Origin of the sequence: Rhodanobacter sp. ANJX3 (assembly GCF_014200755.1) — a bacterium.
In the GTDB taxonomy this organism is placed as follows: Bacteria; Pseudomonadota; Gammaproteobacteria; order Xanthomonadales; family Rhodanobacteraceae; genus Rhodanobacter.
Window position 1 is genome coordinate 56,557 of sequence record NZ_JACHCM010000008.1, and the last position, 85,313, is coordinate 141,869.

The following is an 85,313-nucleotide window of genomic DNA, read 5'->3' on the forward strand; positions in this document are numbered from 1 at the left end:
GCAAATCGCGCCCAGTGGCGAAATGGGAAAGTCTGGTGACATTTGGCCTTCCATTTATGGCCGAACATCTGCAAGACATGACCCGTACGTTATGGCTCGGCGTTCGATTGAACGACGAGCACTGTCATGCGTTCTTCACTGGCGCGAGATCAACTTACGCATCCATCCGCAGGAGAATGCCCCATGACCGGTTCCACGCCCCAGACGCACACCCGCACCGTCGATGGCACTACGTACACCGTGGAAACATCGCAGCATGAGCGCGGCATCTCGATCGTCGTTACCGTGCCCGGCGTCGGGCCGGAAGAAGAGAACGACCGCACCTATGCCTCGATCGATGAAGCGCTGGCCGCGGGCGACGAGATCGCGCGTTCGCTGATTCGGCGCAAGAGTCACACCCGTTAGATCATGCAAAACCGCGCAAGAGGTCTCCGATGAGTAATGCATCCGGTTACAAGATCTACCCTTCGTGTCAGCTCCAGTCGTCCAGCGATGGAAGTTTCGTTTACGAAGCGACGTACACCATCGAGGACAAGAATGGGCTGCGCGGTGAACCGATCAAGGTCGTCGGCACTTTCCAGTCGGCCGACGAAGCGATCGCCGCCGCGCAGGCCGCCGGCGAAAAGCTGCTCTCGCAGATGCACTAGGCGGCGCGTTCGCCGCGCCACGCCGTTGTGGGATTGGGCGCCTTATTTCAGCCGCTTCGGTGGTGCAGGCCAAGCCAGCTCCGCGACTACCGGAAAATGATCGGACGGGTAATGACCGCCCTGCTGCGAGGTGATGGTTTGCACCGTCAGCGCGCGAAAGCCGCGGTAGAGAATCCAGTCGATACGCTGATCGGGTATGCCGGTGAAGTCGTGGAAGGTCTTTTCCGGCCCGCTGCGCCTGTCCGCCTTTAGCCATGCATCGTCCAGCAGGGATGTGAGGATCGCATGGTCGGGCTGGTCGGGGGAGCTGTTGAAATCGCCAGTCAGTACGATAGGCAGTTGGGGCGGGAGCGCATCGAGACGCGCCAGGAGTTCCTTTGCCGAGCGCGTGCGCGCCGGCTCATCCTGATCGCGATGTGGGAAATGCGTGTTGCAGTAGTAGAAGCGCCGACCGTCAGCTTTGGTTTCGAAGATCGCCCACGTCACCATGCGCGGAAGGTCGTTGCCCCACGTCATGCTGCCGGGTTTGTCTGGCGTATCGGATAGCCAGTAATTGCCCGACTCGATCACGCGCAGACGATCGGTGCGATAAAACACGCCCATGTGCTCGTCGCCATCATCACCTTGGCGGCCGATACCGAACCAGACGTATTGCGGCAGCTTGCTGACGATGTAATCGCCCTGGAATTTGTTGAGCTCCTGCGTACCCAACACGTCGGGACGCTGCTCGCCGATAGTGTGCACCATGAGGTCGCGGCGGTGGTTCCAGTCGTTCGGGCCATCGTTGGCGACGCCGGTGCGCACGTTAAAGGTCATCACGCGCAGGGTCTGTGCAGCGAGCGCTGCGGTGTTCAGCGCGGTACATGCAACCATCGCGGTGACGAGAAGTAGGCGGGCTACACGCATTTTCGAAAGATTCATCCAACAAGAGGCGATGAAGTATTGCAGCGAAGGTGACAGACAATCCAGAAGCTGGCCATCCCTCTGCGGGTCGAACAACGCGTCGCCTGCCTGGGATCAGCGTGAGGCGGTGTCCCTCGCTGCGTCGGATGCTTTCGATGCGCTGAGAATATCGCCGCCGTGCTTGATCTGTACCAGTGCTGCGGTCGAAAGTCCGCTGATCGTGGGCGCTGGCATGGCAAAAGTTTTGGCGTGCCCATCCCACGTACCAAGATTGACCAACTCGCGCACCACGTTGCGATGGGGCAGCGTGCGGCCGCCGTTTTCGCCGGCACGAATGGCCACGTCGATCGTGCGCGGATCGTAGCGGACCAGCCACACGTCGGTCGGCGCGGCAGGCTTGCCCGCGCCAACCTGCAGCTGGCCATTTGCCCAGGACAGCGACGGACCTTGTGTATGCGCATGGGCAATGACCTGATCGAGCTGCGCGCGATCGCTGCCTACGATGGCCGTTTGCCCGCTCACGATCACCTGCGGCGTGTAGACGCCATCCTGCTTCTGGTAATGCGAATAGTCGTACTGCCGGTTGGTGAACGCCTCGCTGGCAAAGGTGTCCTTCCAGCCGAGGTTGTCCCAATACGTCACCGCAAACGAGAGTGCGAGAATATTCGGCTGCCCGGCGATCGCATTGAGGTTGGCCTCGGCGGGCGGGCACGACGAGCAGCCCTGGCTCTGGAACAGCTCCACCACGACCGGCGACGCGATCGCTGGGGGCTCCTGGCCATAGCTGATCTCGCTGAAAGACATCAGCGCAAGCGCGCCAAGCAGGACCTTGGCGGGCAGTCGAATGAACGTGTTCATGGCAGGCTCCGACCGACACGGCGGGTGGGATGAGTGCAGCAATGCGTGTCGTTACCGAGGTTCTTCGCCGAGACGGCGGGGAAAGTTACCTCGGCATATCCGGCGATACGCCATAAGCTCTGCGCTCAACCGATGTCTGGCCAGTGAACCGCCGGCAGCTCCTCGAATCCGGGGTGGGCGAACAGGAAGCCTTGAAACAGATAGATGCCCATCGACTGCAGCACCTGCAGCTCGCCGATCTGCTCGATGCCTTCGGCAATCACCTCGACGCCCAGCGTACGGCAAATATCGAGCAGGCCCCGAACAATGGTCTGGCGGACGTGGTCCTTGTCGATATTGCGAAGGAGTGCCATGTCCAGCTTGATGATGTCAGGCTGGAATTCGGACAGCAGATTGAGTCCGGCATAGCCCGCCCCGAAATCGTCGAAGGCGGTCTTGAAGCCTTGCCGCTGGTATTCCAGCACGATGTTCTTCAAATGCGCCTGATCGGGTCGCTCGTTTTCGGTGATCTCGAAAATCAGCCGGTCCGTGGGGAAATGGCAGCGCTCTGCTGCCGCCAGCGTAGCGCGAATGCAGGTGCTCGCCTGATACACCGCATTCGGTAGAAAGTTGATGCTCAGGAAACAGCTCATACCGAGCTTCGAAGCCATCTCCACGGCGGTCACCCGACAGGCCTGGTCGAAGGTATAGCGGTTGCGATCGGTTACCTGAGCGAGAATGCTGGCAGCGCTGCTGCCGTCGATACCGCGGATCAGGCTTTCATAGGCATAGACGCTGCGATCCCGAAAGTCGACGATCGGCTGAAACGCCATGGTGAATTCGAAGCCGAGCGGTTCCTGTTCGCGACACAGAGAGCAGGGCCTTACTTCGTTTGGAGCTGACATGCGTCTGCCTCCCAATGCCACTGCGCTGATATCTTTCCGCGCCAGCCAAGGCAACAGTAAACGAAGTCCATGGCGACGACGTGTGAAAATCGTTTCGAATCCCCAACTGTGGCGACCGTCAGCATAGTCTGTTGTATGAACCGATGCACCCTCGCCGGCAGCGTTGTTATATGACTATCGAACGCCCGCCAGCTGCGATCGAAGCCCGCGCCACGTCGGCATCGGCGCTTCCTTCAGGCGCCGGCCTATGGCTCTCGGGAATAGGGCGGGTGTAAAGCTGCAATCGCGTGCTGGCGGCGCATCACGACTTGGGCTTTTTGTTCGGGACGTTTTGCGGCTCGTGCGGCGTCCTCGCGTCGGGCTTGTCGCTTTTTTTAGCTGTCTTGGGTTGCTCCTCCGCATACCCGGAGTTCTTTGGCGGCTGCTTGGACGGTTTATCGCTCATGTGGCATCTCCCTCGGAGGCAGGTCTCGATTCTTCGACGATGCGAGTGATGATGAGGTCATGGCCGGCCCGCCGCGTTTGGACGTCCGCGGCGTGGCATACTCGGGCCACACAGGTTGACCGGCGAATTGCACCCGATGATCCCTCTCGACGCTGGCGCCGACCTTGCTGGCGAGGCGCCAGCGCAGCCTCGACGCCATCTGGGCATTCGCCATGGCATCGCCATGTGTGCCGGTATGGTGATCGGCTCGGGCATCTTCAAATCCACGCCGATGGTGGCTGCCAGCATCAGTTCGCCAATCGGGCTTTTTCTGGTTTGGCTGATCGGCGGCGTGCTGTCGTTCTGCGGTACGCTGTGTTTTGCCGAAATGGCGGCGGCGTTTCCGGATGCGGGCGGCGACTACCATTTTCTGTACAAGGCCTACGGACGCAAGCTGGCGTTTCTGTTTGCATGGTCGCGCTTTGCCGTGATCCACACCGGCTTTATCGCTATCCTCGCCTACGTGTTCGCCGACTACGTCAACGAGGCACTGCCGCTGGGCGAGCACGGCACCGGCTTTCTGGCGGTCGGCACGATCGTATTGCTGTGCGTGATCAATCTGCGCGGCGTGCGCACCGGCATGGGTGCGCAGACCGGTTTTGTGGCCATCGTGGTGTGCGGCATGCTGGCGCTGGGTGCGGCCGGCGTATGGATGGCTATTCACGGCATGCCGCCGCTCAACGATGCGCCGGTGCCGCCATCGACTGCCTACGGTACAGCGATGATTTTCGTGATGCTGGCCTACGGCGGCTGGAGCGACGCGGCGACGTTGTCCGCCGAGCTGCGTGCCGGGCCGCGCGGCATCGTGATGACCCTGATCGGCGGTATGTCGCTGGTTACCGTGCTGTACACGCTGGTCAACTGGGCCTATGTGCGTTGCCTGGGTCACGCGGGCCTGGCTGCCAGCAATGCGCCGGCGGCGACGGCGATGTATCTGGCTTTCGGTCGCACAGGCGAGTGGCTGGTGGTGGGCGCGGTGGCGGTCACCTCGATCGCGGTGATCAATGCGCTGCTGATTGCGGGCGCACGCACCACCTATGCGGTCGCGCGAGACAGCGGCCTGCTCGGTTCGGTGGGGCAATGGGATGGCGCACGCGGCATACCCGCTGCGGCTCTGCTGACCATCGGCGGCGTGGCGCTGGTGGAGGCGGCAGTGGCGGGACTGACTCATGGCGCCTTCGCTACTCTGGTCGACTTTGTCTCGCCGGTGTACTGGTTTTTTCTGGTACTCAGCGGCGCAGCCGTGATCGTGCTGCGTGTGCGTTTTCCCGACGCGCCGCGGCCGTTCCGGGTGCCGCTGTACCCGTTCCTGCCGATTCTTTTTTGTGCGACCAGCGCGTACGTGCTTTACGCCACGCTGGCGTACGTCAAAGCCGGTGCGCTGGTCGGCATCGTGGTGCTGGTACTCGGCACGCTGCTGCTGCCGTGGTTTGGCAAAGCGCGCCAACGCGCAAGCGTGCGTCCCGAAATCAGTGGTTGATCAGCCGCGACGCATGCGGGACATCAGCGCTGCGATCTGGCGCACGGCCGCCTCGGACGCGGCCCGGTTCGGCGTCACGTCGCTATTGTTGAAATTGCCGTTGTCGCCAAACGCCTGAATCAGTAGCCCGTCACTGCGCGGAACCATGCTGACGTGCTCTGTGTTTACGGCGTAGGTGACTTCCGGCTGCGGAATCAGTCGCGCGGTCTGTCCGCGCACGGGGATGATCGAATCATCGTCGAACAATGCCCGCGCGCCGTAGCCCGTCGCATTGATCAGGGTGCGTTCGGGCAGCTTCAGCAGCTCGCGCGGATGATCGAATTCGCGTACCTCGATCTTGCCGCCGGCGGTCAAGAAGTCCGACATCAGCATGCGCGCGTAGGTACTGATGTTGAACATCATCGTGGTGTAGCGATGCACGTACGGCTGCGGAAACGGGGTACTGCCGGGTGGCATATCGACCGTGCGCGGGGTCAATTCACGGATGCGGCCGCGCAGGTCGCCGTAGTCCGGCTCGTCGGTGACCTCGGACGGATGCGGCTGGTCGAACGGGGTGTCGGAAAGCGAGTAGCCGTCGATCCATTCGATCGGCCGGCCGGGCAGGCCGAGCAGGCTTTGATACATGGCGTACGACGTGCGCGCCATGTCTTCCCAGCGCGCGCCGAAATCCGGCGCGTGCTGCGCATCGCAGATGCGCGAGTCGGGCGTCCACAGGCCGGACGCACGCATCGAATAGACGTCCGGCGGCAGCGCCTTGGCATAGATGCGCACCGACAGCCCGGCGCGCTGCGCCAGCAGTGCCGAGGTCAGACCCAGCGCACCGCAGCCGATCACGCCGAGCTTGCGCACGCCGGTGTCCTGCGCCAGACGCAGGGCCAGCGCGCTCGATCCCCACGACAACGACCAGCCGCTGCCGCCGTGGCCATAGTTGTGCACGAGCGTTTTTTCACCCAGCCGCTGCGTTTCGATCCGCGGCCCGGCGGCACGAAACGGACGCGTGCAGACGTACACGCCGGTGATGCGATCGGGCTCTGCGCGGATCGGTGCCAGGTGCAGCATGTCCGCCGATGGGGCGGCGCTCGGTGGCGATACCAGCGCACCCGCTTTGGGCGCTGCGAGCAAAGGCTGGCGTGCGCAGGCGGCGAGCCCTGCCGTGGACGCCACCGCCAGCGTGGCGCCGGCGCCGCGCAGAAATTGCCGTCGTTGCATGGATCGATCCCCGAGATGATTGACGAAAAACCAGCGCTGTATCGCAGAATGGGTCGAGCCGACTTTGCTTGTCCGATCGTTATTATCCGACGCTCCTGGCGAAATCAAAGCCATCCTGTGGCATGGTTCTGACGTCGATCCGAAGCCCGCCGTCGCGACAAGGCGTCTACATGGGCCTGTTCCTCGCCCAGCACCGAGTCCTTTTCCATGAAAACGCCGTTTCGATATGTCATCGTTTTTGCATCGCTGCTGCTCGCGCTCAATGCGTCGGCCGCGCAGCCCGATCCGCAGAAAACGCGGCTCTTCATCGACCACGCCTGGGATACGCTGACGCGCTCGATGGACGACTGCTCGGCGTTGCGCGACGGCGATACAGGCACGCGCGCGGCGCTCTATCTACCGGCCGATCTGTTGCCATCGCCCGACCTTGCCGATGTCGTAAGCCATTGTCATGTCCAGGTACGCGTACTGCCTCGGGCGATCGGCAAGCTCGGCGATTTTTCACCGACGGCGCTGCCCGAGCAGGGTCTGCTTTACCTGCCGCATCCATACGTCGTACCAGGCGGCTTCTTCAACGAGATGTATGGCTGGGACAGCTACTTCATCGTGCTTGGTCTGCTTGCCGATCGTCGCGAGGCGATGGCGAAAGGCATGGTCGATAACGCGCTGTTCGAGGTGCAGCACTATGGCGCCGTACTCAACGCCAACCGCACCTATTACCTCACGCGCTCGCAGCCACCGTTTCTCGGCGCCATGATCCGTGCCGTCTTGGACGATCCGGCCAGTTTCAAGACCACCGCGGACGCGAAGTCGTGGCTGGCGCAGGCGTACCCGCTGGCGGTGCGCGACTATTCGACCTGGACGCGCAAAGAGCATCTCGCCGGCACTACCGGCTTGGCCCGCTACTTCGATTACGGTGGCGCTACGCCGGTGCCGGAGCTCGATAGCGAGTACTTGCCCGGGGTGATCCGCTGGCTGCTCGCGCATTCGGCCGATGATCCGGGCTACCTGATCAGGGCCACCAAACATCCGGCTGCGGCGCAGGCTGCACGGCTGAAAAAAACCAGCTGCGACATCCAGGCCTCGACGCTATGCGCCGGGGCCTGGGCCAACGGCTATCGACTCACGGCCGATTTTTATCTCGGCGATCGCGCGATGCGTGAATCGGGTTTCGATACGACCTTTCGCGCCGGGCCTTTCGGCGGCTCCACCCACCGGTACGCGACCGTCGATCTCAACAGTCTGCTCTACCGCTACGAGCGCGATCTGCATGATTTCGCCATCGAACTGGGCAACGACGCCGATGCACGACGCTGGAGCGCTGCTGCCGCTGCGCGCAAAACGGCGATCGATCGCTACCTGTGGCGCGCCGACAAGGGCCTGTACATGGACTACGACTTCGTCGCCGGCCAATCGTCGAACTACCGCTTCGTCACGACCTTCTATCCGCTATGGGCCGGCGTGGCATCGCCGGCGCAGGCCGACGCGCTGCGCAAGAACCTCGGCCTTTTCGAGCGCAGGGGCGGGTTGCAGATGAGCGACCACGACAGCGGTGCGCAGTGGGATGCGCCGTTCGGTTGGGCGCCGACCCATTGGCTCGCGGCGTCGGGCCTCGATGCCTACGGTTTCCACGGTGATGCGCGACGGATTGCCGGCGAATTCACCGGCACCATCGACCGCAGTTTCGCTGACGACGGCACCATCCGCGAGAAATACAACATGGTCAGCGGCAATGCCGACGTAAAAATCAGCGCAGGCTACAAGGACAACGTGATCGGGTTCGGCTGGAGCAACGGGGTATACCTGAAGCTGCAGCAGCTGTTGAGCACGACTCCAGCGGCCGAGGCTTCATCCGCGCGCTGAATCAGCGCCGTCGCGACGTCCGGCGCGGCTTCAATTCATCCAGCGCCGAAGCGTTGCTGCGCGCCCATTCGTAGACCAGCTCGATCGGCTCGATCATGCGCTGGCCCAGCGGTGTGAGCGAGTAATCGACCTCGGGCGGTACGGTGTCGTGCACGTGCCGATGCACCAGGGCGCTGGCCTCGAGTTCGCGCAGGGTCTGGGTCAGCATTTTCTGCGAAATGCCGGGCAGGCTGCGCAGCAGCACGCCCGAGCGCGCATGGCCCTCATGCCGCACATGCAGGGCGTGCAGGATCATGCTGGTCCACTTGGTGGCGAACAGCTCCAGTACGCGGCGCGGCGCGCAGTCTTCCAGCCATTGCTCGTCGGGCGATCCGGGTTTCATGACGGTGGTTACCTTTTGGTGCCGACTTGGTTTGTCGTCGCGGCGGATTTATTTTGAACGATCATTCTTGCAGAGATACTCATGAACAAAGCGCTCGTGGTGGGAACCAGCGGTATCGTCGGCAGCGCGACCGCGCGACTTCTGGTGGAAAAGGGCTGGCCGGTGGCCGGTGGCCGGTGCCGCGCGTCGACCGCCGGCACAGGATGGCGTGACGCCGGTGGCGCTGGATCTCACCGACGCCGAAGGCACGCGCGCCGCGCTGGCCGACGTCGCGCCGTCGCATGTGTTCATCGCCACGTGGTCGCGGCAGGCGACCGAGGTGGAGAACATTCGCGTCAATGGCTCGATGGTGCGGCATCTGCTCGATGCGTTGCGTCCGGCCGGTAGCGTGCGCCATGTCGCGCTGGTCACCGGTCTCAAGCACTATCTCGGACCGTTCGAGGCCTACGGCAAGGGCGTGCTGCCGCAGACGCCGTTCCGCGAGGAGCAGGGCCGTCTCGATGTAGAGAATTTCTATTACGCGCAGGAGGACGAAGTGTTCGCCGCGGCCGCGCGCGACGGCTACAGCTGGAGCGTGCATCGCCCGCACACGATTACCGGCGTGGCCGTCGGCAATGCGATGAACATGGCCACCACGCTGGCGGTTTATGCGTCCATCTGCCAATTCACCGGCCGTCCGTTTCGTTTTCCCGGCTCCGCCGCGCAATGGAACAGCCTCACCGACATGACCGACGCGCGTCAGCTGGCCAAGCACCTGCTGTGGGCGTCGACGAACGCCATCGCCGCCAACGAGGCATTCAATATCGTCAACGGCGACGTGTTCCGCTGGAGTTGGATGTGGTCGCGCCTCGCCGACTGGTTCGGCCTCGACGCGGCGCCGTTCGACGGCACGATCGAGCCGCTGGCATCGCAGATGGACGGCGACGCCGATATCTGGCGCGAGATCGCCGCGCAGCGTGGGCTGGTCGAGCCGGATATCGACCGGCTCATCTCGCCCTGGCATACCGATGCCGATCTGGGCCGGCCGATCGAAGTGGTCACCGACATGTCGAAAAGTCGGCGCATGGGTTTTCTCGACTATCAGCCCAGCGACGATGCGTTCTTCGACGTGTTTGCCACGCTGCGCGAGCGCCGGCTGATTCCCTGAGAAAAAGTTGCTCTGTGAGGTGTGAGCGCAGCGAGCTCCAACGCGGTGGCCTCCGATGCTGGGGTTTGCTGCGCTCACACCAATCTACGGCAGAACTTGCCGCATTCACTCGCGGGACATCTGCCACTGACGACACTGCGCAGTCGGACTTTCGGGAGTGGCAGTGCCAAACGCTATCGGTATGAAAAACGTTTCCCGCTGCGCGGTCGTGAATCCGCGCCTTGCCCTGCGCCTCCTGCTGCTTGCCGTCGGTCTCGTGTCGATCTCGATCGTCCAGGCGCGGGGTGGCTCCCGAAGCTCGTCGCACGCGGCGGCCGACCAGCTCGCCGTTCAGGTCACCGATGACCGGCTGACCCTTGCTGTCACCGATGTACCGCAGGTCTATCTGTACGGTACGATCGACGAGGATGCGCCGCAGCGCGTCGGCGCTTTGATCCGATCCGGCAAGATTCCCAGCGGCTCGGACATTTATCTCAATTCCTCCAGCGGTAGCGTCAGCGCCGGCATGGCCCTGGGTCGACTGTTCCGCACGGGCTCGATGGTCACCCACCTGGGCAAGCCACGGCGCAAGGGCGAGTCGAATACGGCCATCTGCGTGGGTGCCTGTGCGTATGCTTACTTCGGCGGCCTTTACCGCTGGGCGCCGACCGGCAGCGATCGCATTGGCGTTTCTGCCTATCCGGCCACGTCGGCGTCGACCGCCGGCTCCAGCCAGTCGACGCAGCCATCCGGCGACGTCGCCGGCTATCTGAAGGACATGGGCATCGACCCCGCGGCGCTCGCGCCCACGCCGGGCACGGCATCCAGCGGTACCGTATGGCTCTCCGCCGACCAGATGATGGCCTCGGGGCTGGCCAATAATGGACGGCTGCCGCTGGTAGCGAAGTATCAGACATTGTCCACCGGCCCTTACCTCACCCTCGATCAGGTCGATCGTCACGGCGAACATCGCATGACGATCGAGTGCAAACCCGGGCACGTGATTCTCACGGCGATCAACAAGGTCGGCAACGAGCGCGCCAAAGATATCGTCATGCGCGGAACGCGCTCGTATTTCGAGCTCAACCGGCAGGAGATCCTGACTCAGCAAAGCGGTGGCGCCGAGGTGGCCAGCGAGTCGATCAGCATGACGCGCACCTATCCGCCGGCGCGCCTGCAGTACATCATCTACGCGCCGTCCGTCGGCGCCTGGGTTGCCGGCCGAACCAACGCGTTCCGCAACGGCTTCACCTTCGAACTCGAACCGGTCCGCAGCACCCTCAAGCAATACTACGAAGCCTGCTGGCAAGCGGCGCCGTGGCCGACGACCAAGCAAAATTCCTGAGCCTGCGTTGCCGGCGGCGCGCATGGCAGATGGAAAACGACGCTTGATCGAATCGCGACCGAACGACATCCGCTGATGGACGAGCCCCGGTGATGCCGGGGCTTTTTTGTGCGGTCGTCTTCCGGCTGGCTTGGCCGTCACATCCCGACGCCCAGTAATCGATCGCGGAATGCAAGCTTTCCGCCGCTCGGTCACGCCTGCCTGCTTAACTATGTGTGTCCCTGTCCGAATTCGCGGATGGGGCTATCAAAGGAGCAGGGGCATGATCACGTTGGGTATGGAAGAAGAGATTCAAATCATCGACGACCGGGGAGAACTGGTCGCGCATGATTTTTCGGCGGACTTCGTCGAGGCGACGATTCCGGAGGGACTGATGGATAAGGAGATCCACCGCTGCGTCATCGAAACCAAGACGCGCGTGTGCCAAACCGTGCCGGAGCTGCTGTCGTGCGTGCGGTTGATGCGTGGGCAGGCGCGTCGTCAGGCCGCGTCGCAGGGGCAGCGCATTCTCATCGCCGGCGTCCATCCGACCTCGACGTGGCAGCAACAGCCGCTGCATGAGGGGGCCGACTTTCCGCACTATGCGAGTCTGATCGACGAGTACCGCGACGTGTCGCGCAGCGCGCTGAGTTTCGGCATGCATCTGCATCTGGGTTTCGAGCTGGGCGCGCCGCGCATGGCGATCATGAACCGGCTGCGGCACGTGTTGCCGGAGGTGCTGGCGCTGTCCGCCAGCTCGCCGTTTTTCGAAGGTCGCGACACCGGGTTGCAATCGTGGCGACACAGCCTGCTGGATCGCTACCCGCGCATGGGCACGCCGGACGCGTGGGAAAGCGAGCAGCACTATCAGGCGCACGTGGACCGGCTGCGCGCCGTGGGCTGCCTCGGCGAAGACCAGGGCTTGTGGCAGGACATTCGCCTGCATCATCGCTACGGCACGCTGGAAATTCGCATCATGGACACGCATCCCGATCCGGTACGCATCGGCCTGATCACCACGTTGCTGAAATGGGAGGCCGAAACGCTGCAGCTGGAAATTCGAGCCGGCAGGCAGGGCCCGGTGTGGTCGCGTGCATGCATCGATGAAAATAAATGGCGTGCGCGCCGGCACGGCTTGCGCGCCCAGTGGATCGACTGGAACCGCGATACGGTGTCGGACACGCCCAAACATTTCGAACGCTGGTGGTCGCGCGTGGCGCCGCGGGCCAAGGACCCCGCCGAGCGCAGCTACTGGGAGCGGCATCTGGCCGATGCGCTGATCCAGCGTACTTTCGCCGATGTGCTGCGCCAGCAGGCACTGCGGCACGGCGACTGGAAAACCACATTGCAGTGGATGGCTTCGCTGGCCTGTGACGATGCCTACGTGCCGCAAGCGGCGGAGGCTTTGGCATGAGCGCCTTACCTCACGTGCATCTCGAATTCGTCGGTGAAGCGAAGTTCGCGCGCGCCCTGTCCGATACCCGCGCGCCGCACCTGCCGCAAAGCCTGTTGTCCGACCATTACGCGGTCGGCAATCGTGCGCTGCGCGCCGCGCTCGACCGCAAGATCGGCCATCTGGTGACGGCGCTACAGCCGCATCTGCACCCCGAACGCGTGGCGTGGCCCGGCGCGCGGGCGGACGTGCTGGCGCTGGACATGGCGTTCACCGAGCACCCGACGCAGCCGTTCGATCTGGCCTGGGTGGAAATTCAGGCCTTCACCTCGATGCTGCCCACCTTCCACACCATGCATCTGGCGCAGCGTCGGGCGAACGATATGGACGTCCATTTACTGCCGCACGATCCGCTGCCGCGAGGGACATCGTGGGTGGATCATTCACGCCGGTGGCTCGCCCCGCATGCCGACACGGTGCTGATCGAGGATCGTCCGCGCGACGGTTTGAGCTGGCCGGATTTCGACGGTGCGCGTCACTGGTGGAACGTCGACGTGCACGACTGGCGCGATGTCATCGTCGAAGACGGCCATCTCTACAGCCCGGATCGCTCCAGGCGCTACGCCCACGTGTGGAACCGGCTGATCTTTTCCGACCTCTCGATCGAAGATCGCGCCATGGCCGAAGCGAAGATGCGCGCCGCGCATCAGGTCAACTGGCACAGCCATCCGGCCTGGTACGACGGCATACACAAAGGCAGCCTTGCCGATCTGCCGCTGGCCGCGCACGAAGCCTGTCACTGGGTCGAAGACGCCGCCGTGCACGCCACGCAATGGAGCAGCCCCGAGCGCTGGGTGGCCAAATCCGTCAGCGGACATTCCGGCATCGGCCTGTTGCTCAATCCCACGAGCGCGGAATTGCAGGCGTTGCCCACACCGCGGCAGTGGATCGTGCAGAACAAGTTCAAGCAGGTGCCGATCGGCAAGCATCCGATCACCGATGCGCCGCTGTTCGGCGAGGTGCGCTGCCTGCTCGCCCTGCAGGACGGCAGGGCGCCCTGGGTGATGGCCTGGATCTTCCGCTGCTCCACCAATGGCATTGCGACCATGAGCGGCCGCCAAACCCGCCCCGGTGAAGGCATGACCCTGTTGTACTTCGACACGCGCGAGCAGGATCATGAGGGGTAGTCGCAGGGCGCGATTAGATTGTTTGGCGGTGATTGCAGCGGCTGTGGCGGCACGGCGCAGCAACGAGCATTTACGCAGTGGATGGTCGGAAAGGCGGGCCGAATCACCGACCCGTAGATCCAGCGCCGAGGCGTTTCATGTTGGGGTTCGCTTTGCTCACCGCCAACCTACGGGCGGAGGCACCTCACGTCTTCGACTGCGATCACAGCGGTGGCTCAACCCGCTGCGGAATAATCCATCTTCCTCAGATCATCCAGCAGACTCGGGCCGCTGGGCTCCCAGCCCAGAACCTTGCGCGTCCACTCGCTCGACGACAGCATATCCAGGCCAACGAATCCGCCCAGCCAGCCGAAGTGATCAGCCGCTTCATTCGGCAAGATGGACTTCACCGGCACGCCCAGTCCGTCGCCGATCGCTTGCGCGATATCGCGCGCAGACACGCCTTCCTCGTCGACCGCGTGATAGCGCGCACCGGGCTCGCACTTCTCGATGGCCAGCCGGTAGAGCCGGGCCACGTCGAGTACGTGCACTGCAGGAAATCTGCTGAGTCCTTCGCCGACATAGGCCGACACGCCCTTGGCGCGAGCCACCTCGATCAGCGGCGTGACCAGACCCTGCTTGACCGTGTCGTGCACCTGCGGAAGCCGCATGACCGACACCGCAACGCCAGCGGCCAGCATCTCCTCGCCGGCGATTTCCGAAGCGGATCGCGGGTTGGGATGTGCTTTATTGAACACGTCCTCGGTGGCGGGTTTGCCCGGCATGGTGCTGCCCATGCCCGTACCCGAGGTGATTAGCAGTGGGCGGCTCGAACCGATCAGCACTGAACCCAGTGCTTTGATCACCTGACTATCCTTCGCGCAGTTCGCGACGAAGTTCGAAAAATCATGATCGAACGCGGTGTGGATCACCGCATCGGCCTTGGCAGCGCCGCTGCGCAGGCTGTCCAAATCCTCCAACTGGCCGTGGTGCACCTCGGCGCCAGCGGCAGCGAGCGTGCGCGCGCCTTGTTCCGAACGTGTCATACCGAGAACCTGATGGCCGGCCGCCAGCAGCTCGGGCACGATGCGAGAGCCGATAAAGCCGGTCGCGCCGGTGAGAAATATGCGCATAAGCAGTCTCCAGTGGTGAATATTCGCCTAGACTAGTCCTGCGCTCATACGGGTAAAGTAGTGGCGTTATCATGGTATAGAAACCAACAGGATGCTCATGTCCGTCCCACCCGGCAACGCACTCGGTATCTATTTGAGAGATCGACGCACCCGGCTCGATCCAGCCTATTTTGGCTTCGCCGGCGGTCGCCGGCGAACGCCTGGCCTGCGTCGGGAAGAAGTTGCCCAGCGCGCCAACATCAGCCCCACCTGGTACGCGTGGCTGGAGCAGGGCCGCGGCGGGGCACCTTCAGCTGACGTGCTCAACCGCATCGCCAAGGGGCTAATGCTGACCGAGCCCGAGCGCGAGCACTTGTTCATGCTCGGCCTCGGCCATCCGCCCGAGGTGCGTTACAAGGCCGCTGAGGGCGTCACGCCCCGCCTGCAGCGCGTGCTCGATGCGATGGACGTCAGCCCGGCCATCGTCAAGACGCCGCTGTGGGACGTGGTCGCGTGGAACCGGCCCGCTGCCGTGCTGTTCACGGACTACGGTGCGCTGGCTCCGAACGAGCGAAATATTCTTCGAATGATCTTTGCTGATGCACGCGTGCGCGCCGCGCAGGAAGACTGGCAAAGCGTGGCCCGTTTCGTCGTGGGCGCGTTTCGCGCGGACGCGGCACGTGCCGGTGCAACAGCGGAGATCGGCCAGTTTGTGGAAGAGCTGTCCCGGCTCAGCCCCGAGTTCGAAGCGTTATGGCTGGCCAACGACGTCAACGCGTACGGTGAAGGTCTCAAGCGTTTGCACCACGCCGAACTCGGTTTGCTGGAACTCGAGTTTTCCGCCTTCGCCGTCGACGGTCGACCCGACCTCGGCATGATCGTGTACAACCCCGTGACCCGCGCCGAGGCGGATCGCATTCGTGCGTATATCGAGTCGCAAGCGGTGTCGGCCTAGCTGCGCATTCGTTATGTTGCAACTCGCGATGGCGGATTGGATCGGGCGCCGTTTTCAACAATGAGGAGTTATCGAGTGAAATCGTCGGATGCAGCAGCCGTCGTTCAGCGTCAACTGGATGCGTATAACGCGAAGGACATGGAGGCATGGCTTGCCACGTATTCCGTCCAGGCCGAGCAGTTCGTGCTCCACGGCGAAAGGATCGCGCATGGTCACGAAGAAATGCGAGAGCGCATGCGGCTGCGCTTCGCCGAACCCGATCTCCACGCTCAGTTGGTCAGCCGACTGATCATGGGGCATATCGTCGTCGACCTCGAGCAAATCACTCGTAACTTCCCTCAAGGCAACGGAATAATCGAGATGGTCTGCGTGTACGAAGTTGTCGACGGTCTCATCGTCAAGGCGTCGTTTGCGATGGGGACGCCGGTGTTCAAGGGGTAATCGCTATGTCCACGACGCAGACCCGGTCTCGTCTGCAAGTGTTCATCGATGTCTTGCTTGGCGGCGTGTTCTCTGCCAGCAAAGTCACGAATATGTTCACCGTTTCGCATCGGCGAGTAGGTCGCCATCTGGCGCGATAATCAATACTCGGTGCGCTGGAGCTATTGGGCTCAGCTTGGCGCGTCTTTCATCATGCGGCCGATAACATTCGGTCCGCTCAGCACTCGATCCAATCCTCGGAGAATTCACGTGACCTATCAAGCGGCGACGAATCGCTACAATGATCTGATGCCTTATCGCCGCTGTGGCCGCAGCGGTATCGACCTGCCGGCCATTTCGCTGGGGCTGTGGCAGAACTTCGGCGGCGCGGATGTGTTCGAGACGGGACGCGCCATGTTGCGACGCGCGTTCGATCGCGGCGTGACGCACTTCGATCTGGCCAACAATTACGGTCCGCCGTACGGTTCGGCCGAGGAGAATTTCGGCCGCGTGATGGCGACCGATCTTGCGCCGTACCGCGATGAACTGATCATCTCGAGCAAGGCCGGCTGGGATATGTGGCCGGGCCCTTACGGCGGCATTGGCGGCAGCCGCAAGTATCTGATCGCCAGCCTGGATCAGTCGCTCAAGCGCATGGGCCTGGATTACGTCGACATCTTCTATTCGCACCGCGTCGATGCCACCACGCCGCTGGAAGAAACCATGGGTGCGTTGGCGCACATGCATCGCCAGGGCAAGGCGCTGTATATCGGTATTTCCAGCTATTCGCCCGAACTCACGCGCAAGGCGGCCGCCATTCTTGCCGAGGAGCGTGTGCCGCTTTTCATCCACCAGCCGAACTACTCCATGTTCAACCGCTGGATCGAAGACGGCCTGCTCGACACGCTGGAAGACCTCGGCACCGGCTGCATCGCGTTTTCGCCGCTGGCCCAGGGGCTGCTCACGTCGAAGTACCTCGACGGCGTGCCTGCCGATGCCCGGGCCACGCGCGACGGCTCGCTGAGCAAGGAGCAGCTCAGCGAGAAAAACATTGCACGCATTCGCGCGCTCAACGCGATCGCCGAACGTCGCGGACAAACGCTGGCGCAGATGGCGATCGCCTGGGTGCTGCGCGACCCGCGCGTAACCTCGGCCCTGATCGGTGCGCGCACCGTCGAGCAGTTGGACAACTCGCTGGATGCAGTACATTCGCTCGACTTCTCCGCCGCGGAGCTGGCCGAGATCGACAAGTACGCGACCGACGGCGGCACGGATCTGTGGAAAGACTCGGCGAAGCTTTGAGTTGCGTGCAGGCCGGGCGACGGGTATCGCTCCGTTGACCTGGGCTGACGCGGAAAGCGGCGGGTAGCGCCATCGAACTGTCATACCTCGCGTGCGTGACCGGTTAGCCATCGTCGCAGACGTCAACCTGCACGCCCCGGCGACGTTCATCTCATAAGGCCAGTGGAACACGGCTAAAGCGTTTCTGACGGGCTGGCCATCGTAGGTTGGTGTGCGCTGCGCTTAACCCCAACCTACAAAGCGCTCTGCGGAAGCTTGCAGACTTTTCGAGAACGCTTCTCGCTGCTGGTGCGTCATGACGCCGCCCCGGTTTCTGCTCTGCTTGCGTCGTATGTGAAGCGATTCGGCGCGGGTCTGGCTAAGCTAGCGTCAAGGCGACGATCTATAGTGTTGTCCGGTGAGCCGCCAACGAGTCCCCCCTTTGCCCCACCAAAGCAGATCGTCGTGAAAACCTCCCCTCCCATGAAAGGTGCCGCCCTTCGAGCGGTGCCGAATACCAAGCTTGGATCGACCATGTCGACAGCCACCATCGCCGAGGACGCGCTGAAATACACGCACGTGGCGATGCTGCTGCACTGGACGATCGCGCTGCTGATTCTCGCCAATATCGCGCTGGGTCTCGCGGCGTCGCTGTTGCCGACTTCGGTGTTGCCAGATACGTCCGTGCGCTTTGTCATCGACACGCACAAGTCGATCGGCATTACGGTGCTGGGGCTGGCCATCGTGCGCGTCCTGTGGCGGCTCACACACAGGCCGCCATCGCTGCCGGGCGTCTTTGCCGGCTGGGAGAAAACCGCGGCGCACGTGGCACACATCGCGCTGTACGTGCTGATCTTCGCGCTACCGCTGTCGGGATGGGCGCACGATTCGGCGTGGAACGCCGCGGCGACGCATCCGATGCATCTGTTCGGCCTGGTGCCGTGGCCGCGCATGGGTTTTCTGATGCATCTCGACCCTGCGCTGAAAGAGCAGCTGCATACCCAGCTGGGTACCTTGCACACTTGGTTCGGCTACGCGCTTTACGTGGTGCTGGCACTGCACATTCTGGGCGCCCTGAAGCACCAGTGGATCGATCGCCATTCGGTCCTTGGGCGCATGCTGCCGTAATGCGCCAGCGTGATCGATCGTTGTCCATGAACACTCGCATCCGCGACTTCCGGTACTCCCGGCTCGCGCAGGTTGCCGCCATCGAAACGGAAGAAGGTTGATGGATACGCCCCTCGGTTCTCTCGATCGCGCGCTGGCGCTTGCCTCGCCGCGCATCTCGCCGGTGCGTACGCCAGCGATCAGCGTGATGATCCATGGCGGCGTGATGGTGCTGTGGCTGGTGCTGTTCGCGCGCGCCTTCTTTCTGCACGGTGTCGGCGCGTGGTCCACCGGTATTGCCTACGTGCTTTACGACACGTTGCTGCTGCTGTTCGTGGCGTGGAAATCGCTGTCGCTGATGAAGCCGCTGCCGGCCGCGTCGGCGAGCCGGCCGACTCCAACGCTGGGCGTCATCGTCGCCGCGCACAATGAAGCCGCGGTGCTGCCGATCACGCTCAATGCGCTGCTCGCGCAGACCAGCGTGCCGACACAGATCGTGATCGCCGACGATGGTTCGACCGATGGCACCGCACAGCTGCTCGCGAGCCGCTTCGGCCTGGTCGATCCCGGTGAAGGCAGGCTCAGCGAACCGAGTTCGCTCTATCCCGCGATACGCTGGCTGCGCCTGCCGCACGGCGGCAAGGCGCGCGCGCTGAATGCGGCGATGCTGGTGATGACCACCGACACGGTGATGACGGTGGATGCGGACACGCTGCTTGAACCGCAAGCCTGCGCGGCGATGGCCGACGCCTTCGCTGCCTTGCCGAAACTGGTGGTCGCTGCCGGCCTGCTGTCGCCGGTGTGCAGCCGCACGATGAGCGGCCGATTCTTCCAGTGGTTTCAAACCTACGAATACATCCGCAACTTCGTCTCGCGCTATGCGTGGATGCGCGCGCACAGCCTGCTGCTGATCTCCGGCGCCTTTGCATGCTTTCGGCGCGACGCGGTGTTGACCGTCGGTGGCTTCGATCCGGATTGCCTGGTCGAAGACTACGAGCTGATCCACCGGCTGCGTCGTTATTCCTTCGACCGCGGCCTGGACTGGGACGTGCGCGTGATCGGCACGGCGAAAGCGCGCACCGATGCGCCGAGCACGTTGCCGAGTTTTTTGCGCCAGCGGCGGCGCTGGTTCGCGGGCTTTCTGCAGACCCAATACTGGTATCGCAGCATGATCGGCAACCGCCGCTACGGCACGCTCGGTACGCTGATGCTGCCCGTGAAGGCCTTCGATACCGTGCAGCCGCTCTACGGCCTCGCCGCCTTCGGCTTGCTGCTCGCCTTCCTGTTCGGCGGTCGCTTCACCATCGTGCTGCCGGTTCTGGCGATCATTCTGCTCAAGATCGCCATCGATCTGGCATTTCAGGCGTGGTCGGTGCATCTGTATCGTCGCTGGAGTGGCGACAGCAGCACGTCGAGTTTCGCCATGGCGCTGCTCGCCTCGGTCATCGAGCCGTTCTCGTTCCAGCTGATGCGTCATGCCGGCGCCACGCTGGGCTGGGTGTATTTTTTGCTGAAGCGCAACGAATGGGGCACACAGCACCGGGTGGGGCTGAATGCAGGGAACGAACCCTAGTTTTCTGCGCGAAGACTTCTGGCTGTTGCCAGTAAATCAGCCAAACTCCGGTCCGTGCTTCCAAAGCTCGCTCCATGGCTTGCGCGTGGGGCCGCATACGAAAATATCCGGGTGATCGATGGTTTCCTCATTGGCTATGCCCAGGGCATTAGCCGTGTGGCCAGCCAGGCGACACTGGGTGAAGAGCTCATCGGCGCGCTCGTGCGAACTTCCCAACACGATAAATGTGCCGAGCGGCGTTTGCGGATAGCCTCGCAACCATCCCGTATTGACCGCGCTGATCGGCACGGGCAAATGGTAGCGCTGACCCAGTAGCGCTATGGCGCCGTACTCGCCATAGTTGCCCACCACAATGCCCAAGCTGGCTTGCTGTTCGGCAGGCAACGCATCACGTATGGTCGCCACTCGCGCGACGATTTCGTCCCAGCCGATTTCCTCGCGTAGGTCGGTATTGTTTTTGAGCGCAAAGTCGCGCAACGGACCGCTCGATGCGATGGGCACGATGCGCAAGGTCGCGTAGATGCCGACGGCGAAGACGCCCGCAAAGGCCAGCGAGGCGATTCCGTATTTCCAGGTCGGGCGCAGCGTGCGCAACCATCGTTCGCTCACAACCGCGCCCATGGCCAGCACCATGGGGTAAGCGCCGCCGGTGTAATAGAAGCGTCCCCGGGCAAGCAGGAACAGCACGACCGGCACCACGTACATCCAGGCCAGCATGCGATAGTGGCGATGCTTGAAGTAAACGAACAGGCCCGCCAGCCAGACAGGTGCAGCGAACAGGTTGGCACCCAGCAGAAATTGATCGCGCAGGAAACCGTCGGCACGGCCCTGATGCACGTCGCGCGCGTGGATGCCTTGAAGAAAATGGTACGAGATGAAGTCGTGCCGGATCAGCCACGCCAGGTTGGGCGCAAATATCAGTAACGCGATGGCACCGCCAACCCAGAACCAGCGATTGACGACATATCGCCGCGCGTCGGTGAGCAATACGCCCACCAGCACGCCGGCGAGCTCGAACGTCATCGAATACTTGGTCTGCATGCCAAGCCCGGCGAATAGGCCAATGGCCATCCACCAGCGTGGCTCGTCGTCCCGCAGCAGGCGAATCGTGCACCACGCGATAAGCACCCACCAAAGCAGGTCGAACGAGGAATACTGGAATTCCGTCGCCCAGAACAAGGGCAATGGCGACAGCGCGACAGCGACCGCCGTAAAGGTTTGTGCGAGCCGTCCACCACCCAGGTCGCGCGCCATAAGCCCGCTGGCAATAATCACCAGCATCTGCGCGAGCACCGAAAACAACCGCAGGCCAATCAGCGACAGGCCAAACATCTTCAGGCCCAGGTGCTCCAGCGCGGCGGTGAGCGGCGGGTAGGGCACAAAGCCCCAATCCAGACGCTGGGCATCGCTGAGAAATTGCCACTCATCCCGATGAAAACCGTACTGTCCGTTGGTCAACATGTGCGCCATGCCGAAGAGTGCGGCGATGATGAGCACCGGTGTCGCGCTCGCGCGCTCCCCCGGTGTGGCGCGTTGAACCGGAACACTGCTCGCAACCATACGTGCGTCCTTGAAAGTAGTCGACTGTTTACTCGCGCGCCTGCCCGGCTCCCCCGGCGGCAATTGCTTTACTTGCCTAAAATAGCCAATGTGGGATAGTCAATGTTGGCCTTGGACCATCACCCGTCGCGGATATTTTTGGCAACTTGCCAAGCGAGTCGCTTTTGCGAAGGGAAACCATGTTCGGTCAACGCTTTCTGGTCATTTATTCCGGTGTGCTCACGGCGGCGTTTGCGGTATCGATGCTGGCTGGGTTAACAAAGAGTCCTGTCGCGACGTTTGATGAAATCAATGTCCACCGTATCAAAGTGCGCGAGCCCGATGGCACGCTGAGGATGCTGATTTCCGACAGTGCGAAATTGCCTGGCGTGATCGTCAAGGGAAAAGAGCAGCCCAAGGTCGACCGATCATAGGCGGGAATGATTTTCTTCAACGACGAAGGCTCGGAGAACGGCGGCCTGATCTTCGGTGGAAAGCGCGATGCACACGGGGACGTGGTGGACTCTGGAGGCAGCCTGTCCTTCGATCGCTACAACGCAAACCAGGTCGTGCAGCTTCTGGGCGTCGATGACAGAGACAACCGCATGGCGGGTATGGCCGTCTCGGACAGCCAGGAAAACGGTAGCGGGCATCGCCGTCTCTGGGTGGGAAGATCCGCCGACGGATCGGCGCTGCTGTCGTTGATGGATGGCGGCGGCAACAAACGCATCCAGATGAAGGTGGCCTCCGACGGCGCGGCCGAAATCGATTTCCTCGATGCGAATGGGAAAGTCATCAAGGCGATCAGGGGAGATAGTGCCTCGCCGTAAAATTTATCGATGGGAATGTCCATTTCCACCCGTTGCTGCCGGTGACGGCCGTCCGCTTTTTACGCGGCCAATTTTCAAGCAGGGGGGCCTTAGCTGGATCGCTGAGGAGAGGCTTCCTTTGCATTCAGCGAAACGTGAAACAATCTTGGCCTAAAAGAGCTTCTGACGATGCCTCCGACCACGCCAAGTGCGATCGCTTCAAACAGCATTAGGGGAACAAAGGACATGCCGATGCCGATGAGAACGGCGTCCACGCCAGCAGTAGAAAAGAAAGCTCGGAACCTTTCGGTCGGCGCAGAACAATCGATGGACGATCCAGACTGATGTCGCTCACTGGTCAATCGCCATGACGGCCACGTAGCTTTCCAGTTGCAGTGCCCGATCACGGATGAAGTTGGTGGCATCATCTGCCTGCATCGGCACATACATCGTGCCTTGCCGCGTTTCGTAAAGCGCGCCGCGGGCTTTCGCTTCTTGATCCCGAAAGGTCAGCCAAGTTCTCTGCGAGGCGCGAAGATCGGCAGCGACATTTGGCGGCAGCTTGCGCATCAAGGTGGCGTACGCAGCGTTCATCCGGTGATCGTAGGCCTGCGTTGCCGTCGCCTCACAATCGGTCTGGCCAGCCGTCGATGCGTTGGCGGCATCATTGAGGCAATGATTGAGTACCACTGCTGTCGGGTCCTTTGATCCTGCGGCGAAGGCGGCCACCGGCAAACTGACCACCAACATCGCGACAAATTTTTTGCTGATATGCAAGGACCGTTTCCTCGACCTGTAATAGTGATGTTGGCCTCAACGACATTACGCCTCACCAGCCGTAGCCTAACAATTCTTTTGCCTGATCCATCTTTCTTCTTTGTGTGCGCAGGCTGCAGACAAAGAGGCCGCCAGGCTATCGGACGGCTCGCACGCAGTGACGGTAAGGAAGCCTTGAATTCAGCCCTTAAAAGACATGTGCCGTCAGCCAAATCTGCCAACTGAGTTCGACGAGATGCTCTCTGCCGGGATCAGTGCTACGCACCTTCAAAGGAACTTCAGATGCCTGGCTATATCTTGGTATGGCATTGAATAGCTTGGCGCGCAACTTTCCGACCGCGGCGGCCTACTTTCGGGAAACCGGCAATGCGCAGCAAACTCTCGCAGCGTTGCCTCGCGATCAGCGTATCGATTGGCAGCATCGGTAGTGTGCTCGCTACAGCTGTGCCAGTCGCTACAACGGTGACTAGCCGATGAGATCTCACTCCTGCACAGCGCCACCTACTTCAGCCGCGGGGACCAGCGCTACGCTCCGTTTACGTCGATCTCGAAGACGAAGGAACGAGCGTTCGACGAGATAGTGGAGCAGGGCGGCGATGCCGACGGCGACCAGTACGCAGCAAAGAAATGTCACGATGCCGCGGTGGTTGAGGGAGGCGGGCAGGTAGCGGACTGCGATTTTCAGCGAGGCTTTGTGCGTCAGATATATGCTGTAGGACGCGCCGGCGATCCAGGCGACGCCCGGCACTCGCGTTTTGCCGAGCAGGCCGGTGGGGCTGGCGGCGGAGGCGACAAGCAGGGCGAGGCCGATGGACAACATGGGGAAACCAAATACGAAGGCGGCGAAGGTGAGGGTGTCGCGGAATATCCAGGCCGCAAAGCCGACGACGATGATGCCCAGAATCGCGAGCGCATTGGCATTGCGCTGAAGACGCTGCCATAGCGGCTGCCGGTAGACGCTCAGCATGGCCAGAGCAACGCCGCACATCAGGCCATCGAGGCGAGCATAGGTGGGGTAGTAGACCAGCTGCATGTAACGCCAGATGTCCATTTCCCACACGCCACCGTCGGCGGGCGCGGCGGACTGCGACCATGCAAATCCACGCCAGGCCATGCCCAGCAGCATCAGGCTGGCCATGACAACGACGACGCGCCTCGCACGGATTCTCGGCGCCAGCACGAGTATGGCCAGTGGAAAGAGCAGGTAGAAATATTCCTCGACGCACAGCGACCATGCCGAAGAGAACGCATGCGGGACACGTTGGTCCACGAACAGGTTCATGGTGAACGTGAGGAACTGCCACAGCGGCTGGATCACCGGCTGCTCTCTGAGTCCGGGCGCGGCGAAATAAATCGCCACCACGACCAGATACGCAGGCAGGATGCGGTAGGCGCGCTGACGGTAGAACGCTTTCAGGTCCAGCCGGCCACTGCGTTCGTAGCGCACAAAAAGCTGATGGCCAATCAGGTACCCGCTCAGAACGAAGAACAGATCGACACCCATCCAGCCATAGCTTTCGATCCAGCCGAAGCCGTTCCCCATGCCGCCGACCAGCCACGAGTGAGTACAGATAACCGCGACAATGGCCAGGGCGCGCAACAAGTCGAGGCCGGGCAAGCGTTGCATGCATTCTTTCCTTGAAACGATAGCGAAGGATAACGACTTTCAGCTGGCCGCCGGCTTGTTCCGGCGCACCTCAGCAGTGGCTTCGCTGCCTGATTAGCTTCGCACCATGCCAATCGTTCGCAGCCACACCTCGACCAGCGCGGGCCAGCCGCTGATCGGAAACTTGCTGGGCCGCAGGCCGAACGCGTGGCCGCCGTTGGCGTAGAGGTGCATTTCCACCGGCACGCCGGCTTTCTTCAACGCGGCGTAATAGACCAGCGACTGCTGCACGCCATCCACGTCGTCGTCCTCTGCCTGGGCAAGAAACGTCGGTGGCGTGTCGTGAGAAACCGGGACATTCTTATTCAACTTGCCACCGTCTGTGGTGAGGTGGCCGGGGTAAATCGCGATGGCGAAATCCGGTCGGCTGCTTTCCCTGTCGGTCGCATCCATCGGCTTGTACAGGTCGTGCTTGAAGCGCGTGCTGGCTTCGGCCACCAGATAGCCGCCGGCCGAAAATCCGAGCACGCCCACCTTGTGCGGATCGATATGCCATTCGGCGGCGTGCGTGCGCACCAGGCGCAGCGTGCGCTGGGTATCTTGCAGTGACGGTACGGACGTCGTCAGATTGTGCGGGCGACAATCGCATTGCCAGACATACGGCACGCTCGGCACGCGATACTTCAGCAGCACGCAGGTGATGCCGCGGGATGTCAGCCAGTCGCATACCTCGGTGCCTTCGAGATCGATGGCGAGTATCTGAAAGCCGCCGCCCGGAATGACCACGACTGCAGCCCCGGTGTTCCGGCCCTGCGGGGCATACACCGTCATCGTAGGGCGCGTGACGTTGGTGATGGCAGCGTAGGTTTCGGCGGGAGTCACGCTAACGGTTTCGGGACCGGGCGCCGGCTGCCCGTCGGGCGTGGCTTTCGGCCAGATCGGTATTTGCGTGTGGCCGGCCGATGGTTGCCAGACGGTCGTGTTGGCGTGGACGCTTGGGCCAAGGGCCAGCAGACATGCGGCGATCATCCAGCGCTTCATGAGGCTCCCTGCTTCCGGCACGTGGCCAGCGTTGCACGATTCGAATAAGGATTCATCGGTGAACCGAAGATGCCAATCATGCCCAACGCATCGGCCGTGATGCAGCGCCTGCGATGGCTTTTTGCGGGCAGGCAGCAGGGGCCACCGTCTGTCATTCGATCATGCGGTGGCCGGCGGCACGTTGCCGTCTCTTGGTCCGGTTTCCACCGGTAAGGCGACAGATCAGGCGATCAAGGCGACGCGCGATAAACCTTGTCTTGCGGTGGAACTCGGGCTCGGTCCATGAATGGTCCACCCGCCACTCGACGAGCCGGAAGCGGTTAGCTCCACATGCCCGCTGTCACCTTCGCGGCCAGCACACGGGCTGTTGGCGGAGCGCTGGCTCATGAGCACTCCGCCGAGATCACTTATTACCAGCCGCGGTAGTAGTAATGCGGGTGTCCATAGTAACCGCCGCGGGGCGGCACCACGATGCAGCCGGACAGCGCGGCCAGCATCGAGAGAGTCACAAGAGTCAGCAGAAGTTTTTTCATGGCATCACCTTTTCCGGTTTTGATCCATCGGTTGGTGGGCACAAGAACGATCTGCCGTCGGCGCTGTTGACGCGATTTTTTGAAACGCCTGAAACGGGTGGCGGTGTGTTCATCAACCCGACGACAACCTGACTGGACGAGAGGGAGTTAACCGCCCATACAGCGGCGTGACGCTCCACGCGATGGGATCGAGGTGCCGCCACCGCATCCCATGGGATAGCGACCTCGCTGTGAACCATCGACCGATCAGGTGCTGCGCCAAGCGTGAGCGATAGATACAAATGCTGATCGATCCGGTTCAGATGAAGATCGTCGTGCAGGTATTTTCACGACTTCATGCAAAGCGTGTCCCTAACCTCGGCACCAGCGTTCAACCACGAGCGCTGCGCGCCGTGATGACGCAGTTTCCGCGGCGCCAACCCATTCCCCCAGGAGTTTGCGATGAGCACGAACGACCATGATGTAAAAATTCTCAACGGCCTGATCGAGACCACCATCGACAGCGCCGAAGGCTACGAAGAAGCGGCCAAGGATGCCGACAATTCGCGCTTTACCGCGATGTTCCAGAGCCGTGGTTCGGAGCGTCACCAGGTCGCCTCGAAGCTGCAGCATCAGGTAGTGGCGCTGGGCGGCAAGCCGGAAGACAGTGGCACCGTGCTGGCGTCGGCGCACCGCGTGTTCGTCAACCTTCGTCACACGATCAGCAAGGGCGACACCGCGGTAGTCGATGAAGTCGAGCGCGGCGAAGACCACATTAAAGCCAAGTTCGAGGATGCATTGAAGGACAACGACGTGTCCATCGCGACCAAGCAGGTGATCACGGACGCGTATGCGTCAGTGCGCCAGGGCCACGACCAGATGCGCGACCTGAAGCACGCGCTGCACAATCAGCAGAGCTGAGTTGCATCACGCGTGATCGCATCGAAGAAAAGCCGCCTCAGGGCGGCTTTTCTTATCAAGAAGCTTTGTTGAGAGCGGCGTCGGTCCAGCGGACGCCGCCGTGGCGTCCGTTGCCCTGGGTCAGAAGGGCGGTAGCGAGGTCGGCTCGGCGATCGACGCCTTGTTTTGCCGTGCGCGAATCTTCGACATGGTGTCGTAGACGACCCTGCGCACACGCATGATCGAACCGATCGGGCGATGCGCCGCCAGACCGTGCCACGGGCTGAACGCCATGCCATCGTCGATGGCCGCCGAGCGGGCTTCGGACCAGGCCACCTGCCGCGGTACATGGATGTGCGCCACGGTGATGAACGGACTCTTGTTTTCCGGCCACGGCACCGAGGCATCTTCGATCGGCATGGCGTCGAGGTCGGTGCACAGCTGGACGCGCAGCTCCCACTGCGCCTCGTTGTGCGCAAAATAGTCGTTGACCGCGTCGCGGATGCCGTTGGGCCTGTCGTGCAGGTCCACCGGCGCGTCGGTGAGCGCCTTCAGAGCCGGCGATGTGGGAGCGATGGAGAACTTGGCGATATAAGGGCCATAGAGCGACGGCACCTGGCTGTAAAACGTTTCGCCCAGAATGTTGGTTTCCGGGTGGCCGCCCATGGCGATAACGGTGCCGCTCTTGCCGCCGAAGGCCTCGATCACTTTCTCGGTGCCGCGCGCGAGCGCCGAAAACGCCTTTTTCAGCGACTCGCCTTTGTCGGTGGTGGAGGCCAGCAGTTTCAGATTTTTCAGAAAGTGTTTGGCATCGGGTGCGCCGAACGCGGGGCCGTTGACCATCACGAAATCCTGCGTGGTGTCGCCTTCGCTGCCGGGCAGACGCTCGCCTTCGACACCGAGCAGCTTGATGGCGAGCGCGCGCGGCGTGGAAACCTTGTCGTCCAGCACGTCGCCCGGCACCGTGGAGAGGCGCAGCACCGCCGGATAGGTGCAGGCCTTGGAGAACAAACCTTGCGCCAATACCGGTGGCAGATGGTCGAGCACGCGTACTTCGCCTGTGAGCAGGCCGTGGCTCTTGGCGTGCACACCGCGCAGGCCGTGCTTGGTGTCTTCAAACGTCGTGTGGCTGATTTTTTCCAGTGTTTCGATCAGTCCGTGAATCGTTTCGGCTTCGCCGTCTTCCGGTTTTTCGAAGGCAGCTTGGTAGGGCAGCGGCGCAGCGGGGACAGTGGCGGTCATCAGGGCACTCCGATGGGGGGAAGGCTCATAAGCACATGGCCGCAGTCAACGTGAGGTGTGCACAGCGCGGCATACGCCGCGTCATCGATAAAAAGCCGCGCCAGGAGATCCGGGCGCGGCAAAAGGTATAAACCGACCACTGCCAGTGCATCGGTGCCATCATCGGAGGGGGCCGAACGGGCAGATGCGACGTTAATCAGCGGTCGTCTCAAATCCTGCGAATCAGCCGAGGTCGACTTTCTTGTTTTCCCCCAGCTGAGGCGGCTTGCCGGTGATGCGCGCTTTCAGATAGTCGAACGCCACGACCATGCGCGAGCCGGGCGCGTCCCAGTATTCGGCCTGGTGGACATCGACTTTCAGTAACGCGAGGTTGGGATCGGACTTGCCATCGGGGAACCAGGCTTTGAGCATATCGTTCCAGTGCGCGTCGATGTCGCCACGGTCGAATACCAGGCTCGCTTCGCCGGACAGGGAGACGAAGCTGTTATCCGCTGCGCTGGCGTACGCCGCATTGACCTGATGCTCGCGCTTCACCTGATCGGCCTTGGGCGAATCGGCGCGGGTAAAAAACCACAGGCAGCCGTCGTCGAAATGCTTCTGACTGGCCACCATCGGGCGGCTGCGCAGGCGGCCGTCGTCTTCGCTGGTGAGCATGGCAACGCGGGCGTCCTTGATGAGTGCCCAGATTTTTTCGCGTTCGTCGTGGGTGCTGGTCATGAGCGGTGACTCCAGTAGGGGAGTCGTTACGCTGGCAGCCGGCCGGTGAATGCGAAGGCAAACCCATGCATGCGCGGCGACGACATCCGGCATGTGCTGCAGCCGCACATCCGTGCGAGTACGCGCCCTCACACGACCTATACGCGGCCGCAGTGCAGGATGCGCCACCCGGTGCCGCACGCGCCTCAACCTTTTGCAACACTGACGGAGTCTCCGCCCATGCTCGTTACCATCCTGCTGGTTATTCTCATTCTGGCGCTTATCGGTGGCCTGCCGCACTGGGGCTATTCGCGTTCGTGGGGCTATGGCCCCAGCGGCGGCCTGGGCCTGATCGTGATCATTCTGGTCGTGCTGCTGCTGATGGGTCGCATCTAAGACATCGGCCACATCCATAAAAAAGCCCGACGAGGATGTCGGGCTTTTTTATGGATGTTCATTCGTGAAGCGCTGCAAGTAACGGTCGGTCAGTTCGGATCAGCCCAGACCACGCGGCGTGCGGCGCGGTCGCTTCGGGCCAGGCGCCGAATGCTGGCCCTGGGCGGCATCGATCGCATCGATCCATCCGGCGCGCGATGAGGGGAACGCATCGGCGTAGGGCACATAGGGTTTGATATCGAGAATCGGTGTGCCGTCCAGCAGATCCATTCCGCGCACACGCAGAATGCGTTCTTCCACGGCGACCAGTTCGACCGCCGACAGCCCGATCGCATTCGGCCGATGCGGCGAGCGGGTTGCCAAGACGCTGCGCTTGCCGCCGCCGCGCGGTGGCCGCACTTCGGCTTTCCAGCCCTCGCTGCGGTGAAACGCGAACACCAGCCAGATGCGCTCGAACCCTGCCAGATCGCGAAACGCCGCTGCGGGAATACCCTCGACGAACTCGATGCTGGCCTCGGCTGTCTCGCCGCTTTCGGTGCCCTCCACCACGGTGGGTTGATGCGGCGCATCGATCCGTCGCGCATACGGCGAGCGCGCGAAGGCGATGGGTGAATAGGCGGGGAGCTCGCTGAGTACGTCTGGCATAGGGCAAGTATCCCATCCTCAACGCTGGCTCGCTGCCTGACGGATTTGTTGGTTCTGCAAGCACAGCGGCGATAGGTGTACTAGTGCTGTGCTCACTGGCCTTCGCCACACTTCCCAAATTCTCGCCGCGCGCGCACCATGCATCGCCTCCATAAAGTGTTCAAAGTGATTGCCCATGAGCCATGACGACGATGATTTCGAAACCGAGTTCGACTTTGACGAAGCCGATGACGATTCGGTCGAGTCGCAGGTCTGGCAGCTGCTGCGGCTGATCAATCCGGGCGACGACGACATGGCCATGCAGCAGTTCGTCGACTACCGCGAGGCGGTGGCCGAGGTCGAGCCCGAAGACGTGGTACCGGTAGAGGTGATCGGTCGCGTGATCGACTGGCGCTCGGGTTTTATCGTGGACGAGCACGATCTGCGCTCGCTGGTGCAGGCGATCGACGAGCTGGCCTCGCGCTGGAACCTCACGATCGACTGGAACGGCGATCCGGACGACGATGAATTCTTCGACGACATCGATGCGGCCGGCCTGTTCGGCATCGCCTACGATCGCCTCGCCGAATTCGGCTACACGCTGTGGGCGTGGGAAACCGAAACCGAAAGCCACGCCGGCTGGATGACGCTGACGCGGGACAACGAGCCGATGCGCGAACTGGCCACGGTGCTTGGCATCAATCTGCGCCTTGGCAGTGAGGTTGGCTGAGACGTTCCATGCGGAAATATCCTTTCATCAAGGTGGAGCCTGAAGTGCCTGCCGGGCGGCACGAGCGCAGGCGATGAGTTTTCCAAGGCGCGCCGTGCCAGCCATGCGAGTGCTGTTGCAGTGGGCGATGCTGCTGATTCCCATGGCACTGCTGGCGGCCTGCGCTGCGGCACCCGTACATAACCCACTCGCTACCTGGATACCTTCACCCAACTACGGCGAGCGCCGACCGCAGCTGATCGTGCTGCACTTCACCGATGAAACGTCGGTACAAAACAGCTTGAAGACGTTGCGTACCGGCAATAGCGAAGGACCGGTCAGCGCGCATTATCTGATCGGTGGCGATGGCCACATCTATCAGCTGGTCGCCGATTCGATGCGCGCCTGGCACGCCGGCGCTGGCCGCTGGGGCACGATCACCGACGTCAACTCCGCCTCCATCGGCATCGAGCTGGACAACGACGGTCGCGCGCCGTTTGCGCCGGCGCAGATCGACAGCCTTCTGCGCCTGCTCACCGACCTCACCGATCGGCTGCATATTCCACGCACGCAGGTGGTCGGTCACGAGGATTTCGCACCCACGCGCAAGAACGATCCCGGCCCGCTGTTTCCGTGGAGGCAGCTGGCCGATGCCGGCTTCGGACTATGGCCGCAGGGGCCGTTGATAGACCCACCGCCGGGCTTCGATCCGTGGATGGCGCTGAGCATCATCGGCTATCCGCCGGACGATCGCGCGGCCGTGATCCGCGCATTTCATCATCATTACCGCGGCATGGATGGTGATGGCATCGATGCGCAGGATCTGCAAATTCTGTACGTGCTCACGCGCCAGCTGCTGCCGGCTCAGCCCATATCACCGCGGCCCGCGTCGCAGCCGTGAGGAAAGGCCTGCCGAGACAGTTCACGATCACGGCAGGTTCGGCCATCACGCCGACTTTTGCCTGCGCTTTTCCGACGCGCGCTGCTCCATCCAGTCATACAGCACCGGCAGCAGGATCAGGGTCAGCAGGGTCGAGGTGATCAGACCACCGACGACAACGGTCGCCAGCGGCCGCTGCGTTTCCGCACCTACCCCGCTGGAGAGCAGCATCGGCACCAGGCCGAGAATCGCCACGCTCGCCGTCATCAGCACCGGACGCATGCGCAGCGCGGTGCCGCGGATGACCGCATCACGCACGTTCAATCCTTTTTCGCGCTGCTCGTTCAAGAAGCTCACCAGCACGATGCCGTTCAACATGGCCACACCGAACACGGCGATAAATCCGATCGCCGACGGCACCGACAGGTATTGCCCGGTGATCGCCAGCGCCACGATGCCGCCGATCGTGGCGAACGGCACGTTGGCCAGGATCAGCGCGGCGTGCTTGATCGAATTGAATGCGGTATACAGCAGCACGAAGATGAAGAAGATCGTGGCCGGCACGATCAGCGAAAGCCGCTTCAGCGCACGCTGTTGGTTCTCGAACGCGCCGCCCCATTCGCTGTAGTAGCCGGTCGGCAGCTTTACTTGCTGGGCGATCGCCGCGTTGGCCTCGCGCACAAAGCCGTCGATGTCGCGGCCGCGCACGTCCATCTGGATCACCGCATAGCGCTGCAGCTGCTCGCGGCGAATGAAGGAGTAGCCTTCGCCGTCGCTGACCTCGGCGACCTGCGCCAGCTGCACCAGCGCGCCACCGGCGCTGCGGATGGGAATACGCCCGATCGCCTGCAGCGAGGCCTTGTCCGCGTCGTTCAGGCGTACCGCAATGTCGAAGCGCTTCACGCCGTCCAGCAACGTGGTGACCGGCTCGCCGCCGATGCCGTTCTTGACTACGGTCAGCACGTCGTCGGCATTGAGGCCGTAACGCGCCAGCGCATCGCGATCGACCTTGATGCGGATCTGCGGTTTGCCGATATTCGCCTCGAGCGCGAGATCGGCCACGCCGGGGACGCCGGCCAGCACGTTCTTCAGCCGCGCACTCAAACGATCCAACTCGCCCAGATCGTCGCCGTAGATCTTCAACGCCAGCGTGGCGCGCACGCCGGAAATCAGTTCCTCGATACGCATCTGTATTGGCTGGGTATAGCTCACCATGGCGGTCGGCAGCGCGTCGGTCAAGGCCGCCTGCATTGCGGCCTCGATGCTCTCCAGTGTCTGGCCACGGCGCCACTGGTCCTTCGGCTTCAGCGGCGTATAGACTTCCATATAGTTGACGTCCGCGGTCTCGCCTTTTTCGGCGCGGCCGATCATCGCCAGCGTGGTCTGTACTTCGGGAAACTTCTGCTGGATCAGCGCGGAGACCCGATTCGACAGCCCGATCGATTCGTCCAGCGACGCGGATGGGATCGAGGTGATGCGCCACATGATCGCGCCCTCTTTCAGGTTCGGCATGAACTCCTTGCCGAGAAACGGAAACAGCGCGAGGCTGCCGAGCAGCGCGGCTACGGCCATGCCGAGCACCCGCTTGCGACGCGCCAGCGACCAAGCCAGCGCGCTGGCGTAGCGGCGTTTTAGCCAGCCCACCAGGCGGGTGTCCTTTTCCTCTTTCGGCTTCAGCACCAGCGCGGCGAGTACCGGTATCAGGGTCAGCGCGAGGACCAGCGAACCGGCCATCGCGAAGCCGATGTTGAACGCCATCGGCTTGAACATCTTGCCTTCCAGCCCCTGCAGGCTGAAGAGCGGCAGAAACACCACGATGATGATCCCGATCGCAAACGCCATCGGCTTGGCCACTTCGCGCGCGGCGGCGAGCACGGCGGCGCTGCGATCGACCGGGCCACCTTCGGCCTTGCGTTCGGCCATGATGCGATAGGCGTTCTCCACCATCACCACCGCGCCGTCGACCATCATGCCGATACCGATCGCCAGCCCCGCCAGCGACATCAGATTGGCGGACAGGCCGAGCCGGTCCATGCAGATAAACGCGATCAGCATCGCCAGCGGCAATGCCACCACCACGACCAGCGCACTGCGCAGTTCGCCGAGAAACAGAAACAGCACCAGCGCCACCAGGATCGAGCCCTCGATCAGCGCGCGTACCGCCGTGCCGACGGCCGCGTCGACCAGCTCGGTGCGTTCGTACACGGGTTTCACCACGACGCCCGGCGGCAGCGCCTGTTTCACCGTATCGAGCTTGGCCTTGATTGCATCGACCACGCTCTTCGCGTTTTCGCCGATGCGCGCCAGGCCCATGCCCAGCACCACCTCCTTGCCGTCGCGGGTGACGGCGCCCGTGCGCGGTGCCGCGGCCTCTTCCACGGTGGCGACATCGCGCACGTAGACCGGTGTGTCGTCCTCGGTCTTCAGCACGATATGGCCAAGGTCTTTCGCGTTCTGGATCAGGCCCAGGCCGCGCACGAGATACTGCTCGCGGCCGACATTGATAAAGTTGCCGCCGACCTGCGCGTTGTTGGCCTGCAGCGCCTCGATCACTTGCTTGAAGCCGAGCTGGTGACCGATCAGCTTCAGCGGATCCACGCGCACCTGGAACTGTTTTTCCTCACCGCCCCACGAGGTGACGTCGTCGACGCCCGGCGCGGTGCGCAGAATCAGCCGGATATTCCAATCCTGCAGCGTGCGCAGGTCCATGGCGTCCTTTGCACTGTCTTTCGACGAGGGGTCGGCGCGTTCGACCGTATACCAGAACACTTGGCCCAGGCCGGAGGTGTTCGGGCCCATCTCCGGCTTGCCGTAGCCGGCGGGCAAACGGTCGCCGACCTGCTGCAGGCGTTCGTTCACCAGCTGGCGGGCGAAATAGACGTCCATGTTGTCGTCGAAATACACCGACACGAACGACAGCCCGAACAGGCTGACCGAGCGGATCTGTTCGACCTTGGGCAGGCCGGCCAGCGCCGATTCCACCGGCGTGGTAAGCAGTTGCTCCACGTCTTCGGCGGCGAGGCCGGAGGCTTCGGTATACACGCTGACCTGCACTGGCGTGACGTCGGGGAAGGCGTCGATAGGCAGCTGGCGCACGGCCTTAAAGCCGAGAAAGCCGATAACGACAAAAACAATCAGCACCAGCACCTTGTAGCGCAGCGAGAGTTCAACCAGACGTTCGAGCATCAGTCTTCTCCCAGCTGCGAGCGGAGCAGTCGCGCTTTCAGGGCGAACGCGCCCTGGCGCACATAGTTGTCGCCGGGTTTCAGGCCCTGATTGATGACTGTCCAGCCGTCCTGGGTTTCACCGGTCGTCACGGCGACCGGCTCGAACCGGCCGTTGCCCTGGTCGATGAACACGGTGGTCTGGTTCTGCAGCAGCACGATCGTCTCCGCCGGCACGGCCAGCTTCGGCGCGGCGTTGCCGACGCCGATGCGAACGTCGACGAGTTCGCCGGCGTGCAGCAGATCCTTGCTGTTGTCGACCTCGATGCGAACCGGCACGGTGCGCGTGCGCTCGTCGGTCTGGTGCGACCGCTGCGCGACTTTGCCGAGCAGCGCCGCGCCATGGACGAGTAGGCGTGCGGGCTCGCCGGGTTGCAGTTTTTCCGCATCGGCCGGCGCCATCTGTGCCACGACCCAGATCAGGTCCTCCTGCACTACGGTGAACAGCATGCGGCCGGGTTCGACGCGCTCGCCCACCAGAAACTCGTCGCTGGCAATCCGTCCGGCGCTGGGTGCCAGCAGCTCGAAACTGCCGTCGGCGGCGGCCGAGCCTTTGCGCAGCAGGGCGCCGATCTGGCCGTCCGAAAGGCCGTACGCGCGCAGCTTGGCGCGGGCCTGATCGCGCTGCACTTTGGCCTCGTTGTAGCGGCGCGCCGAGACGGCCTGTTCGCCCAGTGCGGCGATGCGCTGCCAGTCCTGCGAAGCCACGATCAGCGCGCCCTGCGTTTCGGCCACCTGCACGCTGGAAAGCGTGACCAACGGCTGACCGGCTTTCACCACATCGCCGAGCCGGGCTTTGCGGGCCAGCACCAGAGACTCCACGCGCGGGGTGACCAGCACGGTGGAGTAGGCGTTGGTCTTGACCTCGCCAGGTGCCTTCAATTCGTCGCTGAGCGTGCGCGAGCCGATCTTGTCCAGCACGATGCCGGCGTCCTTGATCGCTTGGGCATCGAGCGACAGCGGGTTGGCCGGTGCAGCCTCCTGGCCTATGGCGATGCTAGAAACGGCGACCAGCAGCACCAGAGAAAACAAGCGGCGTCGAAACAAAGAAATGATCATCGGGAGGCGTCCTGTGTGCGGCCGTCGAGCCAGTCGGTCAGACGGCCCGCGGCGGTGAGATAGTCGAACCACGTCTGCCAGGTCCTGCTTTGCAGTTCGTCGCCGGACAGGGCGGTGTCCAGGCTTTGCTTGAGTTGAACGAGATAGTCGGAGGTGGTGATTTCACCGGCGGCCCAGAGCCGTTCCAGCAGCGCAGTGCGATCCTCGAACGCGGCCGCACGGCTGCGGCGAAACGCTGCGCTGGCGTCTCGCAGCGCGGTGTAGCGTGCCTGCGCTTCCTGCAGTCCGGCGCGCAGGGAGAACTGGCGTGCACGCACGCCGGCCGCCGCAGCGTCGGCTTCCGATTGGGCTGCAGCCACGTCGGCGCGGCCGGTGTTGAACACCGGTAGCGGAACGGACACGCTGACGCCGATCACGCGCTCGCTGAGCGCTCCGCTGCGCACGCGGCCGCCGGTAAGGCTGAGTGTGGGGTCGGGAATACGTGCGCGACGTGCCACCTGCACACCCGCCTCGGCGCTGGCTTGCCGCGCCTGTGCCTGGTGCAGTTCGGGCAGCTCGTCGACGGGCCGCGCAGTGACGCTCTCGACGGCGGGTAGCAGATCGTCGGGTAGCGGCAGCAGGTCGTCGCTGGCTCGATCGCCGCTGATCGCCATGAGCGACGCGCGTGCGGAGGCCTCATCGCTGATCAGGTTCGCCTGTTGAAGCTGCGCGTCGCTCAGCGCCAGCGCGGCCAGGTCGCGCTCCGGGCTACTGATGTCGCCGACCTTCAGCCGTTGCGCAGCCAGATCGTCGAAGCGCTGCATCAGCCTCAGCCGGCGCTGGCCCAGCGCGCTCTGCTTTTGCGCGAGTGCCGCCGTGGACCAGGCTTTCAGCCAGCGCGCGGCGACATCGCGCCGCAACAGGTCATAGCCGGCCTCACTGACGCGCACTTCGGCGTCGCCCTGGCTGGCGCGGGCCACGCGTTTGCCGGACAGATCCAACGCCAGACTGACGCCGACGGTGCGCCGATCGACGTCGGCGTTCTCGGCGTCCAGCGACAGCGATGGGTTATAGATCGGCTGCGCGGCGGCCAGCGCGCGGGCGCGAGCGGCGTCGAGCTCGGCGCGCGCCGCCTCGACTTCCGGGCTGGCTTTCCACACGCGAGCCAGGGCATCGCGCAGACGCGGTGAAGCGGCGGCGGTCGGCGTACCGACGGGTGTCGCCGCCCATAGGGCCGAAGGCGTGGCACCGAGCGCGGACGCAAACAGCAGCACGGCGCCGAGCGGCACCGAACGTAAAACGGACATGGAGCATCTCCTGAAAACAGTTCACGAAGCGATGCGCTGCAGACGCAGCGGCATCACGAAACGGAGGGTTTTCAGGCGATGGGTGGGCGCAGCAGCGAACCGGTGGTGGCCGGTTCGAATCCCGAATGGATGGCTAAAGACTCGAAACGCGTTTCCATCCTGGCGACGGAAAGCGAGGCGACAGCCGGCAGCGGCAGCGTATGCGCGCAGGCGCAGTGGCAGCCGCCGGCTTCACCCAGCACGCAGCCGCCGTCTTCATCTGCCGCTGTCGGGTCGGCGGGCGCATCGACCGACAGGCTGCTGGACGCAGCGAGGTTCTTGAGCGAGTCGCCCGGGTACGCGCCATCGGTCAGACAGATGGTACCCGCAGCGAGTTTGATCAGCAGCACCGCCACAGCGAGCACCCACAGGCCGCGATGGCGGCGCAGGCGACTCAGCAGCGATGGCATGGTGCGAAACATCCGCGAAGACTAGAGGACATCCGCACTGTTAGACAATTTCATTCGTCGGCGAATGTTCGCTTTTCGGGTGGCTGCCGCCGACGCATTGACCTTCCTGTCGCCGAAACGCATGCTCCGGCGCTGGTATCCATGCACTTCAGATCAACGGTGTATCGACATGCTTCAACTGATCGGCTTCGATGGCGACGACACCCTGTGGCACAGCGAGGACTACTACCAACAGGCGAATGCCGCGTTCGCCGCCATCGTCGGCCGCTACGTCGATCTGGCCGACGGCCGCGTGCAGAGCGACATGCTGGCGACCGAGCGGCGCAATCTCGAACTGTTCGGCTACGGCGCCAAGGGCATGACGCTGTCGATGGTGGAAACGGCGATCGCGATGACCGATCAGCGCATTTCAGCGAGCGATATCCACCGCATCGTCGAGCTCGGCAAAACGGTGCTGCAGCATCCGGTGGAGCTGCTACCCGGCATGCGCGAGGCGGTCGAGCAGGTAGCCGCGGACTATGCGGTAGTGCTGATCACCAAGGGCGATCTGTTTCATCAGGAAAAGAAGGTGGCGCAGTCCGGCGTGGCCGATCTGTTTCAGCGTATCGAGATCGTGTCGGAAAAAGATGTTAGGACCTATCGCCGTGTGCTCAACGAGTTCGCTCTGCAGCCGGCGCAGTTCGCGATGGTCGGCAACTCGCTGCGCTCGGACATCGAGCCGGTGGTGCGGCTCGGTGGCTGGGGGGTGCACTTGCCGTACCACGTAACCTGGGCGCACGAGCTGGAAACCGGGTTGGGTGACGACGAGCAGCGGGTGATTACTGTGGCGCTACCCGCCGATGTTCCGGCTGCCGTGGCCGAGCTGGCGCAGCGGGCCGCCTGATCGTCAGCGTCGTTGAATCGCCTCAGGCCGGATCGGGCGGCACATCGTCATCGAAGCCGGTGTAGCCCTCGGGAAAGATCGGCGTGCCGTCGTCTTCCAGGCCGGTCATATCGGCCAGCGCCTTGGCGGCGGCGGCCTCGGCGACATCCTTGGCGCGAAAGCTGCGGTTTTCGCAGATCGCGAAATACATCGGAAAGCCGTTGCCGCGCGGCGTCACGGCCAGATACGCGGTATAGCGCGAGCCTTCCAGCGTGGCCCCGGAACGGGCACGGTAGTGGTTGAACTCGCGCTCGGCCATGGTTGTTTTCTCGTGCAGCGTGCAGATTCGGTGCGCGCAGTGTATCGCCTTGCCGGTAACGGCGGCGCTAGCGGCGCTTCAGTCAGCCGCGCGGCTGTTCGATATCGTCCAGTGGCACGACCTGATGGAACACGCTGTAGTCGATGGTGCTGACGCCGTCGGCGCCCTCATTGACGAGATCGACGTAGCGATGATTCCAGCGCAGATCGCTGTGGCTCCAGCGCTGGCGCGCGAGCATGGACTGTGCGGTGGTTTCGTCGACGCCTTCGATGGTCAGCAGCAGGATCGATTGGTTGCGGTCCAGGCTTTCCGGCGTTTCGCCGAACAGCGGACTGCTGGCATCGATGACGTGCATCAGGCTCCAGCTGAGCACGAAGATCGGATGCCGGTCGCGCGTGAGTTTGAGGTCGTAGATTTTGCGCAGGCGAAAGCCTTCCGGCGAGGTTTCCAGCCGCAGCAGGTGCAGCTGCGCCGTGGCTTCGGCAATCACGTTCTGCCGGGTGTTGGCGGCGCGGATCATCAGCGTGGGCTGGCCGTCGATCATGCGCACTACCGGATAGTCGGCAAACAGGATCTTGGCGCGCGGCCGTGAGAAGCGCGAAAAGATCAGGCCGGTCACCACCGCAATGCTGACCATGCCGGTGAAGATCTCCACCGTTGCCACGATATGCGCATACACCGTCTGCGGATGCATGTCGCCGTAGCCGACGGTGGAGAGCGTTTCGACGCTGAAGAAGAACGCGCCGCCGAAGCCGTGCGGATACTGGTTGGCGATCGCGTTGTCGCCAAGCTGGTAGATCACCGCAAAGAGCGCGTTGAGCAGGAGAAAGATCGCGCCGATCAGACCGAAGAACACCGGCCAGCGAATGGTCAGCGCGCGATGGTAGATATCGTCCCAGAAGCGCCGCGACAGGCCGACGCTGACGAAGGCCCTGCCGCCGACATCGACAATGCGTGGACGCTGTCTGAAACGCTTGGGCGGTAAATTCATTGCAGGCCTAGGCTGGTGAAGATGCGGCACGGCCGCCGGTGCGGCGATTGTAGCGCCTGGCCCGCACGCATCCGGGGCGGCTCTGTGGCAAGCTGGCCCGCCGTGTTTCGGTCATGCGTCGATGCCTACGCCCTGCGATATTTCCTGTCCCTACTGCGGCGAGCCGATCGAGATTCTGGTCGACGAATCGGCCGGCGACCAGTTCTACATCGAAGACTGCCAGGTCTGCTGCCGGCCGATTTCGCTGAGCGTGCGCATCGATGACGACGGCGAACCGCAGGTCGGCGCCGCCGGTGAGAACGACGCTTGATGACGGCGGACCCTCCGGTTGCGCCGAGCGTGCCGCGCATCGTGCTGGACACCAACGTCTGTCTCGACCTGTTTTTGTTCGACGATCCGCATTGTGCGCATCTGATGATCGCGCTGCGCAACGGCTCGGTGCAGGCGGTGACGCGCGACGATTGCCGCGATGAATGGCGCCGCGTGCTGCACTACCCGCAGATCCCGATCGACGACGCCATCCGTCCCGCAGTGAGCGCGGCGTTCGATGCCTTGATCCATCCTCTGCCTGTCGACGAATCCACCGCGTCGGATACGGCATGGCTGCCGCGCTGCGCCGATCCGGACGATCAAAAATTTCTGCAGCTGGCACTGGCCAGCGGAGCGCGCTGGCTGATCAGCAAGGACAAGGAACTGCTGAAGCTGGACTGGCGATCACGCGCCGCGGGCCTGTTTCCGATCCTGCTGCCGCAGCAGTGGTCGCGGGCGATGGTTTGACGTGCTGACGGCCGACAGTCGTCAGTCAGGCGAACGCCAGAGCGCCAACGGCGGTGATGTCGATCCGCTGGGCGGCAAGCGCGTCGCGGGTGGCTTTGTCTGTCGCGGGCGTCACCGGACGGGTCAGATCCCACAGCACGTGCGTGCGAAAGCCGGATTCCACCGCGTCCTGGGCTGTCCATAAAACGCAGACGTCGCGCGCCAGTCCGCAGACATACACCTCGACCACGCCGCGCTCGCTCAGCCAGCCGGCCAGGCCGGTGCTGGGCCGGTGCTGGGCCGTTCGCCGTTCGGTCCGTGGTTTTCGCGAAAGCCGCTGTACGAATCCACGCCGGCACGGCTGCCTTTGCGGATGACGGCATCGAGCGCCGACCAGTCCACGCCGTCGTGCAGCGCCGCGCCGTCCGTGCCTTGCATGCAGTGGTCGGGCCACAGCGTCTGCGGATGGCCATACAGCTCGATCTGATCGAACGGCTTGCTGCCGGTATGCGAACTGGCGAACGACACATGGCCGGCGGGGTGCCAGTCTTGCGTGGCCACCACGTGCTCGAACAGGCCGGCGCGCAGCAACGCGTCGATGCCGGGCACGACCGCGTCGCCCTCGTGACAGGCGAGTGTGCCGCCGGGCATGAAATCCGGCTGCACGTCGACGACGATCAGGGCAGCGCGAGAGTCGATGACAGGTTTCATAGACGAGCCTTGCGGAAGGGCTTAGCGAGTCGAAGTTTAGCGTGCGCCGCCCGGGTCGGTTTTCGGATGCCTGCGCTTGATGCAGAATCGGCGCGGGGCAAGGACGAATCAGCCAGGGGAAAGCGATGGATCAGGTTTTCGGCGATACGGGATACAGGCAATCGGTGCTGGCGAGCGCGAGCTATCCGCGGACATATCGTTATTCCACTGCGGTGCGCTGGCTCATTTATGCGATTGCCGCCGCGATGATGGCCGGTGGCATCTGGATGGTGTTCATGCAAATCCGGCAAGCGTCTGCGCCGGCCGTGTTTCTATGGCTGGGCATGACTGCGTTAGGCCTGGGTTTGTTTATGGCGGCGTCCTGTACGGTCGCGTGCCTCACGCTGCGCGCCGATGCGATCGAGGTGCGCCGGCTTTTCAGTACGCGGCGGCTGCGTCGCGACGAGATCGAAGGCCGCCGCCTGGTGCCGACACGAGGTAAGCCGATATCGCTACTGGTAGCCAGAAGCGGTCCGCCGCTGCGGCTGGATTCGGGTTATCGGGGTGACAGCGTGCTGGACGCGTGGATCGCCACCCTGCCGGATCTGGACCGGCAGGAGCGCGACGCCTCGCAGGCCAGACTGGCGGCCGATCGCAGCTACGGCGCTAGCCCGCAGGAACGCCTGAGCCGCCTGGACACGGCGCGGCAGTTCGCCAAGGTGGCGCAGGTGGCGACGTTGGCGGTGAGCGCATGGGCATACGTGTATCCGCGCCCCTATCTTCCAGTTATCGCGCTGGTGGCCCTGCTGCCGTGGTGTGCGGTGGCCCTGGTCGGCTGGTCGCGCGGTCTGATCCGCTTCGATACCACGCGCAACGACGTGCGTCCGAATATTGCGATCATGCTGATCCTGCCCGGCGTCGTGCTGGGCGTACGCGCCTTGTTCGACACTCACATGCTGGATGTCAGCTCAGTGCTCGAATACGGCGTGGTGGTCGGACTGCCGCTGCTGGCCGCGGTGATGCTGGTAAACGGTCGCCGCGATCGGACGCGCGCCTGGGGCTGGGGCGCGCTGTTGCTAGCACTCGTTGCGTTGCCTTACGGTGCCGGCGTGCTGAGTCTGTCGGACGTGTTGCTCGATCAGCAGCCGCCGCAGGTTTTTTCGACGCAGGTGCAAGGCAAGTACATCTCCAGCGGCAAGCACCCGCAGCCCTATCTGGTGCTGGCACCGTGGGGTCCGGAAACGATGGGCGACAAGGTCGCGGTAAGCCGCGCCTACTACGCGCAGACGCCGGTGAACGCGACCGTGTGTGCGGCGCTGCACCCGGGTAGCGTCAAGCTCCGCTGGTTCGACTTGCGTGAATGCCCGTCGACGACGGCCGGCACCCACTCGGCGAAGCCCTGAGATGGTGAATAGGCTCTAAGCCAACACTTCACTGCATAATGGCGAGCCAACCCACGAGGAAGCGAGACTCTCCATGCATTACGACCAGAGCTGGATGGGGTTTGGCATGGTCGGCGGCATGCAGGCCGGCCTGATCTCCGCGTTGGCCGCGTTGCTGCTGTTCGTGGTGTTCCACTGGCTCGGTCGGCGCAACGCCTGGGGTGACGGCACGCAGATCGGCTGGACCGTGCTGGTGGCTGCATTGCTCACCGCCAGCGGCGACCTGTGGGATCTGTTCTATTTCAACTACGCGCGGCTGCAGTCGATAGCGCTACTGCGCGCCAAGCTGGCCGAGGTGCACGATCCGGACAGCATCGGCGTGCGCGTGCTGTGCGAGCTGCTCGGCATCGTGGTGGGCATCTACGCGGCGTGGGTGCTGTGTCATTCGCGGTGGGGAACGCGGCTGCTGCGTCGCCGCTGACGCCTACGGGGTGGCGCGAACGGTCTCGAGCCGGTGCGAGAACATCCACGGCCACAGTTCCGGTAGCGCGTACGCCGGCACCCACGAGCCGTGGTTGACGCCGGGAAATTCGGTATAGCGCACCTCGTCGTGCGCGGCCTGCAGCGCGGGATACAGGCGATGATCGTCGGTGAGCGGCACCACCGTATCGGCGCTGCCGTGGAAGATCCACACCGGCAGACCGCCGATGTGCGAGGCGACCCACGCATACGAATCCGCACCGGCGGGAAGGCCCAGCACGTGCAGCGCCGGCTCGTCGGCGATCGGGTTGATCGCGCCGCAGATGATCGCGGCGGCGGCGAACAGGCCCGGATGATCGATGGCGATCTGCCACGCGCCGAAGCCGCCCATCGACAGCCCGGTGAGGTAGAGCCGGTGACGATCGCCGTGGAATTCGTCGATGCTGTTCTGCATCGCTTGCAGCGCCATCTGCTCGATCGGCCCGTTCCAGTAGGTGTGCTCGGGCGCCTGAGGTATCACCACCACGGCCGGGAAGCTGGCGCCGTGCTCGCGCAACCACGGCGGCAGGCCTTGGGTCATCTGTTTGGTATTGTCGCTGCCGGCTTCGCCGCTGCCGTGCAGAAACAGCACGATGGGCCAGCGGCGTTTAGCCGTCCAGCCGTCCGGCACGAACACCTGGTAGCGATAAGCAGTTCCCTGTACGGTGACACTGCGTTCGACGAAGTGCGAACCGTCGGCGGCCCTCGCACGGAAGCTTGGCAGGTACAGCGAAAGCAGCAGGAGTATAGACAGCAGGGAAAAGCGCAGGCGCATCGGCGGTGTCCATGGAAAGGTCGGACTATTCAAGGCCCTCGCGCGGACAGGCGCAAGTCACCGTGCAGCATGGCGACGCCGGAGCATTACAGCAGCGGGTCGAACAGTCGCGCCACGTGCATGGCCACGCGGTGCAGATAGGGCGCATCGAGGTATTCGCTTTTTTCCACCGGCAGCGCCTTGGCGAAATCCGCGGTCAGCATGGCTTCCACGTCGCGGGCAAACGTTGCATCGACGATCAAGGCGCTGACCTCGAAGTTGAGTCGGAACGAGCGGCTGTCGAGATTCATGCTGCCCACGGCGGCGGTGTCGTCGTCGATCAGCAGCACTTTTTGATGGGTAAAGCCGGGCTGATAGCGGAACATGCGAATGCCTGCGCCCAGCGCCTCGTGCGCGTGCAGGGTTGAGGCCAGAAACACCGTGCGGTGATCGGGCCGCGAGGGAATCAATACGCGCACGTCGACACCGCGCGCCACCGCCAGCCGCAGCGCGGCGAGCACCGCGTTGTCCGGCACGAAGTAGGGTGTAGTCAGCCACAGCCGCTCGCGCGCGGCATGAATGGCGGCGGTGAAAAACAGCGAGCAAGTTTCCTGTGCGTCGGCCGGACCGCTGGCCACGATCAGCGCGCTGGCCTCGCCGGTGCAGGGCGGTGCAGGCAGCAGCGGCGGCGGTGCGCCGGTGATCCACTGCCAGTCCCGTGCAAACAGCTGCTGCAGGTCGGATACCGCAGGGCCGCGCAGCTCCATATGCGTATCGCGCCACGGCGCCAGCGGCGGCTTCAGGCCGAGGTATTCGTCGCCTACGTTGAGGCCGCCGACGAAGGCGCGTGCGCCATCGACGACAACGATCTTGCGGTGATTGCGGAAGTTCAGCTGAAAGCGGTTACGCCAGCGGTGCGTGGCGAACGGATGAATCGCCACGCCGCCGGCGCGCAGCGTCTCGATGTAGTGCTTGGGCAGGTCGTGGCTGCCGACGCCGTCAAACAGCACGCAAACCGTTACGCCGGCGGCCGCCCGTTCCAGCAGCAGCTGCTGCACGCGCCGGCCGAGCTGGTCGTCGTGAAAAATGAAAAACTGCACCAGCAGGCAGTGCTTCGCCTCGGCCATGGCGGCCAGCATCGCTGCAAAAGCCGCGTCGCCGTCGATGAGCAGCTTCAACTGATGGCCGCTGCGAAACGGTCGGCCCTGAATCGCGCTGATGGACGCGTAGCGCGCGCAGTCCGGATCGATCACCTGCGTATTGCCGCCGTCAGGCGCGCGCGAGGAGAGCTTCGACTGCTGGCTGGTGAGATAGCCGAGAAAACGATTGGAGCCCAGGTACAGATAGGGAATCAGGGTCAGATACGGCAGCAGAATCAGGCCCAGCGCCCAGCCGATGGCGCCCTGCGGCGTGCGCGTGTGCATCACGGCATGCATGGCCGCCAGCACGCCGGCTACATGAAACAGCAAAAAGCCGGCGGTGATCAGAAACGCGGTCATCGGCGTGAGGTCTTGGAATGGAGAGTAGTGCTGACGGTGCTGGGCGTGCGCTTACTTGGCCAGCAGCTGGTCGGCCAGGCTGCGTGCCTGCTGACGGATTTCCGGCATGGCGGTGGATTCCCACAGGGTGCCGCGCAGCATGCTGCCGATCGCAAACAGATTGGACCAGTAGTCCTCGCCACGCGCCAGTCGCCCGTCGGGCATGGCCTGCATGCCCAAGCCGAGCGGATCGGAGACGACGTGCCCATTGGTAAGCAGTTGGCCGACCAGGGGATGCCCGGTGCGGCGAATATCGTTGTTCATGCCGGTGGTCTGGATGACCAGGTCGGCGTCCAGTGTCTGGGGATTGCCGGCCGGCACCGAGGCTAGCTGCAACTGCAGGTTGTCGCCGAGCACGGCAACGGATTTCATCCGGCCGCGCAGTCGATGCAGCCGGCCTTCGCCCTCGAGCGCCGCGATCGACCTGCCCACCTGCGGGGGCATGCGGTGACGCGCGCGTTCCCAGGCCCAGCGCGCGTGGCGCAGAAAGCGCGCACGCTGCTCCTGATCCAGTTCGCGCCACAGGCCCGGGGTATGCGGCCGCAGGCTGTCCAGCACCGCGCGCCAGTCGCGCTCGTGCGCCAGCGCCTCGCGCAACAGGTGCAGCCAGTGCCGGACGTCGGGCGATTCGCGCATCGCTTCGATCAGCTCGCCGCTGTCGCCGGTCGGCGCCGCCGCGGCGTTGAGATGTGCCTCGGGCAGCAGACCGTGACGGGAGATGGCGGTGAAGTCGGTTTGCGGCCAGCGTGCCGACAGCTCGAGCAGCACGTCGACGGCGGTCAGCCCCAGCCCGATCAGAACGACCTTGCGCGGCGTCGGAAGCTTGTCCGCGTTGGCCATCAGTGCCCACGGATCGACCACGTAGCGCCCACTTTCCAGCGCTTGCGCACTGACGCCGCTGAGCGGCTGTGTGGGCAGCGAGCCCAGGGCCAGCACGGCGGCGTCGAAGAGGCGGCTCTCCTCGCCGTGCATCACGGTGACGGCATCGCGCTCGGGTACGACCGCCTCGACCGCGAACGGAATCACATTCACGTCGTGGCCGTTGGCCTTGCCCTGCGCCAGCGCGCGCGCTACCTCTGCTTCGAGGTAGTCGCCGTAGCGGCGGCGCGGCATGAAATCGGTGCCCGCGATGGTGGGATCTTCGCGCTGCAGAAAGTCGAGAAATCCGCTGGGCTTGCCGGCGAACATGCTCATCGACGCCGCGCGGACGTTCAGCAGGTGGCGGTCGGAGGCGGTGCCATAGGCCACACCGCGCGCCAGTGTGCCGCCGCCGGTGTACCAGTCCAGATGCAGCGGCTGCGACGGCTTTCGCTCCAGCAATTCGCTGAGCAAAGTAGCGGCCGCGGCACCGCCGCCGATGATGGCGACCCGTCGAAACATGAATTTACCTGATCGGTTTAGCGTTGAGCGAGTGGTGGCGTGACGATCAGCTGATATGACCGGCAACGGCCGCACGCTGCAGCTTCGCCACCCAACCCGCTTCCGGCTCAGCCTTCTCGTAAGCGAAGTACTGTGCCAGATCGCCCCCATAAACGTGAAGCGTCAATGCCGTATCGCGTTGGGAGAGGTTGCGGCAGCGATGCGCATGGCTTTCGCTGCCCTCGAACCAGGTGCCGTCGCCCGGGCCGAGCCAGTCGCGACCGAGCTCGCGCAGATCGCCGGTTTGCGGATCGCGATCGTACGACTGCACCTCCAGCGCACCGAGCAGGGTGACCTCAAGTCCCCACAGGCCGCCGTGGTCGTGCACGGGGGTGATGTGGTTCGGCGGCCATGCCATGACCAGCACGCTGATGGCGGGCTTGCTGCGCTCGGCCACCAGCCAGCGCTCAAAGCCGTGACGGCGCGCGCGCAGCGGGGCGAAGCGCGTGGTCAGCGCCTCGGCATCCTGATGCACCACGCGGCCGAGCTCGCGCGCCATCAGCGCCAGATCGGGCTGTTCGGCGGCGCCGTGCTCCAGTGCGATCTCGCGCAGCGTCTTCAAAGTGTGCAGATATTTCCCCATACGTGGAATCCGGCTGAACGACTGGTGTCCAGTGGAGCATGCGACTCGTTAAAGACGCGTAAGGCTAGCGCAGGGTTTACGCGACGCTATTTGCCGGTAAATGACGTAGCCGATGAAGTGCCCGACCGGTTCTTTTTCCAGCCTTCAGCGGCGCGTCTGCATCGCTCCATGCGTCTTGGCGCCGATGCGTGCATGTCGGTTGTCGCTGCACCTGCCGTCGATGGCAAAAGCCTCGGTCTCCGGATACATACACCAAAAGGCGCTCCGGTCGGCACGTGGGTGCCGACCGGAGCGCGTTGCTCTTGGTGCCCTTATTGCTGACGCAAATCGAAACTGACCGGAACCTTTGCCCAGGCGCGTACGGCTTTTCCGTCGACCATCGCCGGTTGAAACGTCCACGACGCCAGCACCTGCTCGCGCGCGCTGCGGTCCAGCAGCGTGTGACCGCTGCTTCGTTCGATCACGACGTCGAGCGGCTTGCCGCTCTCATCCACGAGTACCCGCAAAAGCACCGTGCCGTGAAGCTGCTCGCGCAGCGCCTGTACCGGGAATTGCAGCGGCGCGGACCGGTAAGCCAGGCTCGCCTCGACCGGTTTGCCAGTCGCCGCCGGTGCCTCGGGTGCCGTCGTGGGCGTTATGGTCGGCGGTGCCGTGGGGGCCACGGCGAGCCGGCCTTCGTCCGTCGGCACGACCGCGGGCACCACCAGCGGCGTGGTCTTCGGCGCGCTGTGCGGAGCGACCTTGTGCAAGTGCGGCAGCGGCTTCATCACGATGGCCGGCGGTGGCGGTATCACGGCGGGTCGACTGATCCATCGAATCAGCGTAGCGGCAGCAGGCCGCTCCAGCCCAGGCAGGGTAGGCGCACCCATCGGACGGGTGGCGATGAGGAGTACGCCGAGATTCAGCGCGATCGCGGCGCTGAGGGCGACAATCCGGACAGGATCGGGCTGGGCGGAATGCTGCGGCGTATGACGAGCGTGGACCAGACTTGCGGAAGACATGGGCGACCTCCTGACGGCAGTTTGGATGGGCGCGGCAGAGCCACAGACCGATGTGCTGGGTATTGCGCTGCAGCAATTGCAGCGTATGCTCATCTCATATGGTGGCGCAAGTGAAGCTGCCGCCGTTTTTCAAGTGGACGGCTGGACGTCCGTTTCAGGAGTCTGGATGAACGTTACATCGCACATCGCCGGTCCGCGCTACAGTTTCGGCGACGAATTGGCCAGCAGCGTCATTCATGGCGTCGGTATCGTGCTGAGCATTGCGGGTCTGGCGATTCTGGTGGCCTTCGCCGCGCGCCATGGCGATGCGCGGGTGATCGCGGCAAGCGCGGTCTACGGCACTACGCTGATTCTGCTTTATACGGCTTCGACGCTGTATCACTCGATTCCCGTGGTGAGAGCCAAGCCGACTTTGCGCACCCTGGATCACATCGCGATCTTTCTGTTGATCGCCGGCACGTATACGCCGTTCACGCTCATCGCTCTGCCTGGCGTTTGGGGCTGGAGTCTGTTCATCGCGGTGTGGACGATGGCCTTGCTGGGCAGCGCGCTGGAAGTGGGGCCGCTGAAGCGTTATCGGAAATTTGCCGTGCTGCTGTATGTGGGCATGGGCTGGATCGGCATGATTGCCTTCAAACCCCTGAGCGCCTACCTGCAGAGCGGCGGCACGGCGCTGCTGATTGCCGGTGGTTTGGCCTATACGCTGGGTGTGCCGTTTTATCTGTGGCGCAAATTGCCGTATCACCACTCGCTGTGGCATCTGTGCGTGCTGACCGGCAGCGTGCTGCATTTTCTGGCGGTGCTGCTTTACGTGATACCCGATCCGGCCTGAGCGGTCGGTTCGATGCGCCGGCCGGTTATCGCGATGACGCAACGGCGGCCAACGCCTTTTGGCTTCTAGCCCAGCAGCCAGGCCAGCCCGAACAGCCCGACCATCATGAACGAGATCACCAGTTTCATCAGCGTGCCGAACAGCAGGCCGATCCACGTGCCGACGCCGACATGCGCCGAGCGCAGCACGCTGGTGCCGGAGGCGAGTTCGCCCAGCAGGGCGCCGATGAACGGCCCGAGGATAAGTCCGGGTATGCCGAGAAACATGCCGGCCAGGGTGCCCAGACTGGCGCCCCAGAGTGCAAGCCGGCTGGCGCCGACACGTTTGGCGCCCAGCGTGCTGGCGATGAATTCGATGATGACGCCTGCGGTGCCGAGTCCACCGATGATCAGCAGCCACCACAGTCCGAGGTGTCGGTAACCGTCCACCGCCGCGGTCAGCCAGATACCGCCGAAAATCATCGGCAGTCCGGGCAGCGCGGGAATGATCGAGCCGGCCAGTCCGCCGACGATCAACGCCGCGGCCAGCAGATAGAGCGCCATATCCATTCGATGCGGTCCTTTACTGTCGCGCCAACGTTCTAGCGCCGACGCTCATTTTTCGACGAAGGCCCGTTCGATCACGTAGTCGCCCGGTTCGCGCGTGCGCGGCGATGCGTGGAAGCCGCGGCCGTCGAGCAGTGTGGAAAGATCGTCCAGCATCGCCGGACTGCCGCACAGCATGATGCGATCGATCGCCGGGTCCAGCGGCGGCAGGCCGATGGTCTGGTTCATCAGGCCGTCGGCGATCGCGTCGGTGATGCGGCCTCGGTTGCGAAAGGGCTCACGGGTGACGCTGGGATAATAGATCAGCTTGTCGCGTACCAGCGGTCCAAGATACTCATGCTGCGGCAGCTCGTGTTCGAGATAACCGCCGTAGGCCAGATCGGCGATGTTGCGCACGCCGTGGGCCAGCACGATCTTGTCGAAGCGCTCGTAGGTTTCCGGGTCGCGCACCAGGCTCAGAAACGGCGCCAGCCCCGTGCCGGTGCCCAGCAGGTACAGATGGCTGCCGGGCTTGAGATCGTTCAGCACCAGCGTACCGGTCGGCTTGCGGCTGACCAGCACCGGATCGCCCGGCTGCAGATGCTGCAGGCGCGAGGTCAGCGGACCATTGGCTACCTTGATCGAGAAGAACTCCAGATGCTCCTCGTAGTTCGCGCTGGCGATGGAATACGCCCGCATCAGCGGGCGGCCGTCCACTTCCAGCCCCATCATCACGAACTGGCCGCTGTCGAAACGAAAGCCGGGATCGCGTGTGGTGCGGAAGCTGAAAAGCGAATCGTTCCAGTGATGCACGTCGATCACGCGCTCGGATGCCATTGCCACCATGGTTTATCTCACTTTGGAATGCGGTTGGTCGATGGCCGCAAGGCGGCTCAACGTCGGATTGGCTGTTCGCGTCGTTTCGGCTACTGCCGCGCGATGGCTGGCTGCGCGCATTTTACGCGATCGACGATGCGCTCTGCCGCGTGAAGCGAAAGCGCCGCTGCGGCATTTCGCCGGCCCCGATCATCAACTATCGCGCCCACGCTACTGCTGGTGTGCCGCTCTGCGCATTTCGGCGCGATATCTGCGGGACGCCAAGCCGGCGCAAATTGGAACTCCACTCGCGGGCAGCAATCCAGGACAATAGGATGGTCATGACCGATTCCAGCGCCGCCGCGAACACTGCCAACACCGAATCCACCGGCATCCCGTGGCGCGTCTGCGTAGCGCCGATGATGGACTGGACCGATCGGCATTGCCGCTATTTTCACCGGCTGCTGTCGCCGCGCGCGCGCCTCTATACCGAGATGGTGACCAGCGCGGCGCTCGTGCGCGGCCGACAGTTGCGATTACTCGAGCACAGTCAACAGGAGCACCCCGTCGCCCTGCAGCTCGGCGGCAGCGATCCGCGCGAGCTGGCGCAGGCGGCGCGCGACGGCGCGCAGGCCGGCTACGACGAGATCAACCTCAACGTGGGCTGCCCGTCCGATCGCGTGCAGTCCGGTCGCTTCGGCGCCTGCCTGATGCGCGAACCGGCCCTGGTCGGCGACTGCATGCGGGCAATGCGTGACGCGGTCAGCGTGCCGGTCACCGTGAAATGCCGTATCGGCGTCGACGATCAGGACGACTACGCGGGCCTGCAGCACTTCACCGAGACCATGCTGGAAGCGGGCGTCGAAGTGATGGCCGTGCATGCACGCAAGGCCTGGCTGCAGGGCCTGTCGCCGAAGGAAAATCGCGAAATTCCGCCGCTGGATTACGAGCGCGTTTATCGGCTCAAGCGCGAATTTCCCGAGCTGACCGTGGTGATCAACGGCGGCATCGGCACGGTCGAGCAGGTCCAAACACACCTGGGCCAGGTCGATGGCGTGATGCTGGGTCGCGCCGCCTATCACGATCCGTATCTGCTGGCCCGGATCGAGGCGGCGCTTTACGGCGAGCCGTTGCCCACGCGCGACGACGTGTTGCGGCAGATGCGGCCTTATGTGGAGGCCGAGCTGGCGCGCGGCACGGCGCTGAAGCACATCAGTCGGCATCTGCTGGGGCTTTACCAGGGTGAGCCGGGGGCGCGGGCGTTTCGGCGCACGATCAGCGAGGGGGCGCATTTGCCCGGGGCAGGTTGGCAACTGATCGAACAGGCGATCGCACCGTGTTCGGTCGCGGCGTGACAGCCGCCGTTCGTCCGGTCAGTATTCAGCCCGGATTGCCTAATCTGAACGCTCCGGCAACTGCCGGTCGGAATGTAGACGCATGGCAACCCACAAATTCTTCACCACAGCTTTGTTTGCATTAGCCAGTTTTGGCGCGGTGGCGTCGGCGCAGTCGGGGGAGCCGGATGTGTCGATGGATCAGGCCGTGCAGAGGGTGCAGCGCGAAACCGGTGGCAAGGTGCTTTCGGCCGAACCACATCACGTGGGTCGACGCACCGAGTACCGCATCAAGGTGCTGACGCCACAAGGGCATGTGCGAGTGATGGCGATACCGTCGGATGCCGGCAGGGGTCCGATAACGACACCAGTTTTCACACCATTGATCAAGAACCCGCCCGGCCGAAATCCGGGCAGCAAGGAGAGACACTGATGCGCATCCTGTTGGTGGAGGACGAAGCGCCGCTGCGCGAGACCCTGGCGGCTCGCCTGAAGCGCGATGGTTTCGCCGTCGATGCGGCGCAGGACGGGGAAGAGGGCATCTACCTCGGCCGCGAAGTGCCGTTCGATCTGGCGATCATCGACCTGGGCCTGCCGAAGATGTCCGGCATGGATCTGGTCAAGGCGTTGCGCGAGGACGGTCAGCGTTACCCGATTCTGATCCTCACCGCACGCGGCAGCTGGCAGGACAAGGTCGAAGGCCTGAAGTACGGCGCCGACGATTACCTGGTCAAGCCCTTTCATGTCGAAGAGCTGCTGGCCCGAATCAACGCACTGGTGCGTCGCGCCAGCGGCTGGTCCAAGCCGATCCTGGCCTGCGGCATGATCAAGCTCGACACCACCGCGCAGACGGTCACGGTGGAGGGCAAACTGGTCGACCTCACCAGCTACGAGTACAAGGTGCTGGAGTACCTGATGCTGCATGCCGGCGAACTGGTCTCCAAGGCCGACCTCACCGAGCACATCTACCAGCAGGATTTCGACCGCGACTCCAACGTGCTCGAAGTGTTCATCGGCCGCCTGCGGCGCAAGCTCGATCCGGAAGGCACCCTCAAGCCCATCGAGACGGTTCGTGGACGCGGATACCGCTTTGCCATCCCGCGCACCGACGGCGACGACGAGTAATCTCGTGCCGCCGCGCCAGCCGCTGTCACTGGCGGCGCGCGCGGCGATCGCCACCGGGTTCGTGCTCGCCGGCTTTCTCGGGCTGGTCGGCCTGACGCTGTCGAAGGCCAACCAGAGCCGTGCTTTGAGCGCGCTGCAGGAACGTCTGCAGAACGACACCATCGCGCTGATCACCAACTTCGACGTCAATCGTTTCGGCAAGCTGCTGCCGCCGGATACCTTGCCCAACCCCGACTTTTCACGGCCCGGCTCCGGGCTGTATGCCGTGGCACAGGGGGACGACAACTATCGCTGGGAGTCCTCGTCGGCGATCGGCCGTGACTTCAGCTTTCTCAAACCGCTGGAGCCTGGGGAGAGTACGGCGCTGGTGGGTCCGGTCGATACCCGCATGGGCCGGCTGTACTACTACAGCTACGGCGTGGCGCTGGACACCGCCGAGAAAAAATCCGTGCGCCTCACGGTGACGGTGGCGCAGACCGAGGATCAGCTCGAAGGCGACAGCGCCGGCTATCGCCGAACTCTATTTGCGTGGTTGTCCATACTCGGCGTGATGCTGATCGTGCTGCAGTTTCTGCTGCTGCGCTGGAGCCTCACGCCGCTGCGCAAGGTGGCCAGCGACATGACCCGCGTCGAGCGCGGGGATAGCGAACATCTGGACAGCCAATATCCGCTGGAGCTCACCAGCCTAACCGAACGCATCAACGTCTTCATCGACAACGAGCGGGAGCAGCGCACGCGCTATCGGCACACGCTGGCCGATCTCGCCCACAGCCTGAAGACGCCGCTGGCGGTGATTCGCTCGCAGCTGGAGTCCACCGCCCTCGATGACGCCTCGCGCCGCAGCAGCGTGCTCGATCAGGTCCGCCGCATGGACGATCTGGTCGCCTATCAGCTGTCCCGTGCGGCGACATCCGGCCGGCAGACGTTTGCCAGCGCCGTGCCGATCGCCGGCCATGCCGAAGACCTGGTGCAGAGTCTGGAGAAGGTCTACGCGGCCAAGAATGTGCTGTGCGAATTCGATATCGACGAGCGCGCAGTGTTCTACGGCGAGCAGGGCGACTTGCTGGAGCTGATGGGCAACCTGCTGGAAAACGCGTTCAAGTGGGCCGGTCACCGGGTGCTGCTGGTGGTGAAGTCGCAGGCGACCACGGCGCGCCAGCGCACCGGGTTGTGGTTGAGCGTGGAAGACGACGGCCCCGGCATCCCCGAGGACAAGATCGAAAAAATCCTGCAGCGCGGCGTACGCGGCGACGAGCGCGTGCAGGGTCATGGCATCGGCCTGTCCATCGTGCAGGACATCGTGCATGCCTACCAGGGCGAGCTGCTGGTCGACCGTTCGCCCGAGCTCGGCGGCGCACGTTTCAGCGTGAGCCTGACGCCGGCCTGATCGTGCAAGGCGCGCGTCGACCTAAGAGCCTGTTCAAAGTCTCCGCGGGGCACGGGGAGATGGTGAACAGGCTCTAATGGGCGATCGGCTTTTTCAGCACGCGCACGGCGCTGGACGTTTCACCCCAGATGGCCGGCGAGGGCCCATAAAACGCTTCGAGCAGGTGAGCTATCGCCGGTTCCGCCTCGCGCAGAAGCGAGGGCTGCGAATAGTGCAGCTCGGTAACGACCGCAAAGTACTCGCTGGCGTTTTCAGCGCCGCGGTGATCGATCGGATGGCCGTCGTCCCGCACCGGCGCATCCGCAAGGCGGCGATACGCCCGGTCGAACTGCTCGACCCAGCGCCGCCGCGAAATGTCCATCAGCGGCGGCATGCCGTCGGGCGGTCCGTCGAGCATGTCCAGCTTGTGCGCCATTTCGTGCAGCACGACGTTATAGCCATCCCACGGTTGCTCCAGATCCAGCTGCACATCGGCCAGCGACAGCACCAGCGGGCCGTGCTCCCAGGTATCCACGCTGCGCGTATCGCCACTGACGTTCGCCACACTGCTGTGGCAGGCGTGCTGAGTGCCGCGCACCTTGAATTCACCGGGATAGATCAGCACCTCGCGCCAGCCGCGCAGGCTGCCGGCACCCTGCTGCAGGGCGGGCAGGCAGGCCTGCATGGCGATCAGCAGTCGCCAGTAGTCGTCCAACACGGCGCCGGCCAGCGCGTGAAACCGCTTGCGCGCCAGAAATAGCGCGGCCAGCCGGCGCAGACGCTGCTGTCTTTCCGCATCAAGGCCGCGAGCGAGCGGGCAGCCGAACAGCGCGCGCCGCCACAGGGGATCGGCGATGGGTGGAGGCTCGAGTCGAGCTCGTAGCGATTGCCACCAATACCCCGGCATGACCTTGGACGCTTACTGGATGGATCCGGGCAGCAAAGACTGCCAGCCAAGATGGGTTTGTTGAACGCGCGCAGGCGGTACCGCGTCCATGCTCGAGCGGCCCGTTGCGCTGATGCCGGAGCCGCTCTTGCGCGAATCGCTGCTGCTGGGCGGGGCGTTGTCGCGAGACAGAACAGGTTCGTTGACGCTGCCCGGTTCGCTGCTGCTGCCTGAGTCGCGCGCGCTGCTGGTGTCGCCGTTTCCATGCAGCGAGCCGTCGAGTTCGCGGCTGTCCACGTTTGTCGCTGCGGCGCCGCCGATGCCGGCAAAACAGATGGCGCAGCCGATGAGCCAATGTTTGACGCGCATGGCAATCGAACTCCCTAGACTCGCAAGGCAAGCCCCGATCGTGTCAGAAACCGCGCTGCGTTGCCAGTGCTGCCCCCGCGGCGACCCAGGGGCATCGGCGTCGGCGGCGCGCCGGGCTAAACTGCGCGGATGTTTATCCCCCACTTTGCCGCTTGCCGTCATCACGCCTCCCGTTTGCGCCTACCCGCCGTTGGGCAGTGCTGATGCAGCCGTCTCAGCTTTTGTCGGCGCTTGCCGCCGGTGAGCCGATCTCCGGCGCTGGATTGGCCATCGGGGCCGGCGTGACGCGGGCGGCGATCTGGAAACAGATCGAAGCCCTGCGCGCGCGCGGCGTGCCGATCGAAGCGCGTGGCGCCGCGGGCTACTGCTTGCCGTGGCCGCTGCAGATGCTCGATGCCGACCGGATACGTGCGGCCATACCCGCGCCATTGGCACAAAAGCTGGGGGCGCTCGACGTGTACTGGGAGCTGGACTCCACCTCCAGCGAGCTGCAGCGGCGCGGCGCCGGCGCCGCGGACTTCAGCGTAGTGCTGGCGGAAACGCAAAGCGCCGGTCGCGGTCGTCGCGGCCGCCCGTGGCTGTCGCCGCCGGGACTGAATCTCTATGTGTCTTGCCTCAAGCGATTCGATCAGGGTTTTGCCGCGCTGGGCGGTCTGTCGCTGGCCATCGGGGTCATCGTGATGCGGACGTTGGAAACGCTCGGTATCGGCGGAACCGGCCTGAAGTGGCCGAACGACATACTCACCGCGCAGGGCAAGCTCGGCGGCATTCTGGTCGAGCTGAGCGGTGAATATCAGGGGCCGTGCGCGGCGGTTGTCGGCATCGGCCTCAACCTGCGGCTCACGCCCGCCTTGCGCGAGCAGGCGGGGCAGCCGGCGAGCGATCTGGCCAGTCTGACGCAGGACGCTCCGCCGGATCGCAACCGCGTCGCGGCCATGCTGATCGCTGCGCTTGTCGAAGGCCTGCAGCAGTTCGAGCGCGATGGCTTTGCCGGCTTCCTCGACGAATACGCGCGGCACGATCTGCTGAAAGACCGGCCGCTGCAGCTTAGCGGCGCACTGGTTCTATTCGAGGGCGTCGGCGCCGGCGTCGATGCGCGCGGTGCGCTGCAGGTTCGCATGAAAGACGGCAGCCTGCGTCAGGTCGATAGCGCCGAAGTCACGGTGCGCCGCACATGAGGCTGCTGCTCGATCTCGGCAATACCCGCATGAAGTGGGCGCTGATGCTGCAGCCGGAGGGCTGGCTGGCGCAGGGCGCACTGGACTGGCAGGAGGGTTTCGCCGCGCAGCTTGAGTCCGCACTCGCGGGGTTGCCGACTCCGGAGATGATCGTTGCCGCGTCGGTGGTCGATGCGGCGCGCGAGGCCCTGGTCGCCGACGTGATCGGCCGCCGGTTTGCGCGCGCACCGATCTGGCTGCGCACGCCGGCCAGCGCGTGCGGCGTGCGCAATGCCTATGCCGAACCGCAGCGGCTGGGCGTGGATCGGTTTCTGGCGATGGTCGCCGCGTATGCCGACGGCTATGCGCCCTGCGTGGTCGCCAGCGCCGGCACTGCGCTCACGCTCGATGCGCTGGCAGCCGACGGACGCCATCTCGGCGGCCTGATCGCGCCCGGCCCGCTGCTCATGCAGCGTTCGCTGATCGACGCCACCGCGCGCGTGCGGCCGGAGCGTACGGGTGAAATATTCGACCTGGCCGACAACACCGCCGACGCGGTGACGTCGGGTTGCTGGCAGGCGGCGGCCGCATTGATCGAACGCTTCGCTGCGCGCGTGACACCTTTGCTTGAGGCTGCGCCCACTCTGATTCTCGGCGGTGGCGACGCCGCCGAGCTGCAGCCGCTGCTGGCCCTGCCGGCGCAAATGACTCGCGACGGCGTGCTGCGCGGTCTGGCGGTATGGGCGAACACGCAGAGCAGGGCGTCGAACTAGACCGCCTCGGTCGACGCGTCGTCGATCTAGAATGAGCTGCCGTTCGGCATGGGGGATTCGATGTTTCTGCGTCTGCTGTTCATCCTTTTGATGGCCCTCAATATTGCGGTAGGGGCATGGCTGTTGCTTGGCCAGCCCTATGCGCACAACGGCAATGCCGTCGACCCTGGCGTACGTGAATTGCGCCTGCTGTCGGAAATGCCCCAGCCCGTAGCTACCGTGGCCGCCCCCAGCATCGCGGCATCTGTCGCAACGGCGGCTCCGGTTTCCTTGCCGGCTCCCGCCGCACCCGTAAATACCCCGCCGCCTCGGCCTGCGCAACCGGTACCGCAAATCTGCTTGGCGCTAGGTCCGTTCGCTACCCCGCAGGATCTGCGCAATGCCCGCCAGGCGCTTGGCGCGCAGGTTGCACGCATGCGGTCGCGCCAGGAGCAGATCACCCAGCCCAACGGTTTCTGGGTCTATCTGCCCGCCACCAGCAGTCACGCGCAGGCGCTGGAGCTGGCCCGCCAGCTCGGTGCGCGCAACATCAAGGATTACTTCGTAGTGAGCGGCGGCGATCAGCCCAATACGGTTTCGCTGGGCCTGTTCAAGGATCCGGCCAACGCGCGCAAGCGCCGCGACGAAGTGGTGGCGGCCGGCTTTCCGGCCCGTTTGAGCGAGCGCAGCGAAACCGTGCCGGAGTACTGGCTCGATCTGGTCGCCAACAACAGCCCGCGATTCGAATGGCGCAACCGCGTCCGCGCCAGCGGCGTCAACTCGCACAGCACCAGCTGCTTCTGATTTGCCCGTACCGTGGCGATCATCGTCTCGAAACCACGCTCAGATCGGGTCATGCGCTTGGAGCAAGTGCAATGCGACTGTTAGAATCGCGCTCCTTGCCGGCATAGCTCAGTTGGTAGAGCAACTGATTTGTAATCAGTAGGTCCCCAGTTCGAATCCGGGTGCCGGCACCAAGTGACCATCTAAAGCCATCCCATATCGGCTCAATAATCCATCGAAACCCGCATTAAAGCGGGTTTTTTTGTGCGATATCGTCCAAGGTCGTCCCATTGCAGCCCGCTCAAAGTGTGAAAGGTTGTGCGTAACACGGCGGCTATTCACGTTTTCGCCGATCAGTTACTCACTTTCAGGGGCCTTGTTTACTCACATGCTCACCGAGAAGGAGTTACTCACACTCGAGCGCAAGCCAAGCCTCTATCGGCTGGCTGATGGTGGCGGTCTTTGCACCGAGCTTCCTCCGACCGGCAGCCCTCGCTGGCACTATCGATATCGCTTCCAGGGCAAGGCAAAGATGCTGAGCCTGAGCACCTATTCCGAGGTCAAGTCGGCGCAGGCACGGAAGCTGGCCGCCGCGGCGAAGGATTTACTCAGCCAGGGCGTCGATCCGAGCGCAAAGCGTCAGACGGACAAGGCGACCCAGCATCTATCCGCGGCGACCGCGTTCAAAGCCGTAGGCGACGAATGGCTCGGCGGCCGCGGGGAGTTGGCTCCGATCACCCGTCGCAAAATGAAGTGGATGCTCAAGGAGCTGGCCAATCCGTGGATCGGTGAGCGGCAAATCTTTGACATCACAGCGCCGGAGCTGCTTGCCGTGCTGCGACGTGTGGAGTCGCGCGGGCACCTGGAAACGACGCAGCGGCTGAAATCGATCTGGTCTTCCGTTATGCGGTGGCCACCGGCCGCGCCGAGCGTGATCCTTCCGCCGATTTGCGCGGGGCACTGAAGACGGCCAAGACGCGGCACATCACCAGCCTGTCAAGGTCGGCGAGCTGCTGCGCGCGATCGAGAAGGCTATAGCGGCATCATGGCGGTGCGCTGTGCCCTCAAGCTGGCGTCGTTGTTGTTCGTCCGGCCGGGTGAGTTGAGCAAAGCCGAGTGGTCTGAATTCAACCGAGAGTCCTACGCTTTAGTGGACACCCTGAACTATCACTTCAGGAGTGCTCGCATGCCCGGCCCCTGTCCGCATACGACGTAGCGATATACCCAGGAATTCAAGGCGACAGCCGTCCATTTAAGTGAGTTGCCTGGCGTAGCCGTGCAAGACGTGACCGGTATCGCAGTTTCATCGAGTTTCATCCAGCGTCATTATCAATTCACCGACGCCCATAGCGAATCGATTTATGCTCGCGGAGCCGTGACTTACGGCTAATGATGGAGTAGATGATTATGAGTGAGCTCAACGTCGAAACTGAAATGTCATCAACGATTCGCCCCTTGGCTCGACTCAGCGCGACTGCCTTCGGCGAAGAGTGGGCTGATCCAAGCAGAGGCCATTTTCTAACAATGATAACGATGACTGCATCTATTCACTCTCCGGCGGATGGCGGTCTCGATTACGATCCAAGTTGATTTCAGACGATTGGCTCAATGCGCTTTGGCAACAAGGCGCATTGTTCTGACAGGAGTCTTTTTTCGTGACGCGCAAAGTACATGTGCTTGCCTTCGAAGACGATCCGCATGCCCTTGCGTTAAGCTGGGCGCTTGAGCGCATGGGCGTACAAGTGGTGCTTAGCACTGGACTGGCGCAATGGCGAGGCCGTGAAGTTGGCATCGAGATAGGGCCTGGACACGTCGGGCTACGCGACATGGGCGACGCGCCTATCTCAGTATGGAATCGGCGGCCGCAAGCGCCGAAATTAAAGCCCAGTTTGCCGCAAGATGAGGCTTTTCTCGCTGGCGAGTGGCGCACTTTTTATGAAAATCTTGTCGCTACCGCGCCGAAGTTGCTGCCTTCGTTCTGGGTCAATCCGCCAGAAGAATCCCGACGCGCCGAAAACAAACTGTTGCAACTCGTCGCGGCGCGAGATGTAGGGTTGAAATTTCCTGAGACAGTGATGGGTAACGACGCGGCCGCGCTGCGACAGTTGGCGCAAGGCGGCCGCGTCGTCTTCAAGGCGTTTCATCCGCACTTGTGGCGAGAAGAAGGTGGGCTCAGCGCAGCAACGACCATACTGGATAACGACCACTTGCCTGATACTCAGGTGATCGAGTTTTGTCCGGGCATCTACCAGCATTATGTAGAGAAGACGGCTGATATTCGTGTCACCGTGGCGGGTAATCGGTTGCTTGCCGTACGCATGCGGCGACGCTCCGGAGAAGGCTACGTCGATTGGCGAACACATGTGCTCGAGCAGGATTTTTTCGCCGAGAGAATAACGCTACCTGCAACGCTTGAGAAAGGTATCCAAGCCTTGATGGCATCGCTAGGGTTGGTCTTCGGTTGCCTTGACTTTGTGGTCGATGCCGATGGTGCGTATCAGTTCTTGGAAGTCAATCAGGCAGGGCAATTTTTGTTTCTGGAAGACATGATTCCTGATATCGGAGTCATGCGCATGGTGGCTTCGTTTCTGGCTGCCGGCAAGCGTGACTACTCGGTGGTCGAAGACGCTTCGCTCACCATGGCGGAATTTCGATCGAGCAAGGCTTATGTTGACCTAGCGCGCCGACTTCACATGGATGAGCCTTCGATTGTCTAATACGGTGGCTCAGATCTATAAGAAGACTTACGGCAGTGGTTTTTATCTCCTGGTCAATCGCAACGACTCTCGCTGGTGGCGATGATGAAACACCGGCCATGCGGGCGATATCCGCCATCTGAGGTCATTTCAATGCATCTCGGCTGCCAGACACTGCAGCCGTTTTCTTCTTGGCCATGGATGGACACCTACGAGATGCGTGAGCCTCCCGTCCTAGCGAGGGGATATCTAGATGCGGCGATTTTAGCATTAGAGACCAAGGTGCTTTCCAAGCATCGCACCTGTCTGTGGCGTCGTGTTGCTCGGGTCTACTTCGCGGCATTTGATCTACTGTTCACCCAGCATCACTAATGATCAGAATGTTTGCCGCATGAGGCGCCGTCCATGAGAAAACGTACAAGCAAGTATTTTTCTGATCCTTTGCTGTCTTTCAAGGGCGGTTCCGGCTGGGCGATTGGAAGACGCCAGGAATGGCTTGGTGTGCCGTCCAGGCGCTCACCGGCCCGCATGCGCCTCAACGTTTTGGCTGATAACTAGATTCAAGCGGACGCCGCTTGATGGAATGGTGGGTGTTTTGGTTGAGCGATGGCGCAATAAGTTGCACCGGCCGCCTGCGTGCTCAGTGCTTGGTCTCGCTGAACGAGGCGGGAGAGAAGCTTTCGCGTTACATCGTCAACAACGCTAGCGCTTCCTGGCGTTCGATGGCCTCGTGCGGTGGCATCGTCCAATACGTTGCCCGCTACCCTCATCGGTTTCTTAAATGGCAACGCGAGCCAAGCGCGATTCAGATGTGTCGTTCCATTGGTACGGTCGTTGCTGCTCCCTCAACAAGGCGGTTTTCAGCAACTTCGCCAATCGACGGAGATGACTTCATGGCAGGCGAGGGTGTCAGTGAATCCGCGTGGCGGACCTGAGCGTATATGTGTATGCAAGCAACCGGTGATCTCACGCTTATTTGCAGGAGTATTTCATGTCTGTTGTGAACCCCATTGAGCTTTTCGCCCAGACTGCCCATATGCTCGCCAACGCGGACTGCCCTCAGTGCGGCAGGAAGGACGGTTCGGCGCTGGCACCCGGGCGCAAGGATTCCGGCGCCTGCGAATGGTGTCATGGTCGGCACCAGCTGCTTGACCAATCCAAGCAGTGGCTGCAGAGGAGCGGAGTTTCGGTCGGCAAAGACCGGCCCCAGCCCATTGTGCAAGATGCTGTGAACCGTGAGTGCTACAGCTAAGCGCCGTCGTTAAAATTTGACAACGATGGTTTGACTCGGTCATCGGGTCGAAGCGATGTTGGGTTATCTGCGATCCATGCAATTACGCTTTCTCGACGCTTTCTCGCCAAAGCGTGCTGCTCCGCTGTTGGGGAAATGCCGAATCGACATCGGTAGAGCGAGAGGTCCGACGCGATGCGGGCCTCTGGCCTCCAGGTCGGCCGTAACCTAGGCAAGAAATAGATCGTGCGGCGGCAGCTATGCGTCGGCGTACTTGTTGATCTCTTCAAGCAGGGCATTGAAGCGATCCACGAGCAACTGACGGTGGGCTGCATGCGCCTGACGTGCGATGGTGTCTGCTCTGCCCGCAAAAAGCGGCATAAAGTCGGCGCTGTCGAGCTTGTTGATGATCGGCTGCGGCATGGATGCATCCAGGTCGGCCAGCAAGATGGCCAGTTCATCTCGATGCTTCCATGAAGCCTGGTGCGGTACGGACTGCGGTTCTTCACGAATTGTGTACGTGGCTTGTCCCTTCAGTCATCTCACATCAAAGCAGTGCGCGATGGATCACTCGATCGTACGTTCAGGCGCTCGACTAAAAGACTTTAGAATTTTCCCCCAGCCAGTCTCTTCGGTTTTTCGGCAGGCGTATTGGAGCCATTTGTGACGCTGTGCGCGCTTTTGTCGGACAGATGCCGTGTGATTCGCTGATCCGCAAGCGCACGATTCAACCCTAAGGCCAATAGGCATAGGCATATCGAGAGGCCGATATACTTCAACATTCCGTGTGCCCATAAATTTTGATAGCCATGTGAAGCAAGTTTTTTGCCAACCGCTGGCGAAGCGTGGGCATGCTTGTGCCGCGGTTTAACGCATTACAACGCGTCACCCCGGCAAGGCTATCCATGAGCTGCTGCGGGATTGTAGCGTCCGGAAAGCGTCCGCCTTACCGGCGTTCAAGGCATGAATGTTGCATATTCTCGGGCAGTGCCTCGTTGAGAAGATTGGCCGCGTCATGCCGATGGCGCAGATTTTTTCGGTACATTGCCGCCTGGATCAGAAGGGCGCGCGGCATCGTCAAAACGCTTTCATCCCCTCCCAGGAACGCTGCTGCGTCGACACTCTTTCCGCCGACATGACCGCCAATCCCCATCTGAAATTTCGCCATTCGCCGTGGACTTTCGACGAACGCAGCACTGCCGAGCTCGAGCAGCTCGCCGATGGCGCTATCGTTGTGGATGCGGCGGGCAGCATCGTTTTTGCCAACGCGGTGGCCATCGCGATGCACGGTCGGCTCATCATGGGCGTGCAGCCGGATGACTACAGCCCGATGCACGGGCTATTTACCGAGGATGGCAGACCCTATCCGTCGACCGATCTGCCGCTGGCTCGCGCCGCCATGTTCGGTGAAACCGTTCTGGGTGCGAAATGGCGGATCCGCCGGCCGGATGGATCCAGCGTCACGGCTATGGGCGACGCCATGCCGTTGACGGACGCGCAGGGCACGCAGAGCGGCGCGATCTTGCTCTTTCATCAGACCAGTTAATGACGTTTGTTCCGAGTCGTCAGCGGCTTGGACCAGCGCTCGACGTGCGCGCCAGATGAGCGCAGCGCTACGTCGGTCAACCGCCAGTGCACCCGCGCGTATCGCCGCTACACGAAAATCCGGCTTGAGGTCATAGTGCGGCGCGACGGTCTTGTTTTGGAACCATTCTCTACGCATGCCTATCTGGGCAGCGATGGCGTGTAGTTCGGTCAGGTCGATGGCGTCGGTAAACATATGGCAGCTGGGTGTCACCTCTCCATGCACCACCCAGCCATAGTTGCGCAAATTGTCGACATAAACAGTCACGGCCGGCGCATGCTCAGTGCTTGGCGCCCGAGCTTGCGGCGGGGGCGCCGGGCGCTACAGTCGGTGTCAACGATTTCACGGTCGGGGTCTGTGTTGTCGATGGTGTGGCCGTTGCGGCCGTTGCCGTCGATGCTGTTGCCGGGGTGCTGTCCATGGTGCCGGCCATCGATTTCGATGCCTGATCCATCGCCTGGTCGCGCGCATCCGGCACGGCGGCGAGTTGCTGCGCCGTTTCCAGATGCGACTTCAGCGTGGGCAGGTTGGTCTTGACGAACTGCTGGATGTCGGTGTCCTTGGTGTCCTTGCCTTCGGCCGTAAAGAGTTTGATCGCGTCCTGGTGATCCTTGATCATCGCCTTGGACCACGTCTGGTCGAAGCCGGCCGGCTTCATGGCCGCGAGCTTGTCGTTCTCTTTCTGCGCGTCTTTCCCGGGGGCGGACGGGAAGCTCACTTTTTTGCTTTCTGCCAACGTTTTCAGCGCGGTGTTGGCTTTGGTGTGATCATCAACGATGCGCTGCGCGAGCGCTTTCACCTTGTCATCGCTGGATTTGCCGAGCGCTGTGTTGCCCATCTGTATTTCCGCCATGCCGTCTTTGGCAGCGCTTTCGATGAATACGGTGTCGGCCGCGCTGAGGCCGCTATTTGTTTCGCTGGTCTCGGACTGGGCCGCCGCTGCGAGGGCTGAGCTCAGCAACAAGGCGGCTGTGATTGCTCGGAGTACATGGCGATTTTGCATAGGGAATCCTGTTGGTACTCGGTAGGTTACCGATGAAAACCCAGCGGTTGGAAAGAGTTTGTGATGGTGGGGTGTATGGCCCGAAGGTTGGCGGCTTGAAACAGGCTCTAAAAGCCGAGGTTTAGGTATCGCGGCCTCGCCCCGCCGGCCGGCCACCGGTCATGCAAAGCGATCGTGCGGGCAATCCGTTAGAATTCGAGGGCTTGGCTGCGGGCATCGCCAGCGACGGTTTTTTCGCTCGTGCCGCGGCTCACCAACACGCAGGTATACAGGTTATGAGCACAAAGACCGTTTCACTGATCGGCGTACCGACCGACATCGGCGCCGGACATCGCGGTGCGTCGATGGGGCCCGAAGCACTGCGCGTGGCGAATCTGTTCGCCCGCCTGCAACGTTGCGGACTGAAGGTAGTTGATCGCGGCAATCTGCACGGCCCGCTCAACCCCTGGCAGCCGCCTGCGGACGGCTATCGTCATCTGGATGAGGTGGTGGCATGGAATACGGCCGTCTATACGGCTGTTCATGAAGAGCTTCAGGCGGGCTATCTGCCTATCATGCTGGGTGGAGATCACTGTCTGGCGATTGGTTCCATCTCCGCCGTTGCGCGGCATTGCGAAGACCAGGGCAAGAAGCTGCGCGTACTGTGGCTCGATGCCCATACCGATTTCAATACGGCACTTGCCACGCCGTCGGGCAATATTCACGGCATGCCGGTGGCCTGCCTGTGCGGCAACGGTCCCGATGCGCTCACTCACCTCGGCGGCACCAAGCCGGCGACCAAGCCCGACGTGTTTCGCCAGATCGGTATTCGTTCGGTCGATGCGGCGGAGAAGAAACTGGTACGCGAAGCCAGTGTCGGCGTCTATGACATGCGCCATATCGACGAGGTCGGCATGAAACGCACGATGGAAGAGGCGCTCGACGACATCGACGACAACACGCATTTGCACGTGAGCTTCGACGTCGATTTTCTCGATCCAAGCATCGCGCCGGGTGTGGGCACGACAGTGCGCGGTGGCCCGAATTATCGCGAGGCGCAGCTGTGCATGGAGATGATTGCCGACACCGGTCGGCTGGCCTCGCTGGATATCGTCGAGCTGAACCCCGCGTACGACAAGCGCAACCAGACGGCCAAGCTTGCGGTCGATCTGGTCGAGTCGCTGTTCGGCAAATCCACGCTGATCCGCTGACGCTCGAATTCACGCGTTTCCATTCGATTATCCACAAGCGAACATCATGCAGACTCGTGTACTGACCGGCATCACCACCACCGGCACGCCGCATCTGGGCAATTACGTCGGCGCGATCCGCCCCGCGGTGCAAGCCAGCAGGCGCGACGACGTCGATGCGTTCTATTTCATGGCCGACTATCACGCGCTGATCAAAAGCGGCGATGCCGATCGGATCGAGCGTTCGCGGCTGGAGATCGCCGCGACCTGGTTGGCGGCCGGACTCGATCCGCAACGCGTCACGTTTTATCGGCAGTCGGACATTGCGGAAATACCGGAGCTGACCTGGTTCCTCACCTGCATCGCCGCCAAGGGGATGCTTAATCGCGCCCATGCCTACAAAGCAGCGGTGGATCGCAACACCGAGACCGGTGAAGACGCCGATGCCGGCATCAACGCCGGCCTGTACATGTATCCGGTGCTGATGGCCGCGGACATCCTGGCGTTCGACGCGCACAAGGTGCCGGTGGGGCGCGATCAGATTCAGCATATCGAGATGGCGCGCGATCTCGGCCAGCGCTTCAACCATATCCACGGCCGCGAGTTCTTCGTGCTGCCCGAGGCGCTGATCGAGGAGCAGGTGGCGACTTTGCCGGGTCTCGACGGTCGCAAGATGTCGAAGAGCTACGACAACACCATTCCGCTCTTCGCCGGCGGCAAAAAGCAGCTGCGCGAAACCATCATGCGCATCGTCACCGACTCGCGCCTTCCGGGCGAGCCGAAGGATGCGGACAACTCGGCGCTGTTCACGATCTTTCGCGCGTTTGCGGGCGAGAAAGAAGCGACGGCGTTTCGCCAGTCGCTGCTCGACGGCATGGGCTGGGGCGACGCGAAGCAGGCGCTGTACGAGCGAGTCGAGCAGGACGTGGCGCCGATGCGCGAACGCTACGAGGCGTTGATCGCCGACCCGTCCGATATCGAGCGCATTCTTCAGGAAGGGGCGATCAAGGCACGTGCGATTGCCACGCCGAAGATTGCCGCTTTGCGCGATGCGCTGGGGCTGCGTTCGGCCAGTAGCTCGCTAAAGAAGCCGGCACCGACCAAGACGGCCGCAAAGTCGAGCAAGGCGCCACGTTTTGCCAGCTTCCGCGACGCCGACGGCAGCTTCCGCTTTCGCCTGTTTTCGGCCGATGGCGATGAGCTGCTGCTGTCGGTGCCGTTCTCCGATCCCAAGGCGGCCGGCGCATTGCAAAAGCGGATCAAGACGGCTGGCACCGACGGTGTCGCGCTGCAGATCGATGCCTTGCGCGTCGTGCTCGAACTGGACGGCGAGCCGGTGGCGAGCTCCGCCGACTATCGCGACGAGCCCACTTGCGATGACGCGCTGGCGCAACTGCGTCAGGCGATCGATCAACTGGCGGCCGGCGAGTGATGCTTGAGCTCGCCGACCGGAAGAGCTGCTGACCGATGCGTTACCTCGCCTTTGTATTGCTCACGCCCTGGCTGCTGATTCTCTGCTGGGCGTACTGGGCTTACCCCAAGAGTCTGCCCAGGACACGCGTGCGGCGTGCGTTTGATGCCGCCGCTGTGCTGATTGCGCTGGTCGGCGCGGCGGAGGCTGCGGTGCTGGGTTTCGATACCGCCCTGCAGCCGGCGATCGGTCCGTTCGGCCGCAGCAGCGGCGGCATCTGGCAGCAGGTGTTGCCCGCGCTTTACGGCTACGGCGCGCTGCTCCTCGTGCTGGCGGTGGCGCTGGGCGTGCGCTGGATGCTGTGGGGCCGTCGGCGCTGAGTCGGCTCGGCTACGCAACCGTCGTCGGATGCCGGCGCCTTGGGATGCGACAATGCCGGGCATGACGCCGCTCAAATATCTCCAGGCTTATCCCGCCCACCTGCAGGACAAGGTCCGCGAACTGATGGCGCGCGATCAGCTGGGCGATCATCTCGCGGCGCGTTACCCCGAGCGTCATGCCGTGCAAAGCGACAAGGCGCTTTACGCGTACACCATGGCGCTGAAGCAGCAGCATCTGAAAAACGCGCCGGGCATCGACAAGGTGCTTTACGACAGCAAGCTCGACGTAGTCCAGCGCGCGCTGGGTTTGCACACGGCGATCTCGCGCGTGCAGGGCACCAAGCTCAAGGCGAAAAAGGAAATTCGCGTGGCGGCGCTGTTCAAGGCCGCCGCGCCGGAGTTTCTGCAGATGATCGTGGTGCACGAACTGGCGCACCTGAAGGAACTGGATCACAACAAGGCGTTCTATCAGCTGTGCCAATACATGCTGCCTGACTACCACCAGCTCGAATTCGATCTGCGCGTGTATCTGACCTGGCGCGATCTGCCGTCGGTCGACAGCGCCAAGCCACCCCACTGAGGATCATCATGGATAGCGCGGCACTACAGAAATACCTGTTGCGGTTGTTCGAGCGTCACGACGTCGAGCTCGAGGAAGACGAAGAAGACTGGCTGGTGACCGACGGTGATTTTCCGGCGATTCGCGCCAGCTGGACGCCCGCGACAGCGGACGCGCCTGGGCGTCTCGATATCGACATCGTGATCAGTGAAGAGCGACGTATCGAGGAAAGCTTTGCAGGCTTCGGCGACGGCGATGCGGCCTGCCGCGACGCGCTGAAAGCCTTCGAGCAGAACACCTTTCATCTCGTGCTGGCCGCCTGCTGGTACGTTACCGACGACCGCCGCATGCAGATTACCGCCTGGGACATCGGCGTGCGCACGTGGGACGTGTTCATCGGCCCGTTTACCGTGCGCGGCGTTGACGACGCGGTGGCGATGCCGCCCGAGGCGATGGCGTCGATCGAAACCGCGCTGAAGCGTGAGTCGCTGACGCCCGAACTGCACTGGGTGCGCGTGATCCATCGCCGCGACAGTCATGGTGAGGGACGCACCGATGTCTTGCTCGACAACGAGCCGTGGCCAACGGGTGTGCAGGCCTTGAGCGGCGTCGACTGGCCGGCTGTCGGCGACTACACCGCCAGCGCTTTCGTGATGCTGGACGTGCGGGATTATTAGACGCTTGGTCGGTATCTCCCCGACAAAAAAATTCCCGTATCAAACGCCATTTGGTAGCAAACGCCCCAAAGCAAATCGAGGCGAGCGCCCTCAAGATATTCTATGTAGGTCAAGGATTTGAACGGCAAAAAGCCTGCTGAGTGCCTTGCCTGTCTGGAATCAAGATAGATTTATGCCGGAAGTGGATCTGAGCCTCGTTGAGCTCATCTGGATGTTGCTGGCACTTGTGGAAAAGGCGCTCTGGGAAACGACATGGGCGCTTATCAGTCGATATGCCGACGAGGGGCTTGGCCCAGCGGCCGTGATCGTTATTAAGCTAAGATCAACTGCTCAAGCGCTCCTCGAGCCAAACCTGAGTACGAAGCGACGCAAGCCGGCGTGGTAACGATCATGGTTGTCACACGCGGGCCAACGGAAGTTACGCAGAAGGATTACGGGCAACTGCCTCAGCCGCGCGATCAATAACACTGCGCCAAGTTTGAAGCACTGACATGGCATGCTGATTGTCGGCGTCGACAAATTCAGTGACAAAGATCTTCATCTCGCCAGTGATGTGGTCGAGGGCTAAAGACCTCACTTCAGAAGTTGTGGCCGTCAGCTTGGTTAGTCCCACGAAAGTGCCGGGCGTGAGCATGTCTATAGGAAGGGCCTGACCGTTAGTGATCCGGAATATGGCGACCAAACCCGAATTGTTATGGACTTGCAATGAATGGAGGAACAAGAGCAGCTTTGCCGGTGGTATCGGGCGATCGCCGGACTCCCACCCTTCCCAGGAACGGCGAGACGATGCCGCTAGGTCAGCGGCCTGCTGCATGCTGAGCTGGTTGCCAAGCCTGGCGACACGCAGGACGTATGGAATTGGCACAGGAATACCGGAGATCATTTTGAAATATTTCGTCATGCGCCATATTGGCGATACAGCCATTATGTCGCAATACGCCAAATTGTCAACAACGGGCGTAATCTTTCATGATGCGTCTGCGGGCGCCTGGATCATTGCATATCGATCAAACAAGCTCGGGACATCACGGACTTTTCGGCCGAGATTGCACGATAACGGGCATTGAAAGCGGCCTGATCAGACCGATACGCGGGCAAGCTCCTGGCTGCGAAGGAATGCGGCGTAGCTCTTGGGGTAGACATTGAACACAGCAACATCGATGCCTCTGCACATGGCTAGGTCGCATTCCTAGGCAACCCCTGGCTAGGTTCCGAGCCTTAATTCTTACGATAGTTCAAGCACCGGCATACCTTCGATACCATCGACTATCGAGAAAATAACGATGCGGCCATTGTTGAATATGTACGTTCGATGCCTCTTGACGACGGAGTCATCCCAGTAGCAGGGATCGGATTGGATGTTCATCCAACCGAAGTCGGTCGATATAGGCCAGAAGTGCATCCGGCCATCGTAGTTGGAGCGTGGCAGCCCGCTGTGTTGATCTTCAATCTCATCCAAGGTGCGCTTAATGAGATTAATCGCGTCCTGGCGAGAAGTGGGGCGTGGTGCCTGCTTCAGCCTTTCAAAGAAGAGCTTCATGCGTTCGGGTTTGCGCAATGTCGTATTCATTTCAGACAGCATCCGGTGTTACTTCGTCGCACGTTGTATCCATTTCCGATTCACTCGTACAGTGTATGGAGGGCGCGCGTGCAGAGGCATGGGCCACTGCGAAAGCGCAAGGGCTCAATCCGGTCGGAACGAAGGCCGCGGCACGGGTCGTCGACGACCACGGTGTGTCGGGCTTTATCGAGGTTGCGCCGTACAGCGGGATTGTTGAATGACGGGTTGGCAACACTCTATCTATCGAGTTGCGCTGCCGCGTCCTGTCGAATATGGCCCGAAATGGTCAGTGCTTACCTTGAGCCTTCTCTATCGTATGGCGCCCGTATGGCGCCGTTGCGCCTATTTTTTGCCGTTCGCACTTGGCATACAGTCTGCTTTCGGACTGTAGGTAGGGAGGAAACATGGGATGGATCCAATGAAGCTGATACACACCCAATGAAAGGGACTGCGTGCCTGGGCCGGACGTCACCGCTTGGCATCGGTGACTGCACATGAATTTCAACAGCCTTCTGGAAATCGAAACCCGGCTGCGAGATCACTTTCGAAGCCTGGCCCTGAGCAAGAAGCACGATGGCGGCAGCATTCCGTCCTTTGCTCTCGAACACCCCCTGACTGAGACTGAGCGACGCGCATTAGGACAAGCATTGTCGGAGCAGTTGGGGCGCGATCGAGGGTTAACCCAGCGATTTTGGCTCTCCTGGGTTGTTCACGCGACCGAGCAAGGCTATGAGTTCGCTGGGCTCCAATACTGGCCAACTTTCGCAAAGCGAACGCCCAACTGGGAACGGTTCGGCGACTCGGCCATGCTCAGGAAACTGTTCGAGCGATTCGCCTCGGAGTTTTTGGGCGTTCGCCCTCGCGGTGTGTGGGCCACCCACTATTCCTATATCAGCTGGCCAGTCACCAATGCCATCGTACCCAAGGACCTGCAAGTGCGCCTTGCAGAGTCCATTTATCATGCCCGAAATCAGCTCCGTCATTTCATTGGGCGCTCCCACGAGTCGCTCGGCGAGCTTATTCGCGAACATTCGTATTACTGCTCGACACGCTACAAACACTTTCTCGAGCAAACAGCACTTGTTGGGCAAGTCGTGCATGCGCTCATTCAGCAAGACAATGGACCCACGCTGATTCAAGCAAACGCTTTGAAGCGGATCGTTGAAGACATATCGACTCGCGCGCAAGCACGGGAGTGGCTCAGCGATGCGCGATCGAGTTACCAGCGCGCGAAGATCCGTTTGGTGTCGCACGATAAGTCATCTCTTGACGACGCGACAACGGACGATCCACCCGATCGGCGAGCGCGATCATCGATCCCGCGACTTCAGTCATTTCAAATAATCGTTCGCCGAACCGTTGATGGCTTCCACAAGGTCTGGTTGGCTCCACCATCATTCCAGGGGCTTTGCGATGAGCATCCGTCTCTGCGGGCAATTCTGGACAAGTCGTGCATAACAATTGGGTGTCATGGCGAACGTTCATCACCGGCGCGTTCGCTTCTGTCTCCGGCGCCACGTGAGTGGACATTGAGCCGCTGGCCGACAGATGGCGAAGCACTCATCGCGTTTGAGCCCCAACTACCAATCTTGGAGTCCATTCTTACAGGCAGCTGCAAATTTCCATCGGCGACTATTTGGCTGTTTGTCGTCCATGCGGATGGTTCGGCGACGTTGTGTCGCGACCCCGTTGTGCATTCAGACGACACGTTCCTGATTGCATCTCGCGACCATCGAATGATTGCAGCGATTGGGACTCCGATAGATGTCCAATGCGATGGCGTCGCGATGGTAAAGGTGACCATGCCAACGACTGCTTCTTCGGAAATGATTATTCAACTGAAAGCGCTTGGGATTGGCGTGAGACGCCGCATCGATATTGCACCGGCGGGACTTTATCCGCGCCGATGGTCACAGACGGGCGAGAGTGAATGGCTGACATCAGAGAGCGTCACGCTCGCGGTGAAGCGTGAGCACGAATTCTCGCTTTTGGGCTTGGGGTTGGATGGTGGTTCAGAGCAACAGCTAAAGTTGACTGACGCGGAGACGGCGCTTATTTCGTTGGGTCATTTGACCGCCGGTAGCCACACGCTTTGCGTCAACGCTTACTCGGGCGAAGTGGGGCTTCTCATGAGGCGAGAGGCGCATACGTCGCTTCATCTGCTCGTGCGTACCCCGTCTCCATGGGTGCCATCGCGCATCTCAACGGAGGAGCTGATCGTAACGGCTAGTCCGGAGGATCCGAGCATCGACGATCTTCTGTCAGGGCGACTCACCGTTTCAGCTGATGGTTTGCCAGCGACTCAAATACGCTGCCGACTGATTCTCACCGACGACAGAGGCGATAGAGGCGTTGAGAGTGAACTCTTTACGACCACGATTCCTTTCACCGAGGCCTTTTGGTCACAACACCTAGATACATTCCTCAGCGACCACGCGATCGACCGTGAATTTGTCTCGATGACTGAGGGCTGTTTGGAGTTTGAATCGGCCCTCTTTGGTGTCCACCGAATGGCGCTGGCTGCGCGAGTGCAACCGCTTCGATGGATGTTGGATCGGGATCGAAACGGCGGTACGTTGACTCTAACGAACGAAGGGGTTGGCGAGGAGACAATTGCGTTAGAGCACTATCCGTTTGCCAGTCCGTTAGTTGGTCAACCGGTCGATCTGCGAAGCGCCTTATCGGGTATCAACCTTGCGGAGCAACGGGGTCTTTTCGTCGCGCGATCCTCAACGGCATATCAGGCGGTCGTGATAAGTCCATCCCAGCCCGGAGGTGATTTCAGCACGCTGGCTGATCCTATCGATCGTCATTGTTGGGACGGCCAAAACGATCTTGTGACGGTCGTCGAACGGTACAAGTTATGGAGCCAGGCGCGCGCCTCTAACGCCTTGGCGCGGCTGCGTCAGTATCACGTCCTTGGAGCCATTCTCAGACACGCGCATTCGCTTGTCTGCGGCGACTCATGGGTCGCCGCAGAAGAAGAGCTTCCCAATGCGCCGAGCGATAAGGACTGGGATCAGCTTGAGCGTGCGGTGGAGCCTAACGGGCCTTTGTCTTACGCGATCAGCCTTGGCAAGGCTTGGTCAACACAGCAGCAATCTCACGAGTCACTTGAGCAAATGCATCACCGCATTTCGCTCGCCTATAAACTAGTGCCTAAACACAGCGCTACGACGACAATTGCCTGGCAGGTGGCCGACGACGTAACGGAGTTATCGCCCGAATTTGCCCTGACTTTGGCGTCTACCGAGCCCAAGGCATTTGCGACACTTGTCCGCGGAGCCAGGCTACTTCACCTGTTCGCTGATCGGCGCAGGGGAAAAGACGATGACTGAGTATGGTTTCTCGGTGATCAGTGCAAGCGACGCACAGGCAGCGTTGAGAACGGATCTTCATCTCGAAGGCGCTGACAGCAATGATCATTTGGCGCTTATCTCGCAGGCACTTCGGCGGCTTTGCGGAATTCTGTGTCCGTGTTCGTCCCAACGAATTACCGATCGAGCTTTCGCCTCGTTGCGTGTGGTGCATCAGGACCAGGGTACTCTGCACGATGAGATCAAATTCGTCTTGGAAAGCCTGCTGGTAGCAGGTGACATCGTCGAGCTTGGCACCGGCTCAGTAGCTGATGATGCCTGTCAGCAGCTTGTCCACTGTGCACCCCCCAGTTATCTGCGTCTCAACACCAGGGTTTATCTTTTCGGAATTGCTGCTGACGATGCCCCGTTTCTTCCTTCGGGTGTTGCCTCGCGCGTCGTCGCAGAGGGCTCAGCACGCTATATCGATACGGACCAGCCTGATCACGTTTGCGAACAATTATTCGCTCTCGGGCTCAGAAAGATGACGTCAGAAGAATGGTTTCGCAAAGCGAATTATGGCAAGGCCTCTCACTTCCTCGCACGAATGCGCACGCGTCTGGAGGAACATGGTGTGGACGGAAGTCTGGAGGGTGTGCGCGTGCTTGAGCCATCTGCGGGTGGATGGAAAGGCTACCCATCTCGCTGGGTCGAGCCGGCACTTAGAACGGGGCTACACCTGATTCGTGCCAAGCGCTCCTTCGGCGCAGATGCCTGGTTATTGGCGAGCCTTCGGGATGGGGTTGTTGAGCGATCGATCCCCCTGGGTGGCATTGACAACACGATGACGCGTTCATGTGACGTCGCGTGGCTGACGCAGCTCGCTATGGATGCCACGGCAGGACACCCCAACGGCTACCGCATCGTCAAGGAAAGGGATGGCTGGCGTCTCACCCTGAACTTTCCGCTCCCCTTGAATGCCATACGCCGGCTTCTCCATTGGGGCGGCCACATTCATAGCGCTGTTGACCACTATCAGACATTTTGGGTGCCCGATGACGTGCGCGATGTCGTCGAGCGCTTTTTGCAAGAGCAATGCTGGATGCAACTCAGGTCTGATTGAAGCCGCACGACAAGGAATCGCAATGACCACAACTACCATTCATGGCGTTGGTGCGGCACTACATGACGCGCTGATTGAATACATCGAAGCGACATATCACATCGGTGACCCTTCGCTGGTCAAACAGCGACGAACGCTCTTGGAGCGTGAGGGCGTTATCTTTCAAGCCCCGTATCTTGAATCCACGCCGCGATATCAAATCGGGTGCACGTTTGAGTCAATCGAAGGACTCCCTTCGGCTGCGCGTGACGTACTCAAGGTGCTTTCAACACCGCTAGACAATGGCAGGCGCGTCCTGCACAACCCTCCCTACACGCATCAGAGCGATGCACTCACTGAGGCGGTCATTGAGAAACGAAACCTGCTGATCAAGACAGGAACAGGCTCGGGGAAAACCGAGTCGTTCCTCATGCCGATCTTAAGCAGGCTGGCCATCGAGGCATTTGAAAATCGGGAGTCGTTCCAGCATGGCGCCATGCGAGCGATGATCCTGTACCCGATGAATGCGCTTGTGAACGACCAGCTCGGGCGACTTCGCGCCATGTTCGGCGATGAACGCATTACACGACTCTTCCGGCAATGGGGCACTCGCCCTGCGCGCTTTGCACGCTACACAAGCCGAACGCCCTATGCGGGTGTTCGGTCAAAGCGAAAAGACCAGCTGAAACTCAAGCCTTTTAACGATTTCTACATCGACACCCTTCGTGCGGCGGCCGACCCCAGCGAGAGAAATCACGACATTTCCGCGCGCCTTGTCGAAGCGCTAAAGAGTCGCGGTAAGTGGCCAGCGAAGCCTGACCTGGAAGCGTGGTATGGACAGCGCGATTGGCAAGACGCCCAAGGAAACTTCATTCGCGCCGTCACCTTGCCCAGCGATGCAGAACTCTTGACACGGCACGAGTCCCAAGCGGGTCCGCCTGACCTTATGGTCACGAATTATTCGATGCTCGAATACATGCTGATGCGCCCGGTTGAAGCATCCATCTTTGATCTAACACGGGATTGGCTGGAGAAGTTTCCTCACGAGCGCTTTACCATCGTTCTGGACGAAGCCCATCTTTACCGGGGATCTGCAGGCGCCGAGGTGGGCCTGCTTCTGCGCCGCCTGCGAGATCGATTGCGCCTTCCGATCGAGCGATTCCAGATCATCTGCGCAACCGCAAGTTTCGAGAATCCGGAGGGCGCCAAGCATTTTGCATCGCGGCTTAGTGGCGCACCCGTTGAGTCGTTCCGGATTATTGAGGGCGACCTTCGTTTTCAGGAGCAGGCAAGAGCTGCAACGCACGAAGAAGCCGATCTACTGGCTTCCTTGGACATGCGGTCGTTTTACGGCGAGGACATGGGGTTACGTCAAGCAGCCATCAAACCGGTGCTGAACTTCATGAGCGTTACGCCGTCGGGTGATCTTGAGCGTGATTTACACGCCGCCTTACAGCACTTTGCTCCCCTTGGTCTTGTGATCAACACGACGATGAGAGAGGCATGCGACATTGAAGCGTTGGGTCGGCAGATTTTCCCATTAGCGCTACGAAACGTGGCCGATACTGCGCTCACGAATCTTTGCGCGCTTGCCACCAGCGCCCGATTACGTGAGGGCGAAGCTAGCTTGCTTCCATGCCGCGTGCATACATTTTTTCGCGGCCTAAGGGGGCTATGGGTCTGCATGGATCCGCAATGCTCAGCTGTAACACCGGAATTGCGCGGGGTCGCAGGCAAGCTTTATTCGCAGCCGCGCGATCTATGTGAGTGCGGTGCGCGTGTATTGGAGTTTTTTACTTGCCGGCTATGCGGCACCGCGTACGCGCGTGGTTACTGTACTAACCCTTTAGAGCCAACCACCATTTGGAGGGAGCGCGGCGCAACACTTCGCGTCGATGACGGTGAGACAGACGATTTGCATCCGATCGACCTCCTATTGACGCCGCCGGTTGATCACAACGAGCAAGGCCTTGCTACCTACGACCTCGTTACCGGCGTCGTGGACGGTACTCATTCGACGAAACGCACGCGAGATGTTTACTTGTCCCCGCAAGCGCATCCTGACGAATCCGACGACGATGATGACGATGATGACGATTTGTCGTTGGGTGCTGCGGCACAGGAGCCGGGCATATTTCACATTTGTGCGGTATGCACGCCCAAGCGTCGACGTCGCACGTCGGTACAGGACCATGAGACGAAAGGCGATCAACCGTTCCAGGTCTTGGTGATGCGGCAAATTCAGGTTCAGGCCCCTGGACCTCAGCATGAAAGCGCGTTTGCACCACTTAGAGGTCGAAAGGTTTTGACCTTCTCGGACTCGCGGCAAGTAGCTGCGCGGCTGGCGCCCAATTTGCAGATGTTTTCATCCCGCGACGCACTGCGACCGCTAGTGGCATTCGGCTGGAAGCGCGTGGCCTCGATTCCGTCTCTACAGCCCCGGTTGAGCGACTTGTATGCGGCATCTCTCATTGGAGCGCACGCGCTAGGTGTCAGGCTGCGGCCGGAACTCAAGCCAAACGAGAACTTCAAGACCTACAGCAGAGTGGGTAGTCTTCTCAGCAACGGCGGCTTTGATGACGACAACACGATCGCCAAAATTTGTCATGAGCTCCGGGAGGACAGTACGCCGCCCCACGCTCTCCTTGCGGATATTCTTTCCACGGTAAAGGATCGTGCACGTGGGTTTGAGGCCATCGCGATTGCATCGGTCATTGAGCGCGCCGATGTCACGCCGCAGATAGTGCAGTTGCCGAACATAGCGGGGTTGGCGGAAAACGATGAAGACAAACTACAAGTTGTGCGGGCGTGGTTGCGAGATTGCCTATTGTCCGGATTTTGGCTTCCCGCGATGCCCGCCCAGTGGCTGATGCGCCACGAGGACCGAAACGTTCGTATCAGTGCGCTCACTGTTGGATTCCAACGTTTCTTGCGCAAGTTCGATACAGCTGCAGCACGGACAGCATTCAAGAAGAAATGGCTGCCAGATCTGCTAGGTATTTTTGCCGAGCCGTTCGATGGGGGCCAAAGGTTGAAGGGGCTGCAGCTGACGCTGCAATTAGATGGTGAGTGGCAACGGTGCAGCACCTGCAAGTCCGTGCATCGTCCGGTGCGCACGCTCAACAAGTGTCTCGATTGTGGCCGAGGCACCGTAATTCCCCTCCAGCCCGATACCGACGAGGTCTTTCTTACCCGCAAAGGTTATTTCCGCAATGCGGTGACCAACGTGCTGGGACCCCATCCGCAGCCTCCGATGTCGATTGTCGCGGCGGAGCATACCGCCCAGTTGAACTCCTCGGAAAACGCGGACATTTTTTCGAAAGCGGAGATCAACGAGCTTCTCTTTCAAGACGTTGATCTAAACGTAAACACCAACGTGGAGACTCAGACCGCGATTGATGTCCTTTCAAGTACCACGACGATGGAGGTCGGCATCGACATTGGTCAATTATCGGGCGTGGCGATGCGCAATATGCCTCCCGGGCGGGCGAACTACCAGCAACGCGCGGGTCGCGCAGGCAGGCGCGCCAATGCGATCGCCAGCGTGGTCGCTTTCGGTGGCTCGGACACGCATGACGAGCACTTTTTCAGTAACCCTGCTGGCATGATTCGAGGGCCAGTCGTTGATCCCACCCTATCGTTAGAAAACACCGATATTGCGCGGCGTCATCTTTACGCGTTTTTGTTGCAATGCTATTTGCAGGATCGGATATCGGCAGCCAATCACGTCAATCACAGCGAGTTGTTTTCGGTACTTGGCAAGGTGGCTGAGTTCCTGGTGCCCACCAACATCCCTGGACGTGACGATTTGGAAGTGTGGCTCAAGGTCAATGAGGTTCGTCTACGTCAACGCGCTAACGAATGGCTTCCAACGCAAATTCCCACGGCAGATCGGGAGGCACTTCTTTCCGACTTCGCTGCGAGCTTTCTCGCCACACTCGACAAGACACTGCCGAAGAAAGCCGCGGTTCTTTCCCTCCCCATCGTGGCGGACTCACCCGACGAGGAGTCTACAGAGCTGTCCATTGAGATACCTCTCCCTATGGGTGAAGCGGCTCCTCAACAAGACGAACTGCAGAAAGGATTGCTGGCTTCGTTGCTCGACAAGGGTGTACTCCCGAAGTACGCGTTTCCGACCGATGTTGCAACGTTTCACGTCTTTGATCTTGCGAAGTCCAGTGACTACCACCCCGTTTTTGCCTTTACGCCGTCCCAAGGCACGTCCATCGCGCTTACGCAGTACGCCCCTGATAAGCAGGTTTGGATCGCGAATAAGTGCTATCAATCCGGCGCTTTGTACGCGGTCAATCGCCATGACCGATTGCACGAATGGAAGGTGCGCAAGCTTCATGCAGAGTGCGAACGCTGTGGCTACACCGAGCTGAGCGAAATCGATGAAGAACATAAGCCTGGCGCCATTCGTGACTGCCCGGCATGCAACGGCCAACAGTCTCTAGGGCCTGCTCACTCATGGCTTCGTCCTTTAGGGTTCGCCCACCCGGTGGATGAGCCGCCGCTCACGTCGCCTGAAGAAATACCAGAGACGTCTTACGCAACGCGGGCCAAACTGACCATGCGTGCTGGCGACGATGTTGCATGGATCGGCGTAACGCCACACGTTCGCGTCCACGACACACGGCAGCATCTCATGGTGTCCAACGTGGGCCCAAAGCGACTGGGCTATTCCTACTGCGTGCCTTGTGGGCGTATTGAAGGTGCGGCGCACCAAGAGGGACGCTTATGGGAGCCGCATCCCAAGCCTTATCCGGACAGCGCCGAGCCGATGTGTGCGGGTAGCCGAATGGCCAAAGGCGTCGTGCTCGGTACTGACTTCATTACAGATATCGCACTGTTTTCGCTCCAATTGGGCGGCGCCGTACGTCTGAAGCCTGCCGACACGATCACCCACACGGCCATGCGAACGCTCTGCGTAGCGCTGTCGCGTGCTGCCACCGAATTGCTTCAAATCGAAGCCGGCGAAGTTCTTGCCGAGTATCGACCTGCCATGTCCGTGCGCGGATGCGAGGGTCTGGAGTCGGAAATATTCCTGTACGACACGCTGCCGGGCGGTGCGGGGTTTGCCAGGGAGGCCGCTCAGAAAGGCGTTGATCTGTTTCGTAGCGCCAAACAAATATTGGAAGGCTGTCCGGATGGATGCGACTTTTCGTGTTACCGCTGCTTGCGTGATTTCCGAAATCGCCTCGATCATGGATTACTTGATCGTCACGTAGGGGCAGCGCTCGTGGACTACCTGCTGACTGGTTCGCTCAGCGAATTCAACCGTCTAAGGTTGGAGCAGTCTTCCGGTCTTCTATATGAAGACCTTCGCCGGCAGCCTTCCCATGGGCTGGGGCTAAAGCAACTTGGTGACTTCACCGAGAGCGATGGCACGCGCCATATCCAGCCAATTGAAATCACAGATGCCAGGCAGAGAAATTTCATCTTGTCCGTTTCTAACCCGATTTCGTGCGAGTTAGACCCACGTGACATCGTCGGCCCCAACGGGCCAGCCATCCTCTTGCCGGTCAACGAGATTGTGATACGTAGAAACTTGGCGGCGGCATCGAGCGGCGTGAGACAGGCGATAGCATCGTCTTAGTACCGAGCTGTTTGTGGTGGACAAGTCGACGAGCGATGGGATGCGGTTGTTTGGCTAGACGTCTGACAAGCATTGCGAAAGAGGGCGAAATTTGTTGACAGTTGCCTCGGTAGCTGGCCAAATACACCATCGAAAAACTGAGGGGTTTCTGTGGCCGCTAACCTTGCAACGGTGCGGCGTCTTGTTGAAGCGCAGCAGGCCATCGCTGCGCACCCTCGGGTCATTGCGCCCCGACGTCCCGGAAGGGTTACGGCAAGAGCGCTGCGGGAGGATATCGAACTGTCATGGCGTCTCTGTCGCGAGGCCATTGCGACAGGTGACAAATCCACTATTCGCGAATTGCATCAGGTCGCCAAGGAACACGACACACTAACCAATTACAACAATCTCCGGTCTGACCTAAAGCGTTTTGGAAGCTACTTTCCTTCCTGTGCGCACATTGAGCCAGAGCTCATCGACCCCGTACTCATTCCCGTGCGGCCACGTTCCCTGGAAGAGCGCCTTTTCAAAGTCGTGCGCGGTTATTGGTCGATGCCGTACTCCAAAGGGTATGGGCGCCGCCTCCGCTTCATCGTCATGGATCGCCATCACGAAGCGGTTGTGGGCATTATTGGATTGCAATCGCCTTCAGCTGACTTGGCTTGCCGTGACGATTACCTGGGCGTGGCAAAGGCAGACAAACTCAAAGTCGTCAACAACACGCTGGACGCTTACACCATCGGCGCTACACCAACCTATGCACCGCTGCTTGCAGGGAAGCTTGTCGCAGGCATGCTCCATGCGCCGCTCATACAGCAAGAGTACTGGCGAACTTATGGGAATAAACGTACGACCCAACTTGAGGAGCGTATTCCCCAGCCGCTATTAGCCATCACGACGGCCAGTGCATTTGGGCGCAGCTCCATCTACAACAAGTTGCGCAACGAGGACAGGCTGCTCGCGAAGCCGCTCGGATTTACGAAGGGATTCGGGACCTTCCACCTTGAAGCACTTTACCCTCGCATTGTTCAATGGCTTGAGCGACGTGATCGTTGCGTTCCTGGTGGCTTTGGGAATGGTCCAAAGATACGTTGGCAGAACATCATGCGCGCATTGGGTGACTTGAAGATCTCGCGCGATTTCCTCGAGCACGGGCTGCGTCGTGAGGTGTTCATTTTTGAACTGGTCAACAATCTGCAGGATGTGTGTCGGCATGGCCACATTCCAGATTCAGCGCACTTTGATACCGATCAATGGGTCAGTCATTGGAAATCGAGATGGTGCCTGCCGCGCGCTGAGCGCGATCCAGGCTGGTATGAGACCGATTCGCTAGGGTCTTTGAAACGAGCCCTCGACGTCGTTTGATAGGTAGCAGCTATGCGGCTGACGAGGCCCCAATCGCCACCGTCTAAGACCTATCGTCGCGCTGGATTTGGACTCCTTCGCGTAGCCGTCTCAATCCGAGATACAGCTATCTGGCAGCATCAGCTTTGGATGGGTTGGTTGTCGCCTAAAATGCGTATAGAACGCTCTTTTATAAGAGATTTCTGCTATATTTTGACGTGTGACCAGTCGCTTGGCGATCAGGGTCGAACCTTTCTCGAGATGCCATCATGACCTCTTCTTTCGCTACCGTAACCGAGTGGCAAGAACCTCAGGCTCTTGATCTATCGCGGGGTGACGTCTCGGCTATTGCCGTCAACGTTGCAAAGCAGCTTGGGTACGAGCCTGGTTCAGCGCTTGAGCCGATTGTTAAGAAGCTTCGCGGCTCCCTTGCTTACGGCGAGGACGACGGCGGCGATTCGGATTCCGGATCCATACGGATCGGTCCAAGCGGCTTTACGATTTACATTGCCCTCGACACGAGTCCGTTGCGTGATCGCTTCACGATCGCGCACGAATTGGGGCATTTCATCCTCCACTATTTGTACCCTAACCAGCATAAGGGCGCCGATATCAAGTGGCTCAGGGCCCAGCGCTATGGCTCTGGACAGGTGGAGTATGAAGCGAACTGGTTCGCCGCTGCCTTCTTGATGCCCACCGAGACGTTTCGCGAAAAGCACAAGGATTTCGGTGGCAATCAGCTTCGTCTCGCCGAGTACTTTAAGGTCTCTCCGCAAGCAGTAGGTGTTCGCGCCAAATCGCTAGGCCTGGAGCGCTAATGGTCGCGGATCAGAGCGCATCGGCCCCAGCTGTTCAGAATCTAAGGAAGACTCTCCAACCAAAACTACGCTTATTCCTTAGCGCAGACATTGTTGGTTCGACGGCGTTCAAGCAGCGCGGCGAAGATGACAGTAGTAAGTGGTTCGACACGGTTTGCCGCTTCTATCGCCTCGCAGAAAGCGTCTTTATCCGGCGATGGGAGGCCCCCACGCAGCTCACTGAACTGTCACAGTATAAATCTGCTCTTTTTGGTGACGAGCCGCCGGAGCTTTGGAAGACAGTTGGCGATGAGGTGCTGTTCACTAAGGATCTGACGCATCCAGCTCAGGCCATGATGTGCGTGCGTATCTGGATGGATGTGCTGGAGGAGCTCAGGGACTTCCTGCTAAAGGTTGACGGGAGGTCGCTTGACGTAAAGTCATCTGCTTGGGTAGCTGATTTCCCATATCGCAACAGAGAAGTCGTCCTGCGTACTCGCGCTAGCGAGAGCGCTGAAAGCGAGGATACCCTCGACTGGGCCAACGATTGCTTGCTTCAGCAGTATGCGCAAGATAAGACGGGGTTGAGTCGCGATTTCATTGGGCCGTCCATTGATACAGGCTTCCGCTTGGGTTCGAGTGCTTCTCCGAGGCAACTTATGCTGTCACTCGAACTTGCACACTTGCTCAGTGGCGAGGCTGCGAAGTTCGACGAACCGATGTACAAGTTAAGCCCCTATCGTCTGCCCGCGTTTATTTATCGATTCGCGGGTAAGCAATCTCTAAAGGGGGTGCTTGACGGTACGCCTTACCCCCACATATGGATAGACGCGAGCCCCGATAAGCCTATCCATCGCACCGAAGATGCGTTGGCGGGGCGACTCTCGCCGTCCCCTACTCAGATTCACGCGTTTACATCTTCGTTCATTGCGGAGCATCCTGGGAAGTTTTGTACTGGGCTGGATTTCGTCGGTGCGAATCCTCCTGCGGAATACACGCAGTACTGCGAGCGCATGAAAGAACGCGTCTATAACCTTGAAAGAAAGTTCATCGAAGTCGAAACGGCTAGAACGGAGCGCCATCAATCGGACGCGTTCCCGGAAGAATCTCCATCAGCCAGCGGGCTCGACGTCGCACTTCAGATTGAGCAACCAGATGAAAAACCCACGTAAGTCGCCATTTGGTAGCAAATGTCCCAAGACAGTCGGGGTCAATCTCACAAGGATTTCTTGGCGAATCGGGCAGTTAGGGGTCGACTATCGATCTCGGCCTGATTCGCCAAGAATGGAGAAATGAGATGACCCGGACGACGCTGTTTGAGCTGGAGCTCACCTGGGGGCAGTTGACCCCCATGAAGGCTTGATTCAAGCAGAGTAGGATCACCCTACCGCCTGTTCCTTGTTCATGGAGTCCGACATGCGTGAGTTCCTGCTAGGCATGCGCGACGGCTTTCGCAAAGGCAAGGCATCGCCGTGGAGCGTGGTCGTGGCCGGCTATTTCGCGCCGTTTACGGGTCTGGCGCGCACGATTCATTTGTGGATCGAGCAGGCCATGGATGAGGCACAACGCCAGCACGATCAAAAGATCATCGATCAGCACAGGGACTCTTGAATGGGCTCAGCTAAGGCCCTGTGAGCCCGTTTTCGACACCGGCACGCTACGCTGCGGTCGTTCGTTCGTCGATTCCACCAGAGCGCATCCTGCACGCCCCACTGCTGCAATGCGATGCCCGCGCGCAGTGAACCTAGTTAGGGGCTCGGCGACCAGCCTGCACCTAGCGGTAGCCTCTCCGGATCGAGCGTCCCACGGCTCCCAGCCGTGGCGCGCTACGTAAGCTGCGCCTTCGCCACCATCGGTCGAATGGCCGATATGAATGGCGTACGCAGGTATGCGTAGGTTGGTCGGCGCGAGGTGCTCATCCGCGCCCACCCATCCGTGACCGTCGGCGGACAACTTATGCTTTACGGTCGCGGCCACTTTATGGTTTTCGGCACATTTGATCGGCCATGACAACATGGCCGAATGGTTTCGGCTTGCAGCCGCAACCAGCTGCAACCGTTCAGTCTTAAAGCCAACTTTATTCAAGCCAAACTAATCAAATAAGAACGACAAGTTAGCGGCTATTTGGGTGTTTCGTACGAACCGCGAACACCACCGACGTCCCCCCGCTTTGAGTAGCGGGCCGGTTTAGAGTCCGGTGTCACTTTAACTGTTTCGCATAGGCGGCAGGTGTCAGCCCGCCCAACGCCT

Annotated in this window: 83 protein-coding genes, 1 tRNA gene and 2 pseudogenes; 50 read left to right on the forward strand and 36 right to left on the reverse strand. The window is 61.8% G+C overall.

From position 1 onward, the window contains the following. The first annotated feature begins 183 nt into the window (after positions 1–183). Together HDE76_RS18150 and HDE76_RS18155 are read left to right on the forward strand one after the other, a co-directional pair. Positions 184–405, forward strand: coding sequence for a hypothetical protein (locus tag HDE76_RS18150; protein ID WP_184509635.1), 222 nt, complete (start codon positions 184–186; stop codon positions 403–405). Between the two features lie 29 nt (positions 406–434). Beyond that, entirely contained in the window at positions 435–647 is a 213-nt protein-coding gene (locus HDE76_RS18155; protein ID WP_184509637.1) for a hypothetical protein, read from the forward strand. Between the two features lie 42 nt (positions 648–689). Here the strand turns inward: HDE76_RS18155 and HDE76_RS18160 are convergent, their stop codons facing one another. The 4 genes from HDE76_RS18160 to HDE76_RS18175 all read right to left on the reverse strand — a co-directional run bounded on the left by HDE76_RS18160 (position 690) and on the right by HDE76_RS18175 (position 3,737). Beyond that, on the reverse strand, positions 690–1,568 hold the full coding sequence (locus tag HDE76_RS18160; protein ID WP_184509639.1) for an endonuclease/exonuclease/phosphatase family protein: 879 nt from the start codon (positions 1,566–1,568) through the stop codon (positions 690–692). A gap of 96 nt (positions 1,569–1,664) precedes the next feature. Next, positions 1,665–2,408 (reverse strand): DUF1223 domain-containing protein, encoded by a 744-nt coding sequence (locus HDE76_RS18165; protein WP_184509642.1) that lies wholly within the window; start codon positions 2,406–2,408, stop codon positions 1,665–1,667. Between the two features lie 125 nt (positions 2,409–2,533). Next, positions 2,534–3,220, reverse strand: a complete 687-nt coding sequence (locus HDE76_RS18170; RefSeq protein WP_184509752.1) for an EAL domain-containing protein — start codon at positions 3,218–3,220, stop codon at positions 2,534–2,536. Positions 3,221–3,593: 373 nt separating this feature from the next. Beyond that, a complete protein-coding gene (locus tag HDE76_RS18175; protein ID WP_179481347.1) occupies positions 3,594–3,737 on the reverse strand; it encodes a hypothetical protein in 144 nt (47 codons plus the stop codon). Positions 3,738–3,873: 136 nt separating this feature from the next. Here HDE76_RS18175 and HDE76_RS18180 point away from each other — a divergent pair, with 136 nt between their 5' ends. After that, positions 3,874–5,256, forward strand: coding sequence for an amino acid permease (locus HDE76_RS18180; protein WP_221262476.1), 1,383 nt, complete (start codon positions 3,874–3,876; stop codon positions 5,254–5,256). On the opposite strand, the gene HDE76_RS18185 is transcribed toward HDE76_RS18180, so the two are convergent. Continuing rightward, the gene (locus tag HDE76_RS18185) at positions 5,257–6,465 is read right to left on the reverse strand and encodes an FAD-dependent oxidoreductase (RefSeq protein WP_184509644.1); all 1,209 of its coding nucleotides are present in this window, start codon (positions 6,463–6,465) and stop codon (positions 5,257–5,259) included. It abuts the gene before it with no gap. A 207-nt stretch (positions 6,466–6,672) separates the two neighbouring features. Here HDE76_RS18185 and HDE76_RS18190 point away from each other — a divergent pair, with 207 nt between their 5' ends. Then, positions 6,673–8,328 carry a trehalase family glycosidase gene (locus tag HDE76_RS18190; RefSeq protein WP_184509646.1) on the forward strand — a complete coding sequence of 552 codons (1,656 nt, stop codon included), beginning with the start codon at positions 6,673–6,675 and terminating at the stop codon, positions 8,326–8,328. A 1-nt stretch (position 8,329) separates the two neighbouring features. Here HDE76_RS18190 and HDE76_RS18195 read toward each other — a convergent pair whose 3' ends face one another. Continuing rightward, positions 8,330–8,710, reverse strand: a complete 381-nt coding sequence (locus HDE76_RS18195; protein ID WP_184509648.1) for a helix-turn-helix domain-containing protein — start codon at positions 8,708–8,710, stop codon at positions 8,330–8,332. Positions 8,711–8,791: 81 nt separating this feature from the next. Between HDE76_RS18195 and HDE76_RS18200 the strand changes: the two are divergent. The 4 genes and pseudogenes from HDE76_RS18200 to HDE76_RS18215 all read left to right on the forward strand — a co-directional run bounded on the left by HDE76_RS18200 (position 8,792) and on the right by HDE76_RS18215 (position 13,740). Then, positions 8,792–9,857 (forward strand): annotated as a pseudogene (locus tag HDE76_RS18200) (SDR family oxidoreductase). A 181-nt stretch (positions 9,858–10,038) separates the two neighbouring features. Beyond that, entirely contained in the window at positions 10,039–11,181 is a 1,143-nt protein-coding gene (locus HDE76_RS18205) for a hypothetical protein (protein WP_255481675.1), read from the forward strand. A gap of 262 nt (positions 11,182–11,443) precedes the next feature. Then, positions 11,444–12,574, forward strand: a complete 1,131-nt coding sequence (locus HDE76_RS18210) for a YbdK family carboxylate-amine ligase (RefSeq protein WP_184509650.1) — start codon at positions 11,444–11,446, stop codon at positions 12,572–12,574. After that, positions 12,571–13,740, forward strand: coding sequence for a hypothetical protein (locus HDE76_RS18215; protein ID WP_184509652.1), 1,170 nt, complete (start codon positions 12,571–12,573; stop codon positions 13,738–13,740). Before HDE76_RS18210 ends, HDE76_RS18215 begins: the two co-directional genes overlap by 4 nt. A gap of 215 nt (positions 13,741–13,955) precedes the next feature. On the opposite strand, the gene HDE76_RS18220 is transcribed toward HDE76_RS18215, so the two are convergent. Then, positions 13,956–14,852, reverse strand: coding sequence for an SDR family oxidoreductase (locus HDE76_RS18220; protein WP_184509654.1), 897 nt, complete (start codon positions 14,850–14,852; stop codon positions 13,956–13,958). Between the two features lie 97 nt (positions 14,853–14,949). Between HDE76_RS18220 and HDE76_RS18225 the strand changes: the two genes are divergently transcribed. The 5 genes from HDE76_RS18225 (at position 14,950) to HDE76_RS18245 (ending at position 20,167) form a co-directional block, all read left to right on the forward strand. After that, positions 14,950–15,786, forward strand: a complete 837-nt coding sequence (locus tag HDE76_RS18225; RefSeq protein WP_184509656.1) for a helix-turn-helix transcriptional regulator — start codon at positions 14,950–14,952, stop codon at positions 15,784–15,786. 75 nt (positions 15,787–15,861) lie between these two features. Next, on the forward strand, positions 15,862–16,227 hold the full coding sequence (locus HDE76_RS18230; RefSeq protein WP_343205735.1) for a nuclear transport factor 2 family protein: 366 nt from the start codon (positions 15,862–15,864) through the stop codon (positions 16,225–16,227). A gap of 249 nt (positions 16,228–16,476) precedes the next feature. Further along, positions 16,477–17,508: an L-glyceraldehyde 3-phosphate reductase gene (gene mgrA, locus HDE76_RS18235; RefSeq protein WP_343205736.1), complete on the forward strand. Its 1,032-nt coding sequence runs from the start codon at positions 16,477–16,479 to the stop codon at positions 17,506–17,508. A gap of 513 nt (positions 17,509–18,021) precedes the next feature. Continuing rightward, complete coding sequence (locus tag HDE76_RS18240; RefSeq protein WP_184509660.1) at positions 18,022–18,615, forward strand: cytochrome b; 594 nt, start codon at positions 18,022–18,024, stop codon at positions 18,613–18,615. A gap of 100 nt (positions 18,616–18,715) precedes the next feature. After that, complete coding sequence (locus tag HDE76_RS18245) at positions 18,716–20,167, forward strand: glycosyltransferase (protein ID WP_184509662.1); 1,452 nt, start codon at positions 18,716–18,718, stop codon at positions 20,165–20,167. Positions 20,168–20,203: 36 nt separating this feature from the next. Here HDE76_RS18245 and HDE76_RS18250 read toward each other — a convergent pair whose 3' ends face one another. Next, on the reverse strand, positions 20,204–21,727 hold the full coding sequence (locus HDE76_RS18250) for a glycosyltransferase family 39 protein (RefSeq protein ID WP_184509664.1): 1,524 nt from the start codon (positions 21,725–21,727) through the stop codon (positions 20,204–20,206). Positions 21,728–21,906: 179 nt separating this feature from the next. On the opposite strand from HDE76_RS18250, the gene HDE76_RS20845 reads away from it, so the two are divergent. After that, complete coding sequence (locus tag HDE76_RS20845; RefSeq protein WP_255481676.1) at positions 21,907–22,140, forward strand: hypothetical protein; 234 nt, start codon at positions 21,907–21,909, stop codon at positions 22,138–22,140. Positions 22,141–22,146: 6 nt separating this feature from the next. Next, a complete protein-coding gene (locus HDE76_RS20850; RefSeq protein ID WP_255481677.1) occupies positions 22,147–22,536 on the forward strand; it encodes a hypothetical protein in 390 nt (129 codons plus the stop codon). A 330-nt stretch (positions 22,537–22,866) separates the two neighbouring features. On the opposite strand, the gene HDE76_RS18260 is transcribed toward HDE76_RS20850, so the two are convergent. From HDE76_RS18260 to HDE76_RS20855, 4 genes are all read right to left on the reverse strand, one after another. Beyond that, on the reverse strand, positions 22,867–23,292 hold the full coding sequence (locus HDE76_RS18260) for a lysozyme inhibitor LprI family protein (protein WP_221262477.1): 426 nt from the start codon (positions 23,290–23,292) through the stop codon (positions 22,867–22,869). A 481-nt stretch (positions 23,293–23,773) separates the two neighbouring features. Then, positions 23,774–24,919: an acyltransferase gene (locus HDE76_RS18265; RefSeq protein WP_184509666.1), complete on the reverse strand. Its 1,146-nt coding sequence runs from the start codon at positions 24,917–24,919 to the stop codon at positions 23,774–23,776. Positions 24,920–25,012: 93 nt separating this feature from the next. Further along, a complete protein-coding gene (locus tag HDE76_RS18270; RefSeq protein ID WP_184509668.1) occupies positions 25,013–25,939 on the reverse strand; it encodes an alpha/beta hydrolase in 927 nt (308 codons plus the stop codon). A gap of 410 nt (positions 25,940–26,349) precedes the next feature. After that, positions 26,350–26,472 (reverse strand): hypothetical protein, encoded by a 123-nt coding sequence (locus HDE76_RS20855; protein ID WP_255457860.1) that lies wholly within the window; start codon positions 26,470–26,472, stop codon positions 26,350–26,352. 441 nt (positions 26,473–26,913) lie between these two features. Between HDE76_RS20855 and HDE76_RS18275 the strand changes: the two genes are divergently transcribed. Further along, positions 26,914–27,372, forward strand: coding sequence for a PA2169 family four-helix-bundle protein (locus HDE76_RS18275; RefSeq protein ID WP_179481308.1), 459 nt, complete (start codon positions 26,914–26,916; stop codon positions 27,370–27,372). Between the two features lie 120 nt (positions 27,373–27,492). Here HDE76_RS18275 and HDE76_RS18280 read toward each other — a convergent pair whose 3' ends face one another. Beyond that, positions 27,493–28,593, reverse strand: coding sequence for a catalase family protein (locus HDE76_RS18280; RefSeq protein ID WP_179481306.1), 1,101 nt, complete (start codon positions 28,591–28,593; stop codon positions 27,493–27,495). A 222-nt stretch (positions 28,594–28,815) separates the two neighbouring features. Further along, positions 28,816–29,310 (reverse strand): pyridoxamine 5'-phosphate oxidase family protein, encoded by a 495-nt coding sequence (locus HDE76_RS18285; RefSeq protein WP_179481304.1) that lies wholly within the window; start codon positions 29,308–29,310, stop codon positions 28,816–28,818. Between the two features lie 219 nt (positions 29,311–29,529). Between HDE76_RS18285 and HDE76_RS18290 the strand changes: the two genes are divergently transcribed. Then, on the forward strand, positions 29,530–29,685 hold the full coding sequence (locus tag HDE76_RS18290) for a DUF3309 family protein (protein WP_179481302.1): 156 nt from the start codon (positions 29,530–29,532) through the stop codon (positions 29,683–29,685). Positions 29,686–29,784: 99 nt separating this feature from the next. Here HDE76_RS18290 and tsaA read toward each other — a convergent pair whose 3' ends face one another. Then, positions 29,785–30,330 (reverse strand): tRNA (N6-threonylcarbamoyladenosine(37)-N6)-methyltransferase TrmO, encoded by a 546-nt coding sequence (gene tsaA / locus HDE76_RS18295; protein ID WP_184509670.1) that lies wholly within the window; start codon positions 30,328–30,330, stop codon positions 29,785–29,787. A gap of 175 nt (positions 30,331–30,505) precedes the next feature. On the opposite strand from tsaA, the gene HDE76_RS18300 reads away from it, so the two are divergent. Next, complete coding sequence (locus tag HDE76_RS18300) at positions 30,506–31,039, forward strand: hypothetical protein (RefSeq protein WP_179481298.1); 534 nt, start codon at positions 30,506–30,508, stop codon at positions 31,037–31,039. A gap of 73 nt (positions 31,040–31,112) precedes the next feature. After that, positions 31,113–31,919 carry an N-acetylmuramoyl-L-alanine amidase gene (locus tag HDE76_RS18305; RefSeq protein WP_184509672.1) on the forward strand — a complete coding sequence of 269 codons (807 nt, stop codon included), beginning with the start codon at positions 31,113–31,115 and terminating at the stop codon, positions 31,917–31,919. Positions 31,920–31,964: 45 nt separating this feature from the next. Here HDE76_RS18305 and HDE76_RS18310 read toward each other — a convergent pair whose 3' ends face one another. From HDE76_RS18310 to HDE76_RS18325, 4 genes are all read right to left on the reverse strand, one after another. After that, a complete protein-coding gene (locus tag HDE76_RS18310) occupies positions 31,965–35,084 on the reverse strand; it encodes a CusA/CzcA family heavy metal efflux RND transporter (protein ID WP_184509674.1) in 3,120 nt (1,039 codons plus the stop codon). Further along, positions 35,084–36,181 carry an efflux RND transporter periplasmic adaptor subunit gene (locus tag HDE76_RS18315; protein WP_184509676.1) on the reverse strand — a complete coding sequence of 366 codons (1,098 nt, stop codon included), beginning with the start codon at positions 36,179–36,181 and terminating at the stop codon, positions 35,084–35,086. The genes HDE76_RS18310 and HDE76_RS18315 overlap by 1 nt, the downstream gene beginning before the upstream one ends. Then, a complete protein-coding gene (locus HDE76_RS18320; protein WP_184509678.1) occupies positions 36,178–37,467 on the reverse strand; it encodes a TolC family protein in 1,290 nt (429 codons plus the stop codon). Before HDE76_RS18320 ends, HDE76_RS18315 begins: the two co-directional genes overlap by 4 nt. A gap of 71 nt (positions 37,468–37,538) precedes the next feature. Then, on the reverse strand, positions 37,539–37,916 hold the full coding sequence (locus tag HDE76_RS18325; RefSeq protein WP_255481678.1) for a hypothetical protein: 378 nt from the start codon (positions 37,914–37,916) through the stop codon (positions 37,539–37,541). 169 nt (positions 37,917–38,085) lie between these two features. Between HDE76_RS18325 and HDE76_RS18330 the strand changes: the two genes are divergently transcribed. Further along, complete coding sequence (locus HDE76_RS18330) at positions 38,086–38,799, forward strand: HAD family hydrolase (RefSeq protein WP_184509682.1); 714 nt, start codon at positions 38,086–38,088, stop codon at positions 38,797–38,799. 22 nt (positions 38,800–38,821) lie between these two features. On the opposite strand, the gene HDE76_RS18335 is transcribed toward HDE76_RS18330, so the two are convergent. Continuing rightward, on the reverse strand, positions 38,822–39,097 hold the full coding sequence (locus tag HDE76_RS18335; RefSeq protein ID WP_179481285.1) for a hypothetical protein: 276 nt from the start codon (positions 39,095–39,097) through the stop codon (positions 38,822–38,824). An 82-nt stretch (positions 39,098–39,179) separates the two neighbouring features. After that, positions 39,180–40,088, reverse strand: coding sequence for an ion channel (locus tag HDE76_RS18340; RefSeq protein ID WP_184509684.1), 909 nt, complete (start codon positions 40,086–40,088; stop codon positions 39,180–39,182). A 121-nt stretch (positions 40,089–40,209) separates the two neighbouring features. On the opposite strand from HDE76_RS18340, the gene HDE76_RS18345 reads away from it, so the two are divergent. Together HDE76_RS18345 and HDE76_RS18350 are read left to right on the forward strand one after the other, a co-directional pair. After that, positions 40,210–40,398, forward strand: coding sequence for a CPXCG motif-containing cysteine-rich protein (locus HDE76_RS18345; protein ID WP_179481282.1), 189 nt, complete (start codon positions 40,210–40,212; stop codon positions 40,396–40,398). Continuing rightward, the gene (locus HDE76_RS18350) at positions 40,398–40,865 is read left to right on the forward strand and encodes a putative toxin-antitoxin system toxin component, PIN family (protein ID WP_184509686.1); all 468 of its coding nucleotides are present in this window, start codon (positions 40,398–40,400) and stop codon (positions 40,863–40,865) included. The genes HDE76_RS18345 and HDE76_RS18350 overlap by 1 nt, the downstream gene beginning before the upstream one ends. A gap of 25 nt (positions 40,866–40,890) precedes the next feature. On the opposite strand, the gene HDE76_RS20970 is transcribed toward HDE76_RS18350, so the two are convergent. Further along, positions 40,891–41,298, reverse strand: a complete 408-nt coding sequence (locus HDE76_RS20970) for an isochorismatase family protein (RefSeq protein WP_343205737.1) — start codon at positions 41,296–41,298, stop codon at positions 40,891–40,893. Continuing rightward, a pseudogene (locus HDE76_RS20975) lies at positions 41,268–41,555 on the reverse strand (nicotinamidase); the annotation flags it as partial. The gene HDE76_RS20970 and the pseudogene HDE76_RS20975, both read right to left, overlap by 31 nt. Before the next feature lie 125 nt (positions 41,556–41,680). Here HDE76_RS20975 and HDE76_RS18360 point away from each other — a divergent pair. Then, the gene (locus HDE76_RS18360; RefSeq protein WP_184509688.1) at positions 41,681–42,937 is read left to right on the forward strand and encodes a hypothetical protein; all 1,257 of its coding nucleotides are present in this window, start codon (positions 41,681–41,683) and stop codon (positions 42,935–42,937) included. A gap of 73 nt (positions 42,938–43,010) precedes the next feature. Beyond that, the gene (locus HDE76_RS18365; protein WP_184509690.1) at positions 43,011–43,397 is read left to right on the forward strand and encodes a hypothetical protein; all 387 of its coding nucleotides are present in this window, start codon (positions 43,011–43,013) and stop codon (positions 43,395–43,397) included. A gap of 3 nt (positions 43,398–43,400) precedes the next feature. On the opposite strand, the gene HDE76_RS18370 is transcribed toward HDE76_RS18365, so the two are convergent. The 5 genes from HDE76_RS18370 to HDE76_RS18390 form a co-directional block, all read right to left on the reverse strand. Further along, entirely contained in the window at positions 43,401–44,210 is an 810-nt protein-coding gene (locus HDE76_RS18370; protein ID WP_179481273.1) for a prolyl oligopeptidase family serine peptidase, read from the reverse strand. Between the two features lie 86 nt (positions 44,211–44,296). After that, positions 44,297–45,688, reverse strand: a complete 1,392-nt coding sequence (gene cls, locus HDE76_RS18375; RefSeq protein WP_179481272.1) for a cardiolipin synthase — start codon at positions 45,686–45,688, stop codon at positions 44,297–44,299. A gap of 51 nt (positions 45,689–45,739) precedes the next feature. Continuing rightward, positions 45,740–47,107, reverse strand: coding sequence for an FAD/NAD(P)-binding protein (locus HDE76_RS18380; protein WP_179481270.1), 1,368 nt, complete (start codon positions 47,105–47,107; stop codon positions 45,740–45,742). Between the two features lie 46 nt (positions 47,108–47,153). Next, positions 47,154–47,729 carry a cysteine dioxygenase family protein gene (locus tag HDE76_RS18385; protein ID WP_179481268.1) on the reverse strand — a complete coding sequence of 192 codons (576 nt, stop codon included), beginning with the start codon at positions 47,727–47,729 and terminating at the stop codon, positions 47,154–47,156. A 311-nt stretch (positions 47,730–48,040) separates the two neighbouring features. After that, positions 48,041–48,730 carry an energy transducer TonB gene (locus HDE76_RS18390; protein WP_184509692.1) on the reverse strand — a complete coding sequence of 230 codons (690 nt, stop codon included), beginning with the start codon at positions 48,728–48,730 and terminating at the stop codon, positions 48,041–48,043. Positions 48,731–48,896: 166 nt separating this feature from the next. Between HDE76_RS18390 and HDE76_RS18395 the strand changes: the two genes are divergently transcribed. Beyond that, entirely contained in the window at positions 48,897–49,562 is a 666-nt protein-coding gene (locus tag HDE76_RS18395) for a hemolysin III family protein (protein ID WP_184509695.1), read from the forward strand. Positions 49,563–49,627: 65 nt separating this feature from the next. On the opposite strand, the gene HDE76_RS18400 is transcribed toward HDE76_RS18395, so the two are convergent. Both HDE76_RS18400 and HDE76_RS18405 read right to left on the reverse strand, forming a co-directional pair. Continuing rightward, positions 49,628–50,110, reverse strand: a complete 483-nt coding sequence (locus HDE76_RS18400) for a DUF456 domain-containing protein (protein WP_184509697.1) — start codon at positions 50,108–50,110, stop codon at positions 49,628–49,630. Between the two features lie 45 nt (positions 50,111–50,155). Further along, positions 50,156–50,932 carry a ferredoxin--NADP reductase gene (locus HDE76_RS18405; protein ID WP_184509699.1) on the reverse strand — a complete coding sequence of 259 codons (777 nt, stop codon included), beginning with the start codon at positions 50,930–50,932 and terminating at the stop codon, positions 50,156–50,158. A gap of 311 nt (positions 50,933–51,243) precedes the next feature. Between HDE76_RS18405 and dusA the strand changes: the two genes are divergently transcribed. The 4 genes from dusA to HDE76_RS18425 all read left to right on the forward strand — a co-directional run bounded on the left by dusA (position 51,244) and on the right by HDE76_RS18425 (position 54,748). Next, complete coding sequence (gene dusA / locus HDE76_RS18410; protein WP_184509701.1) at positions 51,244–52,257, forward strand: tRNA dihydrouridine(20/20a) synthase DusA; 1,014 nt, start codon at positions 51,244–51,246, stop codon at positions 52,255–52,257. 82 nt (positions 52,258–52,339) lie between these two features. Then, complete coding sequence (locus HDE76_RS18415) at positions 52,340–52,669, forward strand: PepSY domain-containing protein (protein WP_179481256.1); 330 nt, start codon at positions 52,340–52,342, stop codon at positions 52,667–52,669. Next, on the forward strand, positions 52,669–53,361 hold the full coding sequence (locus tag HDE76_RS18420; protein WP_179481254.1) for a response regulator transcription factor: 693 nt from the start codon (positions 52,669–52,671) through the stop codon (positions 53,359–53,361). The genes HDE76_RS18415 and HDE76_RS18420 overlap by 1 nt, the downstream gene beginning before the upstream one ends. Then, positions 53,327–54,748: an ATP-binding protein gene (locus HDE76_RS18425; RefSeq protein WP_184509703.1), complete on the forward strand. Its 1,422-nt coding sequence runs from the start codon at positions 53,327–53,329 to the stop codon at positions 54,746–54,748. Before HDE76_RS18420 ends, HDE76_RS18425 begins: the two co-directional genes overlap by 35 nt. Positions 54,749–54,821: 73 nt before the next feature. Here HDE76_RS18425 and HDE76_RS18430 read toward each other — a convergent pair whose 3' ends face one another. Next, positions 54,822–55,634, reverse strand: coding sequence for a M90 family metallopeptidase (locus tag HDE76_RS18430; protein ID WP_184509705.1), 813 nt, complete (start codon positions 55,632–55,634; stop codon positions 54,822–54,824). A 12-nt stretch (positions 55,635–55,646) separates the two neighbouring features. Beyond that, positions 55,647–56,144: a hypothetical protein gene (locus HDE76_RS18435; RefSeq protein ID WP_255481679.1), complete on the reverse strand. Its 498-nt coding sequence runs from the start codon at positions 56,142–56,144 to the stop codon at positions 55,647–55,649. A gap of 41 nt (positions 56,145–56,185) precedes the next feature. Here HDE76_RS18435 and HDE76_RS18440 point away from each other — a divergent pair, with 41 nt between their 5' ends. From HDE76_RS18440 to HDE76_RS18470, 7 genes are all read left to right on the forward strand, one after another. Next, positions 56,186–57,160, forward strand: a complete 975-nt coding sequence (locus tag HDE76_RS18440; protein ID WP_184509707.1) for a biotin--[acetyl-CoA-carboxylase] ligase — start codon at positions 56,186–56,188, stop codon at positions 57,158–57,160. After that, the gene (locus HDE76_RS18445) at positions 57,157–57,912 is read left to right on the forward strand and encodes a type III pantothenate kinase (protein WP_184509709.1); all 756 of its coding nucleotides are present in this window, start codon (positions 57,157–57,159) and stop codon (positions 57,910–57,912) included. The genes HDE76_RS18440 and HDE76_RS18445 overlap by 4 nt, the downstream gene beginning before the upstream one ends. Positions 57,913–57,972: 60 nt before the next feature. Then, entirely contained in the window at positions 57,973–58,695 is a 723-nt protein-coding gene (locus HDE76_RS18450) for an SPOR domain-containing protein (protein WP_184509711.1), read from the forward strand. A gap of 97 nt (positions 58,696–58,792) precedes the next feature. Further along, positions 58,793–58,868, forward strand: a tRNA-Thr gene (locus HDE76_RS18455). A gap of 194 nt (positions 58,869–59,062) precedes the next feature. Beyond that, positions 59,063–59,638, forward strand: a complete 576-nt coding sequence (locus HDE76_RS18460) for an integrase arm-type DNA-binding domain-containing protein (RefSeq protein ID WP_184509713.1) — start codon at positions 59,063–59,065, stop codon at positions 59,636–59,638. 443 nt (positions 59,639–60,081) lie between these two features. Beyond that, positions 60,082–60,264 (forward strand): hypothetical protein, encoded by a 183-nt coding sequence (locus HDE76_RS18465; protein WP_179481242.1) that lies wholly within the window; start codon positions 60,082–60,084, stop codon positions 60,262–60,264. Between the two features lie 65 nt (positions 60,265–60,329). Beyond that, positions 60,330–61,391, forward strand: coding sequence for a hypothetical protein (locus tag HDE76_RS18470; protein ID WP_184509715.1), 1,062 nt, complete (start codon positions 60,330–60,332; stop codon positions 61,389–61,391). A gap of 1,468 nt (positions 61,392–62,859) precedes the next feature. Here the strand turns inward: HDE76_RS18470 and HDE76_RS18475 are convergent. Beyond that, on the reverse strand, positions 62,860–63,048 hold the full coding sequence (locus tag HDE76_RS18475) for a hypothetical protein (protein WP_184509717.1): 189 nt from the start codon (positions 63,046–63,048) through the stop codon (positions 62,860–62,862). 688 nt (positions 63,049–63,736) lie between these two features. Here HDE76_RS18475 and HDE76_RS20860 point away from each other — a divergent pair. After that, positions 63,737–64,147 (forward strand): hypothetical protein, encoded by a 411-nt coding sequence (locus tag HDE76_RS20860; RefSeq protein ID WP_255481684.1) that lies wholly within the window; start codon positions 63,737–63,739, stop codon positions 64,145–64,147. A 319-nt stretch (positions 64,148–64,466) separates the two neighbouring features. On the opposite strand, the gene HDE76_RS18490 is transcribed toward HDE76_RS20860, so the two are convergent. Then, on the reverse strand, positions 64,467–65,345 hold the full coding sequence (locus tag HDE76_RS18490; protein WP_184509723.1) for a DUF4142 domain-containing protein: 879 nt from the start codon (positions 65,343–65,345) through the stop codon (positions 64,467–64,469). Between the two features lie 119 nt (positions 65,346–65,464). Between HDE76_RS18490 and rocF the strand changes: the two genes are divergently transcribed. The 6 genes from rocF to HDE76_RS18520 all read left to right on the forward strand — a co-directional run bounded on the left by rocF (position 65,465) and on the right by HDE76_RS18520 (position 69,770). Then, positions 65,465–66,379, forward strand: a complete 915-nt coding sequence (gene rocF / locus HDE76_RS18495) for an arginase (RefSeq protein ID WP_179481229.1) — start codon at positions 65,465–65,467, stop codon at positions 66,377–66,379. Positions 66,380–66,425: 46 nt separating this feature from the next. Beyond that, the gene (locus HDE76_RS18500; RefSeq protein ID WP_179481227.1) at positions 66,426–67,790 is read left to right on the forward strand and encodes a tryptophan--tRNA ligase; all 1,365 of its coding nucleotides are present in this window, start codon (positions 66,426–66,428) and stop codon (positions 67,788–67,790) included. Between the two features lie 35 nt (positions 67,791–67,825). Next, positions 67,826–68,149 carry a hypothetical protein gene (locus HDE76_RS18505; RefSeq protein ID WP_179481225.1) on the forward strand — a complete coding sequence of 108 codons (324 nt, stop codon included), beginning with the start codon at positions 67,826–67,828 and terminating at the stop codon, positions 68,147–68,149. A gap of 61 nt (positions 68,150–68,210) precedes the next feature. After that, positions 68,211–68,729 (forward strand): M48 family metallopeptidase, encoded by a 519-nt coding sequence (locus tag HDE76_RS18510; protein WP_179481223.1) that lies wholly within the window; start codon positions 68,211–68,213, stop codon positions 68,727–68,729. An 8-nt stretch (positions 68,730–68,737) separates the two neighbouring features. Further along, positions 68,738–69,385, forward strand: a complete 648-nt coding sequence (locus HDE76_RS18515) for a DUF6348 family protein (protein ID WP_179481221.1) — start codon at positions 68,738–68,740, stop codon at positions 69,383–69,385. 172 nt (positions 69,386–69,557) lie between these two features. Beyond that, on the forward strand, positions 69,558–69,770 hold the full coding sequence (locus HDE76_RS18520) for a hypothetical protein (RefSeq protein ID WP_184509725.1): 213 nt from the start codon (positions 69,558–69,560) through the stop codon (positions 69,768–69,770). Between the two features lie 33 nt (positions 69,771–69,803). Here HDE76_RS18520 and HDE76_RS18525 read toward each other — a convergent pair whose 3' ends face one another. Together HDE76_RS18525 and HDE76_RS18530 are read right to left on the reverse strand one after the other, a co-directional pair. Next, positions 69,804–70,286, reverse strand: coding sequence for a helix-turn-helix transcriptional regulator (locus tag HDE76_RS18525; RefSeq protein ID WP_184509727.1), 483 nt, complete (start codon positions 70,284–70,286; stop codon positions 69,804–69,806). Positions 70,287–70,610: 324 nt separating this feature from the next. After that, complete coding sequence (locus tag HDE76_RS18530; RefSeq protein ID WP_184509729.1) at positions 70,611–70,955, reverse strand: hypothetical protein; 345 nt, start codon at positions 70,953–70,955, stop codon at positions 70,611–70,613. 485 nt (positions 70,956–71,440) lie between these two features. On the opposite strand from HDE76_RS18530, the gene HDE76_RS18535 reads away from it, so the two are divergent. The 7 genes from HDE76_RS18535 to HDE76_RS18565 all read left to right on the forward strand — a co-directional run bounded on the left by HDE76_RS18535 (position 71,441) and on the right by HDE76_RS18565 (position 84,674). Beyond that, positions 71,441–74,284, forward strand: a complete 2,844-nt coding sequence (locus tag HDE76_RS18535) for a hypothetical protein (protein ID WP_184509731.1) — start codon at positions 71,441–71,443, stop codon at positions 74,282–74,284. Continuing rightward, entirely contained in the window at positions 74,277–75,365 is a 1,089-nt protein-coding gene (locus HDE76_RS18540) for a hypothetical protein (RefSeq protein ID WP_184509733.1), read from the forward strand. The genes HDE76_RS18535 and HDE76_RS18540 overlap by 8 nt, the downstream gene beginning before the upstream one ends. After that, positions 75,310–80,943, forward strand: coding sequence for a DEAD/DEAH box helicase (locus HDE76_RS18545; RefSeq protein WP_221262478.1), 5,634 nt, complete (start codon positions 75,310–75,312; stop codon positions 80,941–80,943). Before HDE76_RS18540 ends, HDE76_RS18545 begins: the two co-directional genes overlap by 56 nt. Before the next feature lie 150 nt (positions 80,944–81,093). Beyond that, on the forward strand, positions 81,094–82,287 hold the full coding sequence (locus HDE76_RS18550; RefSeq protein ID WP_221262479.1) for a Druantia anti-phage system protein DruA: 1,194 nt from the start codon (positions 81,094–81,096) through the stop codon (positions 82,285–82,287). A gap of 248 nt (positions 82,288–82,535) precedes the next feature. Next, positions 82,536–83,084, forward strand: coding sequence for an ImmA/IrrE family metallo-endopeptidase (locus tag HDE76_RS18555; protein WP_184509735.1), 549 nt, complete (start codon positions 82,536–82,538; stop codon positions 83,082–83,084). Continuing rightward, the gene (locus tag HDE76_RS18560; protein WP_184509737.1) at positions 83,084–84,235 is read left to right on the forward strand and encodes a hypothetical protein; all 1,152 of its coding nucleotides are present in this window, start codon (positions 83,084–83,086) and stop codon (positions 84,233–84,235) included. The genes HDE76_RS18555 and HDE76_RS18560 overlap by 1 nt, the downstream gene beginning before the upstream one ends. 244 nt (positions 84,236–84,479) lie before the next feature. Beyond that, complete coding sequence (locus HDE76_RS18565) at positions 84,480–84,674, forward strand: hypothetical protein (protein ID WP_184509739.1); 195 nt, start codon at positions 84,480–84,482, stop codon at positions 84,672–84,674. Positions 84,675–85,313 lie beyond the last annotated feature (639 nt).

Coding starts and splice junctions, on each gene's coding strand:
- HDE76_RS18150 (WP_184509635.1), top strand. CDS start 184: ATGACCGGTTCCACGCCCCAGACGCACACCCGCACCGTCGATGGCACT.
- HDE76_RS18155 (WP_184509637.1), top strand. CDS start 435: ATGAGTAATGCATCCGGTTACAAGATCTACCCTTCGTGTCAGCTCCAG.
- HDE76_RS18160 (WP_184509639.1), bottom strand. CDS start 1,568: ATGAATCTTTCGAAAATGCGTGTAGCCCGCCTACTTCTCGTCACCGCG.
- HDE76_RS18165 (WP_184509642.1), bottom strand. CDS start 2,408: ATGAACACGTTCATTCGACTGCCCGCCAAGGTCCTGCTTGGCGCGCTT.
- HDE76_RS18170 (WP_184509752.1), bottom strand. CDS start 3,220: ATGGCGTTTCAGCCGATCGTCGACTTTCGGGATCGCAGCGTCTATGCC.
- HDE76_RS18175 (WP_179481347.1), bottom strand. CDS start 3,737: ATGAGCGATAAACCGTCCAAGCAGCCGCCAAAGAACTCCGGGTATGCG.
- HDE76_RS18180 (WP_221262476.1), top strand. CDS start 3,874: ATGATCCCTCTCGACGCTGGCGCCGACCTTGCTGGCGAGGCGCCAGCG.
- HDE76_RS18185 (WP_184509644.1), bottom strand. CDS start 6,465: ATGCAACGACGGCAATTTCTGCGCGGCGCCGGCGCCACGCTGGCGGTG.
- HDE76_RS18190 (WP_184509646.1), top strand. CDS start 6,673: ATGAAAACGCCGTTTCGATATGTCATCGTTTTTGCATCGCTGCTGCTC.
- HDE76_RS18195 (WP_184509648.1), bottom strand. CDS start 8,710: ATGAAACCCGGATCGCCCGACGAGCAATGGCTGGAAGACTGCGCGCCG.
- HDE76_RS18205 (WP_255481675.1), top strand. CDS start 10,039: ATGAAAAACGTTTCCCGCTGCGCGGTCGTGAATCCGCGCCTTGCCCTG.
- HDE76_RS18210 (WP_184509650.1), top strand. CDS start 11,444: ATGATCACGTTGGGTATGGAAGAAGAGATTCAAATCATCGACGACCGG.
- HDE76_RS18215 (WP_184509652.1), top strand. CDS start 12,571: ATGAGCGCCTTACCTCACGTGCATCTCGAATTCGTCGGTGAAGCGAAG.
- HDE76_RS18220 (WP_184509654.1), bottom strand. CDS start 14,852: ATGCGCATATTTCTCACCGGCGCGACCGGCTTTATCGGCTCTCGCATC.
- HDE76_RS18225 (WP_184509656.1), top strand. CDS start 14,950: ATGTCCGTCCCACCCGGCAACGCACTCGGTATCTATTTGAGAGATCGA.
- HDE76_RS18240 (WP_184509660.1), top strand. CDS start 18,022: ATGTCGACAGCCACCATCGCCGAGGACGCGCTGAAATACACGCACGTG.
- HDE76_RS18245 (WP_184509662.1), top strand. CDS start 18,716: ATGGATACGCCCCTCGGTTCTCTCGATCGCGCGCTGGCGCTTGCCTCG.
- HDE76_RS18250 (WP_184509664.1), bottom strand. CDS start 21,727: ATGGTTGCGAGCAGTGTTCCGGTTCAACGCGCCACACCGGGGGAGCGC.
- HDE76_RS20845 (WP_255481676.1), top strand. CDS start 21,907: ATGTTCGGTCAACGCTTTCTGGTCATTTATTCCGGTGTGCTCACGGCG.
- HDE76_RS20850 (WP_255481677.1), top strand. CDS start 22,147: ATGATTTTCTTCAACGACGAAGGCTCGGAGAACGGCGGCCTGATCTTC.
- HDE76_RS18265 (WP_184509666.1), bottom strand. CDS start 24,919: ATGCAACGCTTGCCCGGCCTCGACTTGTTGCGCGCCCTGGCCATTGTC.
- HDE76_RS18270 (WP_184509668.1), bottom strand. CDS start 25,939: ATGAAGCGCTGGATGATCGCCGCATGTCTGCTGGCCCTTGGCCCAAGC.
- HDE76_RS20855 (WP_255457860.1), bottom strand. CDS start 26,472: ATGAAAAAACTTCTGCTGACTCTTGTGACTCTCTCGATGCTGGCCGCG.
- HDE76_RS18275 (WP_179481308.1), top strand. CDS start 26,914: ATGAGCACGAACGACCATGATGTAAAAATTCTCAACGGCCTGATCGAG.
- HDE76_RS18280 (WP_179481306.1), bottom strand. CDS start 28,593: ATGACCGCCACTGTCCCCGCTGCGCCGCTGCCCTACCAAGCTGCCTTC.
- HDE76_RS18285 (WP_179481304.1), bottom strand. CDS start 29,310: ATGACCAGCACCCACGACGAACGCGAAAAAATCTGGGCACTCATCAAG.
- HDE76_RS18290 (WP_179481302.1), top strand. CDS start 29,530: ATGCTCGTTACCATCCTGCTGGTTATTCTCATTCTGGCGCTTATCGGT.
- tsaA (WP_184509670.1), bottom strand. CDS start 30,330: ATGCCAGACGTACTCAGCGAGCTCCCCGCCTATTCACCCATCGCCTTC.
- HDE76_RS18300 (WP_179481298.1), top strand. CDS start 30,506: ATGAGCCATGACGACGATGATTTCGAAACCGAGTTCGACTTTGACGAA.
- HDE76_RS18305 (WP_184509672.1), top strand. CDS start 31,113: ATGAGTTTTCCAAGGCGCGCCGTGCCAGCCATGCGAGTGCTGTTGCAG.
- HDE76_RS18310 (WP_184509674.1), bottom strand. CDS start 35,084: ATGCTCGAACGTCTGGTTGAACTCTCGCTGCGCTACAAGGTGCTGGTG.
- HDE76_RS18315 (WP_184509676.1), bottom strand. CDS start 36,181: ATGATCATTTCTTTGTTTCGACGCCGCTTGTTTTCTCTGGTGCTGCTG.
- HDE76_RS18320 (WP_184509678.1), bottom strand. CDS start 37,467: ATGTCCGTTTTACGTTCGGTGCCGCTCGGCGCCGTGCTGCTGTTTGCG.
- HDE76_RS18325 (WP_255481678.1), bottom strand. CDS start 37,916: ATGCCATCGCTGCTGAGTCGCCTGCGCCGCCATCGCGGCCTGTGGGTG.
- HDE76_RS18330 (WP_184509682.1), top strand. CDS start 38,086: ATGCTTCAACTGATCGGCTTCGATGGCGACGACACCCTGTGGCACAGC.
- HDE76_RS18335 (WP_179481285.1), bottom strand. CDS start 39,097: ATGGCCGAGCGCGAGTTCAACCACTACCGTGCCCGTTCCGGGGCCACG.
- HDE76_RS18340 (WP_184509684.1), bottom strand. CDS start 40,088: ATGAATTTACCGCCCAAGCGTTTCAGACAGCGTCCACGCATTGTCGAT.
- HDE76_RS18345 (WP_179481282.1), top strand. CDS start 40,210: ATGCCTACGCCCTGCGATATTTCCTGTCCCTACTGCGGCGAGCCGATC.
- HDE76_RS18350 (WP_184509686.1), top strand. CDS start 40,398: ATGACGGCGGACCCTCCGGTTGCGCCGAGCGTGCCGCGCATCGTGCTG.
- HDE76_RS18360 (WP_184509688.1), top strand. CDS start 41,681: ATGGATCAGGTTTTCGGCGATACGGGATACAGGCAATCGGTGCTGGCG.
- HDE76_RS18365 (WP_184509690.1), top strand. CDS start 43,011: ATGCATTACGACCAGAGCTGGATGGGGTTTGGCATGGTCGGCGGCATG.
- HDE76_RS18370 (WP_179481273.1), bottom strand. CDS start 44,210: ATGCGCCTGCGCTTTTCCCTGCTGTCTATACTCCTGCTGCTTTCGCTG.
- cls (WP_179481272.1), bottom strand. CDS start 45,688: ATGACCGCGTTTCTGATCACCGCCGGCTTTTTGCTGTTTCATGTAGCC.
- HDE76_RS18380 (WP_179481270.1), bottom strand. CDS start 47,107: ATGTTTCGACGGGTCGCCATCATCGGCGGCGGTGCCGCGGCCGCTACT.
- HDE76_RS18385 (WP_179481268.1), bottom strand. CDS start 47,729: ATGGGGAAATATCTGCACACTTTGAAGACGCTGCGCGAGATCGCACTG.
- HDE76_RS18390 (WP_184509692.1), bottom strand. CDS start 48,730: ATGTCTTCCGCAAGTCTGGTCCACGCTCGTCATACGCCGCAGCATTCC.
- HDE76_RS18395 (WP_184509695.1), top strand. CDS start 48,897: ATGAACGTTACATCGCACATCGCCGGTCCGCGCTACAGTTTCGGCGAC.
- HDE76_RS18400 (WP_184509697.1), bottom strand. CDS start 50,110: ATGGATATGGCGCTCTATCTGCTGGCCGCGGCGTTGATCGTCGGCGGA.
- HDE76_RS18405 (WP_184509699.1), bottom strand. CDS start 50,932: ATGGTGGCAATGGCATCCGAGCGCGTGATCGACGTGCATCACTGGAAC.
- dusA (WP_184509701.1), top strand. CDS start 51,244: ATGACCGATTCCAGCGCCGCCGCGAACACTGCCAACACCGAATCCACC.
- HDE76_RS18415 (WP_179481256.1), top strand. CDS start 52,340: ATGGCAACCCACAAATTCTTCACCACAGCTTTGTTTGCATTAGCCAGT.
- HDE76_RS18420 (WP_179481254.1), top strand. CDS start 52,669: ATGCGCATCCTGTTGGTGGAGGACGAAGCGCCGCTGCGCGAGACCCTG.
- HDE76_RS18430 (WP_184509705.1), bottom strand. CDS start 55,634: ATGCCGGGGTATTGGTGGCAATCGCTACGAGCTCGACTCGAGCCTCCA.
- HDE76_RS18435 (WP_255481679.1), bottom strand. CDS start 56,144: ATGACGGCAAGCGGCAAAGTGGGGGATAAACATCCGCGCAGTTTAGCC.
- HDE76_RS18440 (WP_184509707.1), top strand. CDS start 56,186: ATGCAGCCGTCTCAGCTTTTGTCGGCGCTTGCCGCCGGTGAGCCGATC.
- HDE76_RS18445 (WP_184509709.1), top strand. CDS start 57,157: ATGAGGCTGCTGCTCGATCTCGGCAATACCCGCATGAAGTGGGCGCTG.
- HDE76_RS18450 (WP_184509711.1), top strand. CDS start 57,973: ATGTTTCTGCGTCTGCTGTTCATCCTTTTGATGGCCCTCAATATTGCG.
- HDE76_RS18460 (WP_184509713.1), top strand. CDS start 59,063: ATGCTCACCGAGAAGGAGTTACTCACACTCGAGCGCAAGCCAAGCCTC.
- HDE76_RS18465 (WP_179481242.1), top strand. CDS start 60,082: ATGAGTGAGCTCAACGTCGAAACTGAAATGTCATCAACGATTCGCCCC.
- HDE76_RS20860 (WP_255481684.1), top strand. CDS start 63,737: ATGACCGCCAATCCCCATCTGAAATTTCGCCATTCGCCGTGGACTTTC.
- rocF (WP_179481229.1), top strand. CDS start 65,465: ATGAGCACAAAGACCGTTTCACTGATCGGCGTACCGACCGACATCGGC.
- HDE76_RS18500 (WP_179481227.1), top strand. CDS start 66,426: ATGCAGACTCGTGTACTGACCGGCATCACCACCACCGGCACGCCGCAT.
- HDE76_RS18505 (WP_179481225.1), top strand. CDS start 67,826: ATGCGTTACCTCGCCTTTGTATTGCTCACGCCCTGGCTGCTGATTCTC.
- HDE76_RS18510 (WP_179481223.1), top strand. CDS start 68,211: ATGACGCCGCTCAAATATCTCCAGGCTTATCCCGCCCACCTGCAGGAC.
- HDE76_RS18515 (WP_179481221.1), top strand. CDS start 68,738: ATGGATAGCGCGGCACTACAGAAATACCTGTTGCGGTTGTTCGAGCGT.
- HDE76_RS18520 (WP_184509725.1), top strand. CDS start 69,558: ATGCCGGAAGTGGATCTGAGCCTCGTTGAGCTCATCTGGATGTTGCTG.
- HDE76_RS18525 (WP_184509727.1), bottom strand. CDS start 70,286: ATGACGAAATATTTCAAAATGATCTCCGGTATTCCTGTGCCAATTCCA.
- HDE76_RS18530 (WP_184509729.1), bottom strand. CDS start 70,955: ATGAATACGACATTGCGCAAACCCGAACGCATGAAGCTCTTCTTTGAA.
- HDE76_RS18535 (WP_184509731.1), top strand. CDS start 71,441: ATGAATTTCAACAGCCTTCTGGAAATCGAAACCCGGCTGCGAGATCAC.
- HDE76_RS18540 (WP_184509733.1), top strand. CDS start 74,277: ATGACTGAGTATGGTTTCTCGGTGATCAGTGCAAGCGACGCACAGGCA.
- HDE76_RS18545 (WP_221262478.1), top strand. CDS start 75,310: ATGTCGTCGAGCGCTTTTTGCAAGAGCAATGCTGGATGCAACTCAGGT.
- HDE76_RS18555 (WP_184509735.1), top strand. CDS start 82,536: ATGACCTCTTCTTTCGCTACCGTAACCGAGTGGCAAGAACCTCAGGCT.
- HDE76_RS18560 (WP_184509737.1), top strand. CDS start 83,084: ATGGTCGCGGATCAGAGCGCATCGGCCCCAGCTGTTCAGAATCTAAGG.
- HDE76_RS18565 (WP_184509739.1), top strand. CDS start 84,480: ATGCGTGAGTTCCTGCTAGGCATGCGCGACGGCTTTCGCAAAGGCAAG.